Annotated in this window: 98 protein-coding genes, 3 tRNA genes and 20 pseudogenes (2 of these 121 running past the window's edge); 64 read left to right on the top strand and 57 right to left on the bottom strand. The window is 67.9% G+C overall.

From position 1 onward, the window contains the following. On the bottom strand, positions 1-507 hold the 5' portion of the coding sequence (gene gcrA, locus ACHMW8_RS26085; protein ID WP_125158667.1) for a cell cycle sigma 70 cofactor GcrA. Its footprint begins 15 nt before the window's first position; the window shows 507 of its 522 coding nt (coding positions 1-507); the start codon lies at positions 505-507; its stop codon lies beyond the left edge, outside the window. Positions 508-745: 238 nt separating this feature from the next. Between gcrA and ACHMW8_RS26080 the strand changes: the two genes are divergently transcribed. From ACHMW8_RS26080 to ACHMW8_RS26065, 4 genes and pseudogenes are all read left to right on the top strand, one after another. Further along, positions 746-1,567, top strand: a complete 822-nt coding sequence (locus ACHMW8_RS26080; RefSeq protein WP_395444248.1) for an ABC transporter permease — start codon at positions 746-748, stop codon at positions 1,565-1,567. Between the two features lie 153 nt (positions 1,568-1,720). Next, positions 1,721-2,935, top strand: a complete 1,215-nt coding sequence (locus tag ACHMW8_RS26075) for an aspartate aminotransferase family protein (RefSeq protein ID WP_395444247.1) — start codon at positions 1,721-1,723, stop codon at positions 2,933-2,935. 69 nt (positions 2,936-3,004) lie between these two features. Beyond that, positions 3,005-3,941, top strand: a pseudogene (argF, locus tag ACHMW8_RS26070) (ornithine carbamoyltransferase). A gap of 56 nt (positions 3,942-3,997) precedes the next feature. Then, a pseudogene (locus ACHMW8_RS26065) lies at positions 3,998-4,910 on the top strand (Hsp33 family molecular chaperone). A 57-nt stretch (positions 4,911-4,967) separates the two neighbouring features. On the opposite strand, the gene apaG reads toward ACHMW8_RS26065, so the two are convergent. After that, a complete protein-coding gene (gene apaG, locus ACHMW8_RS26060; protein ID WP_125158662.1) occupies positions 4,968-5,432 on the bottom strand; it encodes a Co2+/Mg2+ efflux protein ApaG in 465 nt (154 codons plus the stop codon). Next, on the bottom strand, positions 5,413-6,597 hold the full coding sequence (gene metZ, locus ACHMW8_RS26055; protein WP_395444246.1) for an O-succinylhomoserine sulfhydrylase: 1,185 nt from the start codon (positions 6,595-6,597) through the stop codon (positions 5,413-5,415). Before metZ ends, apaG begins: the two co-directional genes overlap by 20 nt. 178 nt (positions 6,598-6,775) lie before the next feature. On the opposite strand from metZ, the pseudogene ACHMW8_RS26050 reads away from it, so the two are divergent. The 7 genes and pseudogenes from ACHMW8_RS26050 (at position 6,776) to ACHMW8_RS26020 (ending at position 12,065) form a co-directional block, all read left to right on the top strand. Beyond that, positions 6,776-7,803, top strand: a pseudogene (locus tag ACHMW8_RS26050) (2'-deoxycytidine 5'-triphosphate deaminase). Positions 7,804-7,917: 114 nt separating this feature from the next. Further along, on the top strand, positions 7,918-8,793 hold the full coding sequence (locus ACHMW8_RS26045) for a TraB/GumN family protein (protein WP_395444245.1): 876 nt from the start codon (positions 7,918-7,920) through the stop codon (positions 8,791-8,793). Positions 8,794-8,942: 149 nt separating this feature from the next. Beyond that, positions 8,943-9,245 (top strand): hypothetical protein, encoded by a 303-nt coding sequence (locus ACHMW8_RS26040; protein WP_125158658.1) that lies wholly within the window; start codon positions 8,943-8,945, stop codon positions 9,243-9,245. A 127-nt stretch (positions 9,246-9,372) separates the two neighbouring features. Next, positions 9,373-9,960, top strand: coding sequence for a hypothetical protein (locus tag ACHMW8_RS26035; RefSeq protein WP_395444244.1), 588 nt, complete (start codon positions 9,373-9,375; stop codon positions 9,958-9,960). Further along, the gene (locus ACHMW8_RS26030; protein WP_395444243.1) at positions 9,957-10,151 is read left to right on the top strand and encodes a helix-turn-helix transcriptional regulator; all 195 of its coding nucleotides are present in this window, start codon (positions 9,957-9,959) and stop codon (positions 10,149-10,151) included. The genes ACHMW8_RS26035 and ACHMW8_RS26030 overlap by 4 nt, the downstream gene beginning before the upstream one ends. A 103-nt stretch (positions 10,152-10,254) precedes the next feature. After that, positions 10,255-11,139, top strand: a complete 885-nt coding sequence (locus tag ACHMW8_RS26025; protein WP_395444242.1) for an alpha/beta fold hydrolase — start codon at positions 10,255-10,257, stop codon at positions 11,137-11,139. A gap of 47 nt (positions 11,140-11,186) precedes the next feature. Continuing rightward, on the top strand, positions 11,187-12,065 hold the full coding sequence (locus ACHMW8_RS26020; protein ID WP_125158654.1) for a TraB/GumN family protein: 879 nt from the start codon (positions 11,187-11,189) through the stop codon (positions 12,063-12,065). A gap of 7 nt (positions 12,066-12,072) precedes the next feature. Here ACHMW8_RS26020 and ACHMW8_RS26015 read toward each other — a convergent pair. After that, positions 12,073-12,147, bottom strand: a tRNA-Gly gene (locus tag ACHMW8_RS26015). A gap of 207 nt (positions 12,148-12,354) precedes the next feature. Here ACHMW8_RS26015 and ACHMW8_RS26010 point away from each other — a divergent pair. Then, complete coding sequence (locus ACHMW8_RS26010; protein WP_395444241.1) at positions 12,355-12,915, top strand: transcriptional regulator; 561 nt, start codon at positions 12,355-12,357, stop codon at positions 12,913-12,915. Positions 12,916-12,969: 54 nt separating this feature from the next. On the opposite strand, the pseudogene ACHMW8_RS26005 reads toward ACHMW8_RS26010, so the two are convergent. The 7 genes and pseudogenes from ACHMW8_RS26005 to ACHMW8_RS25975 form a co-directional block, all read right to left on the bottom strand. Beyond that, a pseudogene (locus ACHMW8_RS26005) lies at positions 12,970-13,807 on the bottom strand (alpha/beta fold hydrolase). 357 nt (positions 13,808-14,164) lie between these two features. Then, positions 14,165-14,500: an EF-hand domain-containing protein gene (locus tag ACHMW8_RS26000; protein WP_125158651.1), complete on the bottom strand. Its 336-nt coding sequence runs from the start codon at positions 14,498-14,500 to the stop codon at positions 14,165-14,167. A gap of 139 nt (positions 14,501-14,639) precedes the next feature. Further along, complete coding sequence (locus ACHMW8_RS25995; protein ID WP_395444240.1) at positions 14,640-15,857, bottom strand: RtcB family protein; 1,218 nt, start codon at positions 15,855-15,857, stop codon at positions 14,640-14,642. Between the two features lie 356 nt (positions 15,858-16,213). Then, positions 16,214-17,152 (bottom strand): prephenate/arogenate dehydrogenase family protein, encoded by a 939-nt coding sequence (locus tag ACHMW8_RS25990; RefSeq protein ID WP_395444239.1) that lies wholly within the window; start codon positions 17,150-17,152, stop codon positions 16,214-16,216. Next, positions 17,153-18,275 (bottom strand): annotated as a pseudogene (gene hisC, locus ACHMW8_RS25985) (histidinol-phosphate transaminase). A gap of 46 nt (positions 18,276-18,321) precedes the next feature. Further along, on the bottom strand, positions 18,322-19,122 hold the full coding sequence (locus ACHMW8_RS25980; RefSeq protein ID WP_395444238.1) for a chorismate mutase: 801 nt from the start codon (positions 19,120-19,122) through the stop codon (positions 18,322-18,324). 104 nt (positions 19,123-19,226) lie between these two features. After that, positions 19,227-20,248 (bottom strand): annotated as a pseudogene (locus tag ACHMW8_RS25975) (DUF2125 domain-containing protein). A 29-nt stretch (positions 20,249-20,277) separates the two neighbouring features. On the opposite strand from ACHMW8_RS25975, the gene ACHMW8_RS25970 reads away from it, so the two are divergent. Beyond that, the gene (locus tag ACHMW8_RS25970) at positions 20,278-20,826 is read left to right on the top strand and encodes a gamma-glutamylcyclotransferase (protein WP_395444237.1); all 549 of its coding nucleotides are present in this window, start codon (positions 20,278-20,280) and stop codon (positions 20,824-20,826) included. Here the strand turns inward: ACHMW8_RS25970 and ACHMW8_RS25965 are convergent. The 4 genes and pseudogenes from ACHMW8_RS25965 to ftsE form a co-directional block, all read right to left on the bottom strand. Beyond that, positions 20,823-21,528: pseudogene (locus ACHMW8_RS25965) on the bottom strand (lysophospholipid acyltransferase family protein). The gene ACHMW8_RS25970 and the pseudogene ACHMW8_RS25965 overlap by 4 nt on opposite strands. Further along, a complete protein-coding gene (locus ACHMW8_RS25960; protein ID WP_125158643.1) occupies positions 21,525-22,142 on the bottom strand; it encodes a YdcF family protein in 618 nt (205 codons plus the stop codon). The pseudogene ACHMW8_RS25965 and the gene ACHMW8_RS25960 overlap by 4 nt, the downstream one beginning before the upstream one ends. Positions 22,143-22,155: 13 nt before the next feature. Then, positions 22,156-23,049, bottom strand: coding sequence for an ABC transporter permease (locus ACHMW8_RS25955; RefSeq protein ID WP_125158642.1), 894 nt, complete (start codon positions 23,047-23,049; stop codon positions 22,156-22,158). Next, positions 23,046-23,753 carry a cell division ATP-binding protein FtsE gene (gene ftsE, locus ACHMW8_RS25950; protein WP_199743548.1) on the bottom strand — a complete coding sequence of 236 codons (708 nt, stop codon included), beginning with the start codon at positions 23,751-23,753 and terminating at the stop codon, positions 23,046-23,048. The genes ACHMW8_RS25955 and ftsE overlap by 4 nt, the downstream gene beginning before the upstream one ends. Positions 23,754-23,811: 58 nt before the next feature. On the opposite strand from ftsE, the gene ACHMW8_RS25945 reads away from it, so the two are divergent. Next, the gene (locus tag ACHMW8_RS25945; RefSeq protein ID WP_395444236.1) at positions 23,812-24,777 is read left to right on the top strand and encodes an MJ0042-type zinc finger domain-containing protein; all 966 of its coding nucleotides are present in this window, start codon (positions 23,812-23,814) and stop codon (positions 24,775-24,777) included. Further along, positions 24,716-25,300, top strand: a complete 585-nt coding sequence (locus ACHMW8_RS25940; RefSeq protein WP_395444235.1) for a phosphoribosyltransferase — start codon at positions 24,716-24,718, stop codon at positions 25,298-25,300. The genes ACHMW8_RS25945 and ACHMW8_RS25940 overlap by 62 nt, the downstream gene beginning before the upstream one ends. Positions 25,301-25,306: 6 nt before the next feature. On the opposite strand, the gene ACHMW8_RS25935 is transcribed toward ACHMW8_RS25940, so the two are convergent. The 5 genes and pseudogenes from ACHMW8_RS25935 to argH form a co-directional block, all read right to left on the bottom strand. Next, a complete protein-coding gene (locus ACHMW8_RS25935; protein ID WP_395446059.1) occupies positions 25,307-25,702 on the bottom strand; it encodes a methyl-accepting chemotaxis protein in 396 nt (131 codons plus the stop codon). Between the two features lie 112 nt (positions 25,703-25,814). Then, positions 25,815-26,048: pseudogene (locus ACHMW8_RS25930) on the bottom strand (methyl-accepting chemotaxis protein); the annotation flags it as partial. A gap of 965 nt (positions 26,049-27,013) precedes the next feature. Continuing rightward, positions 27,014-28,285, bottom strand: a complete 1,272-nt coding sequence (lysA, locus tag ACHMW8_RS25925) for a diaminopimelate decarboxylase (RefSeq protein ID WP_395444234.1) — start codon at positions 28,283-28,285, stop codon at positions 27,014-27,016. 9 nt (positions 28,286-28,294) lie between these two features. After that, entirely contained in the window at positions 28,295-28,615 is a 321-nt protein-coding gene (locus tag ACHMW8_RS25920) for a hypothetical protein (protein WP_125158637.1), read from the bottom strand. Further along, a complete protein-coding gene (argH, locus tag ACHMW8_RS25915) occupies positions 28,612-30,033 on the bottom strand; it encodes an argininosuccinate lyase (protein ID WP_395444233.1) in 1,422 nt (473 codons plus the stop codon). Before argH ends, ACHMW8_RS25920 begins: the two co-directional genes overlap by 4 nt. Between argH and ACHMW8_RS25910 the strand changes: the two genes are divergently transcribed. The 5 genes from ACHMW8_RS25910 to ACHMW8_RS25890 all read left to right on the top strand — a co-directional run bounded on the left by ACHMW8_RS25910 (position 30,034) and on the right by ACHMW8_RS25890 (position 33,724). Then, the gene (locus ACHMW8_RS25910; protein ID WP_395444232.1) at positions 30,034-30,657 is read left to right on the top strand and encodes a TlpA family protein disulfide reductase; all 624 of its coding nucleotides are present in this window, start codon (positions 30,034-30,036) and stop codon (positions 30,655-30,657) included. Next, complete coding sequence (locus ACHMW8_RS25905) at positions 30,654-31,394, top strand: GNAT family N-acetyltransferase (RefSeq protein ID WP_395444231.1); 741 nt, start codon at positions 30,654-30,656, stop codon at positions 31,392-31,394. The genes ACHMW8_RS25910 and ACHMW8_RS25905 overlap by 4 nt, the downstream gene beginning before the upstream one ends. Before the next feature lie 68 nt (positions 31,395-31,462). Next, entirely contained in the window at positions 31,463-32,725 is a 1,263-nt protein-coding gene (locus ACHMW8_RS25900) for an acyltransferase (RefSeq protein ID WP_395444230.1), read from the top strand. Beyond that, entirely contained in the window at positions 32,722-33,402 is a 681-nt protein-coding gene (locus ACHMW8_RS25895; protein WP_395444229.1) for a hypothetical protein, read from the top strand. The genes ACHMW8_RS25900 and ACHMW8_RS25895 overlap by 4 nt, the downstream gene beginning before the upstream one ends. 7 nt (positions 33,403-33,409) lie before the next feature. Beyond that, complete coding sequence (locus ACHMW8_RS25890) at positions 33,410-33,724, top strand: transcriptional regulator (protein WP_125158631.1); 315 nt, start codon at positions 33,410-33,412, stop codon at positions 33,722-33,724. Here the strand turns inward: ACHMW8_RS25890 and gluQRS are convergent. Then, positions 33,721-34,560 carry a tRNA glutamyl-Q(34) synthetase GluQRS gene (gene gluQRS / locus ACHMW8_RS25885; RefSeq protein ID WP_395444228.1) on the bottom strand — a complete coding sequence of 280 codons (840 nt, stop codon included), beginning with the start codon at positions 34,558-34,560 and terminating at the stop codon, positions 33,721-33,723. The genes ACHMW8_RS25890 and gluQRS overlap by 4 nt on opposite strands. 8 nt (positions 34,561-34,568) lie before the next feature. Then, a pseudogene (locus ACHMW8_RS25880) lies at positions 34,569-35,196 on the bottom strand (TetR/AcrR family transcriptional regulator). A 160-nt stretch (positions 35,197-35,356) separates the two neighbouring features. Here ACHMW8_RS25880 and ACHMW8_RS25875 point away from each other — a divergent pair. From ACHMW8_RS25875 to ACHMW8_RS25855, 5 genes and pseudogenes are all read left to right on the top strand, one after another. Then, positions 35,357-35,467 (top strand): hypothetical protein, encoded by a 111-nt coding sequence (locus tag ACHMW8_RS25875; RefSeq protein ID WP_125158628.1) that lies wholly within the window; start codon positions 35,357-35,359, stop codon positions 35,465-35,467. Between the two features lie 171 nt (positions 35,468-35,638). Then, positions 35,639-36,121, top strand: a complete 483-nt coding sequence (gene greA / locus ACHMW8_RS25870; RefSeq protein WP_395444227.1) for a transcription elongation factor GreA — start codon at positions 35,639-35,641, stop codon at positions 36,119-36,121. Positions 36,122-36,173: 52 nt separating this feature from the next. Further along, positions 36,174-36,815, top strand: a complete 642-nt coding sequence (locus ACHMW8_RS25865) for a DNA-3-methyladenine glycosylase family protein (RefSeq protein ID WP_395444226.1) — start codon at positions 36,174-36,176, stop codon at positions 36,813-36,815. A 174-nt stretch (positions 36,816-36,989) separates the two neighbouring features. Next, positions 36,990-37,554 (top strand): annotated as a pseudogene (locus ACHMW8_RS25860) (HNH endonuclease). 254 nt (positions 37,555-37,808) lie between these two features. After that, the gene (locus ACHMW8_RS25855; protein WP_125158624.1) at positions 37,809-38,093 is read left to right on the top strand and encodes a hypothetical protein; all 285 of its coding nucleotides are present in this window, start codon (positions 37,809-37,811) and stop codon (positions 38,091-38,093) included. On the opposite strand, the gene ACHMW8_RS25850 is transcribed toward ACHMW8_RS25855, so the two are convergent. From ACHMW8_RS25850 to ACHMW8_RS25825, 6 genes are all read right to left on the bottom strand, one after another. After that, positions 38,086-38,586: a VanZ family protein gene (locus tag ACHMW8_RS25850; protein ID WP_125158623.1), complete on the bottom strand. Its 501-nt coding sequence runs from the start codon at positions 38,584-38,586 to the stop codon at positions 38,086-38,088. The genes ACHMW8_RS25855 and ACHMW8_RS25850 overlap by 8 nt on opposite strands. A gap of 81 nt (positions 38,587-38,667) precedes the next feature. Next, entirely contained in the window at positions 38,668-40,446 is a 1,779-nt protein-coding gene (locus ACHMW8_RS25845; RefSeq protein WP_395444225.1) for a M1 family metallopeptidase, read from the bottom strand. Positions 40,447-40,499: 53 nt separating this feature from the next. After that, on the bottom strand, positions 40,500-41,060 hold the full coding sequence (locus ACHMW8_RS25840) for a demethoxyubiquinone hydroxylase family protein (protein WP_125158621.1): 561 nt from the start codon (positions 41,058-41,060) through the stop codon (positions 40,500-40,502). Continuing rightward, positions 41,057-41,638, bottom strand: a complete 582-nt coding sequence (locus ACHMW8_RS25835) for a disulfide bond formation protein B (protein WP_395444224.1) — start codon at positions 41,636-41,638, stop codon at positions 41,057-41,059. The genes ACHMW8_RS25840 and ACHMW8_RS25835 overlap by 4 nt, the downstream gene beginning before the upstream one ends. Further along, a complete protein-coding gene (locus ACHMW8_RS25830) occupies positions 41,635-42,243 on the bottom strand; it encodes a YqaA family protein (protein ID WP_395444223.1) in 609 nt (202 codons plus the stop codon). The genes ACHMW8_RS25835 and ACHMW8_RS25830 overlap by 4 nt, the downstream gene beginning before the upstream one ends. A 143-nt stretch (positions 42,244-42,386) precedes the next feature. Next, positions 42,387-44,597: a TonB-dependent hemoglobin/transferrin/lactoferrin family receptor gene (locus ACHMW8_RS25825; protein WP_395444222.1), complete on the bottom strand. Its 2,211-nt coding sequence runs from the start codon at positions 44,595-44,597 to the stop codon at positions 42,387-42,389. A gap of 159 nt (positions 44,598-44,756) precedes the next feature. Here ACHMW8_RS25825 and ACHMW8_RS25820 point away from each other — a divergent pair, with 159 nt between their 5' ends. The 7 genes from ACHMW8_RS25820 to ACHMW8_RS25790 all read left to right on the top strand — a co-directional run bounded on the left by ACHMW8_RS25820 (position 44,757) and on the right by ACHMW8_RS25790 (position 48,433). Beyond that, positions 44,757-45,542: a DUF4198 domain-containing protein gene (locus ACHMW8_RS25820; protein ID WP_125158618.1), complete on the top strand. Its 786-nt coding sequence runs from the start codon at positions 44,757-44,759 to the stop codon at positions 45,540-45,542. Between the two features lie 8 nt (positions 45,543-45,550). After that, positions 45,551-46,018: a hypothetical protein gene (locus ACHMW8_RS25815; RefSeq protein WP_395444221.1), complete on the top strand. Its 468-nt coding sequence runs from the start codon at positions 45,551-45,553 to the stop codon at positions 46,016-46,018. 103 nt (positions 46,019-46,121) lie between these two features. After that, positions 46,122-46,370, top strand: coding sequence for a DUF3297 family protein (locus ACHMW8_RS25810; RefSeq protein ID WP_125158852.1), 249 nt, complete (start codon positions 46,122-46,124; stop codon positions 46,368-46,370). A 46-nt stretch (positions 46,371-46,416) separates the two neighbouring features. Then, positions 46,417-46,659, top strand: a complete 243-nt coding sequence (locus tag ACHMW8_RS25805) for a hypothetical protein (RefSeq protein WP_395446058.1) — start codon at positions 46,417-46,419, stop codon at positions 46,657-46,659. An 89-nt stretch (positions 46,660-46,748) separates the two neighbouring features. Further along, positions 46,749-47,510 (top strand): hypothetical protein, encoded by a 762-nt coding sequence (locus ACHMW8_RS25800; protein WP_233586886.1) that lies wholly within the window; start codon positions 46,749-46,751, stop codon positions 47,508-47,510. 233 nt (positions 47,511-47,743) lie between these two features. Next, a complete protein-coding gene (locus ACHMW8_RS25795) occupies positions 47,744-48,253 on the top strand; it encodes a MarR family winged helix-turn-helix transcriptional regulator (RefSeq protein ID WP_395444220.1) in 510 nt (169 codons plus the stop codon). Positions 48,254-48,348: 95 nt separating this feature from the next. Continuing rightward, positions 48,349-48,433 (top strand) — tRNA-Leu (locus tag ACHMW8_RS25790). Between the two features lie 20 nt (positions 48,434-48,453). Here the strand turns inward: ACHMW8_RS25790 and ACHMW8_RS25785 are convergent. Together ACHMW8_RS25785 and msrB are read right to left on the bottom strand one after the other, a co-directional pair. Next, positions 48,454-49,071, bottom strand: coding sequence for an alpha/beta hydrolase (locus ACHMW8_RS25785; protein WP_395444219.1), 618 nt, complete (start codon positions 49,069-49,071; stop codon positions 48,454-48,456). A 128-nt stretch (positions 49,072-49,199) separates the two neighbouring features. After that, positions 49,200-49,682, bottom strand: coding sequence for a peptide-methionine (R)-S-oxide reductase MsrB (gene msrB / locus ACHMW8_RS25780; RefSeq protein ID WP_125158613.1), 483 nt, complete (start codon positions 49,680-49,682; stop codon positions 49,200-49,202). A gap of 55 nt (positions 49,683-49,737) precedes the next feature. On the opposite strand from msrB, the gene ACHMW8_RS25775 reads away from it, so the two are divergent. After that, on the top strand, positions 49,738-50,316 hold the full coding sequence (locus ACHMW8_RS25775) for a type 1 glutamine amidotransferase family protein (RefSeq protein ID WP_395444218.1): 579 nt from the start codon (positions 49,738-49,740) through the stop codon (positions 50,314-50,316). Here ACHMW8_RS25775 and ACHMW8_RS25770 read toward each other — a convergent pair. After that, complete coding sequence (locus ACHMW8_RS25770; RefSeq protein ID WP_125158611.1) at positions 50,309-50,803, bottom strand: heme-binding protein; 495 nt, start codon at positions 50,801-50,803, stop codon at positions 50,309-50,311. The genes ACHMW8_RS25775 and ACHMW8_RS25770 overlap by 8 nt on opposite strands. Then, positions 50,800-54,748, bottom strand: a pseudogene (locus tag ACHMW8_RS25765) (LamG-like jellyroll fold domain-containing protein). The gene ACHMW8_RS25770 and the pseudogene ACHMW8_RS25765 overlap by 4 nt, the downstream one beginning before the upstream one ends. Positions 54,749-54,769: 21 nt before the next feature. On the opposite strand from ACHMW8_RS25765, the gene ACHMW8_RS25760 reads away from it, so the two are divergent. From ACHMW8_RS25760 to ACHMW8_RS25750, 3 genes are all read left to right on the top strand, one after another. Further along, on the top strand, positions 54,770-56,767 hold the full coding sequence (locus ACHMW8_RS25760) for an acetyl-CoA carboxylase biotin carboxylase subunit (RefSeq protein WP_395444217.1): 1,998 nt from the start codon (positions 54,770-54,772) through the stop codon (positions 56,765-56,767). A gap of 40 nt (positions 56,768-56,807) precedes the next feature. Further along, a complete protein-coding gene (locus ACHMW8_RS25755; RefSeq protein ID WP_395444216.1) occupies positions 56,808-57,293 on the top strand; it encodes a DUF805 domain-containing protein in 486 nt (161 codons plus the stop codon). Between the two features lie 73 nt (positions 57,294-57,366). Further along, a complete protein-coding gene (locus ACHMW8_RS25750) occupies positions 57,367-57,771 on the top strand; it encodes a DUF805 domain-containing protein (RefSeq protein ID WP_125158607.1) in 405 nt (134 codons plus the stop codon). A gap of 773 nt (positions 57,772-58,544) precedes the next feature. Here ACHMW8_RS25750 and lipB read toward each other — a convergent pair. Next, on the bottom strand, positions 58,545-59,270 hold the full coding sequence (lipB, locus tag ACHMW8_RS25745; RefSeq protein WP_395444215.1) for a lipoyl(octanoyl) transferase LipB: 726 nt from the start codon (positions 59,268-59,270) through the stop codon (positions 58,545-58,547). Between the two features lie 12 nt (positions 59,271-59,282). On the opposite strand from lipB, the gene ACHMW8_RS25740 reads away from it, so the two are divergent. The 6 genes from ACHMW8_RS25740 to ACHMW8_RS25715 all read left to right on the top strand — a co-directional run bounded on the left by ACHMW8_RS25740 (position 59,283) and on the right by ACHMW8_RS25715 (position 64,637). After that, on the top strand, positions 59,283-59,594 hold the full coding sequence (locus ACHMW8_RS25740; RefSeq protein WP_125159378.1) for a FliM/FliN family flagellar motor switch protein: 312 nt from the start codon (positions 59,283-59,285) through the stop codon (positions 59,592-59,594). A 55-nt stretch (positions 59,595-59,649) separates the two neighbouring features. Next, positions 59,650-60,072 (top strand): hypothetical protein, encoded by a 423-nt coding sequence (locus ACHMW8_RS25735; RefSeq protein ID WP_395444214.1) that lies wholly within the window; start codon positions 59,650-59,652, stop codon positions 60,070-60,072. A gap of 89 nt (positions 60,073-60,161) precedes the next feature. Further along, positions 60,162-60,246, top strand: a tRNA-Leu gene (locus ACHMW8_RS25730). Positions 60,247-60,396: 150 nt separating this feature from the next. Beyond that, the gene (mgtE, locus tag ACHMW8_RS25725) at positions 60,397-61,866 is read left to right on the top strand and encodes a magnesium transporter (RefSeq protein ID WP_395444213.1); all 1,470 of its coding nucleotides are present in this window, start codon (positions 60,397-60,399) and stop codon (positions 61,864-61,866) included. Between the two features lie 95 nt (positions 61,867-61,961). Further along, positions 61,962-63,287: a lysozyme-family localization factor SpmX gene (spmX, locus tag ACHMW8_RS25720; protein WP_395444212.1), complete on the top strand. Its 1,326-nt coding sequence runs from the start codon at positions 61,962-61,964 to the stop codon at positions 63,285-63,287. A gap of 189 nt (positions 63,288-63,476) precedes the next feature. Then, a complete protein-coding gene (locus ACHMW8_RS25715; protein ID WP_395444211.1) occupies positions 63,477-64,637 on the top strand; it encodes an isovaleryl-CoA dehydrogenase in 1,161 nt (386 codons plus the stop codon). A gap of 98 nt (positions 64,638-64,735) precedes the next feature. On the opposite strand, the pseudogene ACHMW8_RS25710 reads toward ACHMW8_RS25715, so the two are convergent. Continuing rightward, a pseudogene (locus ACHMW8_RS25710) lies at positions 64,736-64,821 on the bottom strand (hypothetical protein). An 88-nt stretch (positions 64,822-64,909) separates the two neighbouring features. Beyond that, positions 64,910-65,059, bottom strand: coding sequence for a hypothetical protein (locus ACHMW8_RS25705; RefSeq protein ID WP_395444210.1), 150 nt, complete (start codon positions 65,057-65,059; stop codon positions 64,910-64,912). 143 nt (positions 65,060-65,202) lie between these two features. On the opposite strand from ACHMW8_RS25705, the gene ACHMW8_RS25700 reads away from it, so the two are divergent. Further along, entirely contained in the window at positions 65,203-65,976 is a 774-nt protein-coding gene (locus ACHMW8_RS25700) for a methyltransferase domain-containing protein (protein ID WP_395444209.1), read from the top strand. Here ACHMW8_RS25700 and ACHMW8_RS25695 read toward each other — a convergent pair. After that, positions 65,954-67,729 (bottom strand): patatin-like phospholipase family protein, encoded by a 1,776-nt coding sequence (locus ACHMW8_RS25695; protein WP_199743598.1) that lies wholly within the window; start codon positions 67,727-67,729, stop codon positions 65,954-65,956. The two genes, ACHMW8_RS25700 and ACHMW8_RS25695, sit on opposite strands and share 23 nt — an antisense overlap. Positions 67,730-67,899: 170 nt before the next feature. On the opposite strand from ACHMW8_RS25695, the gene ACHMW8_RS25690 reads away from it, so the two are divergent. The 5 genes from ACHMW8_RS25690 (at position 67,900) to ACHMW8_RS25670 (ending at position 75,732) form a co-directional block, all read left to right on the top strand. Beyond that, a complete protein-coding gene (locus ACHMW8_RS25690; protein ID WP_395444208.1) occupies positions 67,900-69,492 on the top strand; it encodes a carboxyl transferase domain-containing protein in 1,593 nt (530 codons plus the stop codon). 22 nt (positions 69,493-69,514) lie between these two features. Further along, on the top strand, positions 69,515-70,354 hold the full coding sequence (locus tag ACHMW8_RS25685; protein ID WP_395444207.1) for an enoyl-CoA hydratase-related protein: 840 nt from the start codon (positions 69,515-69,517) through the stop codon (positions 70,352-70,354). Positions 70,355-70,391: 37 nt separating this feature from the next. Next, positions 70,392-71,678 (top strand): DUF3667 domain-containing protein, encoded by a 1,287-nt coding sequence (locus ACHMW8_RS25680; RefSeq protein WP_395444206.1) that lies wholly within the window; start codon positions 70,392-70,394, stop codon positions 71,676-71,678. A 9-nt stretch (positions 71,679-71,687) separates the two neighbouring features. Next, entirely contained in the window at positions 71,688-73,652 is a 1,965-nt protein-coding gene (locus ACHMW8_RS25675) for an acetyl/propionyl/methylcrotonyl-CoA carboxylase subunit alpha (RefSeq protein ID WP_395444205.1), read from the top strand. Between the two features lie 781 nt (positions 73,653-74,433). After that, positions 74,434-75,732, top strand: a complete 1,299-nt coding sequence (locus ACHMW8_RS25670; protein ID WP_395444204.1) for a DUF418 domain-containing protein — start codon at positions 74,434-74,436, stop codon at positions 75,730-75,732. A 492-nt stretch (positions 75,733-76,224) separates the two neighbouring features. Here the strand turns inward: ACHMW8_RS25670 and ACHMW8_RS25665 are convergent, their stop codons facing one another. Continuing rightward, positions 76,225-77,160 (bottom strand): TraB/GumN family protein, encoded by a 936-nt coding sequence (locus tag ACHMW8_RS25665; protein WP_395444203.1) that lies wholly within the window; start codon positions 77,158-77,160, stop codon positions 76,225-76,227. Positions 77,161-77,711: 551 nt separating this feature from the next. Here ACHMW8_RS25665 and ACHMW8_RS25660 point away from each other — a divergent pair. Beyond that, positions 77,712-78,113: a DUF1489 family protein gene (locus ACHMW8_RS25660; protein WP_395444202.1), complete on the top strand. Its 402-nt coding sequence runs from the start codon at positions 77,712-77,714 to the stop codon at positions 78,111-78,113. A 188-nt stretch (positions 78,114-78,301) separates the two neighbouring features. Here ACHMW8_RS25660 and panC read toward each other — a convergent pair. Next, positions 78,302-79,152, bottom strand: a pseudogene (gene panC / locus ACHMW8_RS25655) (pantoate--beta-alanine ligase). Positions 79,153-79,347: 195 nt separating this feature from the next. On the opposite strand from panC, the gene ACHMW8_RS25650 reads away from it, so the two are divergent. The 3 genes from ACHMW8_RS25650 to ACHMW8_RS25640 all read left to right on the top strand — a co-directional run bounded on the left by ACHMW8_RS25650 (position 79,348) and on the right by ACHMW8_RS25640 (position 82,175). Next, on the top strand, positions 79,348-80,184 hold the full coding sequence (locus tag ACHMW8_RS25650) for a division plane positioning ATPase MipZ (protein WP_125159356.1): 837 nt from the start codon (positions 79,348-79,350) through the stop codon (positions 80,182-80,184). A gap of 156 nt (positions 80,185-80,340) precedes the next feature. After that, on the top strand, positions 80,341-80,775 hold the full coding sequence (locus ACHMW8_RS25645; protein WP_395444201.1) for a J domain-containing protein: 435 nt from the start codon (positions 80,341-80,343) through the stop codon (positions 80,773-80,775). 170 nt (positions 80,776-80,945) lie between these two features. After that, on the top strand, positions 80,946-82,175 hold the full coding sequence (locus ACHMW8_RS25640) for a PLP-dependent aminotransferase family protein (RefSeq protein WP_395444200.1): 1,230 nt from the start codon (positions 80,946-80,948) through the stop codon (positions 82,173-82,175). A 57-nt stretch (positions 82,176-82,232) separates the two neighbouring features. On the opposite strand, the gene ACHMW8_RS25635 is transcribed toward ACHMW8_RS25640, so the two are convergent. Together ACHMW8_RS25635 and ACHMW8_RS25630 are read right to left on the bottom strand one after the other, a co-directional pair. After that, positions 82,233-82,457, bottom strand: a complete 225-nt coding sequence (locus ACHMW8_RS25635) for an SPOR domain-containing protein (protein WP_395446057.1) — start codon at positions 82,455-82,457, stop codon at positions 82,233-82,235. Positions 82,458-82,815: 358 nt separating this feature from the next. Continuing rightward, a pseudogene (locus ACHMW8_RS25630) lies at positions 82,816-83,550 on the bottom strand (D-alanyl-D-alanine carboxypeptidase family protein); the annotation flags it as partial. A gap of 321 nt (positions 83,551-83,871) precedes the next feature. Between ACHMW8_RS25630 and ACHMW8_RS25625 the strand changes: the two are divergent. From ACHMW8_RS25625 to ACHMW8_RS25610, 4 genes and pseudogenes are all read left to right on the top strand, one after another. After that, a complete protein-coding gene (locus ACHMW8_RS25625; RefSeq protein ID WP_125159352.1) occupies positions 83,872-84,306 on the top strand; it encodes a phasin family protein in 435 nt (144 codons plus the stop codon). Positions 84,307-84,435: 129 nt separating this feature from the next. Next, positions 84,436-84,896: pseudogene (locus ACHMW8_RS25620) on the top strand (RidA family protein). Then, entirely contained in the window at positions 84,896-85,669 is a 774-nt protein-coding gene (locus ACHMW8_RS25615; protein ID WP_125159350.1) for a glycerophosphodiester phosphodiesterase, read from the top strand. The pseudogene ACHMW8_RS25620 and the gene ACHMW8_RS25615 overlap by 1 nt, the downstream one beginning before the upstream one ends. After that, positions 85,666-86,838, top strand: a complete 1,173-nt coding sequence (locus ACHMW8_RS25610; protein ID WP_395444199.1) for a GNAT family N-acetyltransferase — start codon at positions 85,666-85,668, stop codon at positions 86,836-86,838. Before ACHMW8_RS25615 ends, ACHMW8_RS25610 begins: the two co-directional genes overlap by 4 nt. 73 nt (positions 86,839-86,911) lie before the next feature. Here ACHMW8_RS25610 and ACHMW8_RS25605 read toward each other — a convergent pair whose 3' ends face one another. Further along, positions 86,912-87,400: a pyridoxamine 5'-phosphate oxidase family protein gene (locus ACHMW8_RS25605; protein ID WP_125159348.1), complete on the bottom strand. Its 489-nt coding sequence runs from the start codon at positions 87,398-87,400 to the stop codon at positions 86,912-86,914. Positions 87,401-87,462: 62 nt separating this feature from the next. Continuing rightward, positions 87,463-88,044 (bottom strand): DUF4287 domain-containing protein, encoded by a 582-nt coding sequence (locus ACHMW8_RS25600; protein ID WP_395444198.1) that lies wholly within the window; start codon positions 88,042-88,044, stop codon positions 87,463-87,465. Between the two features lie 53 nt (positions 88,045-88,097). Here ACHMW8_RS25600 and ACHMW8_RS25595 point away from each other — a divergent pair, with 53 nt between their 5' ends. Beyond that, positions 88,098-88,532: an HIT family protein gene (locus tag ACHMW8_RS25595; protein ID WP_395444197.1), complete on the top strand. Its 435-nt coding sequence runs from the start codon at positions 88,098-88,100 to the stop codon at positions 88,530-88,532. Between the two features lie 195 nt (positions 88,533-88,727). Here the strand turns inward: ACHMW8_RS25595 and ACHMW8_RS25590 are convergent, their stop codons facing one another. From ACHMW8_RS25590 to ACHMW8_RS25560, 7 genes and pseudogenes are all read right to left on the bottom strand, one after another. Beyond that, positions 88,728-90,164, bottom strand: a complete 1,437-nt coding sequence (locus ACHMW8_RS25590; RefSeq protein ID WP_395444196.1) for an alpha/beta fold hydrolase — start codon at positions 90,162-90,164, stop codon at positions 88,728-88,730. Between the two features lie 184 nt (positions 90,165-90,348). After that, positions 90,349-92,681: pseudogene (gene clpA / locus ACHMW8_RS25585) on the bottom strand (ATP-dependent Clp protease ATP-binding subunit ClpA). Between the two features lie 10 nt (positions 92,682-92,691). Next, positions 92,692-93,021, bottom strand: a complete 330-nt coding sequence (gene clpS / locus ACHMW8_RS25580; RefSeq protein WP_013079900.1) for an ATP-dependent Clp protease adapter ClpS — start codon at positions 93,019-93,021, stop codon at positions 92,692-92,694. A gap of 26 nt (positions 93,022-93,047) precedes the next feature. Continuing rightward, positions 93,048-93,185, bottom strand: a pseudogene (locus ACHMW8_RS25575) (hypothetical protein); the annotation flags it as partial. Positions 93,186-93,359: 174 nt separating this feature from the next. After that, positions 93,360-94,607, bottom strand: a pseudogene (locus tag ACHMW8_RS25570) (DNA polymerase IV); the annotation flags it as partial. Between the two features lie 10 nt (positions 94,608-94,617). Next, on the bottom strand, positions 94,618-95,508 hold the full coding sequence (locus ACHMW8_RS25565) for an ROK family protein (protein WP_395444195.1): 891 nt from the start codon (positions 95,506-95,508) through the stop codon (positions 94,618-94,620). Next, on the bottom strand, positions 95,505-96,152 hold the full coding sequence (locus ACHMW8_RS25560) for a hypothetical protein (protein ID WP_395444194.1): 648 nt from the start codon (positions 96,150-96,152) through the stop codon (positions 95,505-95,507). Before ACHMW8_RS25560 ends, ACHMW8_RS25565 begins: the two co-directional genes overlap by 4 nt. A 115-nt stretch (positions 96,153-96,267) precedes the next feature. Between ACHMW8_RS25560 and divK the strand changes: the two genes are divergently transcribed. The 4 genes from divK (at position 96,268) to ACHMW8_RS25540 (ending at position 99,885) form a co-directional block, all read left to right on the top strand. After that, complete coding sequence (gene divK / locus ACHMW8_RS25555; protein WP_125159340.1) at positions 96,268-96,648, top strand: cell-cycle response regulator DivK; 381 nt, start codon at positions 96,268-96,270, stop codon at positions 96,646-96,648. Further along, positions 96,645-98,009, top strand: coding sequence for a PleD family two-component system response regulator (locus ACHMW8_RS25550; protein ID WP_395444193.1), 1,365 nt, complete (start codon positions 96,645-96,647; stop codon positions 98,007-98,009). The genes divK and ACHMW8_RS25550 overlap by 4 nt, the downstream gene beginning before the upstream one ends. 105 nt (positions 98,010-98,114) lie before the next feature. Further along, entirely contained in the window at positions 98,115-99,500 is a 1,386-nt protein-coding gene (locus ACHMW8_RS25545) for a glycoside hydrolase family 28 protein (RefSeq protein ID WP_395444192.1), read from the top strand. A gap of 151 nt (positions 99,501-99,651) precedes the next feature. Then, positions 99,652-99,885, top strand: coding sequence for a hypothetical protein (locus tag ACHMW8_RS25540; protein ID WP_395444191.1), 234 nt, complete (start codon positions 99,652-99,654; stop codon positions 99,883-99,885). A gap of 93 nt (positions 99,886-99,978) precedes the next feature. Here ACHMW8_RS25540 and rpmG read toward each other — a convergent pair whose 3' ends face one another. The 3 genes and pseudogenes from rpmG to ACHMW8_RS25525 all read right to left on the bottom strand — a co-directional run bounded on the left by rpmG (position 99,979) and on the right by ACHMW8_RS25525 (position 101,447). Beyond that, complete coding sequence (rpmG, locus tag ACHMW8_RS25535; protein ID WP_010920317.1) at positions 99,979-100,146, bottom strand: 50S ribosomal protein L33; 168 nt, start codon at positions 100,144-100,146, stop codon at positions 99,979-99,981. Positions 100,147-100,227: 81 nt separating this feature from the next. After that, positions 100,228-100,697, bottom strand: a pseudogene (locus tag ACHMW8_RS25530) (DUF6265 family protein). 21 nt (positions 100,698-100,718) lie between these two features. After that, a complete protein-coding gene (locus tag ACHMW8_RS25525; protein ID WP_125159335.1) occupies positions 100,719-101,447 on the bottom strand; it encodes an NUDIX hydrolase in 729 nt (242 codons plus the stop codon). A gap of 122 nt (positions 101,448-101,569) precedes the next feature. Here ACHMW8_RS25525 and ACHMW8_RS25520 point away from each other — a divergent pair, with 122 nt between their 5' ends. Both ACHMW8_RS25520 and ACHMW8_RS25515 read left to right on the top strand, forming a co-directional pair. Further along, positions 101,570-102,868, top strand: a complete 1,299-nt coding sequence (locus ACHMW8_RS25520; RefSeq protein WP_395444190.1) for an amidohydrolase — start codon at positions 101,570-101,572, stop codon at positions 102,866-102,868. A gap of 102 nt (positions 102,869-102,970) precedes the next feature. After that, positions 102,971-103,429 carry an ion channel gene (locus ACHMW8_RS25515; protein ID WP_125159333.1) on the top strand — a complete coding sequence of 153 codons (459 nt, stop codon included), beginning with the start codon at positions 102,971-102,973 and terminating at the stop codon, positions 103,427-103,429. Here ACHMW8_RS25515 and ACHMW8_RS25510 read toward each other — a convergent pair. Beyond that, positions 103,362-104,523, bottom strand: a pseudogene (locus ACHMW8_RS25510) (pyridoxal phosphate-dependent aminotransferase). The gene ACHMW8_RS25515 and the pseudogene ACHMW8_RS25510 overlap by 68 nt on opposite strands. A gap of 53 nt (positions 104,524-104,576) precedes the next feature. Between ACHMW8_RS25510 and ACHMW8_RS25505 the strand changes: the two are divergent. After that, positions 104,577-105,608, top strand: coding sequence for an SGNH/GDSL hydrolase family protein (locus tag ACHMW8_RS25505; RefSeq protein WP_395444189.1), 1,032 nt, complete (start codon positions 104,577-104,579; stop codon positions 105,606-105,608). Here ACHMW8_RS25505 and rnr read toward each other — a convergent pair. The 4 genes from rnr to ACHMW8_RS25485 all read right to left on the bottom strand — a co-directional run. Continuing rightward, positions 105,605-107,887: a ribonuclease R gene (rnr, locus tag ACHMW8_RS25500; RefSeq protein ID WP_395444188.1), complete on the bottom strand. Its 2,283-nt coding sequence runs from the start codon at positions 107,885-107,887 to the stop codon at positions 105,605-105,607. The genes ACHMW8_RS25505 and rnr overlap by 4 nt on opposite strands. Positions 107,888-107,965: 78 nt before the next feature. Next, positions 107,966-108,337 (bottom strand): hypothetical protein, encoded by a 372-nt coding sequence (locus ACHMW8_RS25495; protein ID WP_125159329.1) that lies wholly within the window; start codon positions 108,335-108,337, stop codon positions 107,966-107,968. Between the two features lie 9 nt (positions 108,338-108,346). Beyond that, complete coding sequence (locus tag ACHMW8_RS25490) at positions 108,347-108,985, bottom strand: topoisomerase C-terminal repeat-containing protein (RefSeq protein ID WP_395444187.1); 639 nt, start codon at positions 108,983-108,985, stop codon at positions 108,347-108,349. Further along, positions 108,921-109,800, bottom strand: the 3' portion of a protein-coding gene (locus ACHMW8_RS25485; RefSeq protein WP_395444186.1) for a DNA topoisomerase. The gene runs 65 nt beyond the window's last position; only the last 880 of its 945 coding nucleotides appear in the window; its start codon lies beyond the right edge, outside the window; it ends in the stop codon at positions 108,921-108,923. The genes ACHMW8_RS25490 and ACHMW8_RS25485 overlap by 65 nt, the downstream gene beginning before the upstream one ends.

The raw sequence follows: 109,800 nt of genomic DNA, 5'->3' as shown, positions 1-109,800 counted from the left end.
AAGCGAACGGGCGAGCTCGGTGGCGCCGCCCTTCTTCTTGGTCTGCTGCGGCTGGTAGGCCACGCGGGCGTGCTCGACGCAGTAGGGGCCTTCCGACGAGCGGCGGCCGCAGAAGGTGAAGCCTTCCGACGACGGATCGCCGATCGGCCACTTGCACATGTGCGCGCCCAGGGTCAGCACGGTGGCCGAACCCGGCTCTTCATGCCGGAAGGCCGGCAGCGGCGCGGGGGCGGAGGCCACCGGAACCGACGACGGCGCCTCGACCGGCGTCACGCGACGCGGGGCCGAGGGCATGGCCTGGGCGGCCGGACGCGCCGGACGCGGAGCCTTGAACGCCGGACGCGCCGGCTGCGAGGGGGCCGCGCGGCCCGACAGGCCCAGGCGGTGCACCTTGCCGATGACGGCGTTGCGCGTGACGCCGCCCAGTTGTTTGGCGATCTGACTGGCCGAAAGGCCGTCCAGCCAGAGCTTTTTCAAGGTCGAAACCCGTTCGTCGGTCCAGCTCATAACCCGTCTCCGCCGTTTCGATGGAGGTGAAGCGCGTCCCCACGCTCCTCACCCCATATCTGGTGCTCAAACCGCCCCGCCGGCGGTCGTCCTACTAGATATCGTAAAGAATGTGTTAAGGCGCACAATAGGCGGTAACGACTCTGTCCACAGAAACAAGATGTTGATTCAGGCAAGCCCAAGCTTGCGGAAAGGCGCCCAGGGCGCACATGGCCAAGCAACACAACGGGTTGAGCGTATGAGAGACATGGCCGACAGCGTCATTCCGCCGCAGCCGCGCGACTATCACGGCTGGAATTGGTCCGGGTTCGTCACGCTGTACCAGCGTGAAATCCGCCGATTCTGGAAGGTCGGCACCCAGACGGTGGCCGCGCCGGTGGTGACGACCCTGCTCTACATGCTGGTCTTCGTGGTCGCCGTGGGCGCCAGCCGGCCGGCCGTGGGCGGGGTGACCTTCGGCCATTTCGTGGCTCCGGGCCTGATCATGATGGCGATCCTGAACAACGCCTTCGCCAATTCGTCGTCGTCGCTGATCCAGGCCAAGATGATGGGCCTGACGCCGGACTTCCTGACGCCGCCGCTGTCGGCGCTGGAGCAGGTGCTGGGCTTCGCCCTGGGCGCGGCGACGCGCGGCGTGGTGGTCGGGGCCGTCACCGCCCTGGTCATCGGCGTGCTGCCGGGCGCGGGCCTGCAGTTGGCCCACCCCTGGGCCATCGTCTATTTCGCCGTGACGGCTTCGCTGATCCTGGGCCTGGCCGGCATATTGGCCGGCCTGTGGGCCGAGAAGTTCGACCAGCTGGCGGCCGTGACCAATTTCCTGATCATGCCCATGACCTTCCTGTCGGGCACCTTCTACCTGGTCGACAAGCTGCCCGAGCCGTTCCGCTCGGCCAGCCACTTCAACCCGTTCTTCTATCTGATCGACGGCTTCCGCTACGGCTTCATCGGCCACGCCGACGGCTCGATCCTGATCGGCGTGATCAGCATGGGCGTGCTGACCGTGGGGATGTTCCTGTGGTGCTGGCGCCTGTTCGTCACCGGATATCGCCTGAAAAGCTGAGGCCCCCGTCCGGGGAAGGCTCGAAATTCATCGGTTTTTCAGCGGCCTTCACAGTCCGTTGATTGACAGGACGTCGTTCCACGGCGACAACCTGCGGCCTTCCGGTCCCCGTGCTCACGCACGGGGGCTTCTTTCCTTTTTGGGAGGCCGGTCTTGAGCACCGCGACGTCGTCCAACCCCTCGCAGCACCACATCATGGGCGTCTACAACCGCGCCCCGCTGGCGTTCGAGCGAGGCCGAGGCGCGCGCCTGTTCTCGACCGACGGCGGAGAGTACCTGGACTGCGTGGCCGGCATCGCCACCTGCGGCCTGGGCCACGCCCACCCGGCGCTGGTCGAGGCGCTGAAGACCCAGGGCGAGAAGCTCTGGCACGTCTCCAACATCTACACGATCCCCGAGCAGGAAACGCTGGCCGACAAGCTGTGCGCGGCCACCTTCGCCGATGTGGTGTTCTTCACCAATTCGGGCACCGAGGCGATCGAGTGCGCCCTGAAGGCCGCCCGTCGCTATCACGCGGTCAATGGCCAGGCCGACCGCATCGAGGTGATCGGTTTCGACGGCTCGTTCCACGGGCGTTCGTACGCGGCGGTCAACGCCTCGGGCAACGCCAGCTATCTGGACGGCTTCGGTCCGCGCCTGCCGGGCTTCAGCCAGTTGCCGTTCGGCGATCTGGAGGCCCTGAAGGCCGCCATCTCCGACAAGACCGCCGCGGTGATCATCGAACCGGTGCAGGGCGAGGGCGGGGCGCGCGCCCTGACCGAGGCCCAGCTGCTGGAGCTGCGCGAGATCACCCGCGAGGCCGGCGTTCTGCTGATCTATGACGAGGTCCAGAGCGGCATGGGGCGGACCGGCAAGCTGTTCGCCCACGAGTGGGCGCCGGGCAGCGAACCGGACATCATGTGCGTGGCCAAGGCCCTGGGCGGCGGTTTCCCGGTCGGCGCCTGCCTGGCCACCAACGAGGCGGCCAAGGGCATGACCCCGGGCACGCACGGCTCGACCTACGGCGGCAACCCGCTGGCCATGGCGGTCGGCATCGCCGCCTTCAGCGCGATCAACACGCCCGAACTGCTGGACAACGTGAAGACCGTCGCCGGCTACTTCACCCAGCAGCTGAACGGCCTGAAGGACCGTTTCCCGGACGTGATCGTCGACATCCGCGGCAAGGGCCTGCTGATCGGCATCAAGGTTGTCCCGAACAACCGCGAGTTCATGGTGATGGCGCGCGACCAGCACTTGCTGATCGCGGGGGGCGGCGACAACTGCGTGCGCCTGCTGCCGCCGCTGAACCTGACCGTCGAGGAAGCCAGCGAAGCGATCTCCAAGCTGGAAAAGGCTTGCGAAGTCGCCCGCGCCAAGGCCGCCGCCTAGGCGACAACACGCATTGGCCGCCCGCTCCAGGACACTGGGGCGGGCGGAACCGTTAGGGACATGGCCAAGATGACCACCCCCCGGCACTTCATCGACCTGTGGAAGCTGGACGGCGCGACCCTGCGCCTGCTGCTCGACGACGCCCACGCCCGCAAGGCCGCTCGCAAGGGTTGGCCGCAGGGCAAGGTCGACGCCGACGCGCCGGCCAAGGATCGCGTGCTGTCGATGATCTTCCAGAAGAACTCGACCCGCACCCGCTTCTCGTTCGACGCGGCCATGCGTCAGCTGGGGCGGGTCGGCGATCATCTCGACCTCGTCGGACATGCAGCTGGGCCGGGGCGAGACCATCGAGGACACCGCCAAGGTGCTCTCGCGCATGGTCGACGCGGTGATGATCCGCGCCAACAACCACGCCGACGTCGAGCGCTTCGCCCAGGTCTCGACCGTGCCGGTGATCAACGGCCTGACCGACAAGAGCCACCCCTGCCAGATCATGGCCGACATCCTCACCATCGAGGAGCATCGCGGCCCGATCGCCGGCAAGACGATCGCCTGGGTCGGCGACGGCAACAATGTCTGCTCCAGCTTCATCCACGCCGCGCCGCTGCTGGACTTTACGCTGAAGATCGCCTGCCCGGCGGTCTATCACGCCGATCTCCACGACCTGGCTCGCGCCGAGAGCCTGCAGGGCCGGGTCAGCATGACCACCGACGTCAAGGCCGCCGTGGCCGGCGCCGACGTCGTGGTGGCCGACACCTGGGTCTCGATGGGCGACACCGACCATGACGAGCGCCTGGCCGCGCTGGAACCCTATCAGGTCGACGACGCCCTGATGGACCTGGCGGCGAGCGACGGCGTCTTCCTGCACTGCCTGCCGGCCCACCGGGGCGAGGAAGTCACCGACGCCGTCCTGGACGGCCCGCGCTCGCTGGTCTGGGACGAGGCCGAGAACCGCATCCACGCCCAGAAGTCCGTGCTGGCCTGGGTGTTCGGGGCGATCGGGTAGGGCAGTCGGGGCGGCGCCCTCGCAATTGTCACCCCCTCATCCTATCTAGCCTCCCCATGACCGACATCGCCCCCAATCCCGGCGTCCTCGACGACGTCGTTTCCGCATTCCAGATCGAAGGCCTGCCCGTGCGCGGCCGCGTGGTCCGCCTCGGCGACGCCGTCGATCAGGTGCTGACCCGCCACGCCTATCCGGAGCCGGTCGCCAACCTGCTGGGCGAGGCCTGCGCGCTGGCCGCCTTGGTCGGCTCCAGCCTGAAGTTCGAGGGCCGCCTGATCATCCAGGCCCAGGGCGACGGTCCCGTGCGCTACGTCGTGGTCGATTACGACACCAGCGGCGGCCTGCGCGGCTATTGCCGTTTCGATCCGGAGGAGGTCGCCAAGGTCTCGGAAGGCTTCACCCGTCCCGGCGCCAAGACGCTGCTGGGCGGCGGCGTGTTCATCATGACGCTGGACCAGGGCGCCGACATGGATCGCTATCAGGGCGTCACGCCGATCGAGGGCGAGACCCTGGCCCTGTGCGCCGAGCAGTACTTCCAGCAGTCGGAGCAGACCCCGACCCGCGTGCGCCTGGCCGTGGGTCAGGTCGACGCGGGCGAGGGACCCAAGTGGCGCGCCGGCGGCATCCTGATCCAGGTCATCGCGGGCGACCAGGCGCGCGGCGACACGCAGGACGCCTGGACACACGTCCAGGCCCTGTTCGAGACCACCGGCGAGGACGAACTGGTCGACCCGACCGTCTCGACCCCCGACCCTGCTGTGGCGGCTGTTCAACGAGGACGGCGTGCGCCTGCTGGAACAGAAGCCGATGCGCGCCTTCTGTCGCTGTTCGGAAGACCGGATCGGCGTGGTGATGGACTCGTTCTCGGCCGAGGAAGTGGCCGACATGGTCGAACCCGACGGCAAGATCCACGTGACCTGCGAGTACTGCTCGCGCGTCTACAAGCTGGACCCGCCGGCGGCGGCTTGAAGCAGCATCGCAAGACGAAGAAAGCCGGCGCCCGCAAGAGCGCCGGCTTTTGCTTGTCTAGTTCAGCTTCGCCGCCGCGCCCGGCAGGTGCAGCGAGAACTCCGGGATCTCGGCCTCGAACACCTCGCCCTGGTCGGTGACCATCTGATAGCTGCCCTTCATCGCGCCGGAGGGCGTGGGCAGGGGGCAGTTGGAGACGTAGCGGAAGGCCTCGCGCGGTTTCAGCTCCGGCTGTTCGCCGACCACGCCGGAACCCTCGACATCGTTCACGCGGTTGAAGCCGTCGGTGATCGACCAGCGCCGCGAGATCAGGGTCACCGTCTCGGTCCCGTGGTTCTCGATCTCGACCGTGTAGGACCACAGATAGAGGCCCTGGTCGGGCGAGGATTCCTCTGCCGCGTAGGTCGCGAAGACGCGCACGACGATGTCGCGCGTGCGAGCCTCGTAGGCCGCGCCGTCCTGGCCGCGACGGCGGCGCATCCGCTGCATCGGCGGGGAGGTTTCACGCCTGATCGAGCGCACGGATCACATCTCGCTGAAGGTCGGCCAGGCTTTCCAGCCCCACGGAAAGGCGCACGCCGCCCTCGGTCACGCCCAGGGACGGACGCAGCTCCTCGGGCACCGAGCGGTGGGTGGTGGTCGGCGGGTGGGTGGCCATCGACTTGGCGTCGCCGAGGTTGTTGGAGATGTCCACGATCTCCAGCGCGTTGAGGAACTTGAAGGCCGCCTCGCGCGAGCCGAGGTCCATGGCGATTACGGTGCCGCCGCCGCTCATCTGCGCCTTGGCGACATTGTGGCCGGGATGGTCGGCGCGGAACGGATAGAGCACCCGCTGCACCTTCTTGTGCTCGGCGATGGTGTTGGACAGGGCGAAGGCGCTGTCGGCCTGACGGCGGACGCGCAGATCCAGGGTCTCGAGACCCTTCAGCATCACCCAGGCGTTGAACGGCGACAGCGACGGGCCGGTGTGGCGCAGGCTGTCGCGGTAGAACTCCTCGTTGATCGCCTCGCTGGTCAGGATGGCCCCGCCCAGCACGCGACCCTGGCCGTCGATGTGCTTGGTGGCCGAATAGACCACGACGTCGGCGCCCAACTCCAGCGGCTGCTGGAAGATCGGGGTGGCGAAGACGTTGTCGACGATGACCTTGGCGCCGACCGCATGGGCCATCTCCGAGACGGCGCGGATGTCGGTGATTTCGAGGACCGGGTTCGAGGGCGTCTCGATCAGCACGGCCTTGGTGCCCGGCCGGATCGCCGCTTCCCATGCCTTCGGGTCGGTGGCGTCGACGAAGGTGGTCTCGACGCCGAAGCGCGGCAGCCACTCGCTGATGATCCAGCGGCACGAGCCGAACAGGGCGCGGCCGGCCACCACGTGATCGCCGGCCCGGACCAGGCCCATCAGCGCCGAGTGGATCGAGGCCATGCCGGTGGCCTGGGCGCGGCACACCTCGGCGCCTTCCAGCAGGGCCAGGCGGTCCTCGAACATCTTCACGGTCGGGTTGTTGAACCGCGAATAGACGAAGCCCGGATCCTCGCCGGAGAAGCGGCGGTCGGCGCCCTCGGCGCTGTCATAGGTGAAGCCTTGGGTCAGATAGAGCGCCTCGGCGGTCTCCATGAACTGCGACCGCGCGATCCCCCCACGAATGAGCTTCGTCGCGACGTCCCAGTCTTTTGGATCCTCGGCCACGGGCCTGCCTCTCTACGCTTGAAACCGCCGGCATAAGGAGCGGCGAGGGGGGCTTGGTCAAGCCTGAACGCCCCGTCCGCGAGCGGAGAATTGTCACGGGCGAAAATCACATTGTCACGGGCGAGCGGCTTTCTCTCCCGCCTTGCCTTTGTGGCGCGGTTTGGCGAGTGTCGCGCCGATGACCGACGCCCACGCCGCAGGGATTCTGCCCTGCCAGACCATCGAGGACCTGATCGCCGAAGAGGCGATCACCTCGGCCACGCCGTTCGACACCGATCAGGTGCAGCCCGCCAGCCTGGACCTGCGGCTGGGCGCGCGCGCCTGGCGTGTCCGCGCCTCGTTCCTGCCCGGCCTGGGCCGCCGTGTGGTGGAGCGTCTGAAGGACGTGGCCATGCACGAGCTGGACCTGACCAAGGGCGCGGTGCTGGAGAAGGGCTGCGTCTACATCGCCGAGCTGCAGGAGAGCCTGGCCTTGCCGGGCAATGTCTCGGCGCGCGGCAATCCCAGAGCTCGACCGGCCGGGTGGATGTCTTCGTGCGTCTGCTGACCGACCACAGCCGCGCCTTCGACGACGTCGACGCTGGCTATGACGGCCCTCTCTACATGGAGATCGCGCCGCAGACCTTCTCGGTGCTCGTGCGGTCCGGCACGCGGCTGAACCAGCTGCGCCTTAAGCGCGGCGAACCGGCCAAGCTGTCGATCAAGAGCGTTGGCGTGGACCTGACGCCCGGTCTGAACGGCCTGGTCGGCTTCCGCGGCCGCCGTCACGCCGGCGTCGTCGACCTGGACCACGAGGACGGCCACGACCCGCGCGACTACTGGGAGCCGCTGGAGGCCCGCCACGGCGAGCTGCTGCTGGATCCGGGCGAGTTCTACATCCTGGCCTCGAAGGAAAACATCGAGATCCCGGTGCTGGAAGCGGCCGAGATGACCCCGATCGACCCGTCGGTCGGCGAGTTCCGCGTCCACTATGCCGGCTTCTTCGACCCGGGCTTCGGCACCGAGGAGGCCCTGGCCACCGGCTCCAAGGGCGTGCTGGAAGTCCGCAGCCACGAGACGCCGTTCCTGCTGGAGGACGGCCAGACCGTGGCCCGGCTGGTCTATGAACCGCTGACCGCGCGGCCAAAGCGGCTGTACGGCGAGGGCGGCTCGCACTACCAGCGCCAGGGGCTGAAATTGTCCAAGCATTTCAAGGCGTGGAGCTGAGCTTCAGCCCGCTGAGGCGTTAGGTCGCGGGGCGTGTTCACTCGCGCCTTAACCAACTCACGCTTACCTCAAGGTCCAGTATCGGTCGGGCCTTGGTGGATGTTGCGTAGCGTATTGAAGCGTCTGTCGCGTGCGGCGATCGTAGCGGGACTGGCCTGGTCGGCTGGTGTCGGCGCGGCCCACGCGGCGCCGGCGATGTGGGAAGTCCGCGACAGGGACTCGGTCGTCTATCTCTTCGGCTCGATGCACGTCCTGGGCCCGAACGTGCGCTGGCGGACCCGGGCCTTCGACCAGGCCTACGCCGCCGCCGACCGGGTGTGGTTCGAGACGCGGGCCGATGTCGGCCCCGACCGGATCAAGGCTCTGGTCGACCGTTACGGAGTCGATCCCGACCGCTCCCTGACGCAGAAGCTCTCGCCGACGGCCCTGGCCACCCTGCGTCCAGTCTTGGATCGGGACGGCGTGCCGCTGGAGCGCGTCGAGCGCCTGCGGCCCTGGGCGGCGGCGATGATGCTGTCGGTGGCCCCGATGACCCAGGCCGGCGCCAGCGTCGCCAGCGGCGTCGATGTCGCCACCACCCAGCGCGCGCGGATCGCGGACAAGCCGATCGAAACCTTCGAGACGCTGGAACAGCAGCTGCGCATCTTCGCCGACCTGCCCGAGCAGGCCGAGCTGACCTATCTGGACGACGTCGCCCGCGAGCAGCTGTCGCCGCCGCGCGGCGGCGTGGACCTGGAGCGCGCCTGGCTGAAAGGCGACATCGTCCGCCTGGGCTCGGCCCTGGTCGCCCCCATGAAGGCCGACCGGCCGGCGCTCTATCAGGCCCTGCTGCTGCGGCGGAACCTGGCCTGGGCCGACCGGCTGGACGCGGCGATGCGCCTCGGACGGGGGACCGATCTCGTGGTCGTCGGCGCCTTGCACATGGCCGGAAGCGAAGGGTTGCCGGCCTTGATGAAGGCGCGCGGCTACGCCGTCCGGAGGCTGCAGTGAACCTGTCGCAGCTCCGCCGCGCGGCAACGCGCCGCACCACATCTAGTGGACACTTGGTGCGGTTACACAAATTCTAGTCCTCGTTCTCGCGGCGGCGACTCACCGAGTCGGCGGGCGGCGAGAGCGGTTAAATCTACACGGAGGCCGTCTTGGCCCGTATCGCACACGATCCGTTCCTGATCCTGCAAGGCCGCGTCGAGGCCTGGGAGCGGTGCGCGCGCATCCCCGGCTGCGACAAGGCCGTCTGGCGCCAGGACGCCAAGGGCCGGGTGATCCGCTGGGCCGACTTCGGCGATCGTTTCTCGCGCTACGGCTGGGAAGTGGTCAGCCGCCCGCGTCCAGGCGTGCTGGGCCGCGCCCTGTCGGTCAAGCGCCAGGAAGCCATCCACTGGCGCGGCCTGACCCGCGACGCGGCGCCGGCCGACCCGTTCCTTGACCGAAAGGCGGCCTGAGGCCCTTCGGAAACATCAAGCTTCTCCGTCATTTAGTCGTGCCTACGCGACAAAATGACAACCATCCTTGACATGAATATGCTCTGATGTGACAAGTTAGCTTGTCAAATTGAGAGGGGTGCTTGTCATGGATGACGATCTGAAGCCCAAGCGAATTCAATGGACTCTGTTTTTCGCCGGCGCGGCGGCGCTGGCGGCTGTTCCGTTCTGGCTGGCGTTCGCTCGGCCGTTCGGCGGGACGGCTATGCTGGTCGCGATGTTCGTCTGGCTGCTGGCCTATATGGCCTATGTCTATATCGGCTCGTCGCGACTGAAGGCCGGCCGGATCGGTCCGGTCATGAAGCGCTATCGCCGCCGCCTGGCCGTGGCGATGATGGCCTACTTCCTGTTCCTGATCGGCTCGTTGAGCTTGCTCCGCGGTGGCGAGATCACCGGGCCGCTGCTTTGGATCGTGGCCGCCGCGCCGGCGATCCCGATCCTGGGCGTGCTGGTCGTTATGGGCCTCTATCTGAAGGAAGAGCCCGACGAGTTCGAGCGCATGATCCACGTCGAGGCGATGCTATGGGGCCTGGGCGCGGTCCTGGGCGTCAGCACTGTCTGGGGCTTCCTGAGCAACGCCGGCGTCGTTCCCTCGCCGCCGCTGTTCCTGGTCTTCCCGCTGTTCTGCCTGGCCTGGGGCTTCAGCCAGCCCATCATCCGGAGGCGGTACCAATGAAGAACCGCCTGAAGGTCCTCCGCGCCGAGCGCGACTGGAGCCAGGCCGACCTCGCCGAAAAGCTCCAGGTCTCCCGCCAGACCATCAATGCCCTGGAGACGGGCAAGTACGATCCCAGCCTGCCGCTGGCCTTCAAGATCGCTCGCCTGTTCGAGCAGCCGATCGAGGCGATCTTCCAGGACGAGGCCTGAGCCGCGGCCCTCAGGCCGGCTCGCTTCCACCGACCTTCTTTCCAACCGCGTCCGGCGCCGAGCGCCGGAGTCTTCCGCGCGCCCCTATCCAAGGAGAAAAATCATGTGCATGCCCATGCCGCGCTTCCGCTTCTTCATCATGGTGATGGCGATCCTCGCCGCCTGCGGCGTCTTCGGCCGCGCCCACGCCGCGGACCGGATCACGGTCACGGTGACGGGCAAGGGTCCCGACGTCGTCCTGATCCCCGGCCTGGCCTCGTCCGGCGCGGTCTGGGACGAGACCGTCAAGCAACTGGCGCCGACCCATCGCGTCCACGTCGTTCAAGTCGCGGGCTTCGCCGGCGCGCCGGTGGCCGGCAACGCCGAGGGGCCGGTCGTCGCGCCCCTGGTCGAGGCCGTCGACGCCTACATCAAGGCCAATCATCTGAAGTCGCCCGTCGTGGTCGGCCACTCGATGGGCGGCTTCACCGGCCTGCTTCTGGCCGGCCGTCACCCCGAGGATGTCAGCCGCCTGCTGATCGTCGACAGCCTGCCGTTCTTTTCGTCGCTGTTCTCGCCGGCCGCCACGGCCGAGAGCATGAAGCCCCAGGCGGCCGCCATGCGCGACGCCACCATCGCCATGAGCGCCGACGCCTTCGCCAGCCAGCAGGCGATGACCCTGCCGCGCATGGTCAAGTCGCCGGACGGCCAGAAGGCCGCCCTGGCCTGGTCGGTCGCCTCGTCGCAATCGGTCGTGGCTCGCGCCCTGTACGATCTGCTGACCACCGACGCCCGCGCCGACCTGCCGGCGATCAAGACCCCGACCACGCTGCTCTATCCCTATGATCCGGCCATGGGCGCGCCCACGGCGATGATCGACAAGACCTATGCCGACGCCTACGCCGGCCTGCCGGGCGTGACGCTGAAGCGCATCGACGACAGCCGCCACTTCATCATGTTCGACCAGCCCAAGGCCTTCGCCGACGCGGTCGAGACCTTCTTGAAGTAGGGGGCGGCGCAGTCCAAGCATGGGGCCAACGCATCAGCGGGGGTCCCATGCTTCGTAATCTTCGTCGCCTCGCGGCCGGTCTGGCCTCGGTCCTCGCGTTCGGCTTCGCGGGGACCGCCCTGGCCGAGCCGGCGCTGTGGAAGATCCACGACGCGGACTCCACCATCTATCTGTTCGGCACGATCCATGTGCTCAAGCCCAGCACGGTCTGGCGCTCGCCCAGGATCGACAAGGCCCTGAAGGACAGCGGCGACCTGACCCTGGAGATCGTCGGCGCCGACGATCCCGCGGTGATGCAGCCGCTGGTGCTGAAATACGGCCTGGATCCGAACCAGCCGCTGTCGGGCAAGATCGACGCGGCCGCTTTCCAGAAGGCCTCGACCCTGGCCCAGGTCGGCGGCGTGCCGCCCCAGCTGTTGAACGCCATGCGGCCCTGGCTGGCGGCGGTGCAGCTGTCGCTGATCCCGGTGGTCAAGGCCGGCTACGATCCCAAGAGCGGCGTCGAGCCGATCCTGGCGGCCGAGGTCAAGGCCGCGGGCAAGCCGGAAAGCGCCTTCGAGACGCCGGAGCAGCAGATCCGCTTTTTCGCCGACCTGCCGGTCAAGACCGAGGTGGAGTTCCTGAGCTCGACCCTCGACGAGGCCGATGAGGGCGTGGACAAGATCGACAAGATGGTCGCCGCCTGGGCCGCCGGCGACATCGCGGCGCTGGAAACCGAATTCGTCACCGAGATGAAGGGCCAGTACCCCGAGCTCTACGACCTGCTGATCACCAAGCGGAACCAGAACTGGGCGGGGCAACTGAAGACCAAGCTGGCGGGCAAGGGCGTCAGCTTCGTGGCCGTCGGTTCCGGACACCTGGTGGGGCCAGACAGCGTCCAGGTCCAACTGGCCAAGCTGGGCGTCAAGGCGGAGCGGGTAGAGTAGGGGACCTTGGAGCGGGCGGGGGGAATCGAACCCCCGACATTCAGCTTGGGAAGCTGACGTTCTACCTCTGAACTACGCCCGCCAAAGGGACGCTCCGTTTAGCCTGGGATGTCCGCCTACTCAAGTCGCCTTCGCGAGGGGCCTTCTGGGGTCGCATTGGTCAAGGTGACCAAATTGCGCCGCATGGTTCGTCTCCTTATCCGCGGCGACACGGATGGGAGTCGATCGGCGCGTGGTAGTCCTGACGGAAATCTCTCTTAGAGCCGAGTCTGGCCGAAACCCGCCGCGCATGGCGTTCGGCGAGGTGACGATCGATGTCGAAAGCCGCCGCGTGCGCGGGCCGACCGGCGCCAGCAGCCTGGAGCCCCGGGTTTTCGATCTGTTGCGGGCCTTGGTCGAACGACCGGGCCTGACCGCCTCGCGCGATCACCTGATCGAGACGGTGTGGGGCGACGACGACGGCTCCGACGAGGCGCTGAGCCAGGCGGTGGTCAAGCTGCGCCGGGCTTTGGGCGACGACGCCCGGGCCCCGCGATTCATCGAGACGGTGGCTGGGCTGGGCTATCGCTGGATCTTCGAGGAGCCGCCAGAACGTCCGCGCCCGCCCGTCCCGCGCTGGTCGAGGGGGCCAGCCTGGGTGGTCGGCGGCGCGGCTCTGGCGGTGATGGTCGGCGGCTTGGGCGGGGTCGGCGTCTATGCTTGGGCGCGGGCGGAAGAGGCCGACCGCGTCGAGATTCGCAAGACCCGCGCGCAGCGCACGGCCGACGGCTGCCTCAAACAGGAGCGGCCCGGGCCCTCGTCGCCCGGCTGCGAACCGCCGCCGGTCCCGCGTGAATTCGTCAAGCGATAGACGTGAAAAAGGCGGGCGCCGCGGCGCCCGCCTTCCTCGTCCCACCTTGGCCTATCAGGCCTTGATGAAGGCCAGCAGATCGGGATTGATCACGTCGGCGTGGGTCGTGGCCATGCCGTGCGGGAAGCCAGGATAGGTCTTCAGCGTGCCGTGCTTGAGCAGCTTGATGCCCAGACGGGCGCTGTCGTCGATCGGGACGATCTGGTCGTCCTCGCCGTGCATCAGCAGCACGGGCACGTCGACCTTCTTCATGTCCTCGGTGAAGTCGGTTTCCGAGAAAGCCTTGATGCAGTCGTAGTGGGCCTTGGTTCCGCCCATCATGCCCTGGCGCCACCAGTTGTCGACCGTGGCCGGCGACACCTCGGCCCCAGGGCGGTTGAAGCCATAGAAGGGGCCCGCTGCCACATCGTGGAAGAACTGGGCGCGGTTGGCGAGCTGGGCGGCGCGGAAGCCGTCGAACACCTCGATCGGCAAGCCGCCCGGATTGGCGGGCGTCTTCAGCATGATCGGCGGCACCGCGCCGATCAGCACGGCCTTGGCCACGCGGCCGGGCTTGGCGCGGGCGACATAGTGGATCACCTCGCCGCCGCCGGTCGAATGACCGACATGGACGGCGTTCTTCAGGTCCAGGTGGTCGGTCAGGGCGATGACGTCGGCGGCGTAGGTGTCCATCTCGTTGCCGGTGTCGGTCTGGGTCGACCGGCCGTGACCGCGGCGGTCATGGGCGATGACGCGATAGCCCTGCAGGCAGGAAGAACATCATCTGGGCGTCCCAGTCGTCGGCGCTCAGCGGCCAGCCGTGGTGGAACACGATCGGCTGGGCGGTCTTGGGACCCCAGTCCTTGTAGAAGATCTGCGTGCCGTCCTTGGTGGTGACGAAACCGCTGCTCATGTTCGAAGCTCCTGGAGCGGCCGTCGCGACGGCCGGGTTGGCGAGGGTGGGGACGGCCGCGAGCGCGCCCAGGGCGAGTCCGCCAGCGAGCACGCCGCGACGCGAGGTTTCGATCGGGTCGTTGGCCGGTTCGTTGGCGTCCATGGTCGTGCCCCTCGTGTGGAGGCGCCCGCCTGCGGCGGCGCGCCGTCGTTCTGCGAGACGGACAGTGGCCCAGGGGGGCGGGGCGGGATTGGACGGCCTGGACGCGGTTTGAATGTTCGTGAGGCTTGTCGGTCAAAGCGCGCGAGGACCTTGAATGCAAAACGCCGCCCGGGCGGACCGGGCGGCGTTCGAAAGCGTCTGGACTGGGAGCGCTTAGTTGCCTTGCGGCGGCGGGCCTTCCGGCGGCGGGCCGGGAGGCGGACCGCCTTCCTGGGCGCGGCGGGCGCGCATCTTTTCGAAGGCGGCCTTCAGCTCGTCCAGCGTGACCTTGCCGTCGTTGTTGGCGTCGATCATGGCGAAACGGTCGGCCGGACGCCCCGTGGCGTCCCATTCGGCCTTGTCGACCGCGCCGTCGCCATTGGAGTCCCAGCGCTTGAAGATGTCTTCCGGCGCCGGCATGCGGCCGGGCGGCGGGCCTTCCTGAGCCAGGGCGGCGCCGCCGGCCAGGGTGGTGAGCGAAGCAAGCGCGACGAGCAGCGTACGGCGCATGATGGGTTTCCTTCCCCGAGAGATGTCCCTGACCGAGGTGGATGAGCCGCGATTGTTGCCGGCTTATTGCGGGATTACGGCGGGAAGGGGCGCGGCTGAACGCGAAACGCCGCCCGGTCTCGCGACCGGACGGCGTCCGCTATCCCTTCACGCACACCACCTGGCGCAGGGTGTGCACGATGTCGACCAGGTCGGCCTGGGCGGCCATCACCGCGTCGATGTCCTTATAGGCCATCGGCGTTTCGTCGATCACGTCGGCGTCCTTCCGGCACTCGACGCCGGCGGTGGCCGCCACGTGGTCGGCGAGGGTGAAGCGCCGCTTGGCTTCGTTCCGGCTCATCGCCCGTCCCGCCCCGTGCGAGCAGGTGCAGAACGAGTCCGGGTTACCCCGGCCGCGCACGATGAACGACTTGGCGCCCATCGAGCCCGGGATGATGCCCAGCTCTCCGTCCTTGGCCGACACCGCGCCCTTGCGGGTCAGGTAGACGTCCTTGCCGAAGTGCTTTTCCCGCGACACGTAGTTGTGGTGGCAGTTCACCGCATGCTCGGTCACGGTCAGGTCCGGGAACGTCTTCCTCAGCACGGTCAGGACCTGGTCCATCATCACCTCACGGTTGGCCAGGGCGTACTTCTGCGCCCAGGCCACGGCCCGGACGTAGTCGTTGAAGCCCTCGCTGCCTTCGGCGAAGTAGGCCAGGTCCTCGTCCGGCAGGTTGATGAACCACCGGCGCATCTCGTGCTTGGCCCGCTCGATGAAGTAGGTCCCGAACCGGTTGCCGACGCCGCGCGAGCCCGAGTGCAGCATCACCCAGACGTCGCCGGCCTCGTCGACGCACAGTTCGACGAAGTGGTTGCCGGTGCCCAGCGTGCCCAGGTGGCCGTAGCCGCGCGGGTGGCCCGCCTTCGGGTTGCGCGCGACGATGTCGTCGTAGCCGTCCTTCAGAGCGGCCCACTTCTCGGCCGCGATGGCCGGCGGCTCGACCTGCCAGGCGCCCTTGTCGTTGCGCCCGCCATTGTCGGTCCGGCCGTGCGGCACGGCGGCCTCGATATCCGACCGGACGCCGAACAGGTTGTCCGGCAGGTGCTCGGCCCGGATCGAGGTGCGCACCGCCATCATGCCGCAGCCGATGTCGACGCCCACCGCCGCCGGGATGATCGCCTTGTAGGTCGGGATCACCGAGCCAACGGTCGCGCCCATCCCCCAGTGCACGTCGGGCATCACCGCCACGTGCTTGTGGATGAACGGCAGGCTGGCGACGTTGCGCAGCTGCTTGAGGGCGGAGTCCTCGATCGGAACCCCTTGGGTCCACGCCTTGATCGGCGCGCCGTCACTTTCGATATGCGTGAAGCCGCTCATCGGCTTCTCTCCTCTTGCTCCCCCTCCTGGCGGCGGGCCGGCAAGTGTTTCCGCACAAACGAAAAAACCCCTCCGGCTGACGGCCAGGAGGGGCTTTTTCGGACTTCCCGAGTTCAGTCGAACCCTAGGCCGTGATCCCCTCCAACGCGCGCGTGTTCGCGTACTCGACCTGGCGATCGAGCATGGTGAACAGTTGCGAATTGACTGGGGCTTTGTGCGCCATGGTCCTCATCCTTCGGGAGGCGGGCGATTACAGCGTTCGTCGGACCAGGGCTAGTGGGAGTGACGCGGAAGTTGAGCCGGTGTGGCCGAACGGGCACAGACGCAATCCTTCAGCACGCCGGAGGATATCCGCTTCAGTGCTTCCCGCGATCGCGCCCGAAGTTCGGTTCGGCGCTTTCCTGGCCGGCCGCCACGATACCTCTCCGGATCGCCCGCGTCCGTGTGAAGTGGGCGTGGAGGGTGTCGGCGTCGCCCCAGCGGATGGCGCGGCTCATGGCCTGCAGGTCCTCGGTGAAGCGGCCCAGCATTTCCAGCACCGCGTCCTTGTTGGCCACGAAGATGTCGCGCCACATGGTCGGGTCGCTGGCGGCGATGCGGGTGAAGTCGCGGAAGCCCGAAGCCGAGTACTTGATGACCTCGTTCTCGGTGACGTTCTCGAGATCCGCCGCGCTGCCGACGATCGTATAGGCGATCAGGTGAGGCAGGTGGGAGACGACGGCCAGCACCAGGTCGTGATGCTTTTCCTCCATCAGCTCGACCTGGGCCCCGAAGGCGCGCCAGAAGGCCGACAGCTTGGCGACGGCGGCGGCATAGTGCTCGTCGTCGCTGTCGCAGGGGGTCAGGATCGTCCAGCGGTTCTCGAACAGCTCGGCGAAGCCCGAGTCGGGCCCTGACTGCTCGGTGCCGGCGATCGGGTGGCCGGGGATGGCGTAAATCTTCGAGATGTCCTGGGCGCGAAAGGCCTCGGCGACATTGGCCTTGGTCGAGCCGACGTCGGTGAGGGTCGCCCCGGCCTTCATGGCCGGGATGACGACGGCCGCCAGTCCGGGGATCGACAGCACCGGCGTGGCGATGACCACCAGATCGGCGTCCTTGACCGCTTCGGCGATGTCGCCGGTGACGTGCTCGGCGATGCCCAGTTCGACGACGCGGGCGCGGTTGGCCTCGCTGGAGTCGACCACGGTGACCTCGCCGACGACGCCGTGCTGGCGCGCCGCGCGGATCACCGAGCCGCCGATCAGGCCGCAGCCGATGACGGTGAGCTTGGGATAGAGAAGACCGGGATTGGACATCTAGCGCGCCATGAACTCACTCAGCAGGTCGACGACCGCCCGGTTCTGCTCCTCCAGGCCGATGGTGATCCGGATCGCGTTCGGCAGGCCGTAGTTGGCCACGGCGCGGACCAGATAGCCCTTCGACGCCAGGAAGGCCTCGGCCTCGAGCGCGGTCTTGCCGGGCGTGGTCGGGAAGGTCGCCAGGACGAAGTTGGCCGCCGACGGCGTCACCTCCAGGCCCAGGCCGCCCAGCTGCTGGGCCAGCCACGGTCGCCATTGCTCGACCAGCGCCAGCGAGCGGGCCTGGAAGTCGTCGTCGAACAGGGCCGCCACGGCCGCTTCCTGGCCGGGGATCGAGGTGTTGAACGGCGGGCGGATGCGCTCGATAGGCTCGATGATGTGGGGCGGCGCATAGCCCCAGCCCACGCGCAAGGCGGCAAGGCCGTGCAGCTTCGAGAAGGTCCGGGTGACGATGACGTTCTCGGCGGTCCGGGCCAGGTCGAGGCCGTCCTCGAAGCGCGGATCGCTGCAGAACTCCCGAATAGGCGCCGTCCAGCACCAGGATCACAGACGGCGGCAGGGCCGCGTGCAGGGCGCGGATCTCCTCGCCCGTCAGCCAGGTGCCGGTCGGGTTGGCGGGGTTGGCGATGAACACCAGACGCGTGCGCTCGTCGACGCATTTCACCGTCTCGTCGATGTCGATGCGGTGGTTAATCTCCTTGGCCATTCGCACCTGCGCCTGGCAGGCGCGGGCCCCGATGGCGTAGGCGGCGAAGCCGTGCTCGCCCTGGACGATGTTGTCGCCGGGCTCCAGATAGACTTGGCACAGCAGGGCGAAGATCTCGTCGCTGCCGTCGCCGAAGGTCAGGCGCTCGGGTTCCAGCTTGAAGCGCTCGGCCACGGCGGCGCGCAGGATATTGGCCTTGCCGTCCGGATAGACGTGCATCCGGTCGACCGCGTCACGATAGGCCTGCTTGGCCTTGTCGCTGCTGCCCAGGATGTTCTCGTTGCTCGACAGCTTCACCGGATGGGCGACGCCCTCGATCTTCGACTTGCCGCCGACATAGGCGTGGATGTCCATGATCCCGGGCTTGGGAACGGGACGGGGCGCGGCGAAGCGATCGGTGGGAGCGGCGGTCATCGGACTACTCAGCTGACGGACGTCTGGTTTGCAGACGGCCGCTTCTTTACACGTCGAACTGCTCGGGTGCAGCCCCGATGACGCCCGTAAGTTGGCCCGGCGCGCGGGCCAGGCGCTCGTCATCGGTCTGGAAGAAGCCCGACAGCGAGAACAGCTTCAGACCGCCGGCCTCGGCGACCTGCTCGGCGGCGACGCCGTCCTGGCTGAGCGCGTCGACGATGGCGGCCGTGCTCTTGGCCGAGTCGGTCACCCAGAAGGTCTGGTCGTGGCCGGTGGGCTCGACCTCGACCTCGGCCACGGCCAGGGCGGCTTGCGGTCCCCAGGTCGCCAGGCAGGGCAGGGCGGCGAACACCTTCAGCTTCGGCTCGGCCAGCAGGCGGCCCCACCAGGGCGTGTCGGCGGCCAGCGGCAGGACGGCGACGCCCCACGGGGCGCGGGCCACGGCCAGGGCGTCCTGGGCGGTGGCGACGATCGACAGGCGCGGCGCGGTCCCGAAGCGCAGGCGGGTCAGTTCGACGGCGCGGGCCTGCTCGCGACCGCCGAACACGGCCAGTTGATAGGGACCCTGGCGCGCCAGGTTGTCGGCCATGATCTCGCGCCAGATGCGGATGACCAGGGCGTTGGAGGCGCCGGTGCGGGGCGCTTCCAGAAGCTTGCGGACGATCTGGGCCTCGCGGCCGGGGCGCAGGCCAAAGCCCGTGTCGCCCGAGGCGCGCTTGGCGGCCGCGACGGCGCTGGCCAGGCCGGCGCGCTCGTCGAGCAGTTTCAACAATTCACCGTCGATGGCGTCCAGCCGCCATCGGACCTCTTCGAGAGACGGTGTGGCGTCCGTCGCGTCGCTGCCCATGTTCTTCCCCGAAATTGGAGGGCGGACCATAGTCTTTGCCGCCGAACACGCAATAGCCGGCCCTGTTGGGGAAGGAAATTGCGTTTCCGGCGATCAGTGCTCGGTCAGTACACCTTCGGGGCTGGGCCCGTATCGATCACACCCAGGTAGGTGCGGCCGCCCTGGAACTTCAGGTCGGCCTCGATGACCGGCTCCTGGCCCGCGGCCTGGGCCACGGCGGCCAGGGCCTGTTCCGGCGTCCTGATCGGTTGGCCGGGGGCGGCGCGTTCCTTGAGCGCGACGCTCAGCGAGCCGGTCACCGCGCCGTCCGGGTCGACCGACAGCACGCCGGACTTGGCCTTGCCTTCCGCGTCGCCGGCCAGCAGCTGGCTCTGTTGAACGCTGATCTGGCCGCCGGCCGCGCTCCAGCGCTTGACGGCCGCCTCCCAGTTGCGGCCGCGCAGGTACGAGACGTGCGACAGGCGGGTCTCCAGGATCATCGAGGCGGTCTTGTCCTGGGCGATGCGGCCCAGCAGACCGGTGAAGGCGGTCTTGGCGCCGTCGGCCTTGAAGAAGATCGCGCCCTGGTCGTCGGGACCGCCGCGGGTGTGCAACTGCATGTTGGCGGCCGAGACCAATTGGAACGGCTTGGTCCCGGGGGCGGGGGTGAAGGTCAGCTGGCGCCCTCGACCGAGATGCGCGGCGGATATTCGGTCACGTGCGAGATGCTGGCGCGCAGGGCCTGGCCGGTGATGGTCACGTCGCCGGCCTCGGGACGGGTCAGCACCACGCCCTGCGGGGCGACCAGCACCCAATGGGTCAGGTCGTAGATCTCGGCCTCGCCCTTGAGCACGGGCGCGCGGACGGCCCAGCCGGTGGGTTCGGCCACGCGGGCGTTCGTCAGGTCGACGTTCATGCGGAACGGAAAGCCCGAGAAGGTGCGGGCGCTCCACGACAGGTCATAGCCGCGCGATTTCAGGTCGGCCGACTGGGCGTCCATTCGCTGCTCGGCCTGACCGCGCAGCCAGAACCAGCCATAGCTCCAGCCGCCCGCGATGACGGCGGCGAGGATGAAAGGCGCGAACAGACGGCTGCGCCGAGCCTTCCGGGGGGCTTTGCGGGACGGGCGGGCGTCGGTATGGGTCATGTATAGGGCGCGTCCAGTCGGGATCGGGAATGGGTTTGGCAGGCGACGGCGAAGATCGCTGGGTGTTCGGATACGGATCGCTCATGTGGCGGCCCGGGTTCCCGTTCATAGACCGAAGAACGGCCGTGCTCCACGGTCGCCGGCGGGCCTTCTGCATCTATTCCGTCCACCATCGCGGCACCTACGAGCGACCGGGCCTGGTGCTGGGCCTGGCGCCCGGCGGCGCGGTGCGCGGCATGGCCTACCGGGTGGCGGCCGGCGAATGGGAAGAGGTCTACGCCTATCTGCGCGAACGCGAGCAGCCGACCGAGACCTATTTCGAGACCTCGCGAGACGTGAAGATCGATGGGAGCGGCAAGGTCTCGGCCCTGGTCTTCCTGTCGGACATGAAGCACGCCCAGTGGGCGGGGGCGCTGACCCTGGAGCAGCAGGCGGCGCTGATCGCCGGGGCCACGGGGCTTTCCGGGCCGAACATCGACTATCTCAGGGATCTCGTCCTGCACCTGCGCGAGAACGGGGTGCGCGACGGGACGATGGAGAAGCTGTTGAAGATGGTCGAGGCGATCGGGCCGTCCTAAACTCCGGAGTCCTCGAGGGCCTTGGTCGCGGTGTCGATCCGGGTCTGCAGCTCGCGCATGAACTCGCCGCGCTTCAGGCCGGCGGGGATGGGTTCGAGATAGTCGAAGACGATCGCGCCGGGCTTGATGACGAAGCCCTTGTTCCAGTGGCCGCCGCAGTTCAGGGCCAGCGGCGTGACCGGCATGTTCAGCTCGCGATACAGCGCGGCGATGCCGGGCTTGTACTCGCCGGGCTGACCGGGGAGGGCCGCGGGTGCCCTCCGGGAAGATGATGATCTGGCGGCTCTCGGTCATGCGCGCGGTGGAGTCGCGGACCAGCTTTTTCAGCGCCGTCGAATGGCCGGCGCGGTCGACCACGATCATACCGGCCTTCATCCCGTGCCAGCCGAACAGCGGCACCATCAGGAGTTCCTTCTTCATCACGAAGCAGGCGTCGGGCAGCAGCGCGAACTGGCTGAAGACATCGAACATCGACTGGTGCTTGGCCGCGACCAGGGCCGGGCCGGTCGGACGCTGACCGCGCACCTCGACCTTGACGTCGGCCAGCCAGCGCAGGGCCCAGATCAAGCCCTTGGCCCAGGCCTTCAGCGACCAGGTGTTGGCGGCGCGGGGCAGCGGGTAGGTCACGATCATGCCCACGGCCCAGACGATGGACCACAGCCAGAAGAACAACTGGAACAGGAACGAACGCAGATAGATCAAGACGCTTCCTTCGCCGCCGAGGCGGCTTTCTCTTTAGGACCCAGCCCCAGGAACGCTTCACGCCCCAGGATCGCCAGGTACTTGCAGTATTCCACGATCATCCGCCGGGCGCTGAGGCCGGTCTTCCACCAGCGATGAGCGTTCAGGTCGGTCTTGACCGGATAGGCATAGAGTTCGACGCGCGGCATGGCGGCCCGCAGCTCCAGCATCGAGCGCGGCATGTGATAGTCGGCGGTGACCACGATGAGGCTGCGATAGCCTTTGGACTTGGCCCACTCGGCCGTCTCGCGGGCGTTGCCGACGGTGTTGGCGGCGGCGAACCCCAGGTCCACGCAGCAGTCATAGATCGGCTTGACCGCCTTGGTCACCGTCAGGACATCGGCGCGGGTGGCTTCGCGGTTCACGCCGGAGATCAGCAGGCGCTGGCCCTTGCCTTCCTCCAGCAGCTTGGTGGCGGCCTCCAGGCGCAGGGTCGAGGCGCCGGTCAGGGCCACGACGCCGTCGGCCACCGGCGGCTCCTTGGCGGGCGTCGACTGGTCCACCCGACCGGTGAAGGCCAGCAGGCCCAGGCCCCAGATCATCAGCGCGATCAGCAGCGCGGCGAGCGTCTTCATGGCGTTTGGATCTTCACGGCATCTCCCCCACGATGCGCGACGCCGCCAGGCGGGCCGAGAGCCCGGCGATCAGGGCCGCGACCACCGGAGCGGGCAGGGCGGCGACCAGATCGATCCAGGCCAAGGGCAGGATCGGCGCAACCCCCGCGCCGCCGCCGAAGTAACGCGCAACGACGCCGATGATGGCCGCGCCCGCGCCGCCCAGCAAGCCCGCCAGCGCGCCCATGGTCGCGAAGCGGTTCTGGAACAGGCTGGCGATGAAGCCCTGCTCGGCCCCGGAGAAGTGCAGCACCTCGATCACGTCGCGTCGGGCGGCGAGGCCGGCGCGGGTGGCGAACGCGATGACGGCGGCCGTGGCTGCGGCGATCAGGGCGAAGACGCCCAGGGCCGCCAGCCGCGCCAGGTCGGCGGCGCGCTCGATATCGGCGATCCAGCGGCTGTGGTCGTCGACCGTGGCGTCGATGCCGGCCGAGCGCAGGGCCTTGTCCAGCACCTGGGCGGTCGGCGGGGCCTTGGGGTCGAGCTCCAGGGTGACGAGGCGCGGGGTCGGCAGGTCGTCGACCAGGGCCTCCTTGCCGATCCACGGCGCGAGCAGGGCCTCGGCCTTTTCGCGCGGCAAGGCCTGGGCCTCGGCCACGCCCCTGACCCCGGCCAGGGTCTCGGCGGCGCGGGCCGCGGCGCTGTCGGGCGTCTCGTTGGCGCGGGCCCGGACCACTACGGTGGCCGAGTTGACCAGTTGCGAGGTCCAGCCGTGGGCGGCGCGGTTGGCGGCCAGGGCGGCGAAGGCGGTCAGGCAAGCCAGGAAGCAAAGCACCGCCACCACGAAGACCAGCGCCCCGTCGCGAGCGTCGCGCGGCGGCAGCAGCGGCCCCGGCTTCCAGCGGGCGACCTGGAAGAACTCGCTCATCGAGGGCCTCCCGCGTCGACCAGCCGGCCATGCTCGAGGTGCAGGGTCGGGCGGCCGGCGCGGGCCACCAGATCCTCGTCGTGAGTAGCGATCAGCACCGTCGTGCCCAGGCGGTTCAGCTCGACGAACAGGCGCAACAGGCGCAGCGACATGGCCGGATCGACATTGCCGGTCGGCTCGTCGGCCAGCAGGACGTCGGGGCGGTCGACCACGGCGCGGGCGATGGCCAGGCGCTGCTTCTCGCCGCCGGACAGGGTGGCGGGAAGCGCATGCATCCGTTCGCCCAGGCCGACCCAGGTCAGCAGTTCGGCGACATCCTCGCGGTAGGTGGCGGGCTTGCGCTTGAGGATGCGCAGGGGCAGGGCGGCGTTGTCGAACACCGACAGGTGCTCCAGCAGGCGAAATTCCTGGAACACCACCCCGATCCGGCGACGCAGGAACGGCAGATCGGCGGTATGGGTAAGGCTGACATCCCGCCCGAAAAGCTCGACGCGACCCCGTGACGCACGGTGCGCCAGATAGATCAGCTTGAGCAGAGAGCTCTTACCCGCGCCCGACGCGCCGGTCAGGAAATGGAATGAGCCCGGCGCCAGGGAAAAGCTGATATCTCTTAGGGTTTCCGGCGCGCGGCCGTAACGCATCGAGACGCCTTCGAACCGGACCACCGGAAGGGCGTCATCGCCCTGTTCTGTGTCGATCCGCAAGGCGCGTCACTTGGGTTTCTGGACATCAGGGTTAAAATCAGCGACCCCCTTAAGCTGTGTGGGGAGCGTTCGATTCGCGGCCATGATACTGACCTGTCCGGAGTGCGCCAGCCGCTATTTCGTCGACGACTCCAAGGTCGGCGCGACGGGGCGTGTCGTGCGTTGCGCTTCCTGCGGTCACCGCTGGACCGCCCGCAACGACGACGCCGAAGACCTGTTCGACGAGCCCGAAGCTCAGACCCTCGCCAGCCAGACCGATGATCCCGAGCAGGTCCCCGAGACCGTGGCCGAAGGCGGGAGCGCCGACGGCGAGGAGCCGCCCGTCAGCGCCTTGCCGGGCGAGGAGCTTCCCAAGGTCTTCCGGGCGCGCGCCGACGCCGAGCGTCGCCTTCGCGAGGCCACCGCCACCGGCGTCATCTGGGCCGGCATGGCCGCCGCCATGGCGGTGGTCGTGGTCGCCGCCCTGATCTTCCGCATCGACGTGGTCAAGATCCTGCCGGGCTCGGCCGGCGCCTATGCCGCCGTCGGCCTGCCGGTGAACACCATCGGTCTGGTGATCGACCGCGGCAGCATCAAGGCTCAGCCCGTCATGCAGGACGGTCACGCGGCGGTGACCATCACTGGTTCGATTCGTAACATCACCGAACATGAAGTGCTGGCCCCGCCGCTGCGGGTCGAACTGCTGAACAAGCAGGAAAAGCGCGTGGCCGGCCAGCTGGCCGCGGCCGCCGACGCCAAGATCCCTCCGGGCGAGGTGCGTCACTTCTCGATCACTTTCCTGAATCCGCCCCGCACAGCCAAGGACTTGCAGATCGGCTTCGCCACCGAAGCTGGCGCGGCCAAGGCGGTGAAGGCGGCGCTCCACAAGCCCGAAGGCCACGGCGGCGAACCCGAATTGGACCTGCGCGGCGCCCAGGACGCCCCCGCCGAGCACGAAGCGGCTGGACAGGAACCCCCGGGACATGAGAGCGGGGACGAAACTCCTCCCCCTGCAGACTTTCATGAACCCGCCCACCATGAATGACACCAAACAGCCCGAAGTCCTGATCTCGGAAGCCGAGATCGCCGAGCGGGTTCAGAAACTGGCCGAGGCCATCGCCCCGCGCATCGACAACGACACCGTCGTGGTCTGCCTGCTGACCGGCGGCCTCTGGTTCGCCGCCGATCTGACCCGCGCCCTCTACAAGGCCGGCCGCGACGTGCGGTTCGACGCTCTGTGGCTGGCCTCCTATCACGACGAGCGCAAGAGCACGGGCCGCTGCGAGGTCCGCGCCGACCTGCAACGTCCGCTGGTCGGCCGCCGCGCCCTGGTCGTCGACGATGTCTTCGACACGGGCCTGTCGCTGTCGGAAGCCGCCCGTCTGGTCAAGGACGCCGGGGCCAGCGAAGTGCTGACCGCCGTGTTCGCCCGCAAGCCCTGGCCCAAGGATCGCGGCATGGAGCCGGACTTCGTCGCCTGGGAAGCGCCCGCGCGCTACCTGGTCGGCTACGGCCTCGACGACGAGGGCAAGAGCCGCGGCCTGCCGTACATCGGCGCCCTGGACTAGAAACCCTTAGGCCGCGCGCTGCGGGCGCGTCGCCGATTTTTCGTCGATTTGGAACAGGTCGACCCGGTCGGCCAGTTCCTGCGTCTCGTTGCGCAGCGCATGGGCGGCGGCCGTGGTTTCCTCGACCATGGCCGCGTTCTGCTGCACGACCCGGTCCATCTCGCCCATCGTCGTGTTGACCTCGCCCAGGCCCAGGGCCTGATCGCGAGCCGAGGCGGCGATGGCGTTGACCTGGGCGTCGATCTCGGCGACGCGGGCGATGATCCGCTGCAGCGCCTCGCGGGTGCGGCCCACGCGCTCGACGCCGGCGCTGACCTGCTGGCCCGAGACGTTGATCAGGTCCTTGATCTCCTTGGCCGCGCTCGCCGAGCGTTGGGCCAGGGCTCGAACTTCCTGGGCCACGACCGCGAAACCGCGCCCGGCCTCGCCCGCGCGCGCGGCCTCGAACGCCGGCGTTCAGCGCCAGGAGGTTGGTCTGGAAGGCGATCTCGTCGATCACGCCGATGATCTTGCCGATCTGGCCGGACGAGGTTTCGATCAGGGTCATGGCCTCGACGGCCTCGCTGACCACGGGATCCGAGCTTTCGGCTTCCTGGCGCGCCGAGGCCGCCGCGGCGTTGGCCTGGCTGGCGCTGTCGGCGGTGCTGCTGACCGCGACGGTGATCTCGCCCAGGGCGGCCGTTGTCTGGACCAGGCTGGCGGCCTGGTGCTCGGTGCGACGGGCCAGTTCGTCGGAGGCGCGCGACATGTCCGCGACGCCCGCGGTCATGCTGGCGGCGTTGCCGGCGATCTCGCGCATGGCGGCCTGCAGGCGCGACAGGGCGTCGTTATAGTCGGCGCGGAGCGGCTCGTAGCGGGCGGCGAAGGCGTGTTCCAGCCGCCAGGTCAGGTTGCCGCGCGACAGGTGACCCAGCGCCGTGGCCAGTTCCTCGACGACCTGGGTCTGCTCGGCTTCCAGCGCGGCCTTCTGGCGAGCCTGTTCGGCATTGGCGGTGTCGCGCGCGACGCGCTGGGCCTCGGCCTCGGCGTTGGCGGCGTCGGCGCGCGAGGCCGCGTCCAGCGCCTTGTCGGTGCGGGCGTTGACGGTGACGAACAGCCGCGACACGCCGGCGGTCAGCCAGATCAGCGACCAGGCCGTGGCGAAGGTGACGCCGGCGTCGAAGGCCAGGCGCAGGGGCGTGACCTCGCCGCTCATGAGAACGTGCGGGGCGATCGCGGCCATGGACAGCTCGATCCCCACCACGGAGGCCGCGCCCACGGCGACGGCGCGCCAGTCGCCATAGGCGACCAGCAGGGCCAGGGCGGCGAGGTAGGCCATGCGGGCGTCGGCTTGAAGCGGATGGCCGGAAAAGGCGGCGATGAACAGGCTGACCTGGCCCATCAAGGTCAGCGCGGTCGAGATTCGCTGAGCGGCGTTGTCGCGCCAGATCGCCCAGCCGCCCCAGGCCAGGGCGGCCAGCAGCACCGAAGCGCCAGCCAGCGGCGGGACCGGGCGACCCGCCATCATGGCGGCGGCCGGGGTGATCAGAACCAGCGCCGCGATACAGGCCAGCACCAGATGGCCGCCGAGCTTCCGTTGGGCCTCGATACTGTCGAATTCAATGAGGTTGCCCACGGCCGAGCTCCACTGTTCCCCGAAACGGGAGCAGCATTACAACGCGTTGGTTAATCCCTTGTGGCTGTGGGGTCTTTTTGAGGCTTCCGTAAAATTACCTAGATCCAGTCCGGAACGAGATCCCGCGCCAGCATCTCGTCATACGTCGGGCGCGCGCGGATCACCGCGTAGCGGTCGCCGTCGACCAGGACCTCGGGAACCAGCGGCCGGGTGTTGTACTCGCTGGCCATGGCCGAGCCGTAGGCGCCGGCCGACATGAAGGCCACCAGATCGCCCGCGACGAACGTCGGCAGGGCGCGATCGCGCGTGAAGGTGTCGCCGGTCTCGCAGACCGGGCCGACCACGTCGTAGACGCTCTCGCTACCCTCCGGGCGCTTCACCACCGGGCGGATGTCGTGGAAGGCGTCGTACATGGCCGGCCGGATCAGGTCGTTCATGGCCGCGTCGATGACCAGGAACTTGCGGCCTTCCGGACGCTCGTGGACATGGATCACTTCGGAGACCAGCACGCCGGCGTTGGCGGCGATGACTCGGCCCGGTTCGAAGGCCAGCTTGACGGGAAGACCCTTGGTGACCTCGCCGACCATCGCGCCGAACTCGGCCGGCGAGGGGGGCGCGGGGCTGTTGAAGTAGGGCACGCCCAGGCCGCCGCCCAGATCCAGGCGCTCGACCGACAGCCCTTCGCCCAGCAACTGCTCGACCAGACCCCGCATCTTGCTGAAGGCCGCGCGCATGGGCGTCAGGTCGGTGATCTGGCTGCCGATATGGCAGGCCACGCCGATGGGCTCGAGATTGGCGTTGTTGCTGGCGTTGGCGTACAGGCGCGCGGCCTCGGCGAACGAGACGCCGAACTTGTTCTCGGACTTGCCGGTGGCGATCTTGGCGTGGCCGCCGGCCGCGACGTCCGGATTGACGCGGAAGGCGACCTTGGCCCTCAGGCCCAGGCTGGCCGCGACCTCGGCGATCAGGTTCAGTTCGGGCTCGGACTCGACGTTGATCTCGGCGACGCCGGCCTTGAGGGCGAACGCGATCTCACGACGGACCTTGCCGACGCCGGAGAAGACGATGCGCTCGGCCGGGATGCCCGCGGCCAGGGCGCGGCGGACCTCGCCCTCAGAGACCGTGTCGGCCCCGGCGCCCAGGTCGCCCAGCACCTTCAGCACCGCGACGTTTGAATTGGCCTTCACGGCGTAGGCGACCAGCGGGTCGACCACGCCGCCGGCGATCAGAGCGTCGCGGAACACCGTGAAGTGCCGCTCCAGCGTGGCGCGGCTGTAGACGTAGACCGGCGTGCCGACCTCCGCCGCGATCCTGGCCAAGGGCGCGCCTTCACAGGCCAGGCCCTCGGGGCCGTACTCGAAGTGGTTCAACGGAATCTCTTACCTGGGCGTGGCGCCGGGGAAGCCGGCTTGCGAGGGGCCGCCAAACGGATCGTTGGTGCCGGGCAGCGGCGCTTCGCGAATGGTGCGGTTGCTGGAGGCCGGGTCGCGGATCTCCTGGGCGCCGCCGGCGCGGGCCGGCTGGTTGGCCTGGGCCGATGCGGCGCGGCGTTCAGCTTCCCAGGCGGCCTTCTTGGCCGGGTCCCACATCGGCGCGGGACGTTCCAGAGCGCCTTGCTTGCCGCAGGCGGCGGCCGTGACGGCCAGGGCGGTCAACGCCAGCAGGGTGAGGGGGCGCGAGGCGAGCTTGCGGGGCGTCATGCGAGGACTTCCTTCCAACGCGCGATCTGGGCGCGGACCTGGGCGGGGGCGGTCCCGCCGTAGCTCATGCGGCTGGCCGCCGAGGCGGCCGGGGTCAGAACGGCGTAGACGTCCTGGGTGATCCGGGGCTCGATCGCCTGGAACTGCTCCAAGGTAAGATCGGCCAGATCGACGCCAAGGCCTTCGGCCGTCTTCACGGCGGAGCCTGTCACGTGGTGTGCGTCGCGGAAAGGCATGTTCAGCGTCCGCACCAGCCAATCGGCCAGATCGGTGGCGGTCGAGAAGCCCGCGCCGGCGGCCTTGGCCATGTTTTCGGTGTTCGGCGTCAGGTCGGCGACCATGCCGGCCATGGCCAGCAGGGACAGTTCCAGGGCGTCGAAGGCCTCGAAGGTCGGGACCTTGTCCTCCTGCATGTCCTTCGAATAGGCCAGCGGCAGGCCCTTCATGACCACGCTCAGGGTGGTCAGCGAACCGAGGATCCGGCCGACCTTGGCGCGGATCAGCTCCGCGGCGTCGGGATTCTTCTTCTGCGGCATGATCGAGCTGCCGGTCGTGAAGGCGTCGGTCAGCTTGATGAAGCCGAACATCGGCGTCGTCCACAGCACGATCTCCTCCGCCAAGCGCGACAGGTGCGTGGCGGTGATCGAGGCGGCCGACAGGGCTTCGAGCGCAAAGTCGCGGGCCGAGACGCTGTCCAGCGAGTTGGCGGTCGGGCGGTCGAAGCCCAGGGCCGCCGCCGTCTGGTGACGGTCGATCGGGAACGGCGAACCGGCCAGGGCGGCGGCGCCCAGCGGACACTCGTTCATGCGGGCGCGGGCGTCGCGGAAGCGGCTGGCGTCGCGGCCGAACATCTCGACATAGGCCATCAGGTGGTGGCCGAAGGTCACCGGCTGGGCCGGCTGCAGGTGGGTGAAGCCCGGCATCAGGGCGTCGGCATGGGCCTCGGCCTGGGCCAGAAGGGCCTTTTGCAGGGCTTCGAGTTGCGCCGCGGAGCGGTCGGCGGCGTCGCGGACCCAGAGGCGGAAGTCGACGGCCACCTGGTCGTTGCGCGAACGGGCTGTGTGCAGCCGGCCGGCGGTCGCGCCGATCAGCTCGCGCAGCCGCGCCTCGATATTCATGTGGATGTCTTCGTATTCGTCGCGGAACGGGAAGGTCCCGGCCGTGATCTCGCCCTCGATGGTGTCGAGGCCTTTGAGGATTTCCTCGCCGTCGGCGCTTGCAATCACACCTTGGCTGATCAACATCCGGGCGTGGGCGCGGGAGCCTGCCAGGTCCTGCGCCCAGAGGCGCTTGTCGAAGCCGATGGAGACGTTGATCGCCTGCATCAGTTCCGCCGGCTTGGCCGAGAACCGACCGCCCCACATGGCTTGACCCTGGCCCTTGTCGGCCTTGGGCGTATCGGAGGCGTTGTCGGTCATATGAGCGAAGTCCAATCGGAGGCGGCGGCCAAGAAGCGCAACCCGATAAGGCTGGCGCTGGGCGGCGTCGTCCTCGTCGGCGTGGCGGCGGTTCTATACGTCATCGCCAGTGCTTCGTTCAAACCCCATGGGCCCGCTGATCTCAAGGAATTCAAGAAGGGAACGCTGGAGAAGCTCGACGTGCCCGCCATGCCGCGTCCCGCGCCCGACACGGTCTTCACCAGCCTGGACGGCAAGCCCGCGACCTTGGCCGACTTCAAGGGCCGGGTCGTCGTCATGAACCTGTGGGCGACGTGGTGCGCGCCGTGCAAGGCCGAGATGCCGACCCTGGCCAAGCTGCAGGCCGTCTACGCCACCCAGCCGGTGACCGTACTGCCGATCAGCGTCGACCGCGATAGCGACCTCAACCTCGTCAACGAGGAGATGGCCGCCAATCCGCCGCTGAAGACCTATCGCGATCCGTCCTACAAGCTCTCGTTCGCGCTGGAGCCCAAGGCGGCCGGCTATCCGACGACGATCATTTACGACCGCCAGGGCCGTGAGCGCGCCCGCATGGCCGGTCCGGCCGACTGGTCCAGCCCGGAAGCGCGCGGAATCGTCGAGAAGCTCCTGGCCGAGAAGTGATCGATCCGGCGCTTCTAGAGCCCCTGGCTGACGACGCTTGGCCGGCCCGTGAGCGCGCGCGGCTGGGCGGCTGGCGGCTGAACGCCTCGTCCGGCCGCTCGATGCGGATCAACGCCTGCTGGCCGCTGGCGACGCCGGATCGCGATCCGGAGGCCGCGCTCGATGCGGTCGAGGCCTGGTTCGCCGAACGCGGCCTGCCGCCGCGCTTCAAGCTGACCGATGGCGTCGTGGCGCCCGCCGATCTGGCCGCGCGGCTGGCGGCGCGCGGCTACCGCGCCTGCAAGGCGACCCTGGTGATGCTGGGCCAATTGAAGGATGTGGCGGGCGGGGAGGGCGACGCGGCGATCCGCCTGTCGGACATGCCCGACGCCACCTTCGAGGCCGTTTTCACCGCCACGGCCGGCGATCCCGAGGATGGTCGCGAGCGTCTCGAGGCCCTCGGCCGCATCCCGGCGCCCGCCCGCTTCGCGCGGCTGGACATCGACGGCGCTCCGGCGGCGATCGGGGCCAGCGCCATCGGCGGCGGCTATGCCGGGATCTTCGGCATGCGCACTGTCCCCGACCATCGTCGCAAGGGCCTGGCCCGCCGCGTGCTGCGCGCTCTGCTGGCCGAGGCGGAGACCCTGGGCGCCGATCGCGCTTGGCTGCAGGTCGAGGCCGACAACGCGCCAGCCATCGCCCTCTATGCCGACGAGGGTTTCACGCCGGGGTATCGCTACAGCTACTGGGTTCGCTGAAGGCAGCGCGATGCTCCGCCTGGCGTCGCTTAGGGGAGCGTATTAGCAGACTAGTTTACAAAACAAACTTGTTGATCGATGGTGTGGCCACCTTCAAGGGGGAGACCGAAGCCATGCACGCGCCCCTCAGCGCCTCCGAGAGATCGACGCTCGTCCAGATCGGCGGTCGCAACGCGCCCATCGGCGCCTTGCGCGCCTTCGTCACCCTGCTGGTGATCGCCCACCACGCGGTGCTGACCTATCACCCGTACGCGCCGGCCCCGAAGGCGTTCGACGCCCAGCCGATTCTCTGGACGGCCTTCCCGGTCGTGGACCCGCAAAAGTTCGGCGGTTGGAGCCTGCTGACCCTGGTCAACGACCTCTTCTTCATGTCGCTGATGTTCTTCATCTCGGGCCTGTTCGTCGCCGACGGCCTGAAGGCCAAGGGGGCGGGCGGCTACCTTAAGAGCCGGGCCTTGCGTCTGGGCGTCCCGTTCGTCCTCGCCATCGGCCTGCTGGCCCCGCTGGCCTATTTCCCGGCCTGGCTGCAGTCGGGCGGCGCGCCGTCGTTCACCGCCTTCGCCGAGGCCTGGACGCATCTGCCGTTCTGGCCCAGCGGCCCGGCCTGGTTCCTCTGGGTGCTGCTGGCGTTCGGCGGGCTCTTCACGGCGGTCTACGCGATGTGGCCTGGCGTCACCGACGTCCTCGGTCGCGCGGCGAAGGGCGCGGACGCCAAGCCAGGTCGGTTCTTCTGCGGCTTGGCGGCGGTAAGCCTGATGGCCTATCTGCCGCTGGCCATGACCACCCCGTTCGGTCATTGGACGATGGTCGGACCGTTCGTGGTCCAGACCGCGCGCATCGGCCACTACTTCGTCTACTTCCTGGCCGGGATCGCGGTCGGCGCCGCGGGCGTGGGACATGGCCTGACGGATCCCGAGGGGAAGCTCGCCAAGCGCTGGCAGCTCTGGCAGCTGGCCCCGATCCTGCCGATCGTCGGGGCGGTGGCGACCATGATCATCGCCTTCTCGCCGAACCCTCCGCCCAGGCCGCTGCTGGATTCGTTCGGTGGGCTGATGTTCTGCCTGGCCTGCGCCACGCTGTCGTTCGCGGCGCTGGCGACCTTCCTGCGCTTCGTCCGCGAGACGGGGCCCATCGGTCGGAGCCTGCAAGCCAACGCCTACGGCATGTATCTGACCCACTACGTCTTCACGTCCTGGCTGGCTTGGCTGCTGCTGCCGCAGGCCTGGGGCGGTCTGGCCAAGGGGTGCGTCGCGTTCGGCGGGGCTGTCGTGCTCAGCTGGCTGACCACCATGGTCCTGCGCCGCATGCCGCTGTTGGGGCGAATCCTGTGAGCCGTCATGATGCAGCGCTGAAGGGGATCGGCATGCCAGAGGATCAACTTAGCAAGCTCAAGAGCGCCCAGGACGACCTGGCCTTCCTGCGCGGCCTCGCCGATGGCGGCAAAGAGCGCGGCGGGCTGGGCGTGGCCGGAGGCGCGCTCTACGGCTCGGCGGGCGTGCTCTACGGCGTCCAAACCCTAAGCTATTTCGTCCAGGAGAAGGGCCTCCTGAGCCTGGGGGCGACGGGAAACATCGTGATGGCCTGGGCGCCGACGGTGATTTTCCTGATCCTGATGACCATCGTCATCGTCATCGACCGCAAGAACCCCCAGCGCGGCGTCACCAACCGCGCCGTCAACGCCGCCTTCGCGGGCACGGGCATCGCCAATCTGGCGCTGGTGGTGGTCTTCGCCTCGGCCGCCGCGCGCAACCACGACTTCCGCTACTGGCTGTTCCATCCGGCCGTGGTGTTTATCCTGCAGGGCGCGGTCTGGTACGTGAGTTTCGTATTGCGCAAGCGGGCGTGGATGGCGCTGGTGGCGATCGGTTGGCTGGTGTCGGGCGTCGCCATGGGAATGCTGATCCATCGCGCGGACCTCTATCTGGCGATCGCCACCTTCGGCCTGTTCGCCTTCATGGGGGCCCCCGGCTTCTTCATGATGCGCCAGGCCCTGCGGCCGGGCGCCTGAGACGATCGTGGCGCCCAGGTTCGACATCAGCGGGCTGGACGACGTCATCCATGGCCGCGTGCGGCTGGGGATCGTCGCCTACCTGGCCAGCGCCGAGGTCGCCGATTTCACCGAGCTGAAGGACGTGCTGGAGGTCACCCAGGGCAATCTGTCGATCCACCTGCGCAAGCTGGAGGAGGCCGGATACGTCTCGATCGACAAGAGCTTCGTCGGCCGCAAGCCCCTGACCCGCGTGCGCCTGACCGAGACCGGGAGAGCGGCCTTTTCGAACTATCTGAAGACGATGGGCCAGCTGGTCGAGCAGGCCGGGGGCGGGGCCTAAAAGCCGAGTTCGGCCCGCAGCTCGGCCGCGCTCATGCCCGCGGCCCTGAGTTCACGCAGGGTCTGGGCCTTGTCCCGTTTGGCGTAGCGCTTGCCGTCCGGACCGACCAGCAGGCCGTGATGGCGATAGGTCGGAGTCGGGTGGCCCAGCAGGGCCTGCAGCAGGCGCTGGATGTGAGCGGCCTCGAACAGGTCCTGGCCTCGGATCACATGGGTGACGCCTTGCAGAGCGTCGTCGTGGACCACGGCCAGGTGATAGGCGACGCCGACGTCCTTGCGGGCCAGGACGATGTCGCCGGCGGTTTCCGGGCGAGCCTGGACTGTCCCGCGTTCGCCATTGGGGCCCGCGCCCTGCTCGACGAAGGTCAGGCCATCGAATCCGCCCAGCGCCTCACGCGCCGCCGCCAGCGACAGTCGCCAGGCGAAGGCCTCGCCGCGTTCGAGACGCTGGGCCTCCTCGTCGGCGGGCAGGGGCGCGCCGACATAGGGAACCGCCGGCGTGTGCGGGGCGCGGCCGATGTCGATCTCCTTGCGGGTCTTGAAGCAGCGATAGACCAGGCCGCGCTCGCGCAAGGTCTCTATGGCGGCGTGGTAGTCGGCCAGATGCTCTGACTGTCGACGGACGAGCGTTTCCCACTCCAGGCCCAGCCAGGCCAGGTCCTCCAGGATCGCCGCCTCGTAGTCGGGCCTGCAGCGGGTGGCGTCGATATCCTCGATCCGCAGCAGGAAGCGGCCGCCGGCCTCCAGCGCGGCGCGGTAGGCGGTGAGCGCCGAGAATCCGTGGCCGCGATGCAGATAGCCTGTCGGCGACGGCGCGAACCGGGTGACGAAGGTCACGCTCGATCTCAGTCCCGAGGGGCGGTGAACTTCGCGAACATGCCCAGGTGCTCGAACACGGCGCGCAGGAAGGCTTCCTCGCCGCCCAGCTGCGCCTTCAGCGGAGCGAACTGCTTGAAGCCGATCATCTCGGCCAGGCCGTGGCCGGCGCACCAGGCGGCGATGGTCGCCAGCTCCAGGTCGATGTCGCTGACGTGGCCGCCGCTGTTCTCGTTGATGGTGTCACGGACCTGGCAATAGGCGCCGTCGTCCTTCAGCTGGTCGGGCAGGGCGTCCTTGTCGCGCGAGCGGTCGTACATCACGCGATAGAGCGCCGGGTTGTCGCGGGCGAAGCAGACATAGGCCACGCCCAGATTGCTGATCCGCGCGCGGGCGTCGTCGGTTCGAGGCGCGGGCCGCCGACAGCGCCAGATCAAGCTCGTGCCAGCCCTCATGGGCGACGGCTTCCAAGAGCTCGGCCTTGTCCTTGAAGTGATGATAGGGCGCGGCGGGGCTCACCCCGGCCTCGCGCGCCACGGCCCGCAGCGACAGGGCCGCCGGACCCTCGGTCTCAAGGATCTTGCGGGCGGCGTCGACCAGGGCGCGGCTGAGGTCGCCATGGTGATACGGACGGGATTCGGCGGTCGCGGTGCTCATCGGTCCTCACTGTAACAGCGCCTTTCTAAATTTTCATCCAAACACTGTACAGATTATCTTGACGTCGTTTAGATCGGTGCTATCTAAGCATCGTCCAGATTGGTTCGGCGGAGTCCGGCCAGGGCCCATCGGGGGCGGGACACGAAAAGAGGGACTTCTCATGCATCGCACGCTTACCGCCTTCGAAAACGCCTTCGACCGTCTGGCCGCCGGCTATTTCCTCGTCATCGCCCTGGGCGTCGCCGCCGCCGTCGCGGGCGTGGTTCTCTAACTCAAGACTGATTGTTCGCTGTCGGCGGGTCCGCCCCTGAGCGCCCGCCGCCGCGTTCGGCTTGAAGCTTTGCTGTCGCGGAGCTAACCAGAGTCCGGCGCGTTAGGCCTTCCGACGCCGTTTTCATCCGTGCGCGTCGCAGGCTTTCTCCATGATCCAAGATATCGTCCGATGAGCGTCGCCTTCACCAAGGAAGGCGACAGCGAGGCCTTCGCGGCCGACCTGCCCGATCGCCCGATCTCAACCCATCCCAATCTCGTCACGCCCGAAGGCCTGGCCCAGATCGAGGCCGAGCTGGCGTCGGCGCGCGCGGCCTATAGCGCGGCCCAGAGCGCCGGCGGGGCGGCCGATGGCGATCGCACGGCCATGGCGCGCGCCACCCGCGACCTGCGCTACTGGTCCGCGCGCCGCGCCACCGCCCAGTTGATGGAACGGGACCCGGACAAGACCGCCGTGCAGTTCGGCGACCGCGTGACCTTCGAGCGCGAGGACGGGCGCGTGCAGACCTTCCGCATTGTCGGCGAGGACGAGGCCGACCCGGCCAAGGGCTCAGTGTCCTATGTTGCGCCGATCGCCCGCGCCCTGCTGGGCAAGGGCGTCGGCGACGTCTCCCCGGCGCCAGGCGGCGAGGTCGAGATCACCCGCATCGGATAGTCCAGCAAGTTCCGGATTGTCAGCGGCCCCGGGGCGGGGTCCCTTGAGGAGGATGTTCGTTCCTCCCACCGCCGACGCCCTTCTTGAAGCCCGCAGGCATCTGGCGTCCGTCGACCCGGCGCTCGCCGCGATCGAGGCCGTCACGCCATCCTTCGAATGGCGCGTGAGTACGGGCGGCTTTCCAGGCCTGCTGAAGATGGTCGTGCAGCAGCAGGTCTCGCTGGCCTCGGCCGCCGCCATCTGGGCGCGGGTCGAGGCGGGCCTGCCCGACATGACGCCCGACGCGGTGATGGGCCACGAGGACGCCTATCTGCTGTCGCTGGGCCTTTCGCGGCCCAAGGCCCGCTACGTCCGCGCCATCGCCCACGCCCACCTGGCCGGGACCTGCGATTTCGACGCCCTGCCGGGCCTGTCCGACGAGGAGGCGATCGCGGCGCTGACGGCGATCACCGGCATCGGCCGCTGGACCGCGGAGGTCTATCTGATGTTCACCCAGGGGCGGCTGGACATGTTCCCGGGCGGGGACATCGCCCTGCAGGAGGCCATGCGCTGGGCCGACCGGTCCGAGGTCCGGCCGACCGAGAAGCAGGCCTATGCCCGCGCCGAGCTCTGGCGGCCCTATCGCGGCGTCGCCGCCCATCTGCTCTGGGCCTGCTATGGCGCCGTGAAACGTCGCGAGATCGCGCCTTTCTAGCTTCGGTCGGCGAGATGTCTTGGTTCTGTCGCTGACATGGCCCATCCTTTCCATGCGTTCGGGAATGAATGGCGATTCCCTGAATAGCGTAGGAAGGAGGCCCGTCTTCAGTCCTGTCGCGTACCACATCAGCCGAGGCGCTGAACGCTCTCACGTTCGCCTCGAAGGGGGGATCTGATGCAGGTCCTCACGCGCCCGCCCTCGGGCATGCCGGCCCTCGTGCTCAACGCCGATTTCAGGCCGCTCAGCTACTATCCGCTGTCCGTCTGGCCATGGCAGGAGGTCATCAAGGCGGTTTTCCTGGATCGCGTCGACGTCGTGGCCAGCTACGATCAGGTCGTCCATTCGCCGTCGTTCGAGATGCGGCTGCCCAGCGTCGTGGCGCTGAAGCAGTATGTCCCGCAAGAGCGGCCGCCGGCCTTCACCCGCTTTAACCTGTTCCTGCGGGATAGCTTCAGCTGCCAGTACTGCGGTTCGCCGGAGGATCTGACCTTCGACCACGTGATTCCCCGCTCGCGCGGCGGCCGGACCACCTGGGAGAACATCGTCACCGCCTGCGCGCCCTGCAACCTCAGCAAGGGCGGCCGCACGCCGCGCGAAGCGGGCATGCAGCCCTTCCACAACGCCCGCCGACCTTCGATGCACGAGTTGCAGGAGCGGGGACGTCGGTTCCCGCCGGGGCGGTTGCACGTCAGCTGGCTGGACTATCTGTTACTGGGACATCGAGCTGGAGGCTTAGGCCTCTGGCTTCGGACAGCAAAACGGCCCGGGCTGTGCACGAAGGGGATAGCTGTCCCGGGCCGTGGCTGTGAGCGGAAGGGGATAGACCGCCGAAGCTGAACCTCAAATGCGGGGCGCAAGGCCAAGGTTCCAAAGCTCGCTGAAAAATTTCGGGCGCGAGACGGGCACGTGTCGCGAGGGGCGGCCCATGCAACCCGAACCTGGACCGGCGGGTTTTTATATCCGAGGCGAAAAGCCACGGGAGATTACGCCATGAGCCGACAACCCAACACCGACAGCGACCAGCGCCACTTCACGCACGGCTCCGCCGCATCCACGGCCGACGCGGCCTCGGAGGGCAAGGTCCGTCCGGAAGACCGACATATCGACGCGCCGCATGCGCGCGAGGCCAAGCGTCCTCTGGCCGACAATGAGAAGCACGATCAGCTCGCCGACAAGGTCGCCAAGTCCGAGAGCCGTCAGGAAGCCCTGCTGGACGAGGGCCTGGAAGAGAGCTTCCCGGGCAGCGACCCGGTCAGCGTCAAGCGCATTACCTGACCGGAAACCGGCGGGCGGCGCGTTCGGCGAAGCTGGACGCGGCCGTCTCGACCGGCTCGAACGCCGTGGCGCGACGGCGGCGGCCGCGACGGCGGTCCTGCGCGGCGATCTGCGCGAACGTCAGATGGCCCTGTTCGCGAGCCATCTTGCGGACCGTCTCGATCATGCTGGCGCCGTAGATCGTCAGGATGCCGGCGGCGTCGGCCAGCCAGTCGGCGATATTGCCGTCGCGATGGGCGATGACCTGGGCCACTTCGATGGCCGCGCCCAGCACCAGGGCCGCGATCATCAGGTCGTTGCGGCGCATCCGCGGAAACGCCAGGAAGGACACGGCCAGCAGGCCGCCGAACGCGATCGCGTGGGCCTCCTTGTCGGTCAGACCCAAGTGACCTTCCGCGCCCTGGAACGGGCCGAGGGTCAGCACCACCACGGACAGGGCGCCGGCCAGCAGCGTAAAGCGCGCGGCGGCGACGAAGTGCACGGGCTTGAACATGGGACGCGACCTCCGGAAGGACGACAGGGTCCTAGCAGCGAAGGTCGCGCCATCCGGTGAACGGACAGGGTTAGCGGAGGCTTACTTGTTCCCGGCTTCCGCCTTCTTCTTGGCTTCGGCCTCGGCCTTGGCGGCGTCGTCCTGGGCCTTCTTCCACACCTGATAGGCTTCCAGATAGGGCTGCCGGCGCAGGACCTTCGAGCCCGGGTCCACGATCACCGGCACGGTGTCGCCGACGCTGAGCCGGCCCTTGCCGTCGGCCATCGGAAGGGTGACGAGCCGGTCGCCGACCTTGACGTCGACCGGCATGGGGAAGGGTTTGCCGTTGGGCGCCTTCCACGTCAGCATCAGGTCAGCGCCCTCGCGGGTCTCGACCAGTTCCGGCGGCGCGGCCTCGTAGAGATAGACGTCGAAGAACCAGCCGTAGTCCTTGCCGGTCACCTGGTTGACGATCTTGATATAGTCCCGGGTGCCCAGATAGCGGGGGGTGAAATTGCCGGACTTCGGGTCGTCGCGGCCGTAGACGGCGATGCGGGTGATCTTGAAGAAGGCCTCGTCGCCGATCAGGGCCCGCAGCGTGTGCAGGACATTGGCGGCCTTATAGTAGATGTCGTTCCCGGGCCCGCGCTCGCCGTTATAGACCTCGTCTTCCCTGAGCGGCTTGCCGGACACGATCGGGAACCTGTTCTTGGTGTCGACCCGCATCTGGTTCAGGCGCGCCATGTACTCCATGTCGCCGTGCAGCCATTGTGACATCAGCGGCTGCATGTAAGTTCCGTAGCCCTCGTGCAGCCACATGTCGTCGTTGTCGCTGTTGGTTAGCTGGTTGCCGAACCACTCGTGCGCGAACTCGTGCTGCAGCAGCCAGTCGAAGCCGTAGACCTCCTTCTTGTACTTGTTGCCGTAGGCGTTGATCGTCTGGTGCTCCATGCCCAGGTGCGGGGTCTCGACCACGCCCATCTTCTCGTCGCGGAAGGGGTAGGGGCCGATCATCTGCTCGTAGAAGTCCAGCATCGGCGCGAACTCGGCGAACAGGCTCTTGGCCTTGTCGGCGCTGCCTTTCAGATACCAGAACGACATCGGGAAGCTGTCGCCGAAGCGGCTCTTGTAGGACGCTGTCAGTTCCTCGTAGGGGCCGACGTCCAGGGCGATGGCGTAGGTATTCGGGTTCTTTGCGCGCCAGTTGTAGGTCCGCCAGCCGTCCTTCTCGGTCATGCCCTTGAAGACGCCGTTGGCTGGAGCGACCAGCGGGGCGGGGACGGTGATGTGCAGGTCCACCAGCTTGGGCTCGCCGGTCGGATAGTCGATGCAGGGCCAGAAGATGTCGCAGCCGTCGCCCTGGACGGCGGTGGCGATCCAGGGCTCGCCGGTCGGGGCCTTGCTCCAGACGAAGCCGCCGTCCCACGGCGCACGCTTGGCTTCCAGCGGGACGCCGTCATAGGTGATCACGGCGGTGACCGACCGCCCCTTGGCCACCTCGTGGGGCAGGGTAATGGTCATCCGGCCTTCGGGGTTGGTCCAGGCCGCAGGCTTCAGCGCCTTGCCGTCGATGGTCAGCTTGCGGATCGTGAAGACGCGGTCGAAATCGAGGACCAGCTTGTCCAGAGGCGCCTTGGCCGTGAAGGTCAGGGTCGCCTCGCCCTCGATCGCCTTCTTGTCGGGCAGGATCTTGAACTTGAGGTCGGCGTGCTCGAAGCCCAGCGCCTGCTGTTCGGCGGGCATCGGGCCCCCGGTCTGAAGGCTGAGTTCGCTGGTCTTCAGGGGTTCGGCGGCCCAAGACGTCGCCGTCGATAGGGCCAGAAGCGACGCCGCGCAGGCGGCGAAGATACGGAACGACAAGTAGACGACTCCCCAACGCAAGGTCTTGTGGGAGCATCGGTAGGCGCGCGCGAGGCGGGCGCCAAGCCGAGGGTCTAGATCTTCTCGCTGATCTTGATGGCGGCGCGGCAGCCGGCCTGGATCACGGCGGTCAGCAGCGGATAGGCGACGGCCTCGTGCGCGCCTTCCTCGATGGCGATATCGCGGTGGCCAAGCTCGTCGTCGCGGAATTGGGTCAGCTCGGCGGCGAGGGCCGGGTCGCGGTCCTTCAGCTCCTCGATCTGGCCGGCATAGTGCTTCTCGATCACGGTCTCGACCGCCTCGGTGCAGGCGTGGGCGGCCTTGTCGCCCAGCAGGGCGGTGCCCGCGCCGAGGGCGAAGGCGGCCGCGCGCCAGACCGGCGACATCAGGGTCGGGCGGACGTTGCGTTCGGTCAGCAGTTCGTTGAAGCGGCTGAGGTGGACCTGTTCGTGGCCCTCCATCTCCTCCAGCTGGCCGGCGATGCGTTCACGGCCGGGGGCGGCGCGCATGACGGCCGCCTGGCCGCGATAGATGTGCACCGCCGCCAGCTCGCCGGCCTGGTCGACGCGCAGGATCTCGGCGAGGCGCGAACTCAGGGCGCCTTGACCGGGGCGAGCGGGGATCGGACGGGTCATGACAGCGTCTCCGTTTTGCGCACGCCGGCCAGCACCGACCAGACGGTCAGCTTCAGCGAGACCAAGGCGTTCCAGCCGGCCATCGACAGGCCCAGGAACACCCAGGCGGCCTTGTCGCACATCGGCGCCTCGATCTTCAGCGAGCCGTCCAGCATGGCCGAGAGGTTGGCCGCGCTGGCCGCGCCGCTGCCGGTGCAGGTGGTCGGACCCGGCCACCACTTCCATTCGACGCCGGCGTGGAAGATCGCGAGGCCGGTTCCATAGAGGAAGATAACGCCCAGCAGCAGGTTCGCCGGCTGGCGCAGGCGGGGCCACAGCGGCGTGCGCTGCAGGACGGCGCCGATCAGGCCCACGGTCCCCGCGACCCAATAGACCTCGCGGGCTTTCAGGCAGAGGTGACAGGGCGCGAGGTGACCGAAGGTCTCGAAGCCATGAGCGATAGCCAGCATCAGCGCGCTGGACAGGAACGCGACCAGCGGCCAGTGGCGGGTCACGAGGTCATAGACGACGCCGATGAAGGTCGGGGCCGGCGTCTCGCCGCCAGCCGGGCGTTCAGTGTTCGGATCGTCGTTCGTCACGCGCCACAAGCTCCAGCATGTCCGCCTCCGCCGATGAAGTGGCTGGCGGTCAGGCCGATGACAAGGAGGGCGATCAAAATTCCGGCGAACAGGGCCAGACGGCGCTCGACGATCGGCAGCAGGGTGGGGCCGAACTTCTTGACGATGAAGGCGACCATGAAAAAGCGCGCGCCCCGCGTCACGGCCGAGGCGACCAGGAAGATCGGGAAGCTGAACGCGGCCAGGCCAGAGGCGATGGTCACCAGCTTGTAGGGGATCGGGGTCAGGCCCTTGGCCAGGATCACCCAGACGCCGTATTTGCCATACCAGCACTGGAACTGTTCGAGCCCGCCCGTATGACCGGTCGCGGCCATTATCCAGAGGCCAAAATCGCGCAGGAAATAGCCGATCGCCCAGCCCAGGGCGCCGCCCAGCACCGAGGCGATCGTGCAGATCAGGGCGTAGCGCCAGGCCTTCTCCGGCTTGGCCAGCACCATCGGAGCCAGCATCACGTCCGGCGGTATCGGGAAGAACGAGCTTTCAGCGAACGAGACGGCGAACAGGCTCACCGGAGCGTGGCGGGAAGCGGCCAGGCCCATGACCCAGTCGTAGAGGCGACGCAGCATGCGGACTCCGATATCGTGACCTGGCCGGTGGTAAAGCGTGAGCGCGCAAAGTGTAAGCGCTTTTGGCGCGCCCATGGCCCTTAAGCGCAAAACGCCCCGATCCGGCCGGATCGGGGCGTTCGCCGGCGAGGATCGCGGCGGGTTTAGAACTTCAGCGCCAGGGAGACGCTGTAGTTGCGGCCGGGCTGGCTGTAGCCGTCCTTGACCGTCGAGCTGTCGGCCAGGCCGCGCGCATCGCTCCACCACCAGTACTTCTCGTCGGTCAGGTTGAAGACGCCGGCGCGCACGGTCACTGTGTCGGTCACGGCCACCCAGGCGGTGGCGTCGGCGACGGTGAACGACGGCGGCAGGAAGCAGCCGCCAGTGCAGGTCACGCCCGCGCGGCTGGCCGACTTGCGGTCGGCGTGGACGACGCTGAGGTCGCCGCCGAAACGGCCCGTCGGCGCGCGATAGGCGAGGCCGCCGGTCAGCTTGACCGGGTCGATCGAGACCAGGGGCGCGCGGACGCCGTCGGTCTTGGACGAGCCCTTGGCGTAGGAGGCCGCGGCGCGGACCGTGAAGCCGTTGCCGAAGTCGAACGAGGCCTTGGCCTCTGCGCCGCTGATCTTGGCGTCGGACAGGTTGATGTACTGGTAGACGGCGGGATTGGCGGCGGTGAAGTTCCCGCCGACCTGCACCTGCTCGATGAAGTCGTCGTACTTGCCGGTGAACGCGGTCGCGGCCGCGCGGAAGCCGCCCTGGTGGAATCGGACGCCGCCCTCGATCGTCTTGCTGGTCTCGGGCTTCAGGTCGGGGTTCGAGATCGACTTGTAGTTCGAGACCAGGTTGGCGAAGCCGGTGTTGATCTGGATCGGGGCAGGGGCCTTGAAGCCGGCCGCGGCGTTGGCGAACACGGTGACCACGTCGCTGGCCTCCCACACCAGGCCGAGCTTCGGCGAGATGTGCGAGTCGTGTTGGCCCGACGCGGCGGTGGTGAACAGCGGGTCGGCTTTCGGGTCCAGCTTGTAGTAGTCGAAGCGGATGGCCGGATAGATCGTCACGGGGCCCGCGGCGATCTCGTCCTGCAAATAGAGGCCGGCCAGGGTGAAGTCGGTGGTCGGGAAGGCCTTGCCGGGGAAAGTCTCGCCGACCGGCGGGACCGTGCCGTCGCGCGTGCCTTGCTGGCGGGTGATCGAGGCGTCGCCGCCCCAGACGATCTCGTGCTTCAGCGCGCCGGTGTCGAACACGCTGTGCAGTTCGACGCTGGCGCCCAGGACGCGGTTGTTGAAGGTGGCGTCGCGGGTGCGGTCGGCGGCGGTGTTGCGATCCTCGGCCGAGAACTGGCGGGTCGTGCTCTTCTGCCAGTAGACGGTCGAGCGGGCGGTTTTGATCAGGCCTTCGCCGCCATCGAAGCGGTGGTCGGCGCTGACGCGATTGCGCTTGATCTTGTCGAAGGCGGTCAGGCCGAGGACGCTGGTGGAGGCCAGCGGCGGCTTGGCGATGGCCGACAGAACGGTCCAGTCGACGTCGCGATCCAGATGGTCGACCGTCAGGCGGAAACGGTTCCTGTCGTCGGGGCTGTAGATCAGCTTGCCCAGGAACGAATTGGACTGATTGTCCTCGGGATTGGCGGTGGTGCGGTCGGTATTGGCCGAGTCGTTGGTCCCGGCCGTCTTCTGGCCCTTGCCGTCGCGGCGGGTGTAGGCCGCCAGGGCTTCCCAGCGGTCCGACTTGCCGGCCAGCAGCAGGCTCTCGGTCCAGCTCTCGTCGGCGGAGGCGTAGCCGACGCGGGCGCGGCCGGCGAAGGTCTTGCCGTCCTTCAGGATGTCGGACGGATCCTTGGTGATGAAGTTGACCGAGCCGGCCAGGCCATCGGCGCCATAGAGGGCCGAGGCTGGGCCGCGCACGATCTCGACCGACTTCAGGATGTCGAGGTCGACATAGTCGCCACGGCCGGTCGACTGGGCGCCGAAGGCGAAGCCGTCCGGCACGCGCACGCCGTCGACGACGATCAGCACGCGGTTGCCCTCCAGGCCGCGGATGTTGAAGCCGGCGTTGCCGTCGCGGCCCGTCGAGGAGCCAGCGGCGGTGAAGCGAGCGGGGGCGCTGCGGACCGATACGCCCGGCTCGTCGCGGACCAGGTCCTTGATGTCCTTGACCAGGCCGTCCTCGATCTCGTCCGACGAGATGACGCTCACCGTCGCCGGGACCTTGTCGACCGACTTTTCCGAGCGCGTGGCGGTGACCGTGACCTTGTCGACCTCGACCGCGTCGGCGGTGTTGTCGGCGGCCCAGGCTTGAGAGGAGGGCGCGGCGACGGCCATGAGCGCGGCGGAGGAGGCGGCCGCGAGGGCGGCCAGCTTGAGGCGAGACATCGATATCCCCTTCGATGGTTTTTGCGACTTGTTCGCAACTTGGTGGCGACGGGGTAAAACGGCCCGCCAGACCGGTCAAGCTATTTGCAATTGATTCTCAGAACTAATCGCAATATCCCAAGCCTCGCCGCGACTGGAGCGGCGGCTGGGGTGTTCCCGATGATCCGTTCTCTCCGCGTTGGCCTGCTGGGCGGCGCGCTCTTGCTCGGTCTGGCCGGCTCAGCCGCCCAGGCCCATTCGCCCTATCTGCTGCCGACCGTGTTCGACGCGTCGGACCGCAAGATCGTCACCGTGCAAGGCGCCTTCACCGAGAGCTTCTTCACGCCCGAGGTGGTGATGAAGTCCGACGCCTACGCCGTGATCGGCCCCGACGGGGTCCGTGTCGCCCTGACTCCGGTCTACACGCGCGAACTGGCGCTGGTCGAAGCCGTCACCGAGAAGCCGGGCACCTATCGCATCACCACCGGCCTGCGGGGCGGTCGCGTCGCCAAGGCCGCCCTGGTCAAGGGCGAGTGGCAGTTCTTCGAGGGCGACAAGGCCCCGGCCGACGCCATCGACATGCAGAGCCTGACCATGGCGGACGTCTATGTCACGCGCGGCGCGCCGAGCGACGCGGCCCTGGCCCCGATCGGCAAGGGCCTGGAATTCCACGCCATCACCCATCCCAGCAAGATCGTCACCGGCCAGGACGCCGTGTTCGAGGTGCTGTTCGACGGCAAGCCGCTGGCGGGCCAGCCGATCACCGTCCAGGGCGCCGACGACCGTTACGCCGACACCAAGAGCGCGCCCAGGACCGTGACCAGCGACGCCAAGGGGCGCTTCGTCCTCAAGGTCGACAGGTCGGGGATCTACCAGGCCCAGACCCGCTACCGCATCGCTCCGGCCGCCGCTGGCCAGCCCGGCCAGAGCTTCACCTACGCCCTGACCTTCGAATCCCTCCGCTAGGACATCCCATGAAGACCCGCACGATTCTCGCCGCCATCGCCGCCGTCTCGCTGGCCGCCGGGGCGGCCCACGCCGCCTCGCACGCCCGCGACACCTTCATCAAGGAGCAGGACCAGAACGGCGACGGCGTCGTCACCAAGGACGAGTACGCCGCCACCCGCGCCTTGCAGTTCGCCGCCACCGACGCCGACCGGAACGGCGTGCTGTCGAGGGCCGAATATGTCGGCGAGTTCAAGGCGCGCCTCGAGAAGCGGCTCGCCACTGACAGCCGCACGGCCGAGAAGAAGGAAGAGGAGCGCGAGCGCCAGATGCGCCAGGCCGACGTCCGCTTCGACGTGCTCGACAGCGACAAGAGCGGCGCCATCACCCGCGCCGAGTTCGACTATTCCGGCTGGCGGATGTTCGTGACGCACGACACCAACAACGACGGGACGGTGTCGTCCGCCGACCCGGTGAAGGAAGACCCGCAGGCCTAAAAGGACGGGCGGCGCGTCGCCGTATTTGGATTTTCGGCGTTTCGTGGCTATCACCGCCGGCCAAGACATGGGCCGCGCTGCCCCGACCGAAAGCCAGAAGACCATGAGCGACACGCCTCCCGACCGCCTCTCCGTGAACCCGGACAGCCCGTACTACGACGCCGACCTGCTGGAGCGCGGCATCGGCATCCGCTTCAAGGGCGTCGAGAAGACCAATGTCGAGGAATACTGCATCAGCGAGAAGTGGGTGCGGGTCGCCGCCGGCAAGACCGTGGACCGCAAGGGCAACCCGATGACCCTGAAGCTGCAGGGCGAGGTCGAGGCCTATTTCCGCGACACCGCCGAAGGCTGAGGCCCCTACGGTGAGCAGTCCGGTGGGTGATCCCGACCTGGAGGCCATGGCGCGCGACGAGCTTTCGCGCGCCGTGACCCTGCGCTGGCGAGACCTGCGCGGGATCGTGCCCTGGGGCGACAGCTTCGAGGGGATTTCGCCCGCCGGCCGCTATGTCGAGGTCGAGCGCAGCTATATCTGGTCCTCGGCCGAGGGCGGCGACATCCTCTGCGAGGTGACCGTGTTTGGCGGTCCGTCGCGCTACGACGCGGGCGCGCGCGTCTCCAGCATCATTTCCGCCCCGTCCTGAGCACCTTGGCCGTGCATAGATAACGCTGTCTGCGTTAACCATAAGCCGCGCTATTCGACGCGTGGCGTATGGGGCCAAGGGGGATCGCCGTGTACCAGTCTGAATTTCCGGTCGAGCAGCCGGTGCCGGTCTTCGACCCGACCCTGGTCTTCCTGCTGATTCTCGCGGGCATCGCCATCGCGGCCCTGGCCTTTTTCGCCGGCCGCCTGACGGGGCGCGGCGAAAAGGGCGAAAAGACCAGCGACGTTCCCAAGAAGATCCACGAGGCTATCAAGGCCAAGTGCGTGGCCGCCAGCAGCGCCCACTCCGGCGAACTGGAAAAGAAGGCCCACGAGCTACTCGCCGAGGTCGACCGCCTGATCGGGCCGCTGCTGACGTTCGGCGGTCCCTGCGCCAAGGCGTTCCAGCACCTGTCCGACGCCATCGACGGCAAGCCGCCCGAGGAGAAGCCGAAGGAAGCCGCCAAGGACGGCCACCCCGGCGCTGCGCACGGCAAGGACGACAAGCATGGCGACGACAAGGTCTGCGCCGAGCACGGCCACGACAAGCACAAGTGCGACGACAAGTGCCGCGGCGGCGGTGTCGAGGTGCTGAGTCGCAACGTGACGATCGTCGGCTCCCAGACCGTGCTGCTGGCGTCGTGCAAGCCGGAGGCCAAGCACGAGGACCACGGGGGCCCCAAGGGCCCGGACTCCAAGGAATTCAAGCAGCTGCTGCGTCTGGCCGTGGCCGAGTTCGCCGACTTCTGGAACCGTCCCAACTGCCTGCGCGAGCTGGAGGACTGCCAGAAGTCGCTGACCACCTTGCCGCCGATGCCCAAGGAAAAGCCGCACGGCGCCGACCATCACTGACGTCCCGAGGCATAAGAACGCCGTTCAGGTGGGCGAGACGGCTATTCTCTGCCCAAGCGGCGTGCGAATGTGGGTCTTCTTCGAGCGAACTCGCCCCGTCGTTGAGGCGCGGGCAGGGGACGCTCACACCAAGACGACGCGTGGGCCAACGCCATGGCCCGACCAACGCGCAATGAATTGGCGAAGGCCGCGCCTTCCAAGGCGGTCACGCCCGGGAGGACGAAAGGAAGGGTATGACCGCGACGGTCTCTCCGATCACGTCTGGCGCGCCCGACGCGCCCGAGGCAGGTGTCAGCCTCATCGACTATGTTCCCTATCGGCTGGCTACGGCGTCGGCGGCGGTCAGTCGCCTGATCGCCCGCGCCTATGAGGACCGCTTCGGCCTGACCATCCCACAGTGGCGGCTGATGTCGGTGCTGGCCGAGGGGGCGCTGACCCCGCATACGGCCGTCACGCGCACGGCGATGGACAAGGTCCGGGTCAGCCGCGCCGCCCAGGAACTGGTCGTCCGGCGGCTGGTGGCCCGCACGACGGTCCGCTCGGACCGCCGCTCGCACACCCTGGAACTCACCGCTGCCGGACGTCGCCTGTTCGCCGAGATCGCCCCGCTGGCCCTGGCCTATGAGGCGACTCTGCTGGCCGGCCTGGCCCCCAGTGAGGTGGCGATGTTCAAGCGCCTGCTGGATCACCTCGAGACGGCCGCCATCCAGCTGACCGGCGGCGAGACGATCAGCCCGCCATAGGGGTTTCGAAGGCCGTCGCTAAACCGCGCTCTGAAGACTGGAAATCGCCGGCGACGCCTGTTAGGAAGACCACCCTTCGCGGAGACGCGAAGCCTGCGGGCGTGGTGAAACTGGTAGACGCGCCGGACTCAAAATCCGGTTCCGAAAGGAGTGTCGGTTCGACCCCGACCGCCCGCACCAACTCTTTCCTTCATAGTGGACTATAGCCGCTGAGCGGCCGCCACCCGCTGCACCAACCCCCGCAGCAGCGTGCGGCCTTTCATCCACGCCCCGTGCCCCGAATCCACATTGATGTGTCCCGCCCGACCCAGGTCGACGAACTCAGACCCCCAACTCCGCGCGAACGCTTCCGCCCGCTCGAGTTCGACATAGGGGTCGTTGCGGCTGGCCACGACCAGGCTGGGGAAGGGCAGGCGCTGGCGGGGGATCGGCGAGAAGCCGACGAGCAGGCGGCCGGCCGGGCCCTCGCGATTGACGTCGGCCGGCGCGACCAGCATGGCCCCGCCGACGCCGCGTCCGCCGGTCACTTGGGCCAGGTGGCAGACCAGGGCGCAGCCCAGGCTGTGGGCGACCAGGATCGCGCCGGGGTTCTGGCGGATGGCTTCGGCCAGGCTGATGGTCCAGTCGCCCAGCAGGGGGCGCTCCCAATCCTGCTGCTCGACCCGTTGGGCGTTGGGCAGCTCGCGCTCCCAATGGCTCTGCCAATGGTCGGGGCCGGAATTGTAGAGGCCCGGCACGATCAGGATCGGCGGCCATTCTGGTTCGTAGTTGGCGCGGTCGCGGCGGGGCGCTTCGAAGAGGGCGGGCGTTGGGCTCATGGGCGTGCTCTGGCTACCCGACGCAGATGCCCGAGTCCGCCGCCGGGAGACAATTCATATCCATTCGATAGGAATTGAGAAAAGCTGGGGCGAGACCGTGATTTCGCCCCAGCTCTTTGGTCGACGGCTTAGGCCGCGATCTTGTCGCCGCGATGCAGCGGGTCGGGCAGGGGATCGCCCGACTTCACGAACTGCAGCGAGACCGAGTTGATGCAGTAGCGCAGGCGCGTGGGGGCGGGGCCGTCGGGGAAGACGTGGCCCTGGTGGCTGTCGCAGCGGGCGCAGCGGGTCTCGATGCGGACCATGCCGTACGAGTCGTCGCGGACGCCCAGCACGTGATCCTCGGCGAACGGGGCGTAGAAGCTGGGCCAGCCCGTGCCGCTCTCGAACTTGGTCTCGTGCTTGAACAGCGGCAGGCCGCACAGGCGGCAGGCGTAGACGCCGGGGCTCTTCTCGCCCAGCAGGCCGCCGCAGAACGGGGCCTCGGTGCCGTGATGCAGAAGGACTCGGGCCTCTTCGGCCGTCAGGTCGGCCTCCAGGCGTTCGCGCTCGGCCTCGGTCGGCGGCGTCAGGTCGAATCCGGCGGTTGAAAGGGCGGCTGTGTCTGTCATGACAGCCAATGTAAGTGTTCGCGCGTTCGTCCGGTAGGACCCTAGGAGGCACTCAATGACCGTCGCCGTCGCCTTTTTGCAGCCCGGCTGGGCCGATTGGGAAGCCGGGAGCGTGCTGGCCCTGCTGCGCCGCGAGCTGAAGGTCCAGATCGAGATCGCCACGCCGGACGGCGAGCCTGAGACCTCGATCGGCGGCGTGCTGGCCGCGGCCGACTACCGCTTCGATGATCCGGTGCTGAACGACGCCGACGTCTTCATCCTGATCGGCAGCGACTCGTGGGCCGAGGGCGAGAACAAGGCGGTCAGCGGCCTGCTGCGCCAGGCCTTCGCCGACGGCAAGGTGGTGGCCGGCATCTGCGCCGGAACCACGGCCCTGGCCCATGCCGGCCTGTTCGAGGGGCGCAAGCACACCTCGAACGGACAGGACTGGCTGACCAAGACGGTGACCGACTATCCGGGCGCCGAGCACTATGTCGACACGCCCAGGGCCGTCAGCGACGGCAAGGTGGTCAGCGCCTCGGGCCTGGCCCCGGTGACCTTCGCCGCCGCCGTCGCGCGCTTGATCGCACCGGAGGCCGAAGACGCGATCGCCGGCTACGAGGCGATGTTCGCGCGGGAATTCGCCGCTACCTGAGCGCCGCAACCCCCGCCCGCGCCACAACGCCGTCCTGGGCGGTCGCGCCGCCCGAAACGCCGATGGCGCCGACGATCTTGCCGTCGACCATCAGCAGCTCGCCGCCCTCCAGCGCCATGGCGCCGGTGAAGATCGCGTTCAGCGTCCCGGCCTTCACGGCGTCCTGGAAATAGGACGAGGGGCGGCGGAAGTTGGCGGCGGTCGCGGCCTTCTTGTGGGCGACCTCGCCCGAGCCGTACTGCGCGCCGTCCATCTTTTCGGTGAGGACCGGCTGACCGTTCGACTCCACCACCGTGATGACCATGGTCCAGCCGTTCTTGCGGGCCTCGGCCTCGGCGGCGGCGACCACGGTCTTGGCCTCGGCCAGGGTGATCACGCGGCTGGAATAGGCCGGGTTCGGCGCGGGGGGCGTAGCCGCCGTCTGGGCCAGGGCGGGCGCGCCGGCCAGGCAGAGACCGGCGGCGATCAGGGCGATGGTCTTCGTCATGGCAGCACGACCTCGTCGTTCAGGGCGGTGTTCTGGGGTTGGGCGGTGACGATGCGGACCCACAGGCCCTGGGCCTTCACCCCGGCCGGGATCTTCAGCTTCACCGAAGCGGTCTTGGGCAGCAGGTCCAGCGGCGCCTTCAGGGCCGGCGTCGGGGCGCTCGCCAGCACCTTGCCGGCCGCGTCGACCAGCTCCAGCCTGGCCGCCTGAGCGTCCTGGGCGCCGAGGCTGTGGACCGTGGCGGAGATGGTCGAACCCTTCACCACGACGTCGCCGCGACCGACGCCGAGGTCGGCGCGCCTGGCCGGATCGTCGCCGGCCGTCACAAGCTTCATGTCGATGACCGTGGTCTGGCGCGGAGCCAGCGTGACCTTGGTCCCCAGGCTGCGCTCGAAGGCCAGCGAGCGGGTTTCGCCCGAGCCGTCGATCGCGTCATCGCCGTCGGCGTCGAGACCCTGGCGGAGGCTCCACTGGCCGGGCGCGATGTTCCAGCCGGTCATGGTCGCCGTCACCGGCTTGTCGGTGGTGTTGTAGGCGATGACCTTGAAGCCGGTCTTGGTCGCGTCATTGACCAGCACCGCCACCTCAGCGCCGTCTACGCCGTCGAAGCGCCACGAGACGGTGTGGCCCGGCGTCATCTGCGTGCGCTTGTTGGCGATTCCGCCCAGGCGCGTGCGCTGCAGGATGTCGGACGGCAGCTCCACGCGGTCGGACCACCAGTGGCCTTCCGTGTGCATGTACATGTGCTGGGCGTTCCACTGGATCTCGTCGGCGTAGAGGCTCTCCAGGTAGGTCTTGTCGCCGGTCAGGTTCCAGGCGCTGTAACGCTCGAACGCGCCGCCCTTCTTGGCGGCGGCGATGATCTGGTCCCTGTGGGCGGCGCTCAGGCCCATCTCGGTCAGGGCGTTCTCGTTGATGCTTCCCAGCGCCTTGACGCCGGCCTTGCCGATCCGCCAGCTGATCGGGGCCAGGTACTTCCTGTCGCCGGTCAGGCGCCAGGCCTGCCAGAACACCTGGAACGGACCGTCCGCGCCCGATCCCTGCAGCACCGTGCCGCCGCGCTCGGCGTCGCTGCGCCAGTTGATCTCGTTGGGATACGAGCCGTCCTTGGCCACGTGGGCCAGATAGCCGTCGGCCAGGCCGATGATCGTGTTGCGCGCGGTCGGATCGCCGTTGAAGTCGCTGATCAGGATCGAGGGGTGGGTGATGCCGAACGAATAGGGCTTCTGCCACTCCCACGGGCCTTCGCGATACGCGATCTTGCCGCTGTACCAGTTGGTGTTGAAGTGGACGTGGCCGGCCGGGTTCCTGTCCACGACGCGGGGCAGGGCCTTGACCGTGGTGAACAGGCGCTCGACGGTCAGCGGGTCGCCGTAGTTGACGTACATCGCCTCGGAGTTGCTGTTGATGCCCTCCTCATAGGCGTGCAGTTCGTCGGTCGCGATGGTCGAGAGGCCATCGGTGAACATGCCGTTCTTGTAGACCGCGTCGGTCAGGCGGTTCAGCGAGTGGGTGATCTTGTCCGGCTGGACGCCCATCAGGGCCAGGCCCGGCCACTGCTGCAGGAGGTCGGTGTCGTCGGACAGGCCGCCGCCGAAGTCGCCGAAGTCGGCCTGGCGCTCATCGATCCACCAGTTGACGAAGCTGGAGACCAGCTTGAGGTCTTCCAACTGGCGGAAGGCCCACAGCGGCGTTCCGTCCGTCGGCTTGGGCTGCTCGAACGCTGGCCAGCCCTGGCTGCCATAGGTGATGTCGCCCCAGTATTCCCGGCCGATCTGGTTGTCGGGGTCGACCTTCAGCAGGTCCGAGATATCGGCATAGAGGCGCCGATAGAGGCCCTGGCGCTTGGAGGTGGTGTGCTCCTCGACCAGGAAGGCCCAGTTGTCCTTCACCTGGTTCAGGCGGTCGGTGACGTGCTCGGCCTTGGCCTTGTCGCGGTCCTTGAGGACAAGCCGGATCCTGGCTCCGTCCAGGGCCTTGGGCCCGAACTCGGCGCTGTCGGCGGCGAGGGTCAGGTACAGGCTGTCGGAGGTCAGTATGCGGTCGCGCAGGTCCAGCCAGACGGTGCGGGGCTCGTCGGCCTTCACCGAGACGCTGACATCGATCATGTTGCGGCCCGGCCAGATCGGGTCCTTGACCTGGATGTTCAGCGGGATGATGGCGCCAGCGGCGCCAGGCAGAGAAGGAATGTCGATGGCCACGCCGTCCAGGCCGTCGCGGGCGTTCTCCCAGCCATAGGCCCAGTTGCGGGCCAAGGCTTGAGCCGCCGGCGCATCGCCGAAGCCCGACGGGATCAGCACGTGGACGATGGGCAGGCCCCCAAGGGCTGGCGAGCCCGCGAGGTCGCCGGCGGGCCGCTTGCGGCTGGGCGCGCCCTCCGGCAGGGCCACCACCGTGGCGCGCTCGCCGGCCGGGTGGCGGCCGGTGATATAGGCGTTGAGGGCGGCCAGGTTCAGATAGTCCGGCGCGACGTCGGCGCGGACCACGTAGCTCATCTTGAACGCGTCCTTCGGCTCCGCGCCGGCGGTGACGTTGTAGGCCCAGATCTCCTGGATCGGGGTTTCCTGGGCGACGTTGGTGAAGGTCAGGACGCCGCCGGTCAGCGGCTTGGCCAGGGTGTTGACCGTACGCTGCTGGTCCTTGGCCCGCGAGCCGACGCTGGCGCCCTTGTCACCGGCCTTGGCGGTCCCAAGGGGCGACCAGCTGAGGTCGCCATAGGCCGGCCCCTGGATCTCGATGCGGTTCACCGGCTCGTCGGGCAGGGTCAGGGTCAGGGCCTTGCCGCCGTCGACATAGACGTTCCAGTCCGGCAGCTGGAAATAGTCGTCACGGCCGGGCAGGCGAGAGCGGTTGTAGACGCCGGGCCAGGTGGTTTCGGGAATGCCGTCGGTGGCCTTCCACATCCATTCCTTGATGTCCTTGGCGTCCTTGAACTCGACCTTGCGGATCGTGGTCTGGGCGTCGGTCAGGAGCGGCGGCAGGGTCTTGGTCCAGCCGTAGCGCTGCTTCCAGGCGGCATGGACGGCGGGGTTTTCGAGCGTGGCGATCGGCGCGGTCGTCGCCGGGGTCTCGTTGCGGGCCAGGGCGGCGATGGCGTCGGCCGCCAGCGGGCGGTCGTAGACGCGCAGCTCGTCCAGGTCGCCGCCGCGCGTGAAGTTATAGCGGCTCTGCACCTGATGCGGGGCGATCACGCGGCCGGCGACGCCGAACTGATCGAGGCCCGAGTCATAGACGGCCTTGGCCTCGGTCTTGGCGGCCAGCTTGCCGTCGACGAACAGCTGCACGCCGCTCGTCTCGTCCCAGGTGAAGGCCAGATGCGTCCAGGCGTCCGCGGCCGGGTTCCTGTCGAGCTTGAACGACACGCGGGTGCGCGAGAGGCCGTTGTCGGTGACGAAGGCGTCGAAGCCGTGGCCGTTCCAGTCGATGCGCAGGAACGCCATGTCCCAGCTGGAATGGTCGGCATAGCCCACGCGGAAGATCACGAACGGCGCGACCCCGACCGGATAGCCCGAGCGCCAGAAGAACGAGAGGGTCCCGCGCTGGGCCTGGATGTTGCCGGGCGCGTTCCACGAGACGACGCCGTCGTCCTCGGCGTGGAAGCCCTTGCCCGCCTTGCCATCGGCGATCGGCGTGACCTTGTCGGCGAAGTTGGGGACGGGGTCACCGGCGGCGACGTCGGCGACCAGACCCTTGTCGCCCGAGACCTTGAACAGCAGCGCCGGCTCGGCCGCCAAGGGCGCGCTTTGGGCCGCGGCGGCGTTGGCGAGGATCAGCGCACACGCCGATCCCAGGAAAATCGCCTTCATCTTTGGTCTCCTCCCGGTGGCGTTTCATCGCGGTCGCCGCACTAATGGAAACCGGTGTCATGCCTGGGGGCTGGTTTAGCGCCCCAAGGGCAAGCTTGCAAACCCGACGGGGACTGATAGGCCGTGCCGCAAGGCACAAGATCTTTGGGCGGAAGTTGCGATGTTTTCGAAGATACTGATCGCCAACCGGGGCGAGATCGCGGTTCGGGTGATCAAGACGTGCCGTCGGCTGGGGATCGCGACGGTGGTGGTCTATTCGGACGCCGACGCGGGGTCGCTGGCCGTCGAGATGGCCGACGAGACGGTGCATATCGGGCCCTCGCCGGCCAATCAGAGCTATCTCGTCGCCGACAAGATCATCGCCGCCTGCCAGCAGACGGGCGCGCAGGCGGTGCACCCGGGTTTTGGCTTCCTGTCGGAGAACGCCAGCTTCGCCCAGCGCTGCGCCGACGAGGGGATCATGTTCATCGGTCCCAATCCCGGCGCCATCCAGGCCATGGGCGACAAGATCGAGAGCAAGAAGTTCGCCCAGGCTGCGGGCGTGTCGTGCGTGCCGGGACACATCGGCGAGATCGCCGACACGGCCGAGGCGGTGACGATCTCCGAGCAGATCGGCTATCCGGTGATGATCAAGGCCTCGGCCGGCGGCGGCGGCAAGGGCATTCGGGTGGCCTGGAGCCGCCAGGACGTCGAGGAAGGCTTCCCGGCCGTGCGCGCCGAGGCCAAGGCCAGCTTCGGCGACGACCGGATCTTCATCGAGAAGTTCATCGAGAGCCCGCGCCACATCGAGATCCAGGTGCTGGGCGACAAGCACGGCAACGTCGTCCACCTGTTCGAGCGCGAGTGCTCGATCCAGCGCCGCAACCAGAAGGTCATCGAGGAAGCGCCGTCGCCGCTGCTGGACGAGGCCACCCGCGCGGCCATGGGCGCCCAGGCCGTGGCCCTGGCCAAGGCGGTGAACTATGACTCGGCCGGCACGGTCGAGTTCGTCGCCGGCCAGGACAAGAGCTTCTTCTTCCTGGAGATGAACACCCGCCTGCAGGTCGAGCATCCGGTCACCGAGCTGATCACGGGCCTCGACTTGGTCGAGCAGATGATCCTCAGCGCGGCCGGCCAGAAGATGGCCTTCGAGCAGAAGGACCTCTCGATCAACGGCTGGGCCATCGAGAGCCGCATCTACGCCGAGGACCCCTACCGCAAGTTCCTGCCCAGCATCGGGCGGCTGGTCCGCTACGCCCCGCCGGCGGAAGGCGAGAAGGACGGCTACACCATCCGTAACGACGCGGGCGTGCGCGAGGGCGACGAGATCTCGATGTACTACGACCCGATGATCTCCAAGCTGTGCGCCTGGGCCCCGACCCGCCTGGCGGCGATCGACGGCATGGGCCGGGCGCTGGAGGACTTCCACATCGAGGGCCTCTCCCAGAACATCCCGTTCCTGGCCGCGGTGATGGACCAGGCCCGGTTCCGGTCCGGCAAGATCTCGACCAACTACATCAAGGACGAGTTCGCCGACGGCTTCGCCGGGACCGAGCCGACGTCTGAGCAGATCGACATCCTGACCGCCGTCGGCGCGGCCATGCAGCGGGTCCACGCCGCCCGGGCCCGGTCCGACGCCTCGGGCCTGGCCGGTCCGCCGCGCGCCGAGTGGGTCGTGGCCGTCGGTCCCGCCAAGCGCCGGGCGAAGGTGGCCGGCGAGAACGGCGACGTCACCGTCGACCTGCTCGACGAGGGCCGCGCCCTGACCCTGACCGACATCGACTGGCGTCCGGGCAAGCCGGTGTTCAAGGCCGCCCTGGGCGGCAAGGCCTTCACGGTCCAGGTCTCGCCGGCCGCCGAGGGCTTCACCATCCGCCACCGCGCCGCCAAGGCCCGGGTGCTGGTCCTGACCCCGCGCAACGCCGAACTGCACGACAAGCTGCCCGAGAAGCAGGCCGCCGACACCTCCAGGCTGGTGCTGTCGCCGATGCCGGGGCTCGTGGTCTCGATGGACGTCGCCGCCGGCCAGCAGGTCCGCGAGGGCGAGGTCGTCTGCGTGCTCGAGGCCATGAAGATGCAGAACATCATCCGCGCCGAGCGCGACGGAACCGTCAAGGCCGTCAACGCCAAGGCCGGCGATCCCGTCGCCGCCGATGAGGTCCTGGTGGAGTTCGCGTAAGGCGACTTGCGACCTCAGGTGGAGTTGATAGCTTCGCCTTATGGCGAAGAAGAATCAGTTCCTGCTTGATGGCCTGTTTGGGTTCGACGGCCGTTTCCGACGGTCGGAGTACTGGATCGCCAGCATCGGTCTGACGATCGTACGCCTTGTGGTCCTGCTCGTGATCTGCGGCGTGCTCGGCATGGGGCTGACCGAGGCTTCACGGCTGCCTTTGGTGCGTCATGGTCTCGATCTGCTATTCCTTTGGCCCGCCGCAGCGATCACGATCAAGCGCGGGCACGACCGCAATCGGTCGGCTCTCTTCACCAGCGTCATGCTCGTCGTGCTCTATGGCTCCGGTGTGGGTCTGACTCTCCTGACCCAGGGCGGAAATCAGCTGGCGGTCGCGGGGGTGAGCGTTCTGCTGCTGCCGTTCATGCTCTACATGTTCATCGACTACGGGCTGATCAATGGGACCAAGGGCGACAACCGCTATGGCCCGTCGCCCAAGGTGACCAGTACGAATACGACCCTGGCTCTCGACTAGGGGCTCTTTCTCCCTCGCGGCCTAAGCCCTAGATTGTCCGGGTCGGCGAGCGGTCGACTCGAAGAGGGCGGGCATGAGCGATCGTAGCGAATGGGCGGAGCTGTTCCTGTCGTCGAACGGCAGGCTGGCGCGGACGCCGTTCCTGATCGCGGCCGGGGTCCTGATCGGCGTGGCGGTGCTGTATGAGGCCATCGCCGGCTACACCCTGCACTGGCTGACCGGCTGGCTGGTCTATCCGGCCCTGCTGTTCTCGGGCGCCTGCGTGCTGTCCAAGCGCCTGCACGATCGCGGCCGCTCGGGCTGGTGGTCGCTGCTGGTGTTGGTGGCGGTGATCGCCGTCTGGCCGCAGCCCGAGCACTTCCTGGATTTCATGTTCTGCCTGGTGATCGTCTGGGCGATCGTCGAGCTGGGGGTCATGGGCGGCGAGCAGGGCGCGAACCGCTATGGGGCGAACCCGCTGAAGACGATCTCGATCTAGGTTCCTCTCGCCCACGAAGGCGCCCACGAAACCCTCTCTCATGGAGAGAGGGAGGGGGCCCGCCGCCGTAGGCGGTGGGAGGGTGAGAGGTTTCACCGTCGGCCGGGGAAGCCTGGACCGTTCCGCCGCGCGTTTCGTCAGCGCCTCGTCCGGAGAGGGTGTAACCTCTCACCCTCCCACGCCGGAGGCGAGGGCCCCTCCCTCTCTAAGAGAGAGGGGATTGAGGGCGCTGTATCCCCGTGTTCGCGGCGCCGAACCCCACGAAATCAATGACTTGTCGATTTTTCGCGCCGCTGAATGATCCGCGTTGAATCCGCCGCGATAATCAAAGCCATCCCCGTCGCGGGGGAGGGCGTTTGGATCCGGCCCAAGACGGCGGCGGGGGTAGGTTGAGCGGGGCCGCTGGCGGTTCCTGGAGGCTCGAAAGTCGCCCCGTCCGTACTCTTTAGGCGGATCGGCTGGCGAACGGGCAGTCTCCGGGGCCAAACCATCAGCGGATCGACAGGGCGGTGATCGTACAAGCCGCCTATCGTGGATCGTCGGGGTCGAGACGGATGTAGCCGATCGACTTGGTCCGCGCCCGTCCGGGGGTAAACGGGGACCCGAGCAGACAACGCTCACGCCTCCCGACCTCACGGGCAAGAACAGCCTGGCGGAGCGGTCAGCGAGCCGAAACACACAAACCACTACGGTCCCCGGGTTCGCCCGGCCGCTCCGTCGCCTCCCCACACGCCTTCAGCGGCTAAGCCGCATGAGGATGAAAACGCATGACCCTAGATCGGCGCGTCCGCGTCATCGACCGGGCCGAAGATCTTCTGGAAGCTGGCCTTCAGGGCCGCGTCGGCCTCGTCCAGGGTCACCGGCAGGCCCAGGTCGACCAGGCTGGTCACGCCGTGCTCGGTCTGGCCGCAGGGCACGATGCCGGAGAAGTGGGAAAGGTCCGGCTCCACGTTCAGGCTGATTCCGTGGAAGCTGACCCACTTGCGCAGCTTGACGCCGATGGCGGCGATCTTGTCCTCGCGGCTCCAGCCCGCGCCCTTGCGCTCGACCCAGACGCCGACCCGTCCGTCGCGCAGCTCGCCGGTGACGTTGAAGGCCGCCAGGGCGTCGATGATCCAGGCCTCCAGCGCCTCGACGAAGGCGCGCACGTCGCGGCCGCGCTTGGTCAGGTCCAGCATCACGTAGGCCACGCGCTGGCCGGGGCCGTGATAGGTGAACTGGCCGCCGCGACCGCTCTCGAACACCGGGAAGCGGTCGGGCTCGATCAGGTCGCCCGGCTTGGCCGAGACCCCGGCCGTGTAGAGCGGCGGATGTTCCAGCAGCCAGATCAATTCGCCTGCCGTTCCGTCGGCGATGGCGGCGGCGCGGGCCTCCATGGCGGCAACGGCTGCCGGGTAGGGGACGTAGTCGGTCGAAACCGCCCACCCAACGCTTGCCGCGTCCTCGCGCCCCATTGTCGGAAGCCCAGTATTTTCAGCGCTTAACGGGAGAGCAAGCATGTGGCCCTAATCTTGCGATCGAGACGGCGGCGACCCGGTCGGTCGCGTGTGTCAGTTCAAGGGTCTTACTTCGTGAGCCAGGTCAACGCCGTCAATGTCGAGATCTCCGTCCTGCTCGGCCGGTCGATCCTTCCCATGCAGCAACTGCTGCGCATGGGCCGCGGCGCGGTGATCCCGCTGGACGCCAAGACTAATGACGAGGTCTGGATCCTGGCCAACAACCACCCGATCGCTCGCGGCGAAATCCAGATCAGCGATGATCGTATCGCCATCCAGGTGACCCGCGCGGCCGACGTCTACGACTACATGGCCGGCGGCGCGTAACCTTCGGTTGCGCTCAAGGTCGGGCATGCCAACATAGCCTCCCAACGGAGGCCTCATGCGATATCGACGCGCGATCCTGATCCTGGCTGGCTGCGTGCTGGCCACCAGCGCCGGGGCGGCGAGTCCTTCGCGCAGCGGCTACTTCGATTCCGTCCGCGTTTCGGCGGAAACGGGCGACGAGGGCGGCATCCAAATCCAGGTCAATGACGGCCCGTCGCCGACCGTGGATGTCTCGCTGTGCGAAGGCGCCTGCCACGACCCGATCCGGTTTCCAGCCAAGATCAAAGGCGACCGGATCAGCTTCCTCTACGTGGAGCCATTATTCGACTTGAAGGGCGCCAAGGCCGGCGAGACCCGCGCCAAGGTCGAGGGCCGCTTCGTTTCGCGGGGTCTGCTTCTGAAGATGGATTTCCTCGACTCTCCGGACGACGACAAGAACGCCTACGCATTGATCCCGCGTCGCAAGCGCCAGCCGTGAGGGAAGATCGCGCGGCGACTTCCGCGACATATCAACTCGGCTCTTCCCAAAGCTGATTCAGTTTGCTACCAGCCGCCCCTCACCACGATGCGGTCGTGGCGGAATTGGTAGACGCGCAGCGTTGAGGTCGCTGTATCGCAAGATGTGGAAGTTCGAGTCTTCTCGACCGCACCAGTGTTGAACGCAGAATAGAGCGCTCCTGGCGAAATCGGTTTCCGACTCGCTAGGGGCGCTCTAATCGTTTCTGGCCCTGATTTCGCCTCAGGGTCGCTTCATCGGACGCAGCCCACGAACCCACGCGCTCTTAGAGCTCAGGAGGCCCCCATGACCCGGGAAACCGCCGAACTGACCGACGACGTGCTGGATGACATCCCGCTGGACCAGATTCCGCTGGCCAAGTCCGAGACCCCCGAGGAGCTGGAAGATCTCGCCCTCGGCGACGACTACGCCCTCAATCCCGACTATGTCGAGATGGTGATCGACGCCGCCGACAGCGGCGACACCAAGCGTCTGCGCGAGCTGGTGGGCGCCCTGGATCCGGCCGACGTCGCCGACCTGATGGGCTTCCTGACCGCCGACTACCGCGAGCAGGTGATTCCGCTGCTCGACCCCGAGGCGCTGGGCGAGATCATCTCGGAGCTGGAGGACAACATCCGCGAGGAGGTCCTGGAGGCCACCCCGTCCGTGACCCTGGCCCGGGCGCTGGAGGAACTGGACACCGACGACGCCGCCGACGTCATCGACGACCTGGACGACACCAAGCGCTTCCAGGTGCTGGCCGCCATGGGCGAGACCGACCGCGCCGCCATCGAGACGACCCTGTCCTACGAGGACGAGACCGCCGGCCGCCTGATGCAGCGGGAATTCCTGGCCGCGCCGGAATTCTGGACCGTCGGCCAGACCATCGACCACGTCCGCGACGCTGGCGATCAGCTGCCCGAGCTGTTCTTCGACGTCTATGTGGTCGATCCGACCTACAAGCCGGTCGGCGCGATCCCGATCAGCATCCTGCTGCGCAGCCGTCGCGACACGCCGCTGGCCGAGCTGATGGAAGCGGCGACCGAAATCGATGTCGGCATGGACCAGGAAGAGGTCGCCTACATCTTCGACAAGTACCACCTGATCAGCGCCCCGGTCATCGATCCGGGCGGACGGCTGGTGGGTCAGATCACCGTCGACGATATCGTCGAGGTCATCCGGGACGAAGCCCAGGAGGACATCCTGGCCCTGGCCGGCGTGTCCGACGCCGGCCGTGACGCCTCGGTGATCGAGATCGTCAAGTCGCGCCTGCCGTGGCTGATGCTGAACCTGGCCACCGCCACCCTGGCGGTCAGCGGCGTGGCCATCTTCCAGGCCGAGATCGCCCAACTGGTGGCCCTGGCCATCCTGATGCCGATCGTCTCGTCCCTGGGCGGCAACGCCGGCACCCAGACCCTGGCCGTCGCCGTGCGCGCTCTCGCCAGCAAGGAGCTGACCACGGCCAACGCCCGCCGGATCGTGTTGCGGGAGCTGCTGGTCGGTCTGGTAAACGGTGTGTGTCTGGCCCTGGTCATGGGCGCGGCGACCTATCTCTTCTTCGGACCCCAGGACCATCACGGCAAGCTGGCGATCATCGTCGGCTCCGCCTTGATCGCCAACATCTTCACCGCCGCCCTGGGCGGCATCCTGATGCCCCTGGCGCTGGAGAAGATGGGGCGCGACCCGGCGGTGTCCTCGTCGATCTTCGTGACCTTCCTGACCGACTTCACCGGTTTCTTCGCCGTGCTGTTGATCGCCGCCCTGCTGCTACACTGACGGCTTTCTCGCGCCCCTAGGGAAAACTGGCGCCGACCTTGCGCTGAGACAGGCGAACGCATCCGCGTCTGTCTCAAACTGGGTCAAACTCCGCGATGAAACCGCGCCATCAGGTCACCCGGACGGCCGTCGATCTCATCAAGAGATTCGAGGGCTACCGTCAGAAGGCCGCGCAGCTCCCCGACGGGCGCTGGACGGTCGGCTATGGCCACACCCTGACCGCTCGCGAGGGCGCCTCCGTCTCGGAAAAGGACGCCGAGGCCCTGTTGCTCTATGACCTGATCTCGGTCGCCCACTCGGTCAACGAACACACCTACGCGCCGCTGAACCAGAACCAGTTCGATGCGCTGGTCTGTTTCGCCTTCAATATCGGTCTCGACAACTTCCTCCGCTCGGGCGTGCTGCGCCGGATCAACGAGGGCTCGCTCCTGCAAGCCGCGTGCGCGATGGAGATGTGGCGCAAGGCCGACTTCGAGGGCGAGCGGATCGTCATCGACGCCCTGGTCCGCCGCCGTTCGGCCGAGAAGACCCTGTTCCTGACCCCGGCCAACGGCGAATGGGTGCCCGCGCCCAGCTCCGTGCTGCGCCCGAAGGTCGATTACGACGCCAGCTGCGCCGTGCCGAAACAGACTCCGGTCGCCGTCAATGCTCGCACCGAGGGCGACCGCGTCGTCGCCGAGCGCGAGGAGGGCCTGCCGCTGAACGTGGTGGCCCCGGAAGAGGACGGCCCGACGGCCACCGAACAGTCGGCCGCCGCGGTCGCCGCGCGCCTGGAGGCCATCCTGCCGGAGACGCCTCTGGCCGCCTCGACCACGACCGCGCCCACCCCGGTCGTGCGCCAGGACGACCTGGGGCTGCCGGAACCCCCGGCGCCGGCCCAGCCCACGGTCGCCGAGCCCGCGCCGGTCCTGTTCCAGGACGAGACGACCACGGCCCCGATCGAACCGGCTCACACTGAGTCCCCTGTGGCCGCTCCGGTCGAGTTCACGCCGTTCCGTCTGACGCCGCAGCCGGTCGAGGAAGTCGAAAAGCCGACGCCGGTCGAAAGCTTCGCCCCGGCCTCGCAGCCGGTCCCGAGCGAGCCGACCCTGTTCGGCGGCCCGGCCGTCAATTCGTCGGTGTTCAACCTCGGCGGCTTCTCGACCAGCGAAGAGGTCGACCTGCGGCCGATGGACGTCTCCATGGTCCCGGCCGAGGCCCCGCGTTTTGGCAATACCAGCCTGCTGGTCAGCCTGGGCATCCTGGGCCTGGCCCTGTTCGGCGGCGGCGTTTTGTGGATCCTGACCGTGGCCGCGGGCTCGGACAGCGGCGTGAAGATGTTCGGCTACGGCGCCAGCATGATTGGCGCGATCTGCTTCGTGGTTTCGGCCTATCTTCTGCTCCGCCGCCTCGCCGGCCCCGATGCGAGCGACGACGAATAGTTTTCTTTGCTTCCCGAGAGCCTGTCAGGTCAGATCGCGATCTGACCTGAAAAACAGGCTCTCTCTTTTCGTGGTAGCGCGCTAACCGCCGAAACCGGCAACCACTTTCGGCTAGCGCGCTACGGGAAACTGAGCAAGAACGCCCGCAAGGTTCAGCGCCTTGCGGGTGTTCGTGCTATGGGAGGACGTATGAACACCAATTTCGCACCCTCGATGGATTTCGCGCTGGGTGAGACCGCCGACGCGATCCGAGAGACGACCGCGCGCTTCGCCGCCGACAGGATCGCGCCGCTGGCGGCCCAGATCGACGAGACCAACGAATTCCCGCGTGGCCTGTGGGTCCCGATGGGCGATCTCGGTTTGCATGGCGTCACGGTCGAGGAAGAGTTCGGCGGCCTGGGTCTCGGCTATCTGGAGCACGTGGTGGCCATGGAGGAGGTGTCCCGCGCCTCGGCCTCGGTGGGGCTGAGCTACGGCGCGCACTCCAACCTCTGCGTCAACCAGATCCGCCGCTGGGCCACGCCCGACCAGAAGCAGCGCTATCTGCCCAAGCTGATCAGCGGCGAGCACGTCGGCTCACTGGCCATGAGCGAGGCCGGTTCGGGCTCGGACGTCGTGTCGATGAGGTTGCGGGCCGAGCAAGTTGGCGACTGCTACGTGCTGAACGGCACGAAGTTCTGGATCACCAACGCCCCGCACGCCGACACCCTGGTGGTTTACGCCAAGACGGGCGAGGGCAGCCGCGGCATCACCGCCTTCATCGTCGAGAAGGGCATGAAGGGGTTCAGCGTCTCCAAGAAGCTGGACAAGATGGGCATGCGCGGCAGCGACACCGCCGAGCTGGTGTTCGAGGACTGCGAAATCCCGGAAGAGAATGTCATGGGTCCGGTCGGCGGCGGCGTCGGGGTGCTGATGAGCGGCCTCGACTACGAACGCGCCGTGCTCAGCGCCGGTCCGCTGGGCATCATGCAGGCCTGCCTGGACATCGTCCTGCCCTATGTCCGCGACCGCAAGCAATTCGGATCGCCGATCGGTTCGTTCCAGCTGATGCAGGGCAAGATCGCCGACATGTACGTGGCCCTGAACTCGGCCCGGGCCTATGTCTACGCCGTAGCCCGCGCCTGCGACGCCGGGAAGACCACGCGCTTCGACGCGGCCGGCGCGATTCTGATGGCGTCCGAGAACGCGGTGAAGGTGTCGCTGGAGGCCATCCAGGCCCTGGGCGGGGCGGGCTATACCAAGGAGTGGCCGGTCGAGCGTCTGCTGCGCGACGCCAAGCTCTATGATATCGGCGCCGGCACCAACGAGATCCGCCGCTTCCTGATCGGCCGCGAACTGATCGGGGCCTAGGACGCCATGAAAAAGGGCCGCCCCGATTGCTCGGGACGGCCCTCCATCGTCGTGGCCGCTTTCGCAGCGCGTGACTTAAAACCTTGGGCGCTCAACGCCTAGGCGGAGACCTCACTCGCAAGGCTCCAGGTCACGACTTGCGACCGCGGTTGGAGACAATGAGACACTGGTCACCTCCTTTCAGTTGGTTGAACAACACAAGGAGAATATGGACCCGATTTCGCGGATGAAAAGAGGGAAGCGACCGCGACGGGACGTCGCGCCGTCCGTGCTCAGATCGCCAGCAGCCTGAAGCCCACCAGAATGGCGGCCCATAGAGCCAACGCCGCGCCGATGGTCAGGGCGCGATTGAAACTGAGGCGACGAACCCCGGGCGCTTGAGCCTCATGGCCGTTCTGCGTGAGATTGATCGGCGTAAGCATGCCGCGTGAATCCTTCCCTTTGATCCCTCTGTCGGGGCTCTGACTCGGACCGTATGGTAAATCCTCGCCTGTGAGAAGAATTCTTCACAAAAGCCTTCGGTTGCACGACCGACAAATTGTCGCAGGCTGAGATGGGAGCGCCGATGGCTAGCTGGGATCCGGACGTTTACGCGCTCTATCGCCGCTATCGCGAGCGACCGGCGCTGGATCTGCTGACCGCGATCCCCCACGACCTGGAGCCGCGCGAGATCTGGGACCTGGGCTGCGGCCTGGGCGAACAGGCGGCGCTGCTGGCCGCGCGGCATCCGGGCGCGCGGGTGCGGGGCATGGACTCCAGCCCCGAGATGCTGGCGCGGGCCAAGGCCTTGCCGGCGCGGGTCGAGTGGGTGCTGGGCGACATCGCGAGCTTCGCGCCCGAGGTTCCGGCCGATCTGATCTTCAGCAACGCCGCGCTGCAGTGGGTGGACGACCACGCGAACCTGATCCCGCGCCTGGTCGCCAACCTTGCCTCCGGCGGCGTGCTGGCCGTGCAGATGCCGGTGGCCGACGGGCTGGGCTGGCGCGGCGCGTTGACCGATATCGCCGCAGACGGGCCGTGGGCGGCGCGTTTCACCGGCGTCGAGGGCGTGCGCCACGCCAATCAGCCCGAGGACTACTACGCCTGGCTGGCTCCGGCCTGTCCCGAGGTCGACATCTGGACCACGACCTATCTGCACGCCCTGCATGGCCAGGATCCGATCGTCGACTGGACCATGGGAACGACCCTGCGGCCCTATCTGGACGCCTTGCCGGATGGCGAGAAAAAGCCCTTCCTTGACGCCTGGCGGGCACGGCTGGCGCGCGACTATCCGCGCCGCGCTGACGGCGTGACGCTGTTCCCGTTCAAGCGGCTGTTCATCGTCGCCCGGAAGGCGTGACGCCAGCGCGCTTCTCGGCCAGGCTGGGCCGGCGGCGCAGTTCGTCGACGGACCGGTTCAAGGCGTCCAGCGCCTGGCTGGCGGCGATGTAGCCGGCTTTCACCGCCGGCTCGAAGGCGCGCCAGTCGCGGATGTCGACGCCTTCCAGTTTCGGCGTGATCAGCACGTCGGTGGCCTCGCGGGCGGCGGCCAGGTCGCGGCCCGTGGTCACCGTCGCCGCGCGCATCAGCAGGGCCACGATCGGCGGGCCCTTGCGCCATTCGCCCGAGAGGATCCAACTCCAGAGCGAGGGCGGCGCGACGATGTCGTCGGCGGTGATGCTTCGGCCGCGGGTGACGTCGACCCCAACGATTGGGCCCAACTGGAAAGACCGCATGACGTCGGCCGGGAAATTCTTCATCACGGCCCCGTCGACCAGCACCTGCCCCTTGTCGGTGGCCGGCGGCAGCACGCCCGGCAGCGAGATCGAGGCCCGCAGCGCCGATTGCAGGTCGCCGGTGCGGTGTAGCTGGTAGGCGCCCGAGGTCAGGTTCGACGACACGCAGAAGAACGGCAGCCACAGGTCGCTGATATCGACCGTGCCGAAATGCTCGTCCAGCCGCGCCTCGACCTTCTCGCCGCGGGTCATGGCGATCAGGGGGAAGGCGATATCGTCCAGGGGACTGGTGTCGACGAAAGCCTTTCGGATGCGGTGCTCCAGTTCTCCGTCGTCCCAGCCCATGGCGATGCCGGCCGCCACGATGGCGCCCATCGAGGCGCCGCCGACGAAGTCGATCGGCACGCCCCGCTCGCGCATCGCCTGGATCGCGCCGATGTGGGCGTAGGCCCGCGCGCCACCGCCGGAGAGCACGAGGCCCACCGATTGGCCGGTCAGCACCCGCGCCAGGCGCTGCATGTCGGCCACGCCGTTTTCACGCAGATGGAACAGCCGTGCGGCCTGGGTCGCCGCCATCCAGGCGGCCGAGCCGCTGGGCCTGGCCAGGCTGGCCGATTGCAGCAGGATCAGGTCCACCAGCCGCTGGGCCTGCAGCGGGCCCGAGGCGTAGGAGGGGATCTCGGCCGGCGGCGTGCGGTCACCGCGTCCGACCCGGAACAGGCGATCCACCTGACGGCCGACCACGTGCTTCCAGGCGGTCTCGTCGGCCTCGGCGACATAGAGGACGAAGTCGTGCTCGCGCTCGACATTGCTGAACCACTCGGTCGGGGCCAGCAACGACTCGCCGCCTTCGACGGTGACCGAATAGCCCAGGGCCTCCATGCAGCGGCCGAGGCGGTCGACGACCGGCCGAATGGCCAGGCCAGGCTCGATGGCGATAAAGCCGAATACCGACGGATCGCCGATCGCCGCTTGCGTTTGGGCCTGGCGGGACCGGCGGATCATCAGCCGCGACAATTCCAGCATCACGTGCGGGTCCGCCTCGGCCGCCTCGAAGAAGTCGTCGCGGGGCAGGGACACGACCTCGCTGTCACGCAGAGCCACCATGTAGGCCGAATGCGCGCTGCCGCCGACCAGGGCCATTTCGCCGGCTGGCTCCCCGGGGCGGATGACGCCCAGGAACTGCGGCTCCTGACCCTCTTCGCGGCGGAAGGCGCCCAGGCGTCCGGTCTTCAGGAAATAGAGCTGGTCGGCGTCCTCGCCGGGCCGAAAGAGGGTCGCTCCGCCTGGCAGCGAAAACCACGCGGCCGCCCCGGTCCGCCGCTCTCGGGCGAACAGGCGGGCCAGGGCCGAGTCGTCGGGCAAGGGCGTTTCCACGGCGCGGACGCTAGCCCAGAGCGGCAGGCTTGACCACGGGGACGCGATCAGGCGCAACTGTTGATCCCGTACATGAAATGTCCGAGAACGGATTTGGCTCGGAATCTTTCTGTTCGGGGTCCAAAAAACTACGACTTTCTGGATGGGGTGGAAGAGGCTAAGCGTCGGTCATGCCGAAGTTGAACTCCGTTGTCGACGCGTCCGGTGACGCTTTCACCCGCAACGCGGCCCATAACCGCGCCTTGGCCGAGGAATTGCGGGCTAAAGTCGCGGAAGCCGCCTTGGGTGGTCCCGAAAGCTCGCGTGAGCGCCACGCCTCGCGCGGCAAGTTGCTGCCGCGCCAGCGCGTCGAGCGCCTGCTGGACCCGGGCTCGCCTTTCCTGGAGATCGGCCAGCTGGCCGCCTGCGACCTCTATGGCGGCGAAGCGCCCGGCGCGGGCGTCATCTGCGGGGTCGGCCGTGTCTCGGGCCGCGAGGTGATGATCGTCGCCAACGACGCCACGGTGAAGGGCGGGGCCTACTTCCCGATGACGGTGAAGAAGCACCTCCGCGCCCAGGAGATCGCCGCCCAGAACCGCCTGCCGTGCGTCTATCTGGTCGACAGCGGCGGCGCGAACCTGCCGCACCAGGCCGAGGTCTTCCCCGACCGCGACCACTTCGGCCGCATCTTCTTCAACCAGGCGCGGATGAGCGCCGCGGGCATCCCGCAGATCGCCTGCGTCATGGGCTCGTGCACCGCCGGCGGCGCCTATGTCCCGGCGATGAGCGACGAGACGGTGATCGTGCGCAACCAGGGCACCATCTTCCTGGCCGGCCCGCCGCTGGTGAAGGCCGCCACGGGCGAGGTCATCAGCGCCGAAGAGCTGGGCGGGGCCGACACCCACGGCCGCCGCTCGGGCGTCGTCGACCACGTGGCCGAGAACGATGAGCACGCCTTGGAGATCGTCCGCGGGATCGTCGCCAACCTCAACACGACCAAGCCCGACCAACTGGTCATCACCGAGGCCGAGCCGCCGCTGTACGATCCCGAGGAGATCTACGGTATCGTCCCGACCGACGTCCGGGCGCCCTATGACGTCCGCGAGGTGATCGCCCGCATCGTCGACGGCAGCCAGTTCGACGAATTCAAGGCGTTATACGGCACGACCCTGGTCTGCGGTTTCGCCCGCATCTGTGGCCAGCCGGTGGCGATCCTGGCCAACAACGGCGTGCTGTTCAGCGAGAGCGCCGTGAAGGGCGCGCACTTCATCGAGCTGGCCTGCAAGCGCAAGATCCCGCTGGTGTTCCTGCAGAACATCTCGGGCTTCATGGTCGGCGGCAAGTACGAGGCCGGCGGCATCGCCAAGGACGGCGCCAAGCTGGTCACGGCTGTCGCCTCGGCCGAGGTGCCCAAGTTCACCGTCCTGATCGGCGGCAGCTTCGGCGCCGGCAACTACGGCATGTGCGGCCGGGCCTACAGCCCGCGCTTCCTGTTCACCTGGCCCAACAGCCGTATCTCGGTGATGGGCGGCGAGCAGGCCGCCAGCGTGCTGGCCACCGTCCACCGCGACGCCGCCAGGTGGACGCCGGAGGAGGCGGAAGCCTTCAAGGCCCCCATCCGCCAGCGCTATGAGGATGAGGGCAATCCGTATCACGCCACGGCCCGGCTCTGGGACGACGGCATCATTGATCCGGCGCAAACTCGTGACGTGCTGGGCCTCGCAATCTCGGCCAGTCTCAATGCGCCTATCCCGGAGACGACCTTCGGCGTCTTCCGGATGTAGCGTTTAAAAAGGAACGAGCTCCATGACCAACCCGATCGCCGATCCCATCGTCGAGGTGAACGACACCGAGACCATGACCCCGCTCGTCCATATTGAAAGCACCCTCGCGGGGGCGGTGACGGTCTGGATCAACCGGCCCGAAAGGAAAAACGCCTTCGACGCCGAGACCATTTCTGGCCTGCGCCAGGCCTTCGAGACCCTGCACGGCGCCGAGGGCGTGCGGATCGTCTTCCTGCGCGGCGTCAGCGGCATGTTCAGCGCCGGCGCCGACCTCGACTGGATGGCCGGGTCCATCGAACAGGACGAGGATGACAATCGCGCCGACGCCCTGGAACTGGCCCATATGCTCAAGGCGCTGCACGACATTCCGGCCCTGACCGTGGCCCTGGTCGAAGGTCCGGCCTTTGGCGGCGGCGCCGGTCTGGTGGCCGCCTGCGACCATGCCCTGGCCCTGGTCGACGCCCAGTTCTCGTTCTCCGAGGTCAAGCTGGGCCTGACGCCGGCGACCATCAGCCCGTACGTGATCCAGGCTCTGGGGCCGCGCACGACCAAGCTGCTGTTCGCCACCGGTCGCGTGTTCGACGCCGACGACGCCTGGGGTTTTGGCCTGGTCGACGAGGTGTACGAGGACGTGGCCAGCCTGGAAGCCGCCCGCGACGCCCTGATCGAGGAGATGGCCCCCTGCGCTCCCGGCGCGATCGGCGACGCAAAGGCCCTGGTCAACGACTTCGCTGGCCAGAAAATCGACAAGGGGCTGATCGAAGAGAGCGCCAAGCGCATCGCCCGCCGTCGCGTTTCGGAGGAAGGCCAAGAAGGGGTGCGCGCCTTCCTCGCCCGTCGTAAACCCTCCTGGGCTGAATAAGACTCAACTTCAGCGACGTTTTGGGGGGGCGTAGGGCGTGATCACGGGAGCTGAACTGGAAGCGGCGGCGGCCGACTCGGCGGGCGGCTATGTCCGGCCGAAGAGAAAGCCGTTCGACCACAAGGGCGAGCCTTGCAAGAATTGCGGCACGCCCCTGGAAGGCTGGTACTGCCACTCGTGCGGCCAGAACGCCGACACCCATCATCGGTCGATCCTGCACCTGATCTGGGAGGCCATCGAGGGGATGTTCCACCTCGATGGTCGTCTGGCCAACACCCTGCCGTTGATGTTCTTCAAGCCGGGCAAGCTGGCCAAGGACTACATGGAAGGCCGGATCGTGCGGCACGTGCCGCCGTTCCGCACCTTCCTGGTCGCTCTGCTGCTGTTCATCTTCGCCGCCGAGCACGCCATTCACGGCATCCGTCACGAGATGGAGCTGAAGGAAGAGCGCGAGGCCGCCCAGCTGGCCACGCCGGCGGGCCGCAAGGCCAAGGCCGACGAGATCCGCAAGGAGGCGACGTCCGAACGCGCCGATCGCCTGAAAGGCGCCGCCGAGGAGCGCGACGCCGCCCTCAAGGAAGAGGGCGCCGACAAGGCCAGGATCGCCACGACCTACGCCGAACGGATCAAGCGGTACGAGGCGCGCTACGCCGACAAGATGGCGCAGGCCCTGGCGCTGGAGAACAACCCGAACGCCGCCGCCGAAGCCTTGGCCGAGAGCAAGCGGAAGATGTCCAGCGCCGCCCAGCAGGTCCGCGACCTCAAGCTGGACGAGGCCGAGGTTCTGCCGAACGGCCAGCAGAAGCTGACCGGGACCACGATCGACGGCGTGCAGGTCAACGTCACCGTTCCCGGCGACGTGAAGGGCCACAAGAACTTCGCCAAGGACGCCTCCAAGGGCTGGCTGAAGGAGAACCTGGCCAAGGCCATCGAGAATCCGGACTACTACCTGCTGGTCCTGTTCGGCTGGGCCCACCGCCTGGCGGTGCTGCTGCTGCCGATCACCGGCCTGTCCCTGGCGCTGGTCTATCTGAACAAGCGCCAGTACTTCATCTACGACCACCTGCTGGTGGCCACGAACCTGCTGTCGTTCTCGTTCCTGATCTACGCCCTGTGCATGGTTCTGCCGATGTCGGCTTGGCCGACCGCCTTCGCGATCGCCGGCCTGTGGGGCCCGATCAACCTCTTCCAGACGATGCGGGGCGGCTATGGCTCCAGCATCTTCGGCGCCCTGCTGAAGACATGGATCGTCTGGACCATCGGCGTCACGTCCTTCGGCCTTCTGCTGCTGAGCCTGATGGTCTTCACCCTTTCCCAGATGTAGGTCTCCGCCTTGATCTCCTCCGTCCTGATCGCCAACCGAGGCGAGATCGCCCGTCGCATCATCCGCACCGCTCGTGAGCTGGGCGTGCGGACGATCGCCGTCTATTCCGAAGCGGACGCCCATGCGCCCTTCGTGATGGAGGCCGACGCCGCGATCCTGATCGGCCCGGCGCCAGCCAAGGAGAGCTATCTGGATCCGCGGAAGATCCTGGCCGCGGCCCGTCAGATGGGGGCCGAGGCCATCCACCCCGGCTACGGCTTTCTCTCCGAGAACGCCGAGTTCGCGCAGAGCGTGATCGAGGCGGGCCTGGTCTGGATCGGTCCGCCGCCCTCGGCGATCCGGGCCATGGGCCTGAAGGACGCCGCCAAGAAAGTGATGATCGAGGCCGGCGTGCCGACCACGCCGGGCTATATGGGCGAGGACCAGTCAGTCGAACGGCTCACGGCCGAAGCCGGCAAGATCGGCTATCCCGTGCTGATCAAGGCCGTGGCCGGCGGCGGCGGCAAGGGCATGCGCAAGGTCGACAAGGCGGACGACTTCGAGGCCGCCCTCGGCTCGTGCCGCCGCGAGGCCGCCGCCAGCTTCGGCGACGACCGGGTGCTGCTGGAGAAATACGTCACCCGGCCGCGTCACATCGAGGTGCAGGTGTTCGGCGACCAGCACGGCAACGTCGTCCACCTGTTCGAGCGCGACTGCTCGCTGCAGCGTCGCCACCAGAAGGTCATCGAGGAGGCTCCGGCCCCGGGCATGGACGAGGCCACGCGAGAGGCCGTCTGCGCCGCCGCGGTCAAGGCCGCCCAGGCGGTGGGCTATGTCGGGGCCGGCACGGTCGAGTTCATCGCCGACGCCAGCGAAGGCCTGCGGGCCGACCGCATCTGGTTCATGGAGATGAACACCCGTCTGCAGGTCGAGCATCCGGTCACCGAGATGGTCACCGGCCAGGACCTGGTCGAGTGGCAGCTCTTGGTCGCCTCGGGCGAGCCGCTGCCGCTGGACCAGGACGAGATCACGCTGGACGGCTGGGCCATGGAGGCCCGCCTCTACGCCGAGAACCCGGCCACCGGCTTCCTGCCCTCGACCGGCAAGCTGAAGCACTTCCGCCTGCCCGAAGGCGACGTCCGCGTCGACAGCGCGGTGGAGGAGGGCGGCGAGGTGACGCCCTTCTACGATCCGATGATCGCCAAGCTGATCGCCCATGGCGCCGACCGCGAGGACGCCGCCCAGCGCCTGGCCGAGGCCTGCGCCCTGGTCGAGGTCTGGCCGGTCAAGACCAACGCCGCCTTCCTGGCCAAGTGCGCCAGTCACCCGGACTTCGTCGACGGCGCCGTCGACACCGGCTTCATCGAGGCCCGCCTGGACGAACTGGTCGAGCGGTCGTTCAGCGACGAGCCGGCCATGGCCGCGATCGGCTGGCGGCTGGACAGCTTCCTGGAGGCCGAGGCCCGCCGCGACCCGTGGGAAAGCGCGCCGTCCAAGCTGCTGGGCTTCCGCATGAACGCCCCCCGCGCCCCGATGCATCTGCCGATGTCGGCCGACGGCAAGGCCATGCCGTTGCGGGTGGCCCTGATCGGCGGCGGCTCCGAGGACTGGTCCTGGGACATCCGCCACGCCGACGGCGCGACCTTCGACGAGGTCGCCCGCCTGCCGACCACCTATGGCAAGGGGCCGATCCAGGTGTTCGAGGGCGGCGACGTCCAGACCTTCGATTTCGAGGCCAAGGTCGGCGGGGCGGGCGAGGGGGCGGCCTCCGACGGGAAGATCCTGTCGCCGATGCCGGGCAAGATCGTCTCGGTCGCCGTCCAGGCCGGCCAGACGGTGAGCAAGGGCCAGACCCTGCTGACCCTGGAAGCCATGAAGATGGAGCACGCTTTGGCCGCGCCGTTTGACGGCGTGGTCGCCGAGCTCGCGGTCGTCGCCGGCGGCCAGGTCAGCGAGGGCGTGGTGCTGGCGCGGCTTGAGGCGGCGGTCGGCTGAGGCGGACGCGCCTCCGCCTCCTCACGCGGCCAGCCGCTGAAGTTCGAGGAAAGGGACGCGGAGCGCCGGGCGACGCCCGGGGTGTGAGTAGAGAAATACCGTTTCGACGAAGCCCAGCGCTCCGCGCGGTCGTTATCCGGAAGCGTGGCGCCCCGACGCTGTTCGCGCCTGTTCGCCCTTGAAGCCTCCGACGGGCGGGCCAGGCCGCGAAGCCTGGTCCCGGATGTCCGGGTTTCCCCGAACCTGTCGCCTCGTCGGCCCGACATCCCCCGTCGTTTCTGTGTTCCAGGGCCGACCGCCGCCAGAGGGATGTAGTTGCGGAGCTTCCCCCGCGCCGACGAGCACGCCCGCTCGATCGCTCCCCGCCGCCGCAACGGTCGCTGGCCATGCGCCCTTTCCTCGCGACGAGGTGCAAGCATTATGGCGCCGGGCTGAACGCCGATCGTTCAGGGGCGTGTAAAATCGACAAGTGTCTGATTTCGCTGGATCCGAGATCGCGAATGCCGGGGATGGAGCGCCCTGAATGCTCTTCCGGACGCCGCTCGGCGGGGGCGGCTTCCGGGTGTGGAGCTGATTTCGGCCCCCGACCCGTTGGCGGACGATATATCCGTCTGCGCCTTGATGCGCGGCGTCGCCGTCTGGCGCCATGCATGCGGCGCCCGAGACGGGGCGCCCGCAGCCGCCTTACAGGCTTGCCACCCAAGGTGTCGCCATGACGCTTCCGCAGTCTGAGCATCCCAACTAGACCTAGGCGTAGAGCAAACGTGGGGCTGGGGTGTTCATGAGCGGGGTCTACGCGCCAAGAGGCGCTGACGGGCGGTTCCCCAACCTCGACGTTCTACGGGGGATCGCCGTATGCGCGATCCTGCCGGTCAATATTGTCGTCATGGGCACGGTCGATGACCGCGAAGGCCTGCTGTATCCCTCCCGCTGGAACTTGGACCGCATCCTTTGGTGTGTGGAGCAGCTCCTCTTCGAGGGGCCGGCTCGTGGCCTGTTCACGTTACTCTTCGGCGCGGGAATGGCGCTCATGCTCAAGAGCGCCGAAGGCGATCAGCCTCAGATCTGGGTGATTGACGCCTGGGCGCGGCGCTGCGTCGTGCTTCTTGGGATGGGCGTGACACAGTTCGCCGTCTTCATGTGGCCGGGGGAGATCCTCTGGACATATGGGATTGCGGGACTTTTCCTGCTCGCCTTTCGGCCGTGCCGGCCACGCACGCTATGCGTCGCTGCGGCGGTATTGCTTCTGGGTCTTTCCGGGCTACGAGCCTACGACACCAACAAGACGGTCCAGGTGTATGCAAGCGCTCCGGCTGCCGCGGCCGCGAAGGCCGAGGGGCGACCGCTTTCAGAAGCGCAAGAGGCCGCGCTCAAGGCCGTTCAATCTGCTCATGAAGCGCTCTACCCCAACCCCTCCAATACCGCCGAACAGATTGAGCAACGCACGCATCTGAGGAGTTTGATCGCCTGGAGCGCCAATGGCTGGGTTTGGCGGCACTTATCGACGTGGAGTTGGCCGGGCGTCGTCGAGTGCCTGAGCTTCATGCTCATCGGGATTGCGCTCTATCGCACCGGACTGCTCACCGGAGCGGCGGCCACCAAGACCTATATGCTTGTCGCGGTGATTGGCTACGGCTTTGGCCTATCCGTGCGCGTGGCAAATCTGGCTTGGATGGCGCGAACAGGGTTTGAGCTCGACCCCAACCGGCTGGCGCCCGCCATATCGGTCCTGCGGTCATTTCTATACGAGCCTGCGCGGCTTGGCGTGACCATGGGACACCTCGCCATCATCACATTGCTGTTCAAGTCCGGGGCCTTGGGTGGCGCGAAGGTGTTGCGGGCGCTGGGGCGAACGTCCCTTACGACCTATACCCTTCAGTCGCTGCTCACCTCCCTGCTGTTCTACGGTTACGGGCTTGTTGGCGCTATGAGCTTCACGAGACTGATGGCGACCTCGGTCGCCATCTGGGTTGTCTCTGGCGCCGTCGCCCTGCTTTGGCTTCAGAGGTTTTCCATGGGGCCAGCCGAATGGCTGATCCGCGCGCTCTCCTATGGCCGATCGAAGATAAAGGCCTCGTGACGCCTCCACCTTGCGGAGGCGTCGTCATCGACGTCACGGCTCCCGGGCTGAAACGCCGGATCGGACAGCGAGGACCCCGCTCGACTGGAGAAACCTTAGCCCTGCCCGAGCCTCCGCCCCTGACCACGCTCGCTGACACGTCCGCTCCCCATCCGAACCGAACTGGGGAAGGGCCGCTCGTGGCCACGCCGCCGAATGTCCGAATGTTGGCGCGATGCTCCCGGCGATGAACGACCCGTTGCGGACAATAGCCGCCGGCCGGTTAGCGGGCTTTCCTTTTGGTCGACACGGATGATCGTCGATGGCGCCCGGCTTGCGCCTTAGATCACCAGCGCCCCCTCATAGTTTTCAGCGTCGTCCGTCCGAGCGCCGTTTCCCAGGTGTTCACGGACCTTCCCGGAGTTTCCCGCAGGCCTGGTGAGCGGAGTCCTCAAACTCTGGACGGGCGGAGAGCAGATCGCGCGAGCCCATGAGCCCGCGCACGATTGGCCCTCAGATCACCTCAAATCCGGCGCGCCGTAACTGGACCAGCATGCTTTCCGGGCCCACGAGGTGATAGAGGCCAACAACGACCAGCGTCGGCTTCGGCGCGTTGAGCATCGTCTCGAAGCGCGGAACCCAGGCGCGGTTCCGTTCGACCGTGAGCTTGGCGTAAAGCTCCGGATAATCGCGACGTTCGTGATCGACAAAATCCGCCGCCGCCGTCTGTCGGCCCGCGAGCCATTCTGTCGATATGCGTTCGGACCCTTCGCGGCCCAGCAACGCGCCATCGACGGCGTAGCAAAGGAACTGCGCCTCCTGTTTCGGGGTCATGCCGGCGAACCAGGCAAAGACGTCGTCCTTCACCTCGAACTCGCTCGAGACTGGAACCCCGATTTCGGTGGCCCGTGCGCTGAGAACGGCGTTGGCCGACTTCCCGGTCAGACCCGCGGCTCGGTAACCAGCGTCCTCGATCGTCGCGCCGATCAGCCACGGCCGCGCGCCGGCCAGATCGTTCATGGATACGGCGGTCAGAGCCATTGCGGTCTTCAAGCGGGCCAACTGCTCCGGCGACAGCAGCTCCAGAGGCGAAGGCGACGTCGACATGCCAAACTGCTTGATGAGCTCTCCACCGGGACGCCGGTAGATCTGGTTCGTCTCGGTCCACAGACGGCCGCAACGCTCCAGCAACGTCACGATCTCAGGTGCGCGCCAGTCAACGGGGCGGGGCAGGGTTTCGCCCAGAACATAGATGCGCTTGCCGCCCTTCTCGACAGTCCAGAGCGGCGCCTTGGGGGCCGCAAGCACCGATCTTGGAGCTAGAGCAACGCAAGCCGCGGGGAGCCCATAGCCGAGGAACTGGCGGCGCGTGCGCTGGATGTCCGGCAACTGGGCATCGACACTTGTCGGGAAGGCAAGCTTGGCCAACGGCGCGCTCGGTTCCTTCATGCCGTCAGTACTCCCGTTCCAGTCTAAGACTGGCTTTCGCATGCGTCGGTCTTCTCATCACCTTAAGTTTAGTTCATGTCGAAGACGACCGAACGTCGCCTCCTGCCGCCACGCCAATGGCGGCTCCCTGGCGCCGGGCGATCGCTCGGAAAGGCCAGCCTGAAGGTCCGTAGTCCACCCCGAACATCCCCCGTCCGGTCCGCTTTTCGGAATCGGCTCAAGGTCCGGTTCCCGGCGTGGCCCCGTCTCCACGCCCGACCCCCCTGGCAGCCACTCATTCCTGCTATCTGGGGCGGGGCGAGGCCGGGGGCCACCTCTCGCGACCTTCAAGGCTCCAGCTCCCAAACGAAGACCGCCGCTGCGGACGGCCTCCCACAAGGCGTCCGAAACGGCGGCATGGAGCCCTCCGGGCTCGGATCACGCCCCCACATGAACGCGATACGTAAGGGATAACGCTGTCATCTCGACCGTCGATCGGTTTCGCCCGCCAAGCGAGAATGGGGCGCGCACAGCTCGGTTGCCTTGCCCCGTTGAAGCGCTATCTAGCGCCCATGGCGTTGCACATCATCAAGCTGGTCGTCGGCTGCGAGACGATTGACGATCTCCTGGCCTGGCACAGGGACGAGAGCCAGCCCTGGATCATGCATACCCGCATGACGCCCAAGCGGATCGACGAGGTGCTGGACGGCGGCTCGCTGTATCGGGTGTTCAAGGGGCAGATCCTGTGCCGCCAAAGGATCCTGGCCATCGATACGGTCGGGGAGGGCGCGGCCTCGCGCTGCGAGGTCACGGTCGATCCGCCGATCATCCGCGTGGCGCCCCAGCCGCGTCGGGCCTTCCAGGGCTGGCGCTATCTGAAGCCAGAGGACGCGCCGCCCGACATGAGCGAAAGCGAGGCCGCCGACCTGCCGCCCGATCTCGCCCGTCAACTGCGCGAACTCGGCGCCTGGTGACCTTCGCCGAAGAGAACTTTTGAGAGTGTTATTAGCGAAGCGGCAACCAGGCCGGGTGTCATCTTGTCGCACGGATCGCGGAGGGATGACGATGAAGGCCAGTTTTGCCGCCTTGGGCGTTGGTATGCTGTTCGTGGGCCTGATCGTGGGTCTGCTGATCGCCCTCAAGCCGGTCTAGGCCTGACTGCTCAGCGCACGGCCATGTTGTCGATCAGCCGCGTCCTGCCCAGCCACGCGGCGACCAGGATGCGGCCGTCGGCCTGACCGATCGGGCCGGGGCCCAGGCGCGACAGATCGCTGGCTTCGCGCACTTCCACATAGTCGACCTGGCCAAAGCCGGCCGCCTTCAGGGCGGCCGTCGCGGCTTGCTCGGCCTCGTCGATCCGACCGCCCGCGGCGACCGCGGCGGCCGCGGCCTTGATCGCCGTCGGCAGGGCCACGGCGGCGGCGCGCTCTTCGGCCGACAGATAGGCGTTGCGCGAGGAGAGGGCGAGGCCGTCCTCGGCCCGCGCCGTCGGGCGCCAATGATCTCGATGGGGATGTCCAGGTCGCGGGTCATCCGCTTGACCACCTGAAGCTGCTGATAGTCCTTCTCGCCGAACACCGCGACGTCGGCCTGGCTCTGGATGAACAGCTTGGCCACCACGGTGGCGACGCCGCCGAAGAATTGCGGGCGCGCCGCGCCTTCGAGGGGTTCGGAGACGCCCGAGACGGTGATCGCCGTGGCGAAGCCGGGGGCGTACATCTCCGCGCCGTTGGGCGCGAACATCAGGTCGCAGCCGACCGAGGCCAGCTTCTCGGCGTCCATCGCTTCGCCGCGCGGATAGGCGTCGAAGTCCTCGTGCGGGGCGAACTGCTTGGGATTGACGAAGACGGTGGCGATCACCCGGTCGGCGTTCCGCTGGGCCAGGCGGATCAGGGTCAGGTGGCCCTCGTGCAGGGCCCCCATGGTCGGGACCAGGGCCACGCGCTGGCCGGCGGCCTTCCACGCGCGGACATGCTCGCGCATTTCGGCGACGGTGCGGACGATCTGGGTCATGGCGGGCTCCACGCGGACAGGCCGCGCTTATGGCCTCGTGGCTTCCGCAGGTCCACCGTCCGTTGCGCCAGCCCGCGCCGGGGGTGCGACAATTATGCTTGTGGATTGAGCCGGTTGACCCGCTAGGGCGTCGGTAACATCGTGTTAACCTTCAGTCCAAGGTCGCGCGAGTCGCGACGCATCGAGGATCGAGCCATGGCCGAAACGCGCGTCATCGTCGTCGGCAACGAAAAGGGTGGTGCGGGCAAGTCCACCATCGCCGTCCACCTTGTCACCGCGCTGCTGTACGGCGGCGCCAAGGTCGCCGTACTGGACCTGGACCTTCGCCAGCGCACCTCGGGCCGGTTCTTCGAGAACCGCCGGGCCTGGGCCGCCAACAAGAAGCTCGATCTGCCCATGCCGTTGGCGCTGGATCTCAGCGACAACGACATCGCCCTGGCCGAAAAGGGCGAGGCGGAGCAGGTCGCCGGCTTCGAGGCCGCCTTCGCCAAGGCGGCCGAGGCGTGCGACTTCATCCTGATCGACACCCCCGGCGGCGACAGCGCCATCACGCGCCTGGCCCACGGCCGCGCGGACCTGGTGGTGACGCCGATGAACGACAGCTTCGTCGATTTCGACATGCTGGGCACGGTCGACCCGGTGACCTTGGATCTGATCAAGCCCAGCCTCTATTCGCTGACCGTCTGGGAAGGTCGCAAGCAGCGGGCCCTGTCGGGCCAGCGCCAGGCCATGGACTGGGTGGTGCTGCGCAACCGCCTGGCCACCACCGAGGCCCGCAACCGCAAGCGCCTGGAGGACCGCCTCACGGCGCTCGCCAAGCGCGTCGGCTTCCGCATCGGCCCCGGCCTGCGCGACCGCGTGATCTATCGCGAGCTGTTCCCGTTCGGCCTGACCATCGCCGACCTGTCGCCGCAAGTGCGGCCGGTGCCGGTGTCGCTGCAGCACTTGGCCGCCCGCCAGGAGTTGCGCGCCCTGATGCACAGCCTGGGACTGTCGGCCCATTCCGGCGAGACCCTGCTGGCGGCGCAGTAGGCCAGGGTCTACATAGTTGACGAGCGGGCGGGAGAGCGCGTTGGGCGAAAGTGTGCGCGGTTTCGCCCGGCGAACGCGCTCCCATGCTTGGTTCTAAAGCCTGCTCAGGCAGGCTTTAGGGGTAACCTGCCGCCCGTTTTCGTATCTGGAGTTCCGATGCTGTACCTGCTGCTGGGCGCGGCCATCCTCGTCTTCCTGCTGTGGCCAAAGGGACGCGCGTTCCTGAATGGCGACGGCTGGCGGGTCGGCGCGGGCGCGGCCTCGATCGCCGCCTTCGCCGGGGCGGCCTACGCGTCGATCCGCGGGTCCTGGGGCACGGGGATCGTGCTGGGCGTCATCGGGCTGTGGAGCGTCACCGAGGCCCGCCGCCGGCCGGTCGTCCGCCGCGAGATCGTCCACCCGCCCAAGGCCGAGCTCAGCCTGTCCGAAGCCCGGGCCATCCTTGGCGTCGGCCCCGAGGCGACCCTGGACGAGGTCAAGGCCGCCTATATGCGTCTCATCCAGATGGCTCACCCCGACAAGGGCGGCACAGAGGGGCTCGCCGCCCAGCTCAACGCCGCGCGGGATCGTTTGATCAGACGGCGAAGCTAGGCTACGACTTTCCCCATGATCAATCGCGAACGCTTCTGGCGCCGTCGCCCACTCTTCTACTGCAAGAAGGGCGGCCAGACCTGCTCGGTATGACGCTCTGACCTTCATTCAGAGCAGGCCGCCGCGCGCGGCTAAAAAGCGTCATTTCAGTTTCGGACCTTGATCCTCCCATGACTATCCAAACCTCCCCTTCGGCCATCGATTGGGCCGGGCGTTTCAGCGCGCGCATGGACCGCGTCCACGCCAGCGAGATCCGCGAGCTTCTCAAGCTGCTGGACCAGCCCGACATCCTGTCGTTCGCCGGCGGTATCCCCGATCCCAGCCTGTTCCCCGCCGAGCGGATCCAGGCCGAGTACGAAGCCGTGCTGGCCGACCCGGTCCTGTCCAGCCAGGCGCTGCAGTACTCCGTCAGCGAGGGCTATCTGCCGCTGCGCGAGTGGATCGCCGAACGCATGACGCGCGACGGCATGCCCTGCGCGCCGCATAACATCATGCTGACCGCTGGCTCGCAGCAGGCGCTGGACCTGATCGGCAAGCTGTTCATCAGTCCGGGCGACACTGTGGTGGTGGCGCGGCCGACCTATCTGGGCGCGCTGCAGGCCTTCAACGGCTACCAGCCGACCTATCGCGACCTGCCGGAGGCGGCGTTGCGAGGCGAGGAGACCGACCTGCCGCGCGGCGCGCTGGGCTATTTCGTCCCCGACTTCGCCAACCCGACCGGCGTCAGCCTGACCCTGGCCGAGCGCGAGGCCCTGCTGGATCTGGCCCGGTCGCTGGACATGACCCTGATCGAGGACGCGGCCTATCGCGAACTGCGCTTCGCCGGCGAGCCGACCCCGACGCTCCTGTCGCTCGATATCGCCCGCTCTGGCGGGATCGACAATGCGCGCACCCTGTTCCTGGGCACCCTGTCCAAGACCCTGTCGCCGGCTCTGCGCATCGGTTGGGTCTGCGGGCCCAAGCCGGTCATCGAGAAGCTGGTTCTGCTGAAGCAGGGCGCGGACCTGCATGTCTCGACGATCAACCAGATGGTCGCCCATCGCGCGGTCTCGGAAGGCTATGACCAGCACCTGCACCGTCTGCGCGGCGCCTATGGCGCCAAGGGGCGCGTGATGCTGGCCGCCCTGGAGCGGACCATGCCCAAGGGGGTGACCTGGTCGCATCCGGAAGGCGGCATGTTCGTGTGGATCAACCTGCCGGAAGGGATCGACGGCGCGGCCCTGCTGGCGCGGGCCATCGCGGAGGAGCGCGTGGCCTTCGTGCCCGGCGCGCCGTTCTTCGCCGAGGTGAAGACCGCCAACGCCATCCGCCTCAGCTATTCGCTGCCGACCGACGCCCAGATCGAGGAAGGCGTGGGACGGCTGGCGCGACTGATCTCAAGAGTGATGGCCGAGGCCTAGAAAGGAAAACCCCGGAGGTCGCCCTCCGGGGTTTGTTGTTCATCGGTGGGGGTCTGCTCAGCGCGGCGACAGCACCATGCAGGGCATCCGCTTGGCCTTCAGGGCCGAGCAGACCTCGCGGGCGGCGTCCGAGGTCAGGCCCTGGAACTGGGCGCGGAACGCGCCGCCGGCCGCGCCCTCGACGGCGCCCTCGGCGTCGGCGACCATCTTGGCGAAGCGGCCGCGGACCAGCTTCAGCTGGTCGTTGGCCAGCGACTTGGACTTGAAGGCGCCGACCTGCACGCTCCATTCGCCCTTCGGCTTCTTGGCGGCTTTCGGCTTGGCGGCCTCCTGGGCGCCGCGCAGGGTGGGGGGAGACCTTCACCGGGCCCGGGTTGCGCGGGTTCTCGGTCAGGACGATCCGCAGCCCGGCCTGGTCGCCGTCACCCTGTTCGGTCGACGGACGCTCGATCGGGCCCGAGGGCTCTTCCTCATAGATGTTGGCGGCGATGCTGGTGCGTTCGCCGCGCGACCGGCGCTTCATGACGTCGAAGCCGGTCAGCAGCAGGTCTTCCATGTTGTTGTCGCGCCAGGCGGTCGAGGGGCCGCCCAGGACCACGGCGATCAGGCGGCGGCCGTCGCGCACGGCCGAGCCGGCGAGGTTGAAGCCCGAGGCGTTGGTGTAGCCGGTCTTCAGGCCGTCGAAGCCGTCCATGCTGTCCAGCAGGCGGTTGTGGCCCTTGATGTAGTTGCCCCGGAAGTAGAAGCCCTTCACCGAGAAGTAGCTGTAGTACTGCGGGAAGTCGCGCATGGTGGCGCGGGACAGGATGGCCAGGTCGCGAGCGGTCGAGATCTGACGGCTGTCGGGCAGGCCCGACGCGTTGACGAAGCGGCTGTTGCGCATGCCCAGTTCCTGACCGCGCAGGGTCATCAGGGCGGCGAATCGCGACTCGCTGCCGGCGAGTCGTTCGGCCATGGCCACGGCGACGTCGTTGGCCGACTTGACGGTCATGGCCTTGATGGCCTCGTCGACCGAGAGGCTGTCGCCCGGCGAAAGGCCGATCTTGGTCGGAGCCTGGGCGGCTGCGCGGGGCGACATGACGACCCGGTCCGTCAGCTTCAGGCGGCCTTCGCTCAGCGCCTCGAAGGTCAGGTACAGGGTCATCACCTTGGTGACCGAGGCGGGGTAGCGAGGGCTGTCGGCCCTTTTGTCGTAAAGGACTTCGCCCGAATTCGCGTCGATCACGATCGCCGCGTACTTCGGCTCCTGAGCGTTCAGCTGCAGATAGGGTATGGCCGCCGAGGCCGGGGTCGGGGCGACCGCGCCGAACAGGCACGAGAGCGCCAGGCCGGCGACGGCGAACAGGGAACGGGCGGCGGTAAGCTTGGCGAACATGAAGCGACGTCCGTCATTTGAACTGGGAGGCGGTTTCGCACCGCCACACGCGTGACCAGTAGCATGACGGAAGCCGCCTTTCGCTAAAGTAAACAACTGGTGAGCGATCTTGCCGCATGCGCGAAAATATCAGGCGCGCGGCGCCGATGCTGCAGCTTGGTCGTCCATGACGCTACGTCATGGTGCGCTGCACAAAATCATTGACTGCTGCACTGCAACATGAGAGAACCGCGGTGTTCCAAGCGCAGATGGGCGAGTTGCAGCTCGTTCATTCGCCCCGCCCGATCTTCTCGCCTCAGTTCCCTCCCCAGGAGAATTCCCATGGCCGCCGCCGAAACCGTCAAGAACACCGTCGAACAATTCAGCACCGCCTCGAACCAAGCGTTCAAGGACGGCGTCGAGAAGTCGCTGGCCGCCCTGGCCGAAGCCAACACTCACTCGAAGAAGAACCTGGAAGCCGTCGTCGCCTCGGTGACCGCCGCCACCAAGGGCGCCGAAGCCCTGGGCGCCCAGACCTTCGCCTACGGCAAGAAGGCCGCCGAGGACCAGGTCGCCGCCGCCAAGTCGCTGGCCGCCGCCAAGAGCGTGCAGGAAGCCGTCGAGCTGCAGACCGCTTGGGCCAAGTCGGCTCTGGAAGCCTACATCGCCCAGGTCAGCAAGGCCTCGGAGATCGTCTCGGCCTCGATCAAGGACTCGGTCAAGCCGCTGAACGAGCGCATGACCGCCGCCGTCGAGAAGTTCCAAGCCGCTCGCTAAGAGCAGCTTTCAGAACGCTGGCGAAAGCACCGCGTTGAAGGGCTCGGACCGGAAGGTCCGGGCCCTTTTTCCTTTTGCGCGCTCACACGGCGCGTTAAGCATGCCCCAACAGTTCATTGGAGCGCGTGCATGTCGAAGGTCGAGGAACGCCTGAAGGCGATTGGGATCGAGCTGCCTCAGCCCGTGGCGCCGGTGGCCAACTACGTGACCTTCGTCCGGACCGGAAACCTCGTCCACATCTCCGGCCAGATCTCGCTGGACGCCGACGGCGGCGTGAAGGGCACGGTCGGGTCGACGTCGACCTGGAGACCGCCCAGAAGGCGGCTCGCATCTGCGGGATCAACCTGCTGGCCCAGATGAAGGCCGCCTGCGATGGCGATCTGGACCGCGTTGTCCGCGTCGTCAAGCTGGGCGGCTTCGTCCAGGCCGGTCCGGACTTCATCGACATCCCCAAGGTCATCAACGGCTGCTCGGACCTGATGGTCGAGGCGCTGGGCGACGCGGGCCGCCACGCCCGCTCGGCGGTGGGCGTCTATCGTCTGCCCCTCGGCTTCGCGGTCGAGGTCGACGCGGTGGTGGAGATCGCCTGATGCGCTCGCGCGAACGTCCGTCGACCGATGTCTTCGGCGAGGCCTGGGAGCGCCTTTTCGATCCGCCGGTGGCCCATCGCGGCCTGTGGACCCCAGACGGGGCGCCGGAGAACTCCCTGGCCGCCTTCCAGGCCGCCTGCGCGGGCGGCTACGGCATCGAGCTGGACGTCCAGCTGACCGCCGATGGCGAGGCCGTGGTCTTCCACGACGAGCGCCTGGAACGCATGACCGGCCACGAAGGCCGTCTGCGCGACCATACCGCGGCCGAGCTCGGCGCCATGGCCTTGAACGGCACGGATGAGACCATCCCGACCCTGGCCGATACGCTGACCATGATCGGCCACCGCGCCATGGTGTTCATCGAGCTGAAGACGCCCTTCGGCGAGGTCGGGCCGCTGGAGAAGCGGGTCACCGACGTGCTGGTCGACCACAACGGCCCGACCGCCGTGATCGGCTTCAATCCGTACTCCCACGCCTGGTTCGCCGACCACCACCCGCAGATTCTGCGCGGCCTGGACAGCTATGGCTGGAACGACGACAGCGCCCGCAAGCTGGCCCCGGAAATGCGCAAGTCGCTGGCGGCCCTGGAGCAGGTGGAGCTGGCGCGGCCCGATTTCCTGGCCCTGGGCCTGGACATGTTGCCCAGCCCGCGCGCCGACCTATATCGCGCCAAGGGCATGCCGATCGTCGCCTGGACGGTCCGCTCGCCCGACCAGTGGGAAGGCGTGCGCGACCATTGCGACAACCTGATCTTCGAGGGCTTCACGGCGTGAGTTCGGGCCCGGTGGGCGTCCAGTCGGCGGTTCGCGTCCATCGCGAGATCGCCGAGATCGGCAAGGACGCCTGGGACGCCTGCGCGAACCCCACCGGTGATCCGTTCATCAGCTACGACTTCCTGTCGATCCTGGAGGAAAGCGGCTGCGTCGGCGCGCGCGCCGGCTGGGCGCCGCAACACCTCTCGGTTCTGGACGAGAACGACGTCGTCGCTGGTGTCATGCCGCTCTATCTGAAGTCCCACAGTCAGGGCGAATATGTTTTCGACCACGCCTGGGCCGACGCGTACGAGCGGGCAGGCGGCCGGTACTACCCAAAGCTCCAGTGCTCTTCGCCGTTCTCGCCGGTCACCGGCTCGCGGCTGATCGTGCGGCCAGGGGTCGATGTCGATGAAGGGCGCTCGGCCCTGCTGGGCGGAGCCCTGACCCTGTGCGAGCGGATGGGCGCCTCGTCGCTGCACGTGACCTTCCCGGTGGAGGACGAGTGGGCCTGGATGGGCGAGCGCGGCATGCTGTTGCGTCAGGACCAGCAGTACCATTGGGAAAACCGGGGCTACGCGACCTTCGACGACTTCCTGGCGGCCCTGTCGGCCAATCGCCGCAAGACCATCCGCCGCGAACGCCGCGACGCCCAGGATGGCTTGGAGATCGTGGCCCTGACCGGCGACGACCTGACCGAGGATCACTGGGACGCCTTCTATGGCTTCTACATGGACACGGGATCGAGGAAGTGGGGAAGGCCGTATCTCAACCGCCGCTTCTTCTCGATGCTGCACGCGCGGATGGCCGATAAGGTGCTGCTGATCCTGGCCCGGCGGCCGGGCGGACCGTGGATCGCGGGGGCGCTGAATCTGCTGGGCCGCGACTGTCTCTACGGCCGCCACTGGGGCTGCACCGAGGACGTGCCGTTCCTGCATTTCGAGCTCTGCTACTATCAGGCCATCGAACACGCGATCCGGCTGGGCCTGCCGCACGTCGAGGCCGGGGCGCAGGGCCAGCACAAGATCGCCCGCGGGTATCTGCCCAGCGCGGTCTATTCGGCCCACTGGATCGCCGACCCGGCGTTGCGCGAGCCGGTGGCGCGCTACCTCGAGCGCGAGCGCGAGGCGGTCGAGAGCGACATCGCCATGCTGACGGAAGAGTATTCGCCGTTCAGGGAAGAGCGATAGCGCGCCGCGCGGCCCGCCATCCCGGACAGCCTCCGCGAGGCTTCCGGAATGACGAGAGCTGTTGGGATGCGGCCTAACTCAGCCGCACTTCACCGACCTTGTCCTTGTAGTCCGTCTTCGGGTCGACCCCGAGCAGCATCTTCACGCCCGCGAACAGGCTGTGTTCGTTCAGCCAGATCTGGGCGTCGCCCGGTTCGAAGCGCAGCAGGCGCAGCTTCGGATCGTCCTTGCCCTCGTACCAGGCCGCGACGAAGGGGTTCCACAGGCGCTCGATGGTGGTGCGGTCGTTGTCGATCCGCAATGACCCGTCGACGGTGGCGAAGACCTCGTGTCCCTTGGAGGCGAAGTGCAGCAGCGCGTCGCGTGTCTGGCCCTCGACAGCCTGGACGAGATCGACGTCGACCGCGCTGAAGATCCAGATCGGGCCCGAATGGTCGCCTTCGATGATCGCGGTCATCGGCTGGGCGCGACCGCCTTCGACGTCGGGCAGGCCCAGCATCACGGTGCGGTCGGACTTCAGCGCCTTCCAGAATTTTTCGGCCAGATCAGCGTCGTTGGACATTGTGGTCTCCTTGTTCGCGAAGACCAACGGCGAGGTCGAGACGCCGTTCCCAGGGTGAAGGTTCAGGACCGCTCCCAGGCGGCCTTCAGCAGCGCTTTGACCGCGTCATCGACCTCGGCGGGCGAGGCCAGTGGAAGCTTGGCCTTCAGACGTTCGGACCAGCCTTCGTTCCTGGGCTCAAGAAGGCCTGGGGCGGCGTCGGGCGCCACGGCCAGGCCCAGCATCGCCGCGCCGCCCTTCACCGGCTTCAGGGCCGCGAACTGCGCCTTGCGCGACCAGGCCGTGAAGCCCTTGCGCTGGCCCATGACCAGGTCCGGAAAATCGGCGACGGCGGTCTCGACCGCCTCCAGGATCGCCGTCGAGGCCGGATCGGTCCACAGCGCCGCGCGCAGGCCGTCGGCGTCGTCCCAGCCCATTTCGGACGGAAAGGCGACCGAGAAGATGGCGGCCGCGCGGTTCTGGCCGACGCCATAGGTCGCCTTCAGCCAGTCGGCGCGGGCGCGCGGCCTGATCTCCTGGCACTCGCGACGGACGATCTCGACCCATTCGTCCAGGGTCTTGCCGGTCTCGCGCTCCAGGTTGGCCTTGACCGAGGCGAACCACTTCCGTTGCTGCTCCGTCAGGCCCTTTGGCTGGGTGTCCATGGTTGCGCGCGTCCCCCGGTTTGCTACGACCAGTCATCCAACAGGAGACGGTCATGAGCCTCGACGGACGCTACGACGCCGACAACATCTTCGCCAAGATCATCCGCGGCGAGATCCCCAGCGTGAAGCTGTTCGAGGACGACAAGGTCCTGGCCTTCATGGATGTCTTCCCGCAGTCGCGCGGCCACGCCCTGGTGATCTCCAAGATCAGCCAGGCGCGCAATCTCCTTGAGGTCGAACCCGAGGTGCTCAGCGACCTCGCCGCGGCCACCCAGAAGCTTACGCGCGCCGTGGTCGCGGCCCTGAAGCCCGACGGCGTGGTGGTCACCCAGTTCAACGGCGCCCCGGCCGGCCAGACGATCTTCCACCTGCATTTCCACGTCATCCCGCGCTACGAGGGCGAGGCCCTGGGCCGACACGGCGAAGGCGGCATGGCCGATGTCGAGGAGCTGAAAGCCCTGGCGGCGGAGATTTCGGCGGCGCTCTAAACGCGACACAGCTTTCAAGGTGACACGTTAGGTCGGGTAGGCGCAAACGGGCTGAGACCTCTAGGTGTTTAGTCCCGGGTTTCGATGGAACGCATTTAGCCTGAGACCTTGGGCTGGAAGTCTTCGATCCCGTCGACCTGGACGCCAACCGCGCCGAGCATCTGCTGCCCGCGTCGGCGAACTCTACCTGCGCGTCTAGGGTTTCGCGGCCGACAGGCTCCAGTCGGGGCCGCGCTGCTGGGCGACGCAGCGGGTGTCCAGCGGCTTGGTCGGATCGTTGATGAAGGCCACGGTCATGCGGCCCGCGCAGGCGTTGAACGAGGCCCCGTGGGCGCGGCCCGACATCAGGATGAACTGGGCGTTGGGCAGGTCGGCCAGCAAGCTCCTGCCCCATGCCGGCGGGGTGCTGGCGTCGAGGTCGCCAGCGAAGATCAACACCGGGACGTCGCTTTTCACCCTGGTGTTTTCGATCGCCGGGGCGGGGGCGACTTTCCAGGCTTGGCAGACCTCGGGCGCGACGGTGCGCGCGTCGACGCCGCCCAGACCGTGGCGGGACGAGACCTGGTCGGCGACGCGGGCTGGATCCTCGAACGGCATTTCCTCTGCGCACCAGACCGACAGGCGCAGACCCCAGGCGAAGCCTGACGAGGTCTTGGCGCGCGCGACCAGCGGTGTGAGTTCAGCGGTGTGACCCGCGGCGGCCGCGGCGATGATCCGAGGCAGCAGAGGCGCGGTCTTCGGGTCGCCCAGCGCGCCAGCCAGGGCGTCGACCACTTGAGCGCCGCGCACGGCTTGGCCATCGATCATCAGCGGCTTGCGATCGGCGCCGGTGACCAGTGCGTTGAAGCGGGCCGAAAGATCCGGATAGGCGCGCGAACAGGCCGGATCGGTCGCGCAGCCGTCCAGCACCATGTTGAAGGCTCGGCGAAGGTTGGCGGTGGCGGCCTCGTCGTAGTTGACATGCGGCGGCAGGGGCGAGTCCAGCACGACGGCCCGAACGCTGCTTGGATGGCGGCGCAGGACGGTCAGGGCCAAGCGGCCGCCATACGACAGGCTGTAGAGGTTCAGCTTGTCATAGCCGAGGGCGACGCGGGCGGCCTCGATGTCGTCGGCGGTCTCGGCGCTGGTATAGCCATCCAGATCGACGCCGGCGGCGACCAGCCGGGCGCGGCAGGTCGTCGCCGCCTGGGGTAAGCAGCGCTGGCTTGGAAGGGGCGCCTCGCGGGTCGCCGCCACCTCCGGGCACTCCAGCGCCGGCTGGGCGGCGTGGCCGCCGCGTGGCTCCAGCAGGATGTGGTCGCGGGTTTCCAGGAACGGATTGCCCTTGCCCGAGCGGGCATTGGTCATGCTGGTGACGCCAGGACCGCCGGGCATGAACAGGACGGGATCCTTGGCGGGCGTGGTCGAACGGCTGCGCTGGATCACGACCGGGAGGCGGATCGAGCGACTGCCAGGCTTGGCGCGGTTTTCGGGGACGACCAGCATGCCGCAGTCGATCTTCTCGCCAGGCGCCGTCTCGACGGGGCAGGGACCCGGTTCGAAGCGACCCAGCGATGGAGAGGAGGTCTGGGCCTGGGCCGTCGCAGGCAAGACGAGAAAGGCCCCGAACGCGGCCGCCAGCACGATCTTCATACGACTTGTCCCCTCACGCCGACGCACTGTCGCGGAGCGGGGGATGAGGGGCAAGTTACGGTAGAGTCAGGTTCGATTGCAGGATCAGCCCCGCCGAGGCTGTAAGGAAGGTCAGTCTTGGCTCGCTAAACGAAAAAAGGGCCCGGATCGCTCCGGGCCCTTCGCTAGGTCTTTCGACTTAAGCCTATTCGACCAGAGCCGGCTCGGCTTCGTCGGTCTTGCTGGCCTTCGGGTCGGGCGCGCCTTCGATTTCGAAGGCGATCTTGCCGTTCTCGAGGACCACCCTGACGTGGCCGCCGCGGACAAGGCGTCCGAACAGGATGTCGTCGGCCAGGGGCTTCTTGATGTGCTCCTGGATGACGCGACCCAGCGGCCGGGCGCCGTAGAGCTCGTCGAAGCCGTTCTTGGCCAGCCAGTCGGCCGCGTCGTCGCTCAGCGAGATCGTCACGTTCCGGTCGGCCAGCTGGGCCTCCATCTGCATGACGAACTTCTGCACGACCTGACGGATGATCTCCGGCGTCAGCGGCTTGAAGGCCACGACCGCGTCGAGGCGGTTGCGGAATTCCGGCGTGAACAGGCGCTTGAGGGCGGCCTCTTCCTCGCCGACCACCTTGTCGCGACCAAAGCCGATGGACTGGCGTTGGGCGTCCGAGGCGCCCGCATTGGTGGTCATGATCAGGACCACGTTGCGGAAATCGACCTTCTTGCCGTTGGAGTCGGTCAGAACCCCGTGGTCCATGACCTGCAGCAGGATGTTGTAGACGTCCTGGTGAGCCTTCTCGATTTCGTCGAGCAGCACGACCGCGTGCGGGTGCTGATCGACGGCGTCGGTCAGCTGGCCGCCCTGGTCATAGCCGACATAGCCGGGAGGGGCGCCGATCAGGCGGCTCACGGTATGGCGTTCCATGTACTCGGACATGTCGAAGCGGATCATCTCGATGCCCAGGGTCTGGGCCAGCTGCTTGGCGGCTTCGGTCTTGCCGACGCCGGTGGGGCCGCTGAACAGGAACGAGCCGATCGGCTTGTCCGCGTCGCGAAGACCAGCGCGCGCCAGCTTCATGGCCGAGGACAGCTGCAGGATCGCGTCGTCCTGACCGAACACGGCGCGCTTCAGGTCCGTTTCCAGCTCCTTCAGCGCCTCGGTGTCCGACTTGCTGACCGACTTGGGCGGGATACGGGCGATCTTGGCCACGACGGCTTCGATCTCCTTGACGCCCAGGACCTTCTTGCGGCGGCCTTCCGGCAACAGCATCTGGCCAGCGCCCGCCTCGTCGATCACGTCGATCGCCTTGTCGGGCAGCTTGCGGTCGGTGATGTACTTGGCCGACAGCTCGACGGCCACCTTGATGGCGTCGTTCGTGTACTTCAGCTTGTGGAAGTCCTCGTAGTAGCTCTTCAGCCCCTTGAGGATCTTGACGGTGTCGTCCACCGACGGCTCGTTCACGTCGATCTTCTGGAAGCGACGGACCAGGGCCCGATCCTTCTCGAAGTGCTGGCGGAACTCCTTGTAGGTGGTCGAGCCCATGCAGCGCAGGCTGCCCGAGGCCAGGGCCGGCTTCAGCAGGTTGGAGGCGTCCATCGCCCCGCCGCTGGTCGCGCCGGCGCCGATCACGGTGTGGATCTCGTCGATGAACAGCACCGCGTTCGGGTGGTTCTCCAGTTCCTTGACCACCTGCTTGACGCGTTCCTCGAAGTCGCCGCGATAGCGGGTGCCGGCCAGCAGCGCGCCCATGTCGAGCGAGTAGATGGTGGCGCCGGCCAGGACTTCGGGGACCTGGTTGGTGATGATCTTCCGGGCCGAGACCTTCGGCGATGGCGGTCTTGCCGACGCCGGGATCTCCGACCAGCAGCGGGTTGTTCTTGGTGCGACGGCACAGGATCTGGATCGCGCGTTCCACTTCGTTCGCGCGGCCGATCAGCGGGTCGACCTTGCCCTGGCGGGCCTTTTCGTTGAGGTCGACGCAATAGGCTTCCAGGGCCTCGCCGCCCGTCTTGGCGTTCGGCTTCTCACCGTCGTCCTCGGTCGCGTTCGAGCCGGCGTTGGCGCCCTTGACGTTCTTGGGCTCCGAGGCGCCGGCCTTCTTGGCGATGCCATGGGCGATGAAGTTGACCGCGTCGTACCGCGTCATGTCCTGCTCCTGCAGGAAGTAGGCGGCGTGGCTTTCGCGTTCGGAGAAGATGGCGACCAGGACGTTCGGCGCCCGTCACTTCTTCGCGGCCCGACGACTGGACGTGGATCACCGCGCGCTGGATCACGCGCTGGAAGCCGGCGGTCGGCTTGGCGTCCTCGTCGTCGTCGACGACCAGCGAGGCCAGTTCGACGTCGAGATAGTTCGAGAGGCTCTTCTTCAGCGCGGTGAGATCGACATCGCACGCACGCATGACTCCGGCGGCGTCCTCGTCGTCGGTCAGGGAGAGCAGAAGATGCTCCAGCGTCGCGTACTCGTGCTTACGCTGGTTGGCGTAGGCGACGGCGCGATGCAGGGACTCTTCCAGGGGGCGCGAAAAAGAGGGCAATGGGGGCTCCTCAGTCCTTTTCCATGGTGCACTGCAGGGGGTGCTGATGACGTCGCGCCGAGTCGATGACTTGCGCGACCTTGGTCTCTGCGACTTCGTAAGTGTAGACGCCGCACACCCCCACGCCGTTCTGATGGACGTGGAGCATGATGCGCGTGGCGTCTTCACGCGACTTGTTGAAGAACCGTTCGAGCACGTAAACGACGAACTCCATGGGAGTGTAGTCGTCGTTGAGAATCAGAACTCGATATAGCGAAGGCTTCTGCGTCTTCGGCTTCACTTCCGTGACGACCGACGACCCAGCGCCGTTGCTTTGTCCGCCTTGCTTCCGCTCGGCCATCGACTTGTTCTCTCCCGGCGGGCAAATCACCCGCCTGTCTGAATTAGATATGGAAACGCGACGGCTTTGGAAGAGCCCGAGACGCGTCTGCGCCGCTTTAACACAGGGGCGCCTCGGAAAACGGCTTCACGATTGGGAGAGCGAAGGCCGCCAGCGAACGGTTCCCAAAGCTTGGCGGCCGAAAGTGCGACCGGTTTCGGCGCCTGCCAAGCTTTGATTGTTTAGGGGTTAGAGCCTTCTGCAGGCAAAAGGCTCGGGGGAGAGGCCCAAATGGTTAGCGACAAGCTGTCGCGCAAGGGGTGCGACGACGCGACTCCGGGCAACACGCTCAGCGACTTCTTCAGCGCCCGTCCGCTGACCACGGCCGCGGCGCCGAACTTGCCGCGCAGGGCGTCGATGGCGGTTTCGTTCCTCAAGGTGCGACGCTCGTCGTCGGCGAACATGTCCGAGCCGGCGGTCTCGGCGTCGACGAACTCGGTCAGGCCTGCGCCGATCAGGCGATAGGAGAGGCCCGGCTTTTCGGCCGCCAGCAGTTCTCGCGCCACCTGGAACAGGGTGCGGGCCGTCTGGGTCGGCACGGCCAGGGTGCGGCGGCGGGTGTGGATCTTGAAGTCGGGGGTGCGCAGCTTCAGCGTCGCCACGCGGCCGGCCACGCCTTCCTTGCGGGCCTGCTTGGCGACCTTCTCGCACAGCGGCCAGAGCTCGTCTTCCAGCGCGTCGCGCTTGTGCAGGTCGTCGTTGAACGTGGTCTCGGCGCTGATCGTCTTGCGTGACTGGTCGGGATCGACCATGCGGCTGTCCTGGCCGTGGGCCAGGCGGTGCAGGCGCAGCCCGCCGGAGCCCAGCCGATTGGCCAGCAGCTTCAGGTCGGCGGCGGCGATGTCGCCGACGGTCTTCAGGCCGATCTCGGCGAGGCTGGAGACCGTGGCCGGCCCGACGCCGGGCAGGATGCCCACGGGCTTGCCGGCCAGGAACGCTTGCGCCTCGGCCGCCCCGATCGCCGAGAAGCCGCGCGGCTTGTCCAGTTCCGACGCGATCTTGGCCAGGAACTTGTTGGGGGCCAGGCCGATCGAGACGGTCAGGCCGATGTCACGTTCGATCTCGGCCTGCAGCCGCGCCAGCATCGCCGCCGGCGTCGCGCCATGCAGGCGCTCGGTGCCCGTCAGGTCGATCCAGGCCTCGTCCAGGGACAGGGGCTGGATCAGCGGCGTCAGCCGATCCAGCTTCTCGTGGATGCGGCGGCTGGCTTCCTTGTACTTGGCGAAGTCCGGCTTGATGACCACGGCGTCGGGGCACAGCTTCAGCGCCTTGAACATCGGCATCGCCGAGCGCGCGCCGCTCATGCGGGCGATATAGCAGGCGGTGGTCACCACCCCCCGCTTGCCCCCGCCGACGATGACCGGCTTGTCGCGCAGGGACGGATCGTCGCGCTTTTCCACCGAGGCGTAGAAGGCGTCGCAGTCCAGGTGGGCGATCGAGAGCGTCCCCAGCTCCTCGTGGAAGATCGTCCGCGGCGAGTGGCACGACGGACAACGCGCGGCCTTGGCCTCGCCGGTCCACCCGCAGTCGCGGCACAGGGACTTCATGGGAGCGTCCCTAGGCCTCCAGCGGCCACAGCCAGACCGCGCCGCGCACGCCCGAGCTGTCGCCATGCTCGGCCTTCTTCACCGGCGTCTCGAAGACGTCGGAGAAGACGCGGGGGGCGATGGCGGCCGGCAGGCGCTCATAGAGCGCGTCGACGTTCGACATGCCGCCGCCCAGCACGATGACGTCCGGATCGATGATGTCGCAGATCGCGGCCAGGCCTCGGCCCAGGCGGTCGACATAGCGGTCCAGCGCCGCGGCGGCGGAGGCGTCGCCGGATTCAATGGCGTCCATGGTCTCCTGGCCCGTGGGGAAGCCCGCGTCGCGCGAGAACGCCGGACCCGCGACCCATTTCTCCATGCATCCGTTGCGGCCGCACCAGCACTCGGGACCGGGATATTCCTCCGGCTTGGGCCAGGGCAGGGGCATGTGACCCCATTCGCCGCCAATGCCGTTGTGGCCTTCGATGATCTTGCCGTCGACGACCACGCCGCCGCCGCAGCCGGTGCCCAGGATCGCCGCGAACACCACGCGCGCCCCGGCCCCCGCGCCGTCGGCGGCCTCTGAGAGCGCCAGGCAGTTGGCGTCGTTGGCCAGGCGCACCGGACGCGCCAGGCGCTGCTCGAGGTCTTCGCCGAACGGGCGGCCGTTCAGATAGACGCTGTTGGCGTTGCGGATCAGGCCGGTGCGCGGCGAGATCGAGCCGGGGATGCCCAGGCCCAGGCGCGCGCAGGTCGCGCCCGCCATGCATTCGGCGTCGGCCAGCAGCCCGGCCACCACGTCCAGCGCGGCCGCGTAGTCGCCGGGATTGGGCTTGCGCACGCGCGCGACGAACTCGCCGGCCTCGCTGAGGGCGGCGACCTCGATCTTGGTGCCGCCGAAATCGACTCCGAACCGGATCATGCGAACAGACGCTCCTCGATGGCGGCCTTCAGGCGCGGCCACTCGTCAATGCGGACGTGACGGTCGGGCGCGGACGGGGCGAACGGGCGCAGGCGCTCGTCGCTGACCATCTGGAACCGCCCGACGTCGGGCGCTCTCTCCGCCACCGATTCCAGCTGCGGCAAAAGGTCGTCGATGAAGACGGAGCGACCCGAGGTGCGTCCGGCCAGATCGGCGGCCGCCGGACCCTTGGGGCCGCTGTTGATGATCAGGGGATAATCGAAGCCGTGCGTTTTCAGCCACTTGGCTCGCGTCAGCCGGCCGTGCTCGGGCGCGTTGGTCAGGATCACCACCTCGGCGCGGGTCGATAGATCGGCCAGCGCGTCCGCCGCGCCGATCGCGGGGGGCAGGTCGTCGGCCCCGTCTCGGAAGAAATCATCGAACAGGGCCTTGCCCGCGATCAGATCGAGGTGTTCCGTCTCGCCAGGGCGGTAAATGTTCTGGAACAGGGCGAAACGATCGACACGCAGTTCGAAGCCATGGCGCGCGATGAAATCGCCGAAGCCGCGCATGAACTGCGCGAGCACCTCGTCGACATCGACGATGACCAGCGGCGCGGTCGGCGTGATGGCGCAGGCCTGGAGGTCGGAGTGGCGTTGTTCCATGAGCTTGTGGGTCTTAACGCGATTAGCGCGGGCTTAAGGATATTCGTGGCAACTGGTTCTGGAAGACGGCGCGAATCCCTAGGCGTCGCCACGTGACCGTTTGGTCGGGGTAAGGATGACGAAGAAGGTCCTCATCGTGGAGGATAACGAGCTGAACATGAAGCTCTTTCATGATCTGCTCGAAGCCCAGGGTTACGAGACCCTGCAGACCCGCGAGGGTCTGTCGGCGCTCTCCATTGCCCGCGACAACAAGCCAGACCTGATTCTGATGGACATCCAGCTGCCGGAGATCTCTGGCCTGGAAGTCACCAAGTGGCTCAAGGAAGACGACGAGCTGGCGCATATCCCGGTCGTGGCCGTCACGGCCTTCGCCATGAAGGGCGACGAAGAGCGCATCCGCGAGGGCGGCTGCGAGGCCTATATCTCCAAGCCGATCTCGGTGGTCCATTTCCTGGACACCATCAAGCGGCTGCTGGACAAGGTCCCCGTCGCATGACGGCCCGCATCCTCGTCGTCGACGACATCGAAGCCAATGTCCGTCTGCTCGAGGCCAAACTGACGGCGGAATACTACGAGGTCTCGACCGCGATGGACGGGCCGACGGCCTTGACCATGGCCGCCCGCGACCTGCCCGACATCATCCTGCTGGACGTGATGATGCCCGGCATGGACGGTTTCACTGTCTGCCGCAAACTCAAGGAAGACCTCGCCACCCGCCACATCCCGGTGGTGCTGATCACGGCTCTCGACGGCCGGGCCGATCGCATCCAGGGCCTGGAATCGGGCGCCTCGGACTTCCTCACCAAGCCCATAGACGACGTCATGCTGTTCGCCCGCGTGCGCAGCCTGACCCGTTTCAAGATGGTGATCGACGAACTGCGCCAGCGCGAGGCCTCGGGCCGCCGCATGGGCGTGATCGCCGGCGCCGCCGCCCGCCTGGATGGTCTGGGCGGCCGGGTGCTGATCGTCGACGACAACGAACGCCAGGCCGCCCGCATCGCCGCCGAGCTGGGCGTCGAGCACCGCCCGGTGATCGAGAGCGATCCCGAGAAGGCCAAGATCAGCGCCGGCGGCCCGGTCGATCTGGTGATCGTCAACGCCGCGGCCAGGAGCTTCGACGGCCTGCGCTTCACCGCCGCCCTGCGGTCGGAAGACCGTTCGCGCCAGCTGCCCGTCCTGGCCATGGTCGATCCCGACGACCGCAACCGCATGGTCAAGGCGCTGGAAATCGGCGTCAACGACATCCTGCCCCGTCCCGTGGATCCCCAGGAGCTGTCGGCCCGCGTCAAGACGCAGATCCAGCGCAAGCGCTACACGGACTATCTGCGCAACAATCTCGACCACTCGCTGGAGCTGGCCGTCACTGACCAACTGACGGGCCTGCACAATCGCCGCTACATGACCGGCCAGCTCGACTCGCTGGTCAGGCGCGCGGCCATGGGCGGCGAGCCGGTTTCGGCCCTGCTGATCGACATCGATTTCTTCAAGAAGATCAACGACACCTTCGGCCATGACATCGGCGACGAGGTGCTGCGCGAGTTCGCCCTGCGCCTGGCCTCGAACGTTCGCGCCATCGACCTGCCGTGCCGCTTCGGCGGCGAGGAGTTCGTGGTGGTCATGCCCGACACCCAGCTCGCCGACGCCCTGCGAATCGCCGAGCGGATCCGCAACCATGTGGCCGGCTCGCCCTTCAAGGTGGGGCCGGCCAAGGAGCAGCTGACGGTGACCATCTCGGTCGGCGTCTCGGCCACGCTCGGCGCCGACGACACCCCCGAGGCCCTGCTGAAGCGGGCCGACCAGGGCGTCTACCAGGCCAAGGCCTCGGGCCGGAACGCCGTGGTCGGCAAGGCTGCCTAGGCCTTTTCACGTCACGACATTTATGGATTGGCGGGCGCGGGGCGCTCGTCGCATCCTGCTCCAAAGAAACCGGTGTCATAAGCCGATCTCGGGGAGCGCCCATCCATGTCCGCCAATCGCCGCGCCGTCCTGGCGCTGGCCGGCCTTTCGGCCCTGACCGCCAAGACCCCCGCGGGCGCGGCCTCGCCCAAAAGCTCGCTCCCCGTTAAGCCCACCCTGCGGATCGACCCGCGCGAGCTCGGCGCGGCCGGCGACGGCCTCGCCAAGGACACCCACGCCATCCAGCTGGCCCTCAACCGCTGCGCCGTGTTCGGCGGCGGCGAGGTGGTGCTCGCGGGAGGAACCTTCCTGACGGGCGCCATCCGTATCGGCGCCAACACCATCCTGCGGATCGAGGAGGGGGCGACCCTGCAGGGCTCGCCGGACCTGGCGGACTATCCGATCGTCCAGGTGCGTTGGGAGGGGCGCTGGGTTCCCGGCTATATCGGTCTTGTCTGGGCGCAGGGGGCGCGGAACATCGTCATCACCGGCAACGGCGCGATCGTCGCGGCCGAGGCGATCAAGGGACGCGTTCAGAAGGAGACTGGCCTGCGTCATCCCGCCTTGCTGGAATTCGTCGATGTCCAGGGTCTGGTCGTGGCCGATCTCAAGACGCAGCAGAACGACATGTGGTCCATTCACCCGGTCTATTGCGACGATGTCGTCTTCCACAACTTGGTGGTGAATGGCCGCGCCGATGGCATCGACGTCAACTCCTGCCGCCGCGTGGTGATCGACCGCTGCGACTTCGACACGGTCGACGACTGCATCTCGCTGAAGTCCGGCCGGGGCATGGAGGGCAGTCTGATCGCCCGCCCGACCGAGGACGTCGTCATCACCGACTGCACGTTCAAGGACCATCGCTGGGCCTGCATCGGCATTGGCAGCGAGACATCCGGGGGCATCCGGCGCGTGCGGGTCGAGCGCTGCAAGATGCTCGCGGCCTATACCTTCGCCGTCTACATCAAGAGCCGGCCGGGGCGCGGGGCGTTCATCGAGGACATCGTCATGCGCGACCTCGAGGTCTCCGGCGCCCGCGACGGCTTCCTGCGGCTGAACTTCCTGGACAGCGGCAAGCAGGATCCGTTCCCGGTCGCGGGCTTCGACGGCATTCCGACGGTGCGCGACATCACCTTCGAGCGGATCAAGGTCGCCGACGTCCCGGTGCTGGTGGAGGCGGTGAACATCCATCCCGACAAGCCCCTGGACGGCTTTACGCTGAAGGACATCACCGGCTCGGCGGGCCGGGGGATCGCCCTGGCCAACATGAAGAACGTCACCCTGAAGGGCGTCGATGTCGCGATCGCCGACGGTCCGAAGCTGGCGATCAACAATGTCACCGGTCGCGGCCTGGAGGGCGCCGCGCCGCTGAGCCCGACCGCGCGCCCGGCGGATGTCATGGCCGCCGAGCCGCCATACCGGCTGGGCATGACCAGCGGCAAGCCGAACTAGCGCTCTGAAGGGCATGGGCGTGACGGCTTCCATGTCCCAAGGAAGGCCACTTTCCAGGCGTCTTGGCTAACGGCGGTTAGGGCGCTTTTTTAGGGCTCTGGATACGACTGTCACGCACCCTCGCCATACATCCTATGCGGGAGGCGTGGCGATGAAGTCTAGAGCGCGTGCGAGCAGGCGCCCATTCCCGGGCGCCTGGCTGGTCCTGGGTCTGTTGACCTGCGTGGCCCTGTTCCGGATGGGCGCCCAGGCCAGCGATCATCTGTCGGGCGGACTATCCACCGCCGCGATGCTGGGCGCGTTCGTCGCCATCTGCGTCGGGCCGGTGCTGCTGGCCGTGACGGTGGTCTGGGCGTTCTTCCGCTGGCTCTGGATCGGGCGCTGAGCCTGGATCCTCTCCAGGATGCGAGGCGCCCAGAATCAAAACGCCCGGCCATCGCTAGCCGGGCGTCTTGATGTCGTAGCGCGTAAGGCGATCCTACTTGATCTTGCCTTCGCGGAATTCGACGTGCTTGCGGATGACCGGGTCGTACTTCTTCAGCACCATCTTTTCGGTCTTGGTGCGGGCGTTCTTCTTGGTGACGTAGAAGAAGCCGGTGTCCGCCGTCGAGTTCAGGCGGATCTTGATGGAAGCCGGTTTGGCCATGGTCGAATCCCTGCGGTGGTCGCGCAGGTTCCCGCGCGTTGGAAATAGGAGGCGCGGAACATACTCATCGGTGACTCAAAGTCAATTGCCGGCGGCGCAGCGCGTGTAGGGAAAGTCCGCCGATCGCGCCTGACCGCCGACGGAACCCTCGATCCGGGCCACCAGGGTGTCCTTGTCGACCAGGCGATAGAGAATCCGCTGCGGAAAGTCGTGCTCCGGCGCCTCGAAGGTGACGGCGTTCTCGCCGATCTCCCGCATCGGAAACGCCGCCTCGGCCTGGCCGGGAGGGAATCGCCACGTACCTGCAGCTTGCCGTCGGCGGCGGGCAGGATGCGCATGAACTCGAATTCGCGCAGCTTGCCGTCGCGAACGCTGCGGCTCATGCCGATCATCGCGCCGCCCGCGGGGGCCAGCCACTGTTCCTCGATCTTCGTGCCATTGGGCCGGGTCAGGGTCCAGCAGCCGGCGATGAAGCCGAGCTTGTCGATCTCGCCCGGAGGCGGGGCCGGCGGCGTGGCGGCCAGGGCGATGGCGAACAGTGTGGCGAGCATGCGCTTCCTCCAGGAAGTCCGCTAGAGGTGCGTCAGGTGACGCTTACCGTTCAGAAAGCGCATGAACGGGGCCGGCCGTCCAGTGTCGGCGAGACGCTGGCCGATCTCGTGGACCACGAAACGGGTGATATTGGGCAGGTCCAGCGCCATCGCCTCCTGGAAGTCGACCCAGGCGATCTCGTCCAGCTCGCCGCAGTCGGGGCGGCGGTCGAGGCTGAGCAGCGCCTCGGCCGGGGCCATGAAGAAGCGGGCGTCGAAACGGCGCGGGCGATAGGGCGGGGTGATGGCGCGCGCGACAAAGGACAGCGGCGCCAGGTCGGGCAGGGCGCCCTGGGCCAGGAACGGCCTCCAGGGCCCCGCGCCGGGCCGTACAGGGGCTTGGCGGGCCAGCAGCAGGCCTGTCTCCTCGAACGTCTCCCGCACCGCCGCCAGGGCCAGGGCGCGGGCCAGGCGGGCGGGCCTGGGGTGACGGGGTTCCTGCTCCAGACGCGCGGCGACCTCGGGCGCGAGCTCGCTGGCGCTGGGGGCGTCGTAGTCGGTCCGGTCGACCCGGCCGCCGGGGAACACCCACTTGTCGGGCATGAAGGCGTGGCCGCCGTTGCGCCGGCCCATCAGCAGGCGCGGTTGCGGACCGTCGGTGCGGACGATGATCACGGTGGCCGCGTGCTTGGGCGTCAGCGCCGCGCCGGTCTCGCGCACGGCGCCGTCGTGGATCGTGTCGAATTTCGCGTCGATCGGCGGCAGGCTCATGCGCTCAAGTTAAACCGATCCGCGGGACTGCATAGAGCGACCCGACGTCAAGCCGGCGGGCGCTTGACCCTTCGCCACGACGCGCCCCAAGGTCGCTCCGCTTTTCGTGAGGGGGTTTTGTGATGATCGGACGGGTTTCGGCGCTAGCGCTGGTCGCGGGCATGGCTTTCGGCGCGGCGGCGATGGCGGCGCCGTCCACCGCCAAGATCGAGGCGGCGGCCAAGGCGGTCCAGCCCAAGGTCATCGCCTGGCGGCGCGACATCCATGAGCATCCGGAGCTGGGTAACCAGGAGGTCCGCACCTCGGCCCTGATCGCCAAGGAGCTGAAGGCCCTGGGCTTCGAGGTTCGCGAGAACGTCGGCAAGACCGGCGTGGTCGGCATCCTGAAGGGCGGCAAGCCCGGCAAGGTCGTGGCCCTGCGCGCCGACATGGACGCCCTGCCGGTTGAGGAGAAGACCGGTCTGGCGTTCGCCTCCAAGGCCACGGCGACCTGGGAGGGCAGGACCGTGCCGGTCATGCACGCCTGCGGCCACGACACCCACGTGGCCATGCTGCTGGGGACCGCCACGGTGCTGGCCGGCATGAAGGCCGACATCAAGGGCACGGTGGTCCTGATCTTCCAGCCCGCCGAGGAAGGCCCGCAGGCCGGCGAGGAGGGCGGCGCCAAGCTCATGATCCGCGACGGGGCGCTGGACAAGCCCAAGGTCGACGCGATCTTCGGCGTCCATATCGGTCCGGGGGACGCCAACCAGCTGAACTATCGCCCCGAGGGTTTCTACGCCTCGTCCGACCGCCTGACGATCACGGTCAAGGGCAAGCAGACCCACGGCGCGCGGCCCTGGGCGGGCGTCGACATGGCCAGCGTCGCGGCCGACATCATTCAGGCGACGAACCAGATCGCCGCCCGTCAGGTCGATGTCGGCGCCTCGCCCTCGGTGGTGACGATCGCCGTCATCAACATGGGCATGCGCCAGAACATCATTCCCGAGGACCTGAAGATGGAGGGGACCATGCGGACCTTCTCCACCGCCCGCCACGACGACCTGGTCGCCAAGATGCAGAAGGCCGTCGCCGCCATCGGCGACCGCTATGGCGCCAAGGCCGAGGCGGTGTTCAGCCAGCCCTATCCGGTGACCTACAACGATCCGGCGCTTTCGGCCTGGGTCAAGGCCAGCCTGGAGAAGGCCTCGCCCGGCAAGGTCGACGACAAGGCCGCGCTGGTGACGGGCGCCGAGGACTTCTCGATGTACGCCGAGAAGGTCCCGGCGGTGTTCGTGCAACTGGGCGGACGCAAGGCCGACGTGCCGGCGGCGACCGCGCCGGCCAACCACTCGCCCTATTTCGATGTCGACGAGGCGGTGTTCGAGACCGGCGTGAAAGCCGAGGTCTTCATGGCGCTGGACTATCTGGAGCGGAAATAGCCTGACGTCGGCGCCCCATCGGCGCCCGACCGACAGCAAATTTGAGCCGGATTGACGCGGTCAGGAGTATTTCCCGACTTCCTGGCCCTCGAGGGAAAGACCATGGCCGAGCTCTACGCCTTCGCGCTGTCCCTGGCGTTGATCTTCGCCGCGGTCATGATCCACTATCAGGCGCTGCGCTTGCTGTCCGTCGGTCAGGCCTCGCCGCGGCTGTCGCGCCAGCTGAAGATCCTGCTGGTGATCTTCGGCCTGATCATCGCCCATGTTCTGGAGGCGGGATTGTTCGCGGGCGGCTACTGGGTCGGCGATCACGTCCTGGACTTGGGCGCGTTCGTGGGCGTTTCGGCGATGACCGCCAGCCAGCTGTTCTTCTTCTCGATCGAGACCTTCACCACCCAGGGGGTCGGCGACGTCTATCCCGTCGGGGCGCTGCGGCTGGTCGCCAGCCTGGAGCCCCTGGCCGGCCTGATCCTGATCGGCTGGTCGGGCTCCTTCACCTTCCTGGCGATGGGCCTGGACTGGCGTCTCGGGCAGCGAACCAAGGAGCCATCCGAGCAATAGCCTCCTCGACCTCTGCCGTGGAGACCGCGAAGCTGAAGCGAATGAAGCGATTGCCCTCGACCGGATCGAAGTCGACGCCCGGCGCCGTCGCCACGCCGGTGTCGCGCAGCAACTGTTGGCAGAAGCTCAGCGAGTCATCGGTCAGGTGGCCGATGTCGGCCCAGATGTAGAAGGCGCCGTCCGGCGGGGCGATCTTGCGCAGGCCAAAGGCGGGAAGGGCGTCCAGCATCAGCTGGCGGTTTCGACGATAGACGTCGATATGGGCTTCCAGCTCGTCAATGCAGTCCATGGCGGCCAGGCCCGCGTGCTGGGACAGGGACGGGGCGGTCAGGAACAGGTTGCCGACATAGGCGCGGGCGCGCTCCAGGTCCTGGCCCTTCGGCGTCAGCAGCCAGCCCAGCCGCCAGCCGGCCATGCTGAAATACTTGCTGAAGCTGTTGACGATCAGGGCGTCGGGGGCGAACTCCAGCATCGAGGGCGTGCGGCCGGTGTAGCTGAGGCCGTGATAGATCTCGTCGCTGATGATGCGGATGCCGCGCTCGGCGCAGACCTTGGCGATGGCTTCCAGCTCCTCGGGCGCAATGATCGTGCCGGTCGGGTTGGCCGGGCTGGCGACGATGACGCCGGCCGGGGCGGGGTCCAGTTCCGCCAGGTGCTTGGCCGTCAGCTGGAAGCGATCCTCCGGCCCGCAGGCGATCTCGATGGGCGTGAGGTGCAGGGCCTTGAGGCTGTTGCGGTAGGCGACATAGCCGGGGCGGGCCAGGGCGATGCGGTCGCCGGGCTCGAACACGCTGGACAGCGCCAGCACCAGGGCCGGCGAGGCTCCGCAGGTCAGCACGATCCGCTCGGGCTCGACCGCGACGCCATAGAGAGTGTGGTAGCGCTCGGCGATCCGCTGGCGCAGCAGGGGGCTTTCCCAATAGCCCATGGCCTCGGCGTTCGAGGATCTCGTGGGCCCTGGCGATCGCCTTGCTCGGCGCGCCCGTCGAGGGCTGGCCGAACTCCATGTGGATGATCGAGGCGCCCTCGGTCTTCAACTGGTGAGCCAGGCGGCTGATGGCGATGGCGTGGAAGGGTTCGATCTGCGCGCGCATGGCTCTGCTTAGCGGGGTTTGACGCGGCGCGCATCCCGCTTGAGAAGGGGGTTATGCGCTTGCTGACTCTCGCCGCCGTCCTGTGTCTGGCCATCCCCGTCTTTTCTCAAAAGACCTGGGCCCAGACCGCCTTGCCGCTGAATATCGGCGGCCGCGTCGCGCCGGCGGCGGGCGGGGCCTACGACTTCGGTTGGCCGGGGGTCTATTTCGAGGGGCGGTTCAACGGTCCGTCCGTCGAGGTGGTGGTCGACACCGGCGCCGAGCATCTGGCGGTCAGCATCGACGGCGCGCGCAAGGCCGAGCTGACCAAGGCCGGCGAACTCCATCTGCTGCTCGACCGTCTGGGGCCCGGCGAGCACGTCGTGCGCCTCGACAAGCTGACCGAAAGCCAGACGGGTTCGGCGCGGTTCGAGGGCTTCTTCGTCGGGCCGAAGGAAGCGGCGCTGCCCGCGCCGACGCGTCCGCGTCGGATCGAGTTCATCGGCGACTCCTACACGGTCGGCTACGGCGTTCGCTCGGCCAGCCGCGACTGCACCGAGAGCCAGGTCCACGACCTGACCGACACCAGCCTGGCCTTCGGGCCGATCCTCGCGGGACGGCTGGACGCCGACTACCGGATCGAAGCCTTCTCGGGGCGTGGCGTGGTGCGTAACTACAATGGTTTAGCGCCCGGCCAGCCGCTGACCGTGCTCCTGCCGCGCGTGATCCCCGGGCAGGCCGAACCGCATGTGGCGGCGGACGATCCGTGGACGCCGGACATCCTGGTCATCGGCCTGGGCACGAACGACTTCTCGACATCGCTGCATCCGGGCGAAGCCTGGGCCGACGAGGCGGCGCTACGCAGGGACTATCGCGAGACCTACGTGACCTTCGTCCAGGGCCTGAAAGCCAGCCGGCCCGCCGCGCGGGTGTTCCTGATCGCCGGCGACACCTTCGTCGAGGACGTCGCCGAGGTGGCCGACCGCACCGGCGCCAAGGCGGTGCGGATCACCGGCATGGACCGCGGGGCGTGCCACGGGCACCCGTCGGTCGCGGACCAGAAGATGATGGCGGATCGGCTGGAGGCGGCGATCCGCGCCGACTAGCGCCGCTTTCCCCGTCGCACGCCCTTCGGCAGTCCGCCGCGCGGCTTGACCGCCGCCTGGCGCCGGGCGCCCGACCGCGGACGCGGCGCCTTCGGATCGGGGGCCAGCGGCTCGCTGATCATTTCGAACAGCAGCCCGCCCGTCACCGGCGTGGCCTCGACCAGCTTGACCTCGACGCCCATGCCCAGCGGCCAGCGCTTGCCGGTCCGCTCGCCGACCAGGGCGTGCATCCTGTCGTCGTGGACGAAGAACTCCGCGCCCAGGGTCGAGACGGGCACGAGGCCGTCGGCCCCGGTGTCGGCCAGCTTGATGAACAGGCCAAAGCGCGTGACGCCGGTGATCCGCCCCTCGAACGTCGCGCCGACCCGGTCGGCCAGGAAGGCGGCGATGTAGCGGTCGGTGGCGTCGCGCTCGGCGGCCATGGCGCGCCGCTCGGCGTGGGTGATGACCTCGGCCGTGTCCTTGATCTGGGCGATGTCCTGGTCCGTGAGGCCATCGTCGCCCAGGCCCAGGGCCCGGATCAGCCCCCGGTGGACGATCAGGTCGGCATAGCGGCGGATCGGGCTGGTGAAGTGTGCGTACTTGGCCAGGTTCAGGCCGAAGTGGCCGATATTGTCGGCGCTGTAGTGGGCCTGCATCTGGGTGCGCAGGACCACTTCGTTGATGATCGCCGCGTTGGGGCTCTCGCGGGTCTCCTCCAGCAGCTTGTTAAACCGTGAGGTCTGCGGCGCCTGGCCCTTGTCCCAGCGGATCTCCAGCGTTTGCAGGAAGTCGGCGAGGTTCTGCACCTTCTCCAGGCTGGGCGTGTCGTGCACCCGATAGATCAGCGGCGAGCGCTTGGCCTCCAGGCTCTCGGCGGCGCAGACATTGGCCTGCACCATCATCTCCTCGATCAGCTTGTGGGCTTCCAGGCTGGCGCGCTTGGTGATCGAGGTGATCTCGCCCTCGCGGATGATGATCCGGCGCTCGTCGCTCTCGATGGCCAGAGGCGAGCGGGCGTCGCGGCCGATCTTCATCGTCCGGTAGGCTTCCCAAAGGGGCTGGAGGATCGGCTCCAGCAGCGGGCCGGTCTTGTCGTCCGGCTGACCGTCGATCGCCGCCTGAGCCTGCTCGTAGCTGAGCTTGGCGGCCGAGCGCATCAGGCCGCGCACGAACTTGTGGCCCTTCTTGCGACCCGACTTGTCGAACACCATCCGCACGGCCAGGGTCGCGCGGTTCTCGCCCTCGCGCAGGGAGCAGAGGCCGTTCGACAGGGTCTCGGGCAGCATCGGCTCGACCCGGTCGGGGAAGTAGACGCTGTTGCCTTTCTCGCGGGCGTCGCGGTCCAGGGCCGAGCCAGGACGCACGTAAGCGGCGACGTCGGCGATGGCCACCCAGACCACCCAGCCGCCCTTGTTGGTCTCGTCCTCGTCGGGATGGGCGTAGACGGCGTCGTCGTGATCGCGGGCGTCCACCGGGTCGATGGTCACGAACGGCAGCTTCCGCAGGTCCTCGCGGCCGGCCAGGGTCGGCTCGACGGCGGCCTTGGCCTCGCGTTCGGCCTCCTCGGAGAAGCCGGTCGGGATGCCGTGGCTGTGGATGGCGATCAGCGAGGCGGCGCGGGGATCGTTCTCGGTCCCGACCACCTCCAGCACCTTGCCGGGCTTGGGGCCGTAGCGGCCGCCATGCGCGCCGACCTGGGCGATCACCAGATCGCCGTCCTTCAGGTCGTGGGCGACGCTGGGATCCAGGATCAGGCTTTCCTTGGACTTGCGATCGACCGGCTCGACGCGGATCTCCTTGCGGTGCTTGCGGATGACGCCGAGAATCTTGTGAGCGCTCTGGCCCAGCTTCTTGATCAGCTTGGCCTCGAATTCGCCGGTCTCCAGCCGTTCGAAACGGACCAGCAGGCGGTCGCCCAGCCCCGGCGCGCCGGCCGCGGCCTCGCCCTTCGTCGGGGCCAGGCGGACGTTCGGCACGTCGTCGTCGGACTTGGTCAGCTTCACATACAGCTCGCCGTCGCCGTCGCGCTCGACCACGTCGGCCACGCCCACGGGGGGCAGGGAGCCGGCTTCGGCGAAGCCCTTGCGGCCGCGCTTGGCCAGCGCGCCCTGGGCTTCCAGCTCGCGGATCATCTCGCGCAGGGCCCGGCGGTCGGCGCCTTTCAGGCCGAAGTGGCGGGCGATGTCGGCCTTGCCGGTCTCACCGGCGTCGCGCAGGAACGCCAGCAGCGTCTCGCGGTCCGGCAGACCGGCGGGCGGCTTGGGCTTAAAAGTCTTGGTCGGGCGAAGTTTGGCCATGTCTTGCCTTAACCCGTTCGAGGGGCGGCGGGCGAGATTTTCTTCTCCTCCCCCATGAAGGGGGAGGAGAGGCGAACCCTAGTAAAGATCCTCGATCGACTTCGGCGGCGCGGGCTCGACCGGCTTGGGCGCGGCGGGGGCCGTCGCGGCGGGCGTCGCCGCCGGCGCGGGCGGAGTCTCGATCACGGGCGGGGCTTCCTGCTCCACGGTCTGGACCTCGACGGCCTTGGGCTTGGGCTTCTCGACCGGCGGCGGCTCGTAGGCGAGGGCGGGGGCGGCGTCCTTGACGGGCACGCCCGAGACCTCGGCCAGCGGCTGCTTGGAGGTCTCCGGTCCGCCGCGGTCGATTTTCATGGCGTTGGTCAGGCCCATGGCGAAGCCGCCCACGCAGCACAGGATCAGCGCGGACACCACGACATGCAGTGGCAGGGGACGTTCCAGCGTCGTCATGCTCGAAACCTACTCCCCTCCCGATCCTCTGAACAGACTAGGCTTCGTCGTCCCAGGGGGCGGCGCCGTCCTCGGTGGTCGCCGCGGCCTTGGCTTTCGGCGCGGCCTTTTTAACAACCGGCTTCTTGGCCGCCGGCTTCTTCGCAGCGGTCTTCTTGGCCGGAGTGTCGCCTTCCGCCTTGGCCGCGGCCTTCTTCGGGCCGCCTTCTTCGCCGGTTTCTTGCCGCCGCCCTTGGCGGCGCGCTCGGCGATCAGGGCCACGGCCTCGTCCATGGTGATGGACGCCGGATCCTTGCCCTTGGGCACATTGGCGTTGGTGTCGCCGTGCTTGATGTAGGGACCGAAGCGGCCGGACAGCACCCGGACCGGCTTGCCGTCCTCGGGGTGGTTGCCGATCTCGGCCAGGGCGGTGGCGGCGCCGCGCTGCGGACGTCCGCCGCCGGCGCGCTTGTCGGCCAGGATGGCGACGGCGCGGTTCAGGCCGACGTCGAACACCTCTTCGGGGTTCTCCAGATTGGCGTAGGTGCCGTCGTGCAGCACGAACGGCCCGAAGCGCCCCAGGCCCGCCGTGATGACCTTGCCGTCATCCGGGTGCTTGCCCACCTCGCGCGGCAGCGAGAGCAAGCGCAGGGCCTTCTCCAGGTCCATGGCCGAGGCGATCCAGCCCTTGGGCAGGGACGAGCGTTTGGGCTTTTCGCCGCTGTCGGCGGCGGCCAGTTCCTCGAACATAGGGACCAAAGCGGCCGTTCTTCAGCCACACGGCCAGGCCGGTCGCGGGATTGACGCCCAGTTCCTTGTCGGCGCTTTCGGCCTCGCCTTCGCCTTCCGACACGCCCAGTTGGCGGGTGTAGCGGCACTCCGGATAGTTGGAGCAGCCGATGAAGGCCCCGAACTTGCCGGTCTTCAGGGACAGCTGACCGACATTGCAGGTCGGGCACAGGCGCGGGTTGGAACCATCGCCCTTGTCCGGGAAGATGTGCGGGCCCAGGGCCTCGTTCAGCGCATCGAGCACATTGGTCGTGCGCAGCTCGGCGATCTCGCCGACGGCGGCGTGGAAGTCCTTCCAGAAGTCGCGGAGGAACTGCTTCCAGTCCAGCTTGCCGTCCGACACCAGATCGAGTTGCTCTTCGAGCGCGGCGGTGAAGTCGTATTCCACGTAGCGCTTGAAGAACTGCTCCAGGAACGCCGTGACCAGGCGGCCCTTGTCCTCGGGGACGAAGCGCTGCTTGTCCATCTTCACGTATTCGCGGTCGCGCAGCACGGTCAGGACCGAGGCGTAAGTCGACGGACGGCCGATCCCCAGCTCTTCCATCTTTTTGACCAGGCTGGCTTCCGAATAGCGCGGCGGCGGTTCGGTGAAGTGCTGGTCGGCGCGGGCCTCGATGACCTTGGCGCTGGCGCCTTCCTCGATCATCGGCAGGCGGGCGGAGTCTTCGTCGCCCTCGTCGTCGCGGCCTTCCTCG

Source organism: Caulobacter sp. UC70_42, assembly GCF_044056025.1.
GTDB lineage: Bacteria > Pseudomonadota > Alphaproteobacteria > Caulobacterales > Caulobacteraceae > Caulobacter.
The sequence above is the reverse complement of the archived record's forward strand: the minus strand, read 5'-3'. Positions and strand labels throughout refer to the sequence as shown.

What these genes read in the sequence shown, in the direction of transcription:
- ACHMW8_RS26080 (WP_395444248.1), top strand. Translation starts at nt 746, where the DNA reads ATGAGAGACATGGCCGACAGCGTCATTCCGCCGCAGCCGCGCGACTAT.
- ACHMW8_RS26035 (WP_395444244.1), top strand. Translation starts at nt 9,373, where the DNA reads ATGGATGACGATCTGAAGCCCAAGCGAATTCAATGGACTCTGTTTTTC.
- ACHMW8_RS26030 (WP_395444243.1), top strand. Translation starts at nt 9,957, where the DNA reads ATGAAGAACCGCCTGAAGGTCCTCCGCGCCGAGCGCGACTGGAGCCAG.
- ACHMW8_RS26025 (WP_395444242.1), top strand. Translation starts at nt 10,255, where the DNA reads ATGTGCATGCCCATGCCGCGCTTCCGCTTCTTCATCATGGTGATGGCG.
- ACHMW8_RS26020 (WP_125158654.1), top strand. Translation starts at nt 11,187, where the DNA reads ATGCTTCGTAATCTTCGTCGCCTCGCGGCCGGTCTGGCCTCGGTCCTC.
- ACHMW8_RS26010 (WP_395444241.1), top strand. Translation starts at nt 12,355, where the DNA reads ATGGCGTTCGGCGAGGTGACGATCGATGTCGAAAGCCGCCGCGTGCGC.
- ACHMW8_RS26000 (WP_125158651.1), bottom strand. Translation starts at nt 14,500, where the DNA reads ATGCGCCGTACGCTGCTCGTCGCGCTTGCTTCGCTCACCACCCTGGCC.
- ACHMW8_RS25995 (WP_395444240.1), bottom strand. Translation starts at nt 15,857, where the DNA reads ATGAGCGGCTTCACGCATATCGAAAGTGACGGCGCGCCGATCAAGGCG.
- ACHMW8_RS25990 (WP_395444239.1), bottom strand. Translation starts at nt 17,152, where the DNA reads ATGTCCAATCCCGGTCTTCTCTATCCCAAGCTCACCGTCATCGGCTGC.
- ACHMW8_RS25980 (WP_395444238.1), bottom strand. Translation starts at nt 19,122, where the DNA reads ATGGGCAGCGACGCGACGGACGCCACACCGTCTCTCGAAGAGGTCCGA.
- ACHMW8_RS25970 (WP_395444237.1), top strand. Translation starts at nt 20,278, where the DNA reads ATGGGTTTGGCAGGCGACGGCGAAGATCGCTGGGTGTTCGGATACGGA.
- ACHMW8_RS25960 (WP_125158643.1), bottom strand. Translation starts at nt 22,142, where the DNA reads ATGAAGACGCTCGCCGCGCTGCTGATCGCGCTGATGATCTGGGGCCTG.
- ACHMW8_RS25955 (WP_125158642.1), bottom strand. Translation starts at nt 23,049, where the DNA reads ATGAGCGAGTTCTTCCAGGTCGCCCGCTGGAAGCCGGGGCCGCTGCTG.
- ACHMW8_RS25940 (WP_395444235.1), top strand. Translation starts at nt 24,716, where the DNA reads ATGAGAGCGGGGACGAAACTCCTCCCCCTGCAGACTTTCATGAACCCG.
- ACHMW8_RS25920 (WP_125158637.1), bottom strand. Translation starts at nt 28,615, where the DNA reads ATGACGCCCCGCAAGCTCGCCTCGCGCCCCCTCACCCTGCTGGCGTTG.
- argH (WP_395444233.1), bottom strand. Translation starts at nt 30,033, where the DNA reads ATGACCGACAACGCCTCCGATACGCCCAAGGCCGACAAGGGCCAGGGT.
- ACHMW8_RS25910 (WP_395444232.1), top strand. Translation starts at nt 30,034, where the DNA reads ATGAGCGAAGTCCAATCGGAGGCGGCGGCCAAGAAGCGCAACCCGATA.
- ACHMW8_RS25875 (WP_125158628.1), top strand. Translation starts at nt 35,357, where the DNA reads ATGCATCGCACGCTTACCGCCTTCGAAAACGCCTTCGACCGTCTGGCC.
- greA (WP_395444227.1), top strand. Translation starts at nt 35,639, where the DNA reads ATGAGCGTCGCCTTCACCAAGGAAGGCGACAGCGAGGCCTTCGCGGCC.
- ACHMW8_RS25865 (WP_395444226.1), top strand. Translation starts at nt 36,174, where the DNA reads ATGTTCGTTCCTCCCACCGCCGACGCCCTTCTTGAAGCCCGCAGGCAT.
- ACHMW8_RS25855 (WP_125158624.1), top strand. Translation starts at nt 37,809, where the DNA reads ATGAGCCGACAACCCAACACCGACAGCGACCAGCGCCACTTCACGCAC.
- ACHMW8_RS25850 (WP_125158623.1), bottom strand. Translation starts at nt 38,586, where the DNA reads ATGTTCAAGCCCGTGCACTTCGTCGCCGCCGCGCGCTTTACGCTGCTG.
- ACHMW8_RS25840 (WP_125158621.1), bottom strand. Translation starts at nt 41,060, where the DNA reads ATGACCCGTCCGATCCCCGCTCGCCCCGGTCAAGGCGCCCTGAGTTCG.
- ACHMW8_RS25830 (WP_395444223.1), bottom strand. Translation starts at nt 42,243, where the DNA reads ATGCTGCGTCGCCTCTACGACTGGGTCATGGGCCTGGCCGCTTCCCGC.
- ACHMW8_RS25825 (WP_395444222.1), bottom strand. Translation starts at nt 44,597, where the DNA reads ATGTCTCGCCTCAAGCTGGCCGCCCTCGCGGCCGCCTCCTCCGCCGCG.
- ACHMW8_RS25820 (WP_125158618.1), top strand. Translation starts at nt 44,757, where the DNA reads ATGATCCGTTCTCTCCGCGTTGGCCTGCTGGGCGGCGCGCTCTTGCTC.
- ACHMW8_RS25815 (WP_395444221.1), top strand. Translation starts at nt 45,551, where the DNA reads ATGAAGACCCGCACGATTCTCGCCGCCATCGCCGCCGTCTCGCTGGCC.
- ACHMW8_RS25810 (WP_125158852.1), top strand. Translation starts at nt 46,122, where the DNA reads ATGAGCGACACGCCTCCCGACCGCCTCTCCGTGAACCCGGACAGCCCG.
- ACHMW8_RS25805 (WP_395446058.1), top strand. Translation starts at nt 46,417, where the DNA reads ATGGCGCGCGACGAGCTTTCGCGCGCCGTGACCCTGCGCTGGCGAGAC.
- ACHMW8_RS25795 (WP_395444220.1), top strand. Translation starts at nt 47,744, where the DNA reads ATGACCGCGACGGTCTCTCCGATCACGTCTGGCGCGCCCGACGCGCCC.
- ACHMW8_RS25785 (WP_395444219.1), bottom strand. Translation starts at nt 49,071, where the DNA reads ATGAGCCCAACGCCCGCCCTCTTCGAAGCGCCCCGCCGCGACCGCGCC.
- msrB (WP_125158613.1), bottom strand. Translation starts at nt 49,682, where the DNA reads ATGACAGACACAGCCGCCCTTTCAACCGCCGGATTCGACCTGACGCCG.
- ACHMW8_RS25775 (WP_395444218.1), top strand. Translation starts at nt 49,738, where the DNA reads ATGACCGTCGCCGTCGCCTTTTTGCAGCCCGGCTGGGCCGATTGGGAA.
- ACHMW8_RS25770 (WP_125158611.1), bottom strand. Translation starts at nt 50,803, where the DNA reads ATGACGAAGACCATCGCCCTGATCGCCGCCGGTCTCTGCCTGGCCGGC.
- ACHMW8_RS25760 (WP_395444217.1), top strand. Translation starts at nt 54,770, where the DNA reads ATGTTTTCGAAGATACTGATCGCCAACCGGGGCGAGATCGCGGTTCGG.
- ACHMW8_RS25755 (WP_395444216.1), top strand. Translation starts at nt 56,808, where the DNA reads ATGGCGAAGAAGAATCAGTTCCTGCTTGATGGCCTGTTTGGGTTCGAC.
- ACHMW8_RS25750 (WP_125158607.1), top strand. Translation starts at nt 57,367, where the DNA reads ATGAGCGATCGTAGCGAATGGGCGGAGCTGTTCCTGTCGTCGAACGGC.
- lipB (WP_395444215.1), bottom strand. Translation starts at nt 59,270, where the DNA reads ATGCTTGCTCTCCCGTTAAGCGCTGAAAATACTGGGCTTCCGACAATG.
- ACHMW8_RS25735 (WP_395444214.1), top strand. Translation starts at nt 59,650, where the DNA reads ATGCGATATCGACGCGCGATCCTGATCCTGGCTGGCTGCGTGCTGGCC.
- mgtE (WP_395444213.1), top strand. Translation starts at nt 60,397, where the DNA reads ATGACCCGGGAAACCGCCGAACTGACCGACGACGTGCTGGATGACATC.
- spmX (WP_395444212.1), top strand. Translation starts at nt 61,962, where the DNA reads ATGAAACCGCGCCATCAGGTCACCCGGACGGCCGTCGATCTCATCAAG.
- ACHMW8_RS25715 (WP_395444211.1), top strand. Translation starts at nt 63,477, where the DNA reads ATGAACACCAATTTCGCACCCTCGATGGATTTCGCGCTGGGTGAGACC.
- ACHMW8_RS25705 (WP_395444210.1), bottom strand. Translation starts at nt 65,059, where the DNA reads ATGCTTACGCCGATCAATCTCACGCAGAACGGCCATGAGGCTCAAGCG.
- ACHMW8_RS25700 (WP_395444209.1), top strand. Translation starts at nt 65,203, where the DNA reads ATGGCTAGCTGGGATCCGGACGTTTACGCGCTCTATCGCCGCTATCGC.
- ACHMW8_RS25690 (WP_395444208.1), top strand. Translation starts at nt 67,900, where the DNA reads ATGCCGAAGTTGAACTCCGTTGTCGACGCGTCCGGTGACGCTTTCACC.
- ACHMW8_RS25685 (WP_395444207.1), top strand. Translation starts at nt 69,515, where the DNA reads ATGACCAACCCGATCGCCGATCCCATCGTCGAGGTGAACGACACCGAG.
- ACHMW8_RS25670 (WP_395444204.1), top strand. Translation starts at nt 74,434, where the DNA reads ATGAGCGGGGTCTACGCGCCAAGAGGCGCTGACGGGCGGTTCCCCAAC.
- ACHMW8_RS25665 (WP_395444203.1), bottom strand. Translation starts at nt 77,160, where the DNA reads ATGAAGGAACCGAGCGCGCCGTTGGCCAAGCTTGCCTTCCCGACAAGT.
- ACHMW8_RS25660 (WP_395444202.1), top strand. Translation starts at nt 77,712, where the DNA reads ATGGCGTTGCACATCATCAAGCTGGTCGTCGGCTGCGAGACGATTGAC.
- ACHMW8_RS25650 (WP_125159356.1), top strand. Translation starts at nt 79,348, where the DNA reads ATGGCCGAAACGCGCGTCATCGTCGTCGGCAACGAAAAGGGTGGTGCG.
- ACHMW8_RS25645 (WP_395444201.1), top strand. Translation starts at nt 80,341, where the DNA reads ATGCTGTACCTGCTGCTGGGCGCGGCCATCCTCGTCTTCCTGCTGTGG.
- ACHMW8_RS25640 (WP_395444200.1), top strand. Translation starts at nt 80,946, where the DNA reads ATGACTATCCAAACCTCCCCTTCGGCCATCGATTGGGCCGGGCGTTTC.
- ACHMW8_RS25625 (WP_125159352.1), top strand. Translation starts at nt 83,872, where the DNA reads ATGGCCGCCGCCGAAACCGTCAAGAACACCGTCGAACAATTCAGCACC.
- ACHMW8_RS25615 (WP_125159350.1), top strand. Translation starts at nt 84,896, where the DNA reads ATGCGCTCGCGCGAACGTCCGTCGACCGATGTCTTCGGCGAGGCCTGG.
- ACHMW8_RS25605 (WP_125159348.1), bottom strand. Translation starts at nt 87,400, where the DNA reads ATGTCCAACGACGCTGATCTGGCCGAAAAATTCTGGAAGGCGCTGAAG.
- ACHMW8_RS25600 (WP_395444198.1), bottom strand. Translation starts at nt 88,044, where the DNA reads ATGGACACCCAGCCAAAGGGCCTGACGGAGCAGCAACGGAAGTGGTTC.
- ACHMW8_RS25595 (WP_395444197.1), top strand. Translation starts at nt 88,098, where the DNA reads ATGAGCCTCGACGGACGCTACGACGCCGACAACATCTTCGCCAAGATC.
- ACHMW8_RS25590 (WP_395444196.1), bottom strand. Translation starts at nt 90,164, where the DNA reads ATGAAGATCGTGCTGGCGGCCGCGTTCGGGGCCTTTCTCGTCTTGCCT.
- clpS (WP_013079900.1), bottom strand. Translation starts at nt 93,021, where the DNA reads ATGGCCGAGCGGAAGCAAGGCGGACAAAGCAACGGCGCTGGGTCGTCG.
- ACHMW8_RS25565 (WP_395444195.1), bottom strand. Translation starts at nt 95,508, where the DNA reads ATGATCCGGTTCGGAGTCGATTTCGGCGGCACCAAGATCGAGGTCGCC.
- ACHMW8_RS25560 (WP_395444194.1), bottom strand. Translation starts at nt 96,152, where the DNA reads ATGGAACAACGCCACTCCGACCTCCAGGCCTGCGCCATCACGCCGACC.
- divK (WP_125159340.1), top strand. Translation starts at nt 96,268, where the DNA reads ATGACGAAGAAGGTCCTCATCGTGGAGGATAACGAGCTGAACATGAAG.
- ACHMW8_RS25550 (WP_395444193.1), top strand. Translation starts at nt 96,645, where the DNA reads ATGACGGCCCGCATCCTCGTCGTCGACGACATCGAAGCCAATGTCCGT.
- ACHMW8_RS25545 (WP_395444192.1), top strand. Translation starts at nt 98,115, where the DNA reads ATGTCCGCCAATCGCCGCGCCGTCCTGGCGCTGGCCGGCCTTTCGGCC.
- ACHMW8_RS25540 (WP_395444191.1), top strand. Translation starts at nt 99,652, where the DNA reads ATGAAGTCTAGAGCGCGTGCGAGCAGGCGCCCATTCCCGGGCGCCTGG.
- rpmG (WP_010920317.1), bottom strand. Translation starts at nt 100,146, where the DNA reads ATGGCCAAACCGGCTTCCATCAAGATCCGCCTGAACTCGACGGCGGAC.
- ACHMW8_RS25525 (WP_125159335.1), bottom strand. Translation starts at nt 101,447, where the DNA reads ATGAGCCTGCCGCCGATCGACGCGAAATTCGACACGATCCACGACGGC.
- ACHMW8_RS25520 (WP_395444190.1), top strand. Translation starts at nt 101,570, where the DNA reads ATGATCGGACGGGTTTCGGCGCTAGCGCTGGTCGCGGGCATGGCTTTC.
- ACHMW8_RS25515 (WP_125159333.1), top strand. Translation starts at nt 102,971, where the DNA reads ATGGCCGAGCTCTACGCCTTCGCGCTGTCCCTGGCGTTGATCTTCGCC.
- ACHMW8_RS25505 (WP_395444189.1), top strand. Translation starts at nt 104,577, where the DNA reads ATGCGCTTGCTGACTCTCGCCGCCGTCCTGTGTCTGGCCATCCCCGTC.
- rnr (WP_395444188.1), bottom strand. Translation starts at nt 107,887, where the DNA reads ATGGCCAAACTTCGCCCGACCAAGACTTTTAAGCCCAAGCCGCCCGCC.
- ACHMW8_RS25495 (WP_125159329.1), bottom strand. Translation starts at nt 108,337, where the DNA reads ATGACGACGCTGGAACGTCCCCTGCCACTGCATGTCGTGGTGTCCGCG.
- ACHMW8_RS25490 (WP_395444187.1), bottom strand. Translation starts at nt 108,985, where the DNA reads ATGGACCTGGAGAAGGCCCTGCGCTTGCTCTCGCTGCCGCGCGAGGTG.